At 68.1% G+C, this 115,343-nt stretch carries 99 protein-coding genes and 1 other RNA gene (2 of these 100 cut by a window edge); 74 read left to right on the top strand and 26 right to left on the bottom strand.

The window, feature by feature from the left end; translation table 11 throughout:
• The 9 genes from J7520_RS19790 to rimI form a co-directional block, all read left to right on the top strand.
• On the top strand, window positions 1–474 hold the 3' portion of the coding sequence (locus J7520_RS19790) for a phosphatidylcholine/phosphatidylserine synthase (RefSeq protein ID WP_291192224.1). It extends 345 nt beyond the left edge of the window; 474 of the gene's 819 nt are visible here — the last part of the coding sequence; its start codon lies beyond the left edge, outside the window; the stop codon is at window positions 472–474.
• The gene (locus J7520_RS19785; protein ID WP_291192222.1) at window positions 471–2,228 is read left to right on the top strand and encodes a SpoIIE family protein phosphatase; all 1,758 of its coding nucleotides are present in this window, start codon (window positions 471–473) and stop codon (window positions 2,226–2,228) included. The genes J7520_RS19790 and J7520_RS19785 overlap by 4 nt, the downstream gene beginning before the upstream one ends.
• A complete protein-coding gene (locus J7520_RS19780) occupies window positions 2,225–2,563 on the top strand; it encodes an STAS domain-containing protein (RefSeq protein WP_291192220.1) in 339 nt (112 codons plus the stop codon). Before J7520_RS19785 ends, J7520_RS19780 begins: the two co-directional genes overlap by 4 nt.
• On the top strand, window positions 2,560–3,357 hold the full coding sequence (locus J7520_RS19775; RefSeq protein ID WP_291192218.1) for an ABC transporter permease: 798 nt from the start codon (window positions 2,560–2,562) through the stop codon (window positions 3,355–3,357). The genes J7520_RS19780 and J7520_RS19775 overlap by 4 nt, the downstream gene beginning before the upstream one ends.
• Before the next feature lie 148 nt (window positions 3,358–3,505).
• Entirely contained in the window at window positions 3,506–4,306 is an 801-nt protein-coding gene (locus tag J7520_RS19770; RefSeq protein WP_291192216.1) for an ATP-binding cassette domain-containing protein, read from the top strand.
• Between the two features lie 61 nt (window positions 4,307–4,367).
• Complete coding sequence (locus J7520_RS19765; protein WP_291192214.1) at window positions 4,368–5,294, top strand: MlaD family protein; 927 nt, start codon at window positions 4,368–4,370, stop codon at window positions 5,292–5,294.
• Complete coding sequence (locus tag J7520_RS19760; protein ID WP_291192212.1) at window positions 5,291–5,899, top strand: ABC-type transport auxiliary lipoprotein family protein; 609 nt, start codon at window positions 5,291–5,293, stop codon at window positions 5,897–5,899. The genes J7520_RS19765 and J7520_RS19760 overlap by 4 nt, the downstream gene beginning before the upstream one ends.
• A complete protein-coding gene (locus tag J7520_RS19755; RefSeq protein ID WP_291192210.1) occupies window positions 5,889–6,386 on the top strand; it encodes a hypothetical protein in 498 nt (165 codons plus the stop codon). The genes J7520_RS19760 and J7520_RS19755 overlap by 11 nt, the downstream gene beginning before the upstream one ends.
• Before the next feature lie 258 nt (window positions 6,387–6,644).
• Complete coding sequence (rimI, locus tag J7520_RS19750) at window positions 6,645–7,082, top strand: ribosomal protein S18-alanine N-acetyltransferase (RefSeq protein WP_291192208.1); 438 nt, start codon at window positions 6,645–6,647, stop codon at window positions 7,080–7,082.
• Between the two features lie 52 nt (window positions 7,083–7,134).
• On the opposite strand, the gene J7520_RS19745 is transcribed toward rimI, so the two are convergent.
• A complete protein-coding gene (locus J7520_RS19745) occupies window positions 7,135–7,737 on the bottom strand; it encodes a hypothetical protein (protein WP_291192206.1) in 603 nt (200 codons plus the stop codon).
• A gap of 52 nt (window positions 7,738–7,789) precedes the next feature.
• Window positions 7,790–10,633: a valine--tRNA ligase gene (locus J7520_RS19740; protein ID WP_291192204.1), complete on the bottom strand. Its 2,844-nt coding sequence runs from the start codon at window positions 10,631–10,633 to the stop codon at window positions 7,790–7,792.
• A 179-nt stretch (window positions 10,634–10,812) separates the two neighbouring features.
• Here J7520_RS19740 and J7520_RS19735 point away from each other — a divergent pair, with 179 nt between their 5' ends.
• The 3 genes from J7520_RS19735 to upp all read left to right on the top strand — a co-directional run bounded on the left by J7520_RS19735 (window position 10,813) and on the right by upp (window position 12,175).
• Window positions 10,813–11,217, top strand: coding sequence for a VOC family protein (locus J7520_RS19735; RefSeq protein ID WP_291192202.1), 405 nt, complete (start codon window positions 10,813–10,815; stop codon window positions 11,215–11,217).
• 31 nt (window positions 11,218–11,248) lie between these two features.
• The gene (locus J7520_RS19730) at window positions 11,249–11,422 is read left to right on the top strand and encodes a hypothetical protein (RefSeq protein WP_291192200.1); all 174 of its coding nucleotides are present in this window, start codon (window positions 11,249–11,251) and stop codon (window positions 11,420–11,422) included.
• Window positions 11,423–11,542: 120 nt separating this feature from the next.
• Entirely contained in the window at window positions 11,543–12,175 is a 633-nt protein-coding gene (upp, locus tag J7520_RS19725) for a uracil phosphoribosyltransferase (RefSeq protein ID WP_291192198.1), read from the top strand.
• A gap of 9 nt (window positions 12,176–12,184) precedes the next feature.
• Here upp and J7520_RS19720 read toward each other — a convergent pair whose 3' ends face one another.
• The 4 genes from J7520_RS19720 to J7520_RS19705 all read right to left on the bottom strand — a co-directional run bounded on the left by J7520_RS19720 (window position 12,185) and on the right by J7520_RS19705 (window position 16,236).
• On the bottom strand, window positions 12,185–13,768 hold the full coding sequence (locus J7520_RS19720; protein WP_291192196.1) for a hypothetical protein: 1,584 nt from the start codon (window positions 13,766–13,768) through the stop codon (window positions 12,185–12,187).
• 104 nt (window positions 13,769–13,872) lie between these two features.
• Window positions 13,873–14,295 (bottom strand): DNA polymerase III subunit chi, encoded by a 423-nt coding sequence (locus J7520_RS19715; RefSeq protein WP_291192194.1) that lies wholly within the window; start codon window positions 14,293–14,295, stop codon window positions 13,873–13,875.
• A 10-nt stretch (window positions 14,296–14,305) separates the two neighbouring features.
• Window positions 14,306–14,755 carry a hypothetical protein gene (locus J7520_RS19710; RefSeq protein WP_291192192.1) on the bottom strand — a complete coding sequence of 150 codons (450 nt, stop codon included), beginning with the start codon at window positions 14,753–14,755 and terminating at the stop codon, window positions 14,306–14,308.
• The gene (locus J7520_RS19705; RefSeq protein ID WP_291192190.1) at window positions 14,752–16,236 is read right to left on the bottom strand and encodes a leucyl aminopeptidase; all 1,485 of its coding nucleotides are present in this window, start codon (window positions 16,234–16,236) and stop codon (window positions 14,752–14,754) included. The genes J7520_RS19710 and J7520_RS19705 overlap by 4 nt, the downstream gene beginning before the upstream one ends.
• A gap of 215 nt (window positions 16,237–16,451) precedes the next feature.
• On the opposite strand from J7520_RS19705, the gene lptF reads away from it, so the two are divergent.
• The 4 genes from lptF to J7520_RS19685 all read left to right on the top strand — a co-directional run bounded on the left by lptF (window position 16,452) and on the right by J7520_RS19685 (window position 21,765).
• The gene (lptF, locus tag J7520_RS19700) at window positions 16,452–17,642 is read left to right on the top strand and encodes an LPS export ABC transporter permease LptF (RefSeq protein ID WP_291192188.1); all 1,191 of its coding nucleotides are present in this window, start codon (window positions 16,452–16,454) and stop codon (window positions 17,640–17,642) included.
• Window positions 17,639–18,787: an LPS export ABC transporter permease LptG gene (gene lptG / locus J7520_RS19695; RefSeq protein WP_291192186.1), complete on the top strand. Its 1,149-nt coding sequence runs from the start codon at window positions 17,639–17,641 to the stop codon at window positions 18,785–18,787. Before lptF ends, lptG begins: the two co-directional genes overlap by 4 nt.
• A 122-nt stretch (window positions 18,788–18,909) precedes the next feature.
• The gene (locus J7520_RS19690) at window positions 18,910–20,037 is read left to right on the top strand and encodes a PilT/PilU family type 4a pilus ATPase (RefSeq protein WP_291192184.1); all 1,128 of its coding nucleotides are present in this window, start codon (window positions 18,910–18,912) and stop codon (window positions 20,035–20,037) included.
• 186 nt (window positions 20,038–20,223) lie between these two features.
• The gene (locus J7520_RS19685; protein WP_291192182.1) at window positions 20,224–21,765 is read left to right on the top strand and encodes an FkbM family methyltransferase; all 1,542 of its coding nucleotides are present in this window, start codon (window positions 20,224–20,226) and stop codon (window positions 21,763–21,765) included.
• A gap of 195 nt (window positions 21,766–21,960) precedes the next feature.
• Here the strand turns inward: J7520_RS19685 and J7520_RS19680 are convergent, their stop codons facing one another.
• The 4 genes from J7520_RS19680 to J7520_RS19665 form a co-directional block, all read right to left on the bottom strand.
• Entirely contained in the window at window positions 21,961–23,685 is a 1,725-nt protein-coding gene (locus J7520_RS19680) for a hypothetical protein (protein WP_291192180.1), read from the bottom strand.
• Window positions 23,686–23,806: 121 nt separating this feature from the next.
• On the bottom strand, window positions 23,807–24,745 hold the full coding sequence (locus tag J7520_RS19675; RefSeq protein WP_291192178.1) for an aspartate carbamoyltransferase catalytic subunit: 939 nt from the start codon (window positions 24,743–24,745) through the stop codon (window positions 23,807–23,809).
• Window positions 24,746–24,773: 28 nt separating this feature from the next.
• The gene (gene ruvX / locus J7520_RS19670; protein ID WP_291192177.1) at window positions 24,774–25,262 is read right to left on the bottom strand and encodes a Holliday junction resolvase RuvX; all 489 of its coding nucleotides are present in this window, start codon (window positions 25,260–25,262) and stop codon (window positions 24,774–24,776) included.
• Window positions 25,246–25,809 carry a YqgE/AlgH family protein gene (locus tag J7520_RS19665; RefSeq protein ID WP_291192175.1) on the bottom strand — a complete coding sequence of 188 codons (564 nt, stop codon included), beginning with the start codon at window positions 25,807–25,809 and terminating at the stop codon, window positions 25,246–25,248. Before J7520_RS19665 ends, ruvX begins: the two co-directional genes overlap by 17 nt.
• Window positions 25,810–26,165: 356 nt before the next feature.
• Here J7520_RS19665 and J7520_RS19660 point away from each other — a divergent pair, with 356 nt between their 5' ends.
• Window positions 26,166–28,442 (top strand): hypothetical protein, encoded by a 2,277-nt coding sequence (locus tag J7520_RS19660; RefSeq protein ID WP_291192173.1) that lies wholly within the window; start codon window positions 26,166–26,168, stop codon window positions 28,440–28,442.
• Between the two features lie 41 nt (window positions 28,443–28,483).
• On the opposite strand, the gene J7520_RS19655 is transcribed toward J7520_RS19660, so the two are convergent.
• From J7520_RS19655 to gshB, 3 genes are all read right to left on the bottom strand, one after another.
• Window positions 28,484–30,706, bottom strand: coding sequence for a hypothetical protein (locus tag J7520_RS19655; RefSeq protein WP_291192171.1), 2,223 nt, complete (start codon window positions 30,704–30,706; stop codon window positions 28,484–28,486).
• An 86-nt stretch (window positions 30,707–30,792) separates the two neighbouring features.
• Window positions 30,793–31,668 carry an energy transducer TonB gene (locus J7520_RS19650; RefSeq protein WP_291192170.1) on the bottom strand — a complete coding sequence of 292 codons (876 nt, stop codon included), beginning with the start codon at window positions 31,666–31,668 and terminating at the stop codon, window positions 30,793–30,795.
• The gene (gene gshB / locus J7520_RS19645; RefSeq protein WP_291192168.1) at window positions 31,665–32,609 is read right to left on the bottom strand and encodes a glutathione synthase; all 945 of its coding nucleotides are present in this window, start codon (window positions 32,607–32,609) and stop codon (window positions 31,665–31,667) included. Before gshB ends, J7520_RS19650 begins: the two co-directional genes overlap by 4 nt.
• A 393-nt stretch (window positions 32,610–33,002) precedes the next feature.
• Here gshB and J7520_RS19640 point away from each other — a divergent pair, with 393 nt between their 5' ends.
• From J7520_RS19640 to J7520_RS19615, 6 genes are all read left to right on the top strand, one after another.
• Window positions 33,003–33,359, top strand: coding sequence for a response regulator (locus J7520_RS19640; RefSeq protein ID WP_291192273.1), 357 nt, complete (start codon window positions 33,003–33,005; stop codon window positions 33,357–33,359).
• A gap of 90 nt (window positions 33,360–33,449) precedes the next feature.
• A complete protein-coding gene (locus J7520_RS19635) occupies window positions 33,450–34,001 on the top strand; it encodes a chemotaxis protein CheW (protein WP_291192166.1) in 552 nt (183 codons plus the stop codon).
• Between the two features lie 154 nt (window positions 34,002–34,155).
• Window positions 34,156–36,189 (top strand): methyl-accepting chemotaxis protein, encoded by a 2,034-nt coding sequence (locus J7520_RS19630; protein ID WP_291192164.1) that lies wholly within the window; start codon window positions 34,156–34,158, stop codon window positions 36,187–36,189.
• A gap of 96 nt (window positions 36,190–36,285) precedes the next feature.
• A complete protein-coding gene (locus tag J7520_RS19625; RefSeq protein WP_291192162.1) occupies window positions 36,286–42,483 on the top strand; it encodes an Hpt domain-containing protein in 6,198 nt (2,065 codons plus the stop codon).
• Window positions 42,476–44,131 carry a chemotaxis protein CheB gene (locus J7520_RS19620; RefSeq protein WP_291192160.1) on the top strand — a complete coding sequence of 552 codons (1,656 nt, stop codon included), beginning with the start codon at window positions 42,476–42,478 and terminating at the stop codon, window positions 44,129–44,131. The genes J7520_RS19625 and J7520_RS19620 overlap by 8 nt, the downstream gene beginning before the upstream one ends.
• 2 nt (window positions 44,132–44,133) lie before the next feature.
• A complete protein-coding gene (locus tag J7520_RS19615; RefSeq protein WP_291192158.1) occupies window positions 44,134–44,598 on the top strand; it encodes a chemotaxis protein CheW in 465 nt (154 codons plus the stop codon).
• Between the two features lie 70 nt (window positions 44,599–44,668).
• Here J7520_RS19615 and J7520_RS19610 read toward each other — a convergent pair whose 3' ends face one another.
• Window positions 44,669–45,106: an RDD family protein gene (locus J7520_RS19610; protein WP_291192156.1), complete on the bottom strand. Its 438-nt coding sequence runs from the start codon at window positions 45,104–45,106 to the stop codon at window positions 44,669–44,671.
• Between the two features lie 88 nt (window positions 45,107–45,194).
• On the opposite strand from J7520_RS19610, the gene xerD reads away from it, so the two are divergent.
• The 25 genes from xerD to J7520_RS19485 all read left to right on the top strand — a co-directional run bounded on the left by xerD (window position 45,195) and on the right by J7520_RS19485 (window position 75,392).
• Window positions 45,195–46,166, top strand: coding sequence for a site-specific tyrosine recombinase XerD (xerD, locus tag J7520_RS19605; protein ID WP_291192154.1), 972 nt, complete (start codon window positions 45,195–45,197; stop codon window positions 46,164–46,166).
• A 189-nt stretch (window positions 46,167–46,355) separates the two neighbouring features.
• The gene (locus tag J7520_RS19600) at window positions 46,356–47,096 is read left to right on the top strand and encodes a DsbC family protein (protein WP_291192152.1); all 741 of its coding nucleotides are present in this window, start codon (window positions 46,356–46,358) and stop codon (window positions 47,094–47,096) included.
• 17 nt (window positions 47,097–47,113) lie between these two features.
• Window positions 47,114–47,875: a DsbC family protein gene (locus J7520_RS19595; protein WP_291192150.1), complete on the top strand. Its 762-nt coding sequence runs from the start codon at window positions 47,114–47,116 to the stop codon at window positions 47,873–47,875.
• Between the two features lie 231 nt (window positions 47,876–48,106).
• Entirely contained in the window at window positions 48,107–52,084 is a 3,978-nt protein-coding gene (purL, locus tag J7520_RS19590) for a phosphoribosylformylglycinamidine synthase (RefSeq protein ID WP_291192148.1), read from the top strand.
• Window positions 52,085–52,175: 91 nt separating this feature from the next.
• Complete coding sequence (locus tag J7520_RS19585; RefSeq protein ID WP_291192146.1) at window positions 52,176–52,895, top strand: exosortase H-associated membrane protein; 720 nt, start codon at window positions 52,176–52,178, stop codon at window positions 52,893–52,895.
• 170 nt (window positions 52,896–53,065) lie between these two features.
• Window positions 53,066–54,811, top strand: a complete 1,746-nt coding sequence (gene gspE, locus J7520_RS19580; protein WP_291192144.1) for a type II secretion system ATPase GspE — start codon at window positions 53,066–53,068, stop codon at window positions 54,809–54,811.
• Between the two features lie 118 nt (window positions 54,812–54,929).
• The gene (gene gspF / locus J7520_RS19575) at window positions 54,930–56,147 is read left to right on the top strand and encodes a type II secretion system inner membrane protein GspF (RefSeq protein WP_291192142.1); all 1,218 of its coding nucleotides are present in this window, start codon (window positions 54,930–54,932) and stop codon (window positions 56,145–56,147) included.
• A 53-nt stretch (window positions 56,148–56,200) separates the two neighbouring features.
• A complete protein-coding gene (gene gspG, locus J7520_RS19570; RefSeq protein ID WP_291192140.1) occupies window positions 56,201–56,626 on the top strand; it encodes a type II secretion system major pseudopilin GspG in 426 nt (141 codons plus the stop codon).
• A gap of 102 nt (window positions 56,627–56,728) precedes the next feature.
• Window positions 56,729–57,172, top strand: a complete 444-nt coding sequence (locus tag J7520_RS19565; RefSeq protein ID WP_291192138.1) for a GspH/FimT family pseudopilin — start codon at window positions 56,729–56,731, stop codon at window positions 57,170–57,172.
• A 63-nt stretch (window positions 57,173–57,235) separates the two neighbouring features.
• Window positions 57,236–57,790, top strand: coding sequence for a hypothetical protein (locus J7520_RS19560; RefSeq protein ID WP_291192136.1), 555 nt, complete (start codon window positions 57,236–57,238; stop codon window positions 57,788–57,790).
• On the top strand, window positions 57,787–58,524 hold the full coding sequence (locus J7520_RS19555; protein ID WP_291192134.1) for a prepilin-type N-terminal cleavage/methylation domain-containing protein: 738 nt from the start codon (window positions 57,787–57,789) through the stop codon (window positions 58,522–58,524). Before J7520_RS19560 ends, J7520_RS19555 begins: the two co-directional genes overlap by 4 nt.
• An 8-nt stretch (window positions 58,525–58,532) precedes the next feature.
• Window positions 58,533–59,525 carry a type II secretion system protein GspK gene (locus J7520_RS19550; RefSeq protein WP_291192132.1) on the top strand — a complete coding sequence of 331 codons (993 nt, stop codon included), beginning with the start codon at window positions 58,533–58,535 and terminating at the stop codon, window positions 59,523–59,525.
• Window positions 59,526–60,983 carry a PilN domain-containing protein gene (locus J7520_RS19545; RefSeq protein ID WP_291192130.1) on the top strand — a complete coding sequence of 486 codons (1,458 nt, stop codon included), beginning with the start codon at window positions 59,526–59,528 and terminating at the stop codon, window positions 60,981–60,983.
• Window positions 60,973–61,611, top strand: a complete 639-nt coding sequence (gene gspM, locus J7520_RS19540; protein ID WP_291192128.1) for a type II secretion system protein GspM — start codon at window positions 60,973–60,975, stop codon at window positions 61,609–61,611. The genes J7520_RS19545 and gspM overlap by 11 nt, the downstream gene beginning before the upstream one ends.
• The gene (locus J7520_RS19535; RefSeq protein ID WP_291192126.1) at window positions 61,608–62,372 is read left to right on the top strand and encodes a hypothetical protein; all 765 of its coding nucleotides are present in this window, start codon (window positions 61,608–61,610) and stop codon (window positions 62,370–62,372) included. The genes gspM and J7520_RS19535 overlap by 4 nt, the downstream gene beginning before the upstream one ends.
• Window positions 62,373–62,383: 11 nt before the next feature.
• Window positions 62,384–64,753 carry a type II secretion system secretin GspD gene (gene gspD / locus J7520_RS19530; protein ID WP_291192123.1) on the top strand — a complete coding sequence of 790 codons (2,370 nt, stop codon included), beginning with the start codon at window positions 62,384–62,386 and terminating at the stop codon, window positions 64,751–64,753.
• Window positions 64,743–65,150 carry a hypothetical protein gene (locus J7520_RS19525; protein ID WP_291192121.1) on the top strand — a complete coding sequence of 136 codons (408 nt, stop codon included), beginning with the start codon at window positions 64,743–64,745 and terminating at the stop codon, window positions 65,148–65,150. The genes gspD and J7520_RS19525 overlap by 11 nt, the downstream gene beginning before the upstream one ends.
• 136 nt (window positions 65,151–65,286) lie before the next feature.
• Window positions 65,287–66,828, top strand: a complete 1,542-nt coding sequence (locus J7520_RS19520) for a hypothetical protein (protein ID WP_291192119.1) — start codon at window positions 65,287–65,289, stop codon at window positions 66,826–66,828.
• A gap of 257 nt (window positions 66,829–67,085) precedes the next feature.
• A complete protein-coding gene (locus J7520_RS19515; protein WP_291192117.1) occupies window positions 67,086–68,486 on the top strand; it encodes a hypothetical protein in 1,401 nt (466 codons plus the stop codon).
• A gap of 204 nt (window positions 68,487–68,690) precedes the next feature.
• On the top strand, window positions 68,691–69,629 hold the full coding sequence (locus J7520_RS19510) for a peptidylprolyl isomerase (protein ID WP_291192115.1): 939 nt from the start codon (window positions 68,691–68,693) through the stop codon (window positions 69,627–69,629).
• Between the two features lie 112 nt (window positions 69,630–69,741).
• Entirely contained in the window at window positions 69,742–70,512 is a 771-nt protein-coding gene (locus J7520_RS19505; protein WP_291192113.1) for an ABC transporter permease, read from the top strand.
• Window positions 70,509–71,708: an ABC transporter ATP-binding protein gene (locus tag J7520_RS19500; protein ID WP_291192111.1), complete on the top strand. Its 1,200-nt coding sequence runs from the start codon at window positions 70,509–70,511 to the stop codon at window positions 71,706–71,708. Before J7520_RS19505 ends, J7520_RS19500 begins: the two co-directional genes overlap by 4 nt.
• On the top strand, window positions 71,705–72,610 hold the full coding sequence (locus J7520_RS19495; RefSeq protein ID WP_291192109.1) for a class I SAM-dependent methyltransferase: 906 nt from the start codon (window positions 71,705–71,707) through the stop codon (window positions 72,608–72,610). The genes J7520_RS19500 and J7520_RS19495 overlap by 4 nt, the downstream gene beginning before the upstream one ends.
• Before the next feature lie 4 nt (window positions 72,611–72,614).
• Window positions 72,615–74,483: a hypothetical protein gene (locus tag J7520_RS19490; protein WP_291192107.1), complete on the top strand. Its 1,869-nt coding sequence runs from the start codon at window positions 72,615–72,617 to the stop codon at window positions 74,481–74,483.
• A 15-nt stretch (window positions 74,484–74,498) separates the two neighbouring features.
• Complete coding sequence (locus tag J7520_RS19485; RefSeq protein WP_291192105.1) at window positions 74,499–75,392, top strand: glycosyltransferase family 2 protein; 894 nt, start codon at window positions 74,499–74,501, stop codon at window positions 75,390–75,392.
• Window positions 75,393–75,432: 40 nt separating this feature from the next.
• Here J7520_RS19485 and J7520_RS19480 read toward each other — a convergent pair whose 3' ends face one another.
• Both J7520_RS19480 and J7520_RS19475 read right to left on the bottom strand, forming a co-directional pair.
• A complete protein-coding gene (locus tag J7520_RS19480) occupies window positions 75,433–76,095 on the bottom strand; it encodes a hypothetical protein (RefSeq protein WP_291192102.1) in 663 nt (220 codons plus the stop codon).
• Window positions 76,096–76,438: 343 nt separating this feature from the next.
• Window positions 76,439–78,382: an oligopeptide transporter, OPT family gene (locus J7520_RS19475; RefSeq protein WP_291192100.1), complete on the bottom strand. Its 1,944-nt coding sequence runs from the start codon at window positions 78,380–78,382 to the stop codon at window positions 76,439–76,441.
• Window positions 78,383–78,558: 176 nt separating this feature from the next.
• On the opposite strand from J7520_RS19475, the gene def reads away from it, so the two are divergent.
• Entirely contained in the window at window positions 78,559–79,089 is a 531-nt protein-coding gene (def, locus tag J7520_RS19470; RefSeq protein ID WP_291192098.1) for a peptide deformylase, read from the top strand.
• Window positions 79,090–79,240: 151 nt separating this feature from the next.
• Here def and pyrF read toward each other — a convergent pair whose 3' ends face one another.
• Together pyrF and ettA are read right to left on the bottom strand one after the other, a co-directional pair.
• Window positions 79,241–80,083: an orotidine-5'-phosphate decarboxylase gene (pyrF, locus tag J7520_RS19465; RefSeq protein WP_291192096.1), complete on the bottom strand. Its 843-nt coding sequence runs from the start codon at window positions 80,081–80,083 to the stop codon at window positions 79,241–79,243.
• Window positions 80,084–80,273: 190 nt separating this feature from the next.
• Complete coding sequence (gene ettA / locus J7520_RS19460; RefSeq protein ID WP_291192094.1) at window positions 80,274–81,935, bottom strand: energy-dependent translational throttle protein EttA; 1,662 nt, start codon at window positions 81,933–81,935, stop codon at window positions 80,274–80,276.
• Between the two features lie 181 nt (window positions 81,936–82,116).
• Here ettA and glyA point away from each other — a divergent pair, with 181 nt between their 5' ends.
• The 9 genes from glyA to J7520_RS19415 all read left to right on the top strand — a co-directional run bounded on the left by glyA (window position 82,117) and on the right by J7520_RS19415 (window position 89,395).
• A complete protein-coding gene (glyA, locus tag J7520_RS19455; protein ID WP_291192092.1) occupies window positions 82,117–83,373 on the top strand; it encodes a serine hydroxymethyltransferase in 1,257 nt (418 codons plus the stop codon).
• A 106-nt stretch (window positions 83,374–83,479) separates the two neighbouring features.
• A complete protein-coding gene (nrdR, locus tag J7520_RS19450) occupies window positions 83,480–84,004 on the top strand; it encodes a transcriptional regulator NrdR (RefSeq protein ID WP_291192090.1) in 525 nt (174 codons plus the stop codon).
• A 115-nt stretch (window positions 84,005–84,119) separates the two neighbouring features.
• Entirely contained in the window at window positions 84,120–85,235 is a 1,116-nt protein-coding gene (ribD, locus tag J7520_RS19445) for a bifunctional diaminohydroxyphosphoribosylaminopyrimidine deaminase/5-amino-6-(5-phosphoribosylamino)uracil reductase RibD (protein WP_291192088.1), read from the top strand.
• 2 nt (window positions 85,236–85,237) lie between these two features.
• Window positions 85,238–85,843, top strand: a complete 606-nt coding sequence (locus J7520_RS19440) for a riboflavin synthase (protein ID WP_291192086.1) — start codon at window positions 85,238–85,240, stop codon at window positions 85,841–85,843.
• Entirely contained in the window at window positions 85,840–86,943 is a 1,104-nt protein-coding gene (ribB, locus tag J7520_RS19435) for a 3,4-dihydroxy-2-butanone-4-phosphate synthase (protein WP_291192084.1), read from the top strand. Before J7520_RS19440 ends, ribB begins: the two co-directional genes overlap by 4 nt.
• Window positions 86,944–86,990: 47 nt before the next feature.
• Window positions 86,991–87,452, top strand: a complete 462-nt coding sequence (ribH, locus tag J7520_RS19430; RefSeq protein WP_291192082.1) for a 6,7-dimethyl-8-ribityllumazine synthase — start codon at window positions 86,991–86,993, stop codon at window positions 87,450–87,452.
• Entirely contained in the window at window positions 87,449–87,913 is a 465-nt protein-coding gene (gene nusB, locus J7520_RS19425) for a transcription antitermination factor NusB (RefSeq protein ID WP_291192080.1), read from the top strand. Before ribH ends, nusB begins: the two co-directional genes overlap by 4 nt.
• 16 nt (window positions 87,914–87,929) lie before the next feature.
• Entirely contained in the window at window positions 87,930–88,904 is a 975-nt protein-coding gene (gene thiL / locus J7520_RS19420; protein WP_291192078.1) for a thiamine-phosphate kinase, read from the top strand.
• Window positions 88,901–89,395 carry a phosphatidylglycerophosphatase A gene (locus J7520_RS19415; protein ID WP_291192076.1) on the top strand — a complete coding sequence of 165 codons (495 nt, stop codon included), beginning with the start codon at window positions 88,901–88,903 and terminating at the stop codon, window positions 89,393–89,395. Before thiL ends, J7520_RS19415 begins: the two co-directional genes overlap by 4 nt.
• Here the strand turns inward: J7520_RS19415 and J7520_RS19410 are convergent.
• The 8 genes from J7520_RS19410 to J7520_RS19375 all read right to left on the bottom strand — a co-directional run bounded on the left by J7520_RS19410 (window position 89,392) and on the right by J7520_RS19375 (window position 100,009).
• Window positions 89,392–90,843 carry a hypothetical protein gene (locus J7520_RS19410; RefSeq protein WP_291192074.1) on the bottom strand — a complete coding sequence of 484 codons (1,452 nt, stop codon included), beginning with the start codon at window positions 90,841–90,843 and terminating at the stop codon, window positions 89,392–89,394. The genes J7520_RS19415 and J7520_RS19410 overlap by 4 nt on opposite strands.
• 108 nt (window positions 90,844–90,951) lie before the next feature.
• Window positions 90,952–92,376, bottom strand: coding sequence for a hypothetical protein (locus J7520_RS19405; protein ID WP_291192072.1), 1,425 nt, complete (start codon window positions 92,374–92,376; stop codon window positions 90,952–90,954).
• Between the two features lie 220 nt (window positions 92,377–92,596).
• Window positions 92,597–94,051 (bottom strand): hypothetical protein, encoded by a 1,455-nt coding sequence (locus J7520_RS19400; protein WP_291192070.1) that lies wholly within the window; start codon window positions 94,049–94,051, stop codon window positions 92,597–92,599.
• Window positions 94,052–94,161: 110 nt separating this feature from the next.
• On the bottom strand, window positions 94,162–95,454 hold the full coding sequence (locus J7520_RS19395; protein ID WP_291192068.1) for a hypothetical protein: 1,293 nt from the start codon (window positions 95,452–95,454) through the stop codon (window positions 94,162–94,164).
• Window positions 95,455–95,743: 289 nt separating this feature from the next.
• Window positions 95,744–97,114 carry an FAD-linked oxidase C-terminal domain-containing protein gene (locus J7520_RS19390; protein WP_291192066.1) on the bottom strand — a complete coding sequence of 457 codons (1,371 nt, stop codon included), beginning with the start codon at window positions 97,112–97,114 and terminating at the stop codon, window positions 95,744–95,746.
• A 32-nt stretch (window positions 97,115–97,146) separates the two neighbouring features.
• Window positions 97,147–97,755 carry a BON domain-containing protein gene (locus J7520_RS19385; protein ID WP_291192064.1) on the bottom strand — a complete coding sequence of 203 codons (609 nt, stop codon included), beginning with the start codon at window positions 97,753–97,755 and terminating at the stop codon, window positions 97,147–97,149.
• A 62-nt stretch (window positions 97,756–97,817) separates the two neighbouring features.
• On the bottom strand, window positions 97,818–98,210 hold the full coding sequence (locus J7520_RS19380) for a YraN family protein (RefSeq protein WP_291192062.1): 393 nt from the start codon (window positions 98,208–98,210) through the stop codon (window positions 97,818–97,820).
• The gene (locus J7520_RS19375; RefSeq protein ID WP_291192060.1) at window positions 98,207–100,009 is read right to left on the bottom strand and encodes a penicillin-binding protein activator; all 1,803 of its coding nucleotides are present in this window, start codon (window positions 100,007–100,009) and stop codon (window positions 98,207–98,209) included. Before J7520_RS19375 ends, J7520_RS19380 begins: the two co-directional genes overlap by 4 nt.
• Window positions 100,010–100,092: 83 nt before the next feature.
• Between J7520_RS19375 and rsmI the strand changes: the two genes are divergently transcribed.
• The 16 genes from rsmI to ftsA all read left to right on the top strand — a co-directional run.
• Window positions 100,093–100,914, top strand: coding sequence for a 16S rRNA (cytidine(1402)-2'-O)-methyltransferase (gene rsmI, locus J7520_RS19370; protein WP_291192058.1), 822 nt, complete (start codon window positions 100,093–100,095; stop codon window positions 100,912–100,914).
• Window positions 100,915–101,170: 256 nt separating this feature from the next.
• Complete coding sequence (locus J7520_RS19365; RefSeq protein WP_291192056.1) at window positions 101,171–101,413, top strand: hypothetical protein; 243 nt, start codon at window positions 101,171–101,173, stop codon at window positions 101,411–101,413.
• 27 nt (window positions 101,414–101,440) lie between these two features.
• An RNA gene (gene rnpB / locus J7520_RS19360) (RNase P RNA component class A) lies at window positions 101,441–101,788 on the top strand.
• Between the two features lie 513 nt (window positions 101,789–102,301).
• Complete coding sequence (mraZ, locus tag J7520_RS19355; protein ID WP_291192054.1) at window positions 102,302–102,748, top strand: division/cell wall cluster transcriptional repressor MraZ; 447 nt, start codon at window positions 102,302–102,304, stop codon at window positions 102,746–102,748.
• Entirely contained in the window at window positions 102,745–103,701 is a 957-nt protein-coding gene (gene rsmH / locus J7520_RS19350) for a 16S rRNA (cytosine(1402)-N(4))-methyltransferase RsmH (RefSeq protein ID WP_291192271.1), read from the top strand. The genes mraZ and rsmH overlap by 4 nt, the downstream gene beginning before the upstream one ends.
• Complete coding sequence (gene ftsL, locus J7520_RS19345) at window positions 103,698–103,970, top strand: cell division protein FtsL (RefSeq protein ID WP_291192052.1); 273 nt, start codon at window positions 103,698–103,700, stop codon at window positions 103,968–103,970. Before rsmH ends, ftsL begins: the two co-directional genes overlap by 4 nt.
• On the top strand, window positions 103,967–105,745 hold the full coding sequence (locus J7520_RS19340; RefSeq protein ID WP_291192050.1) for a penicillin-binding protein 2: 1,779 nt from the start codon (window positions 103,967–103,969) through the stop codon (window positions 105,743–105,745). The genes ftsL and J7520_RS19340 overlap by 4 nt, the downstream gene beginning before the upstream one ends.
• Complete coding sequence (locus J7520_RS19335; RefSeq protein ID WP_291192048.1) at window positions 105,742–107,238, top strand: UDP-N-acetylmuramoyl-L-alanyl-D-glutamate--2,6-diaminopimelate ligase; 1,497 nt, start codon at window positions 105,742–105,744, stop codon at window positions 107,236–107,238. The genes J7520_RS19340 and J7520_RS19335 overlap by 4 nt, the downstream gene beginning before the upstream one ends.
• Window positions 107,232–108,608 (top strand): UDP-N-acetylmuramoyl-tripeptide--D-alanyl-D-alanine ligase, encoded by a 1,377-nt coding sequence (murF, locus tag J7520_RS19330; RefSeq protein WP_291192046.1) that lies wholly within the window; start codon window positions 107,232–107,234, stop codon window positions 108,606–108,608. Before J7520_RS19335 ends, murF begins: the two co-directional genes overlap by 7 nt.
• Window positions 108,598–109,680 carry a phospho-N-acetylmuramoyl-pentapeptide-transferase gene (gene mraY / locus J7520_RS19325; protein WP_291192044.1) on the top strand — a complete coding sequence of 361 codons (1,083 nt, stop codon included), beginning with the start codon at window positions 108,598–108,600 and terminating at the stop codon, window positions 109,678–109,680. Before murF ends, mraY begins: the two co-directional genes overlap by 11 nt.
• A gap of 2 nt (window positions 109,681–109,682) precedes the next feature.
• Window positions 109,683–110,909, top strand: a complete 1,227-nt coding sequence (gene ftsW, locus J7520_RS19320) for a putative lipid II flippase FtsW (RefSeq protein ID WP_291192042.1) — start codon at window positions 109,683–109,685, stop codon at window positions 110,907–110,909.
• Window positions 110,906–111,991 (top strand): undecaprenyldiphospho-muramoylpentapeptide beta-N-acetylglucosaminyltransferase, encoded by a 1,086-nt coding sequence (murG, locus tag J7520_RS19315; protein ID WP_291192040.1) that lies wholly within the window; start codon window positions 110,906–110,908, stop codon window positions 111,989–111,991. The genes ftsW and murG overlap by 4 nt, the downstream gene beginning before the upstream one ends.
• Entirely contained in the window at window positions 111,988–113,427 is a 1,440-nt protein-coding gene (murC, locus tag J7520_RS19310; protein WP_291192038.1) for a UDP-N-acetylmuramate--L-alanine ligase, read from the top strand. The genes murG and murC overlap by 4 nt, the downstream gene beginning before the upstream one ends.
• Window positions 113,427–114,410, top strand: coding sequence for a D-alanine--D-alanine ligase (locus J7520_RS19305; RefSeq protein ID WP_291192037.1), 984 nt, complete (start codon window positions 113,427–113,429; stop codon window positions 114,408–114,410). Before murC ends, J7520_RS19305 begins: the two co-directional genes overlap by 1 nt.
• Window positions 114,407–115,312, top strand: coding sequence for a cell division protein FtsQ/DivIB (locus J7520_RS19300; RefSeq protein ID WP_291192035.1), 906 nt, complete (start codon window positions 114,407–114,409; stop codon window positions 115,310–115,312). The genes J7520_RS19305 and J7520_RS19300 overlap by 4 nt, the downstream gene beginning before the upstream one ends.
• On the top strand, window positions 115,309–115,343 hold the start of the coding sequence (ftsA, locus tag J7520_RS19295) for a cell division protein FtsA (protein ID WP_291192033.1). The gene runs 1,198 nt beyond the window's last position; 35 of the gene's 1,233 nt are visible here — the first part of the coding sequence; its start codon is at window positions 115,309–115,311; the stop codon falls past the right edge of the window. The genes J7520_RS19300 and ftsA overlap by 4 nt, the downstream gene beginning before the upstream one ends.

The raw sequence follows: 115,343 nt of genomic DNA, 5'->3' as shown, positions 1-115,343 counted from the left end.
CTCGGCTGGGCCGCGGCCTTCATCTACGCGGCCTGCGCGGCGCTGCGGCTGGCGCGCTTCAACACCCAGGTCGGCGTCGCCGACAAGCGCTACTTCCAGGGCCTGGCCAGCCCGGCCGCGGCCGGGTTGTGCATGTCCTTCGTCTGGGCGATCGAGGACAAGGGCCTGTTCGGCCTCGATTCGAACGACGTCGATTTCGTCACGCCGGTGATCGCGATCGTCGCCGGCCTGCTGATGGTGAGTCGCTTCCGCTATTTCAGCTTCAAGGCCGGACCGAAATCCGACCGCGTGCCGTTCATCTGGATTCCGATCGCGATGCTGATCCTGGTCGCGCTGGCCGTCGACACGCCGCGCGTGATGTTCGCGATCGCCGTGCTGTACGTCCTGTCGGGACCGGTCATGACCCTGTGGGGCCTGCGCCAGAAGCGCAGCAGCCGCCGCGCGCTGCGCGAAGCCGGTCGGACGGACGAATGAACCTGGCGCACGCGCTACCGCCGCCGCCCGCGTCCGTGCGGGCGGATGGCGCGCCGGCGCGTGCCTCCGCCTCCGAAGCGCTGGCGTTTCTGGCCGAGCTGTCGCAGGCACTGGCGGTCTCGCTCGACCTGCGCCGCACCGTCACCGAATCCCTGCATCGCGTGGTCGACTTCATGCAGGTCGAAGCGGCGGCGTTTTTCCTGCTCGACGATCGAGGCGACGCCGATCGACTCGACGCGGACGCCGTCCCGGCGGCGCGCCTGCTCGAGTGCAAGCTGTGCATCGGTCCGATCGACCTGACCGGAACCCGGCTCGCGATCGGCCACGGCGCGGCCGGCCGCGCGGTCGCCGGCGACGCGACGCATCTCATCGCCACCGCGGCAGAGGAAACCTCGATCTGGCACGCGGCCGACGGCTTCGTCGCGCGCAGTCTGATCTGCGCGCCGCTGCGCACCGCCGCCGGCCCGATCGGCGCACTGGAGATCGTCAATCGGCGCGACGGCGTGCCGCTGTCGGCGCTCGACGCCGAGCTGCTCGACGCGATTTCCGTGCCGATCGCGCTGGCGATCAGCAACGCGCGCCAGGCGCAGGCCCTGCTCGAGCAGCAGCGCATGCGGCGCGAGTTCGATCTCGCGCGGCGCCTGCAGAAATCCCTGCTGCCCAGACGCCGCCGCGACGCATTCCCGATCGTCGGCCTGAACCGTCCGGCGCACGAGATCTCCGGCGACTTCTACGACTACTTCGAACTCGCCGACGGACGCATCGGCTTCGTCATCGGCGACATTTCCGGCAAGGGCCTCGACGCCGCCCTGTTGATGGTGCGTGCGGCCAGCCTGCTGCGCTGGGCCGGCAAGGACGGCATCGCGCCGGCGGCCTGGCTCGCGCGGGCGAACGACGAGCTGTGCGAAACGACGCAGGACGGCCGCTTCGTCTGCGCCGTGGTCGGCTACTGCGACCGCGCCGCGCGGCGCGTGCGTTTCGCCGGCGCCGGCTTCCCGCCGGTGCTGCTGCATCGCGCCGGCGTCTTCGCCGACTATCCGTCGGAAGGGCCGCCGCTCGGCATCCTGCGCGGCGTCGCGTTCGGCGAACACGATGTCGAGCTCGACGGAGGCACGCTGTACGCGTTCTCCGACGGCGCCACCGACGTGCGCGACGGAAGCGGCAAGCCGATCGGTTCGGCCGGTGTGCGCGCGCTGATCGCGCGGCACGCGACCGGTTCGGCCGAGGCGCGTCTGCGCAAGCTGTTCTCCGAACTGCGCCATCTGCGCCTGGTCGACGACACCACCGTGCTGACGATCGAGGCGCCGCGCGCGGACGCCCCGGAAGTGCTGCTGGAACGCCGGCTGCGCGCCGCGCCCGAGGAACTGCGCGAGATCCGCGCCGCACTGCGCGGCACGCTCGACGCGCTCGGCCTCGAAGCCGGCTTGCGCGATCGCCTGGTCCTTGCGGTCGACGAGGCCTGCACCAACATCATTCGCCACGCCTACGGCGCGAGCTGCAGCGGCGACATCGGCTTGCGCGTGCTGCGCGACGGCGCGCTGCTGAGTTTCGAGCTGACCGACGCGGCACCCTGCGTCGACCCGTCGCGGATCAAGCCGCAGCCGCTCGGCGACTGCCGCAGCGGCGGCCTCGGTGTCGCCCTGATCGACCAGGTCGTCGACGAATGGCGCATCGAGCCGATGCGCGAAGGGCGCGGCAACCGGCTGATCCTGCGCAAGCGCATCGAGACGATCGACGAGACCAACGAACCATGAACTTTCCGCTCAACACCGTGGCCAAGGAAGACCGCGAAGGGTACGTGCTGGTGCGCCTCAGCGGCGAGGTCGATCTGTCCTGGTCGGCCGAGGTGCGCCGCGCCGTGCTCGACGCGCTGGCGATCGGCCGGCCGGTCGGCGTCGACCTGTCGGCGGTCAGCTACATCGATTCCTCCGGCATCGCGGCCCTGGTCGAGGGTTTCCAGAACGCGCGCACGCACAGCGGCCGCTTCGTGCTGGTGGCGGTCAGCGACGCCGTGCGCGCGGTGCTCGAACTGGCGCGCCTCGACCGCGTGTTCGTGCTGGTGGCGAGCGCCGACGCGGTCGTCGCGTGAATGCGCTGACGCGCCCGCTGGCGGGCCTGGGGCGCGTCACGCTGGAGGCGCTGGGCGGCGTCGGCTACGCCGCGATGCTGCTGCTCGAGGCGCTCTACTACGCGTTGTTCGGCTGGCGCGTCGGCCAGCGTCTGCGCCTCGCGCCGGTGGTGCGGCAGATGCGCGAGATCGGTGTCGACGCCCTGCCGATCGTCGCCCTGCTCGGCCTCACCGTCGGCTTGATGCTCGGCATCCAGTTCATCGCCTCGCTGAGCGAGTTCGGTGCGCAGTCGCAGGTCGTGCTCGCGGTGGCCAAGTCGGTCACGCGCGAATTCGGTGCGCTGATCACCGCGATCCTGGTCGCCGGCCGTTCCGGCTCGGCGCTGGCCGCGCGCATCGGCTCGATGTCGGTGTCGCAGGAAGTCGACGCGCTCTCGGTGATCGGCATCGATCCGGTGCGCTACCTGGTCGCGCCGGCGCTGCTCGCGATGCTGGTCATGCTGCCGGTGCTGACGATCGTCGCCGACGCCGCCGCGATCCTCGGCGCCGCCCTGTACAGCGCACCGGCGCTGGACGTGACGCCGGGCGCCTACCTGCTGCACACGATGTCGCTGCTGGATGCGGGCGACGTCTGGCAGGGTCTTTCCAAGAGTCTGGTGTTCGCGGTGCTGATCACCCTGATCGGCGTCAGCACGGGATTCTCGGTCACCGGCGGCGCCGAAGGCGTCGGCCGCGCGACCACGCGGGCAGTGGTGCTGTCGATTTGCTGGATCATCGTGGTGGACATGGTGTTCAGTTTCTTTCTCAATCGGTGAAAGAGTGAGCGGCCGAGCGGTGAGCGGTGAGCGGAAAAAGAAAAAAAGCCTGTCACGCTCTTCCCGCTCACCGCTCACCGCTCACCGCTCACCGCTCACCGCTCACCGCTCACCGCTCACCATTCGGCACCGATCCAAGAACGTACCCATGAACGCTCCCACCCCCCTGATCGAAGTCGAGCGGCTCGACGCCTGGTACGGCCGCCGCCGCGTGCTGCACGGCGTCGACTTCAGCGTCGGCGCTGGCGAGATCCGCGTGATCATGGGCGGCTCCGGTTCCGGCAAGAGCACGTTGCTGCGGCATCTGCTCGGCCTGCAGCGGCCGGGTGCGGGAACGGTGAAGCTGTTCGGCGTCGATCTCGCGCGCGCCGGCGAGCGCGAGCTGCAGGAGGTGCGCAAGCGCATCGGGGTGTCGTTCCAGGGCGGTGCGCTGCTGACCTCGCTGACGGTCGGCGAGAACGTCGCGCTGCCGCTGCGCGAGCACACGCGGCTGGACGAGTCGACGATCCGCATCATGAGCCGCCTCAAGCTCGAGGTGGTCGATCTCGGCGGCTTCCAGGATCTGATGCCGAGCCAGTTGTCCGGCGGCATGGTCAAGCGCGCGGCGCTCGCCCGGGCCATCGCGATGGATCCGCGGCTGCTCTTCTTCGACGAGCCGTCGGCCGGACTCGATCCGGTCGTTTCGGCCGAACTCGATGAACTGATCCTGCGCCTGCGCGACGCGCTGCGCATGACCATCGTCGTCGTCACGCACGAGCTGGAAAGCGCGTTCAAGATCGCCGACACGATCACCGTGCTCGACGCCGGCGAGGTCCTGATGACCGGTCCGGCCGCGGCGGTGCGCGCCGCGCCGAACGAGCGCATCCAGGACCTGTTGAACCGGCGTCCGCGCGAGGTGCAGGTCGACGCGGACGCGTATCTGCGACGGCTCACCGAAGAGGAAGCCTGATAGAGTTTCGACGCGTCGCGGCGAGATCGTTCGGCACGGCGCATGGGGATGCGGAGCGAATGTGAGACGCGACACGGTCAACTACGTCCTCGTCGGCACCGTCGTGCTGGCCGCGCTGGCCTTGCTGCTGGTCGGACTCGCCCTGATCGGCGGCCACGGTTTCGCCACGCAGCGCTACCTCGTCGTCTATCGTGACGTGACCGGCCTGCGCGACGGCGCGCCGGTGTTCTATCAGGGCTATCGCGTCGGCCAGGTCGGAACCGTGACGCCGCAGCACGGCGCCGACGGGACGCGCTACAAGGTCGAGCTGGAAGTCCGTCGCGACTGGCCGATCCCGAAGGACAGCGTCGCGCGGCTGCAGTCGAGCGGCCTGCTCGCCGACGTCGCGGTCGGCATCCGCGAAGGCAGCAGCCGCGACCTGCTCGCGCCCGGCGCGGAACTGAAGGGCGAGGAAGGCGCCAACGTGTTCGCCGCGATGAACGAACTGGCGACCGAGGTCGGCACGCTGACGCGCACGCAGATTTCCCCGCTGATCCAGACGCTGTCGCAGCGCGTGGATTCGATCACCGGCGCGCTCGACCAGAGCACGCCGCGCATCCTGGAGGAAACGCGCGGCCTGCTCGAACGCGTCAACCGCGCCTCGGACGCGCTGAACGACGTGCTGCGGCCGGAGAACCGCAGCGCCGTCGCGCACGCGCTGACGGAGATCAGCAAGCTGAGCGGCGAATTGCGCAAGACGCGCGAGACGCTCGACGGCGCGCTCGGTGACGTCGCCGGCATCGCCAGGGACAATCGCGCCGACCTGCGCCGCTCGGTCGAAGATCTCACCGGTACGCTGCAGGCCTTGTCCAGCCGCATGGACGTGATCATGCACAACCTCGAATCCGCCAGCCGCTACGTGAACGAATTCAGCCGCGAGATCCGCCAGCATCCGAATCGGCTGATCGTCGCGCCGAAAGCGGACAAGCTCGACGAGGGGTCGCGATGAAACGCCTGTGGATCGCGCTGTTGGGAGCGGCCGTACTGAGCGCCTGCCACGTGCCGCCGGTGCCGGACTTCACCTACTACCGCCTGCCGCGCCCGCAGCCGCTGCCGGTCGACGCGGCGCCGCTGCTGCAAGGCGCCCTGGTGGTCGAGCTGTTCGGCGCGGGCGGCATCTACGGCGACCAGGCACTGATCTACGCGCTCGATCCGGCCGCGCAGGAAGTGCGCCAGTACCACTATCAATTGTGGACCGACTCGCCGCCGCGCGTGCTGCAGCGGCGCCTGATCGAACTGCTGCGCGACGCCGGCGTCGCCGCGCTGGTGACCGACGAGTTGCCGGTCAGTGCGAAGGCGGCGCGGGTTCGCGGGGCCATTCTGCGCTTCGATCGCGTGCCGACGGCGGGCGGCGGCTACCAGGCGGTGGTCGGCCTGCACATGCGCGTGGACGCGGCGGATGGCGCGTCCCTGCTCGACGAGTATTATCGGTCCGAGCAGCCGGCCGCCGGCGACGACCTGAAAACGACGGTCGACGCCTACGGCGCCGCGCTCGACGAGATCTTTGCGAAATTCCATCAGGACCTGCGCCGGAAGAGTCCCCATGCTGGATGAATCGAGCCTCGCCCGGCTCGCCGAAATGGGCATCGACGTCTACGTGCCGCGATCGCGCGGCGAGGCGCTGCGGATGCGCGCCGAGCCGTCGCGCGAACCGGCGGCGCCGGGCGCGCCGGTGGTCGCGCAGCCGGCGGTCGCCACGGCGGCGTCGGCCGGTGTGCTGCTGGTCGGGCAGGCGACGGCGAAGCCGGCGATGCTGCTCGCCGACGTCGCGCGCGCACTGCGCTTCGCGCGCATCGACTGCGCGGCTTGCGAAACGCCCGACGAAACGATGCTGCAGGCGGCGCGTGCGCTGGTGCTGTTCGGCGAAGCGCCGGTGCGCGCGGTCGGCGCCTTGCTGCCGGCGCAACGCCAGCGCGAAATCGGCTGGATCGTCAGCGGCGACGTCGCGGCGCTGGTCGGCGACGCGCGGGCCAAGCGCGCACTGTGGAGCGAGCTGCGGCGCGTGGTGCGGACGCTGAGCGAAGGCGAGCGGCGAGGATGACGCCGCCTCGTGCCGGGGCGACGATCGCTCTCCGGCGGTGGAAGGCGCGTAAGGGGAGGCACGTGCTGCGGTTTGCGATGTTCTTCACGACTGCGCGTCGACGCCGGACTCCATCCGCAGCGCGTTCCCTTTCGTCAGCGGAAAGACCAACGCCGTGCCGGACTCGAGCGCGCGGCGAATCGACGCGAAGGTCCTCGACGGGAAAGTGAGCTAGTGGTGGTAGCGATTCCCCATCAATCCCCGGCCGAATTCCGCCGCATGCGTGCGGAGGATCTCGATCGCGTCGCCGCGCTCGAGGCTGCCGCCTACGCGTTCCCGTGGAGCCGCGCGATCTTCGCCGACTGTCTGCGCGCCGGCTACGAATGCGTCGTGCTGGTGCAGGAGAGCACGATCGCCGGCTACGGCGTGCTGTCGACCGGCGCCAACGAGGCGCACATCCTGAACGTCTGCGTGGCACCGTCGCAGCAGGGCCGCGGCTACGGGCGTCGCATCGTCGGCCGCCTGCTCGATCTCGCGCGCTGGCATCGCAGCGAGCGCGTCTTCCTCGAAGTGCGGCCGTCGAATCCGCGCGCGATCGCCTTGTACGAGTCGATCGGCTTCAACGAGTTCGGTCGCCGCCCGAACTACTACCCGGCCAAGAAAGGGCGCGAGGACGCGCTGGTGATGGCGATGGAGCTTCTCGGCGCGGGCGAGTGAGTGCAGGCGCGTTCGGCGGCGGCTCGGGCGCCTCGAACAGCCTCGAAGGCCGTCATTCCGTAGAAGCGGAACGCTGCGACATCGCTGCCTTCGCAGCCCCGCCGTCGTCGGGATGACGCGGCTTCTCCCGGTTCGCATCCGCGGCGGCATCCTCGCGCCACCTCGCCGTCCATTCCGTATCCGCATCGACCGACACCGGCGTCTCGCGCAGGATGCCGTCGACGAAGGCGGCGAAGTCGGACGGAAAACGCGCGCGCACGTGCTGCCACAGCGCGCGGAAGCCGGGCGAGGGACAGCGCGATCTGAGATGGCCGATGATCGAGGCGTACTGCGCCTCGCTGATCATGCCGTCGCGATGCTGGTAGTAGCTGTCCTCGAAATGCAGGATCAGCGGATACATCGTCCACAGGTAGCGATGGCATTCGAGCATGGTCAGCGTCGGATCGCCGGCGTGGCCGCGCAGCACCAGCGCGGCGACTTCGGGCTGCGAAATGTATTGCAGCCACTCGCCGACCTGCTGCGAGCGGCCGCGGTCCATCTTCGACCGCTGGTTCAGCGCGCCCTGGCGGATCTGCCGGTTCAGGTAGACCAGGGAGATCAGCACCGCGACGCTGCTGATCAGGCTGCCGATGTTGACCAGGGTGGCGAGCGTCACGGCGACCTCCTCGAATGGCGCCGGCTGCCCGGCCGGCGCACCGGAGCGGACTCTACAATGCGCCGAGCTTGGCGGACTGCTCTTGCAGGGCGGCCAGCGTCGCGCCGAATTCGGCGACGCGCTGTTTTTCCTGCTCGACGACGTTGGGCGGCGTCTTCGGGCCGAAGTTGGCAAGCTTGGCGCTGGATTTGGCGATCTCGCCGTCGAGGCGCTTGATTTCCTTCTCCAGGCGCGCCCTTTCCGCGGCGAGGTCGATCAGGCCGGCGAGCGGGATCAGCAGCTTCATCTCGCCGACGACCGCGGCCGCGGCGGCCGGCTCCGCTTCGCCGGCGTCGAGCCAGCGCTGCGATTCGGCTTTGGCGAGGAAAGCGATCTGCGCGGCGAACTCGTCGGTGCGCGCGCGATCGGTCGCGCCGCCGTTCGCGTACAGCAACGGAATCGCCTTGCCCGGCGCGATGTTCATCTCGCTGCGGATGCGGCGGATCTGCGTCAGCACGGCGCGCAGCCATTCGACGTCGGCGCTGGCCGCGGCGTCGTCGGCCGGCAGCTCCTCGGTGCGCGGGTAGCTGCGCTGCGTGATGCTGGTTTCCTTCAAGCCGAGCAGCGGCGCGACCGATTGATAGATTTCCTCGGTGATGAACGGCGTGATCGGGTGCAGCGCGCGCAGCGCGGCTTCGAGCACCGCGAGCAGGGTGTGCCGCGTCGATTCCGCCGCGGCCTTGTCCTCGCCGCCGAGCGCCGGCTTGGCCAGCTCGACGAACCAGTCGCAGTATTCGTTCCAGACGAATTCGTACAGCGCCTGCGCGACGAGGTCGAAGCGGTAGAGCTTCATCTGCGCCTCGACCTCGACGAGCGTGGCGCGCAGGCGCGCGACGATCCACTTCTCCGCCGCGGTCCTCGGCGCGAGAGCGCCCGGTCCCGCCGCGGTCGGGGCGGCCTCGGTGTTCATCAGCACGAAGCGCGCCGCGTTCCACAGCTTGTTGCAGAACGCCTTGTAGCCCTCGGCGCGCTTGAGGTCGAAGTTGATCGTGCGGCCGTAGGTGGCGAGCGCGGCGAACGTGAAGCGCAGCGCGTCGGTGCCGACCGCGGCGATGCCGTCGGGATAGTCCTTGCGCACGCGCTTCTCGACTTTCTCGCGCACCTGCGGGATCAGCAGCGAGGCGGTCGATTTCTTCACCAGCGATTCGAGGTCGATGCCGTCGATCAGGTCGAGCGGGTCGAGCGTGTTGCCCTTCGACTTGGACATCTTCTGGCCTTCGGCGTCGCGCACGATGGCGTTGATGTAGACCTCGCGGAAGGGCACCTTGCCGGTGAAGTACTGCGTCGCCATCACCATGCGCGCGACCCAGAAGAAGATGATGTCGAAGCCGGTGACGAGCACCGCGCTCGGCAGGAACGCCTGGTCCTGCGGCCAGTTCGCGATGACGTTGCCGTTTGCGTCGCGCACCGGCGCATCGGACGGCCAGCCCATCGTCGAGAACGGCCACAGCGCGGAGGAGAACCAGGTGTCGAGCACGTCGTCGTCCTGCTTCAGCGCGCCGACCGGCGTCACGCCGGCGTGGGCGAGCGCGTCGGCCTCGTCCTCGCCGACGAAGATGTTGCCGGCCTCGTCGTACCAGGCGGGAATCTGGTGGCCCCACCAAAGCTGGCGGCTGACGCACCAGTCCTGGATGTTCTCCAGCCACTGGTTGTAGGTCGTCGCCCAGTTCTCCGGCACGAATCGGATCTCGCCGTCACGCACGGCGGCGAGCGCGGGCTCGGTGATCGCCTTGCGTCCGCCCGGACCGGGCTTGCCGTCGACGCGCGCCTCGCTGGTCAGATCGAGGAACCACTGGTCGGTCAGCATCGGCTCGATCACCGCGTCGGTGCGCTGGCTGACCGGCACCTGCAGCTTGTGCTTCCTGGTCTCGACCAGCAGGCCTTCGGCTTCCAGGTCGGCGAGCACGGCCTTGCGCGCGGCGAAGCGGTCGAGGCCGCGATACTTCGCAGGCGCTTCGTCGTTGATCTTCGCGTCGAGGGTCAGGATCGTGATCGGCGTCAGCTGGTGCCGCGCGCCGATCTGCCAGTCGTTGAAGTCGTGCGCCGGCGTGATCTTGACGCAACCGGTGCCGAACTCGCGGTCGACGTAGTCGTCGGCAATCACCGGGATCTCGCGGCCGGTCAGCGGCAAGGTCAGCGTCTTGCCGATCAGCGCCTGGTAGCGCTCGTCTTCCGGGTGCACCGCCACCGCGACGTCGCCGAGCATCGTTTCCGGTCGCGTCGTGGCGACGACGAGGCCTTCGCCGCCGTCGCTCGCCGGATAGCGGATCGACCACAGCGAGCCTTCCTTCTCCTGGTTGTCGACCTCCAGGTCGGACACGGCCGTCATCAGCACCGGGTCCCAGTTGACCAGACGCCGGCCGCGGTAGATCAGGCCGTCGCGATACCACTGCACGAACACGCGCTTGACCGCCGCCGACAGGCCAGCGTCCATCGTGAAGCGCTCGCGCGACCAGTCGACCGACGCGCCGAGGCGGCGCATCTGGTGGGTGATCGTCGAGCCGGATTCCTCCTTCCACTTCCAGACGCGCTCGACGAACGTCGCGCGGCCGAGATCGTGGCGCGACTTGCCTTCCGCCGCGAGCTGGTTCTCGACGATCTTCTGGGTGGCGATGCCGGCGTGGTCGGTGCCGCCTTGCCACAGCGTGCGGAAGCCGCGCATGCGGTGATAGCGCGTCAGCGCGTCCATGACCGTCTGCTGGAACGCGTGGCCCATGTGCAGCGTGCCGGTGACGTTCGGCGGCGGCAGCAGGATGCAGTAAGGCGCGCCGTCGCCGCGCGGCTGGAAATCGCCCTGCGCTTCCCACTGCGCGTACCACTTCGATTCGATCTGGCTGGGTTCGAAACTTTTTTCCATCGGCGTCGGGGCGGCGTCCCGCGCGAGCGGGCCGCGAAGTTGAGGCGGGACGCCGATTGTACGGGCGGGCGCCGCACAGCCCAACCTGGCGGCAGGGGCGGCCTCGGCAGGTCGGCCGAATGTCCCTACAATCGTGCCGGCTCGATCGGCTGCCTCGCGTGACGCGAGGGGAGGCTGCGATGACTCTGCGCGTCGAAGGCATGGTTCCGCTGCTGCAGGTGTTCGACATGCCGGTGTCGCTGGCGTTCTACCGCGACCTGCTCGGCTTCGAGCGCGTGCAGGATTCCGGCGGCGGCGAGCGCTGCGACTGGATCTGGCTGCGCCGCGGCGCGGTCGATCTGATGCTCAACACCGCCTACGAAGCCGATCACCGGCCGCCCGCTCCCGCAGCGGGACGGGTCGCCGCGCATCGCGACACGGGACTGTTCTTCGCCTGCCCCGACGTCGACGCCGCCCATGCCTATTTCCTCGCCAAGGGGCTCGCGCTCGACCCGCCGACGACGACCGGCTACGGCATGAAGCAGCTGTACCTCTCCGATCCGGACGGCTACGTGCTGTGCTTCCAGGGGTCATCGAAGCCCTGAACCGCGCGGCCAGCGTGGCGACATCTTCTACTTGCCTGTGCGAGACGTCGACGCGCTGTTCGCGCGGCTGGCCGGTCGCGTCGAGGTCGTCGAGGCGCTGCACGACACCGCCTACGGCGTGCGCGAGTTCATCATCCGCGACTGCAACCGCTTCTGGCTCACCTTCGGCGAGCCGAAGGCGCGAGCGCGCATCGATGGTCGCTGACCACGCCCGAGCGGTACGCGGGCGATGCGGACGCCCATCTGCGTACCGCGACGCCTCGACCATTGACGATCTTGCGGGCACCCGCGCTATCGTTCCGGCTTCCGCATCCGAGGAGGTCGCATGCCCGCCGCCGTCCAAGTCATCGACCATCCGCTGGTGCAGCACAAGCTGACCCTGCTGCGCCGCAAGACCACCAGCACGGCCGACTTCCGCCGCCTGCTCGGCGAGCTGTCGGCGCTGATGGCCTACGAGGTCACGCGCGACCTGCCGCTGTGCGAGGTCGCGATCGAGACGCCGGTGGCGCCGACCGTCGGGCGGCTGATCGACGGCAAGAAGACTGTCTTCGTGGCGATCCTGCGCGCCGGCATCGGCATCCTCGACGGCATGCTCGACGTGGTGCCGGGCGCGCGCGTCGGTCACGTCGGCCTGTATCGCGATCCGCACACCCTGCGTGCGGTCGAGTACTACTTCAAGATGCCGCGCGGCATGCGCGAACGCGACGCGATCGTGGTCGACCCGATGCTCGCCACCGGCCATTCCGCGGTCGCCGCGCTGGACCGGCTGAAGGAAACCCAGCCGCGCTCGATCCGCTACGTCTGCCTGGTCAGCGCGCCGGAAGGCATCGCGCACCTGCACCAGCATCATCCCGAAGTGCCGATCTACACCGCCGCGATCGACGAGGGCTTGAACGATCACGGCTACATCGTGCCGGGACTCGGCGACGCCGGCGACCGGTTCTTCGGCACGAAGTGAGGCGATTCGCTACGGCGGCAGCGGAGTGATCCGCCCGTCCGCGGCGACCGAGAATCTGGCCAGCTCAGCACTCTCGGTCGGCACCGGCGGCTCGGCGAAGCCGAGAATGCACAGGTTGCCCAGTTGCGCCAGCCCGCGGACGCCGTGCTGCCGGCGCACGGCGAGTCCCGGCCATGCGTCCTCGCTGCACCAGCGCGCGTCGACGATCGACGCGTACGGCGCCACGTCGCCGAACACGGCGCAGTCGAGCACGCGGGAGTCGCGTGGCGCGACCGCCTTGACGATGACGTCGGCGTAGTAGACGAATTCCGGCGGGAAGCCGGAGGTCTGCAGGACGATGCGGCACCCCGGTTCGAACGAGCGGCTGCCGAGGGCCTCGCCCATCGCCAGATACGCCGCCGTCGGCGCGCGCGTCTCGTTCGCCCAGTCGCGCGCGACGCGGTGGGCGACGGCGAATCCCTGCAGCGCCAGCGCCAGCGATGCGGCGAGCAGCAGCCACTGCGAACGCAGTCCGCGCAGACCGGCGATGGCCGCCGCCCAGAGCAGCGCGCAGCCGGCGAAGGCGAGGTAGTAGAAACGGAGATTGATGGTGAGCCCGAGTCCGGCCGCGTCGCTGAGCGCCAGCCGCGTGACCGGCCATTGCAGCAGCGCCGGGACGACGAACATGACCGCGCCGACGCAGGCGAGCCGCACGGCACCCTCCTGACCCTGCCGGATCGCCCGCGCGAGGCCGACCAGCGCGAGCAGCGCCGCGGTGGCGAGCAGCGGCCACCAGCCTGCGCCGACCGGGCGAAAGCCGAACACGGCGGCGGGCAGGCGCAACCACCAGTAGCCGACGCCGCCGAGCAGCGCCGACAGCGATTGCGCGCCGTCGAGGGAAAAACCGAAGGACGGCACCGTCGCCGTGTGCAGGACGAACACGACGGCCATCGGCGCCAGCACCATGGCGAGCAGATCCCAGCGTCGCTCGCGCGTGCGCAGCCATTGCCAGCCGAGCAGCGCGAGCATCGCCGCGGCGACGGCCAGGCCGACTTCCTTCGAGCTCAGGCACAGGGCCAGGCTCGCCGCGGCCAGAAAGCCGAACGCGCGGCGGCCGGCCAGCGCGCGTTCGAATGCGTGCAGGGCGAGCAGGCCGAAGAACAGGCAGACCGGATCGAAGCGATCCGAGGTCCACAAGGCGGTGCCGGAGGTCGCCGGCAGGCAGGCGAACAGCACGCCGGCGAGGATGCCGATGCGGCGATCGCGTGCGAGGCGCGTCGCCACCGATCCGATCAGCAGCGCGTTGACGCCGTGCAGCAGCAGGTCGAGCAGGTTGTGCACCCAGGGATCGGTGCCGCCGAGCCAGGTGCACAATTCCCAGAACATCAGTCCGATCGGCCGGTAGAAGTAGGCCAGGGCGACGTTCTCGTAGAACGGAATCAACGGCGCGTCGAGGTGGCGCACGAGCGCGAGCCAGTAGAAATCCTCGGCCTGGAAGCCCGCATCGAGCAGCGGCGCGCAGGCGAGCATCGCCAGCAGCGGCACGCCGCCGTAGAGCGTGAGTCGCAGGAGGAGTGCGCGGCCGGGGGCTGGCGTGGGCGTGGATCCGGACATGGCCTGGCGTCGAGGGCGAAAACAGCGGATGACCGAGCCTATCCGATCGGCGTGGCGGTCGGTCGCCGGAACGCGCCGTCGCCGTCACGGGCTGCGAGGCGGCGCTACATGTCGAACTTGGCGACTTCGAATCCGGCCTGCCGGTAGGTCTTCCAGCGCTCGCGCGAGCCGGCACGCTGCGCCTCGTCGGCCGGCACGACTTCGAGCACGCGCTCGAACAGGCCGGGCGCGCAGTCGTCGCGCAGGTTGATCACCAGCGGACGGTCGGCGGTGGCGACGCCCGGCGGCGCGATCAGCACGGCGGTGATCGCGTCGTCCTCGTCGCCGGCGAGCTGGTGCGGGATGAACGCGTGCTCGTCGAATTCCCACAATTTCTCGTCGATCGCTTCGGCCTGGTCCTGCGAGCGCGCCAGGATCAGCGTCGGCTGCTCGCTGGCGTAGGCCTTCTTCGCCAGCTCGCAGACCAGCAGCAGCGGATCGTCGCGGAAACGCGGCTTGTCGATCAGGTAGAAGTCGGCGCGCGGCATCGGCCAGCCCTCACAGAGTCGTTCCGGGTTGCGCCGTGCCCGGCTGCAGCGCCAGCGCGAGGAACATGCCGATCATCATCGCGATCACGCTGCCGAACACCACGCCGAGGAAGCTCAGGATCGCCTGGCCGCGATGTCCGGCCGGGCGCGTCTTGTACAGGTAGTACGGCACGAAGATCGAGGTGATCAGCACGATGCCGACGTTCAGCCACCACGGCCGCCGGATGTCGAGCTGGCGCGAGTCGAAGTGCAGCCAGGCGAAGCAGGCGACCAGGGTCGCCAGCTGGTAGAGGACGTTCAGCGAGCTGCCGCGCAGGGCCTCGACCGTCGCCTGCGCGGTGGCGGCGTCGGTCAGGCCGGGATAGAGCACGACCAGCAGCGCGCCGAAGATCAGGTTGATGCCGAAGACCGCGGCGATCGCCTGCACCTTCCAGCGTTGGAGGGCGTCGTCGGTGCTCACGCGCTGCGGTCGATCAGGTATTGCGTCAGCAGCGGCACCGGGCGGCCGGTGGCGAGGCCCTTGCGGCCTTCCTCCCAGGCGGTGCCGGCGATGTCCAGGTGCGCCCAGCGGCGGCCGTTGACGAAGCGCGACAGGAAGCAGCCGGCGGTGATCGCGCCGGCGTACTTGCCGCCGATGTTGGCGACGTCGGCGAAGCCGGAGTCGAGCTGGCTCTGGTAGTCGTCCCACAGCGGCAGGCGCCAGGCGCGATCGTGCGTCACGCTGCCGGCGGCGAGCAGCTGCTCGGCGAGCTCGTCGTCCTTGCTCATCAGGCCGGAGGCGTGCTTGCCGAGCGCGACCACGCAGGCGCCGGTCAGCGTCGCCGCGTCGATGATGACCTGCGGGTCGAAACTTTGCGCGTAGGTCAGCGCGTCGCACAGGATCAGGCGGCCTTCGGCGTCGGTGTTGAGCACCTCGATGGTCAGGCCCGACAGGCTGGTCAGGATGTCGCTCGGGCGATAGGCGTTGCCGTCGGGCATGTTCTCGACCGCCGGCACGATGCACAGGAGGTTGATCGGCAGCTTCAGCTCCACCGCGGCGAGGAAGGTGCCGAGCACGCCGGCGGCGCCGCACATGTCGAACTTCATCTCCTCCATTCCGGCGCCGGGCTTGATCGAGATGCCGCCGGTGTCGAAGGTGATGCCCTTGCCGACCAGCGCGTAGGGCCTGGCGTCGCCGCCGCCCTTCCATTGCAGCACGATCAGCTTCGGCGGATTGGCCGAGCCTTGCGCGACGCCGAGCAGGGAGCCCATGCCGAGCTTGGCCATGTCCTCGCGCTCGAGCACGCTGAGGCTGACGCCGGCGTGCGCGTCGGCGAGCTGCTGCGCCTGCGCCGCGAGGTAGGCCGGATTGCAGATGTTCGGCGGCAGGTTGCCCAGCTCGCGCGCGAAGCGCACGCCGCTGGCGATCGCGGCGGCTTCGTTCAGCGCGCGATCGGCGGTGCCGGCCGCGGCGGCGAATGCGATCGCACCGAGCTGCGGCGCCTTCGAGGCTTCCTTCGGCTTGAACGTCGCGGTGTAGCGATAGGCCTGCGCGTCGGCGGCGAGCGCGGCGGTGCGGAGTTTCCAGGCGAGGTCGCGGCCGGGCACGTCGAGTTCGGTCAGGTACGACGCGGCGGCGTCGACCGGCAGGTTCTTCAGCGCGCGGCCGGCGTCGTTCGCGGCGCGATGGAACGCGGCGGCGTCGAACTTCTTCTGCTCGCCGAGGCCGACCACCAGCACGCGCGGCGCGGCGATGCCGGCGAGACCGAACAGCAGAGTCGTGCTGCCGAGCTTGCCGGTCGCGTCGCCGCTGTCGATCAGGCGCTTGATCGCGCCGCCGGAACGCTCGTCGACGCGCGCGGCGGCGCTCGACAGGGTGCGGTCCTCGTACAGGCCGACGACGAGGCAGGGCGCGGCGGCGGTCTCGGGGGCGTCGGCGGTGGTGCTGAACTTCAGGGTCATGGGGTGTCTATCCGTTCCGAATCGATGGCGAAAGCGGGCGTCCTGCCGCGGTTCGCGAGCGAGCGGCCGTCGAATCAGCCGCGCCGGCCGCGGCGGCACATCCATGCGCCGTTAACGATGCATCTGCATGATGGGCGCGCCGCGCGGGGTACACTTGCCGGCTGGCCGCGACGGAGTGCCCGTCCGGCTCGACCCGCGGAGAGCGAACCCGCTGCATGACCGATACGCACGCGAAGCCGTCCATTCTAAGGCAAAGCCTCGCCGCCCTGCGCGGATCGAGGTGGCTGCGCCTGCGCATCATCGACCGCTACCTGCTGCGCGAGCTCGCCACCAGCGTGCTCGCGGCGACCGTCGTGCTGCTGCTGGTGACGGTCGGCGGCGCGGTCGCCGACCTGCTGGCGAAGATCGCGCGCGGGCGCATCCCGGCGGATCTCCTGTTCACCCTGATCGGCCTGCGCAGCGTCGGCGCGCTGACCATCCTGCTGCCGCTCGCGATCCTGCTCGGCGTGCTGCTCGCCTACGGCCGCCTGTGGCGCGACAGCGAGATGGCCGTGCTGCAGTCGTCCGGACTCGACGTCGGCGGGCTGATGCGGCCTCTCGCGCTGTTCGCGCTGCCGGCGATGGTCGCGCTCGGCACGGTTTCGTTCTGGCTCGCTCCGGCCGCCGACCGCCTGTCCCAGAGCCTGATGCAGGAAGCCAACCGCTCGCTGATCGTCGCCGGCCTCGAACCCGGGCGCTTCGTCGACCTGCCCGGACGCGACGGCGTCATCTACGTCGGCGAGATGTCCGCCGACGGCACCCGGTTCAAGCGCATGTTCATCGAGAACGAGCGGCCGGACAAGGACGGCGGCAAGACGCGCATCGACGTGATCACCGCCACGCACGGCTATCTCTACCACGACGCCGACGGCGTCGGCCGCTACATCGCGCTGCAGGACGGTTTCCGCGTCGAAGGCAAGCTCGGCGAGGACGATTTCCGCCTGATGCGCTTCGCGCGCAACGACATCAAGCTGCCCGACGGCGACAACGACACCAACGAACTCACCGCCAAGCGCTCCGCGCCGACCGGGGCGCTGCTCGGCGGCGACGCCGATCCGGTCATGCTCGCCGAACTGCATTGGCGCCTCGCCGCGCCGCTGTCGGTGCTGGTGCTGGCCCTGCTCGCGCTGCCGTTGTCCAAGTCGAGCCCGCGCGAGCCGCGCTACGCGCGCCTGCTGCTCGCGCTGCTGCTCTGGCTGGTCTACTACAACGGCCTCCTGCTCGGGCGTTCGTGGATCAGCGTCGGCAAGCTGGCGCCCGGTTTCGGGTTGTGGTGGGTGTATCTGCCGACGCTGGCGCTGGCCGGCTGGCTGATCTGGAACGGCCAGCGCCTGCGCGCGCCGCGTACGGCGAGGAGGGCGGCATGATGCAGTGGGCTTCCAGGCCGGCGGCGCGGAAGAGGCCGGCGGCGGCGCTGGCCGATTTCTTCACGGTCAAGCGCGTCGACCGGCTGGTCGCGATGGCCGTGCTGACCGCGGTCGTCATCACCTGGTGCACGATCGTCTCGCTGGACGCGTTCCGTGCCTTCATCGGCGAGCTGGACGATGTCGGCAAGGGGCAGTACACGCTGCTCAACGCCGCCACCTACACGCTGCTGACGGTGCCGCGACGCTTCTACGAGATGTTCGGCTATGCCGCGCTGATCGGCGGCCTGATCGGACTCGGCGGCCTCGCCAACAGCGGCGAGCTGACCGCGTTGCGCGCCGCGGGCCTGTCGAAGCTGCGCATCTGCGCCTCGGTCGCGCTCAGTCTCGCGCTGCTGACCGCCTTCACCGCGGTGCTCGGCGAGACGCTCGGCCCCTGGGGCGACCGCCAGGGCAAGGCATTCTCGATGGCGTCCAAGACCAAGGACGTCGCGCTGGCGAAGGGCGGCACCTTGTGGGCGCGCGACGGCGAGACCGTGGTCAGCGCGCGCCGCGGCCGGACCCAGACCGCGACCGGCGAAGTCGATCTGGACGGCGTGCGCGTGTTCGAGTTCGACGCCGAGGGACGTCTGTTGTCGCTGTCGGTCGCCGACGGCGCCGCGCACGTGGAGAACGACTGGACCCTGCGCGGGGTCCGCCGCACCCAGTTCAGCACCGAGAGCGCGACCAGCACCGTGCAGCCGGAGCTGAGCTGGAAGTCCGGACTCGACCCGGGCCTGCTGTCGCTGAGCATCGTCCAGCCGCAGTACATGCCGCTGCGCGACCTCGACCGCAACATCTACTACCTCGACCGCAACCGCCAGGACGCATCGAGCTTCCGCAGCGCGTACTGGGCACGCGTGTTCTATCCGGTCAACGTGCTCGCGCTGGCGTTCTGCGCGGTGCCGTTCGCGTTCGGCGCGCTGCGCAGCGGCGGCCTGTCCAAGCGCCTGTTCCTCGGCATCGTGCTCGCGCTCGGCTTCTACTTCCTGCAGCGCGCGATCGTCAGCCTCGGCGCGGTCTACAGCCTGCATCCCGCGCTGGCGAACATGGTTCCGCCGCTGATCCTCGCCGCCGCGGCATGGGTGTACTTCCGCAAGCACGCCTGAGGCCGCGCGGACGCAGGGCCGCCGGCGACCGTGCACCGGCCGCCGCCCTGTGCGACAGGTCGCACAGGATCGGGCTGGGCGGGGTGTAAGATGCCGGCCGAAATCTCGGGGGAGCCAGAACCATGAGCAGCGTCGACTTCACCTCGTATCTGAAGCTGATGTCGCACAAGAAGGCGTCGGACCTGTTCATCACGGCCGGCGTGGCGCCGTCGATGAAGGTCAACGGCCGCATCGCGCCGATCACGCAGAACGCGCTGACGCCGCAGCAGTCGCGCGACATGGTGCTGAACGTGATGACGCCCTCGCAGCGCGAGGAGTTCGAGAAGACGCACGAGTGCCAGTTCGCGATCTCGGTGACCGGCGTCGGCCGCTTCCGCGTCTCGTGCTTCTACCAGCGCAACTGCGTCGGCATGGTGTTGCGCCGGATCGAGACGCGCATTCCGACCATCGAAGAGCTCAGCCTGCCGTCGATCATCAAGTCGCTGGCGATGACCAAGCGCGGCATCATCATCTTCGTCGGCGCCACCGGTACCGGTAAGTCGACCTCGCTGGCGGCGATGATCGGCTACCGCAATCAGAACTCCACCGGCCACATCATCACGATCGAGGACCCGATCGAGTACGTGCACGAGCACGCCGGCTGCATCGTCACCCAGCGCGAACTCGGCATCGACACCGATTCCTGGGACAACGCGCTGAAGAACACGCTGCGCCAGGCGCCCGACGTCATCATGATCGGCGAGGTGCGCACGCGCGAGACGATGGAGCACGCGATCAACTTCTCCGAGACCGGTCACCTGTGCCTGTGCACGCTGCATGCGAACAACGCCAACCAGGCGATGGACCGCATCATCCATTTCTTCGCCGAGGACCGCCGCCAGCAGCTGTTCATGGACCTGTCGCTGAACCTCAAGGGCGTCGTCGCGCAGCAGCTGATTCCGACGCCGGACGGCAAGGCGCGCCGCGTCGCGATGGAGGTCATGCTCGGCACGCCGCTGGTCGCCGACTACATCCGCCAGGGCGAGATCCACAAGCTCAAGGACGTGATGAAGGAATCGACCAACCTCGGCATGCGCACCTTCGACCAGAGCCTGTTCGAGCTGTACCAGGCCGGCGAGATCAGCTACGAGGACGCGCTGCGCCACGCCGATTCGGCCAACGAGGTGCGCCTGAAGATCAAGCTGGCGCAGGGCGGCGACGCGCACACGCTGAGCCAGGGACTCGACGGCGTGGAGCTGGTGGAGACCTGAGGAGCTTCCGGAGGAGCGTTTTCTCGCAGAGGCGCAGAGATCGCAGAGAAGAGATTCTTCAGATTTTCTCCGCGATCTCTGCGCCTCTGCGAGAGAAGCTTCTTCAGAAGCAAAGGCGCGATCCAGGGGCGACTCGTGCGATCATCGCGCTCTTTCGTTCCACGCTGCCGCTCTTGATCGCCGTCGATGTCCCGTACTGAACTCGAACGCCTCCGTCGCGTCTGGCAGATACTCGGTCGCGACGATCCGCTCTGGGCGGTCCTGTCGCAGCCGGACAAGCGCGAGGGGCGCTGGCAGCTCGACGAATTCTTCGCCACCGGCAAGCTCGAGGTCGATGCGCAGCTCGCCCTGCTCGCCGCCGAGGGCTGGCCGCGCGAGCGCGGACTCGCGCTCGACTTCGGATGCGGCGTCGGCCGGCTGTCGCGGGCGCTCGGCGCGCACTTCGAGCACGTGATCGGCGTCGACGTGTCGGCCAGCATGATCGCGGCCGCGCGCGAGTTGAACGCCGATGCGGATCGCCTCGAATTCCGCGAGAACGCCTCGCCGCGCCTGGACGGCATCGCCGACGCCAGCGTCGATCTGGTGTTCTCGCACATCACCCTGCAGCACATCCCGACCGCATTGGCGGCCGGCTACGTCGACGAGTTCTTCCGCGTGCTCGCGCCCGGCGGCGTGGCGGTGTTCCATTTCGTCGAGGAGACCGACACCAGCCTGCGCGGACGCGTGTTCGGATGGCTGCCCAATCGCTGGCTGAACCCGCTGCGCCGTGTGCTCTGGCGCCGCCGCGACGTATTCGAGATGCACGAATTGCCGGAACGCGAGCTGCACGCGCGTCTCGCCCGTCATCCTCACCTGCGCCTGTTGAGCGCGCTCGACGACGCCTCGGCCGGGCCCGGCTGGCGCGGGCGGCGCTGGTACGTCGTCAACGACGCCGAGATGCCGCAGACGGTGGAGCAGAACGGCTACCACGTCTACGCCTACGCCAGCGACGCGCACATGGGCGCGCCGGTCCTGGCCGGCCAGGCACACGAGCCGCACGTCGCGAACGCGCTGCGCGAGCGCCTGCACGAAGGCGACGTCGCCCTCGACGTCGGCGCGAACATCGGCCTGATGAGCCTGCTCGCCGCTTCGCTGGTCGGGCCGCGCGGGCGCGTGATCGCGGTCGAGCCGATCGCGCGCAACCGCCGGCTGATCGCGCGCTCGGCGCAGGCGAACGGCTTCCGTCAGCTCGAGCTGATCGCCGCGGCGGCGTCGAACCGGACCGGTGCGATCGAATTGCGCACGCATCCGACCACCTCCAACAGCGCGCGCCCGGCGGCGGCCGGCGAACGTCTGCGCGACGCCAAGGGCAGCGGCGAACGCGTGCCGGTGGTCGTGCTCGACGAGGTGCTGCGCGAGTGCGACCGGCTCGATCTGATCAAGATCGACGTCGAAGGCATGGAGCCGCTGGCGATGCGCGGCCTGGAACGCACGCTGGAGAAGTTCCGTCCCGTGCTGGTGACCGAGTTCCATCCCTGGGCGATCGAACGCGCCACGGCGAGCGCCCCGATCGACTACCTGCGCTGGCTGCGCCGCTTCTATCCGGCCTTCGTGGTGCTGCATCGCGACGGTCGTCGCCAGCGCTGCGTCGAGCCCGACGAGGTGATGGCGATCTGGCGCGCCGAGAACGAGGCCGCGCAGCTCGACGGCCGTCTGCATCTGGATCTGCTGCTGGCGACGGATACCTGAGATCGTCCTCGATCGCTACGGCGTGCCGGTGATCCAGAACGCCCAGGTGCGCCGTCGGAGGCGCCTGCTTGCGACCCCCTCTCTCCGTTCTCCATCTAGTGCCTGCTCTCGCAGAGACGCGGAGGGCGCAGAGAATGCACTGGTTGGTGCACCAGCTTTCTCGGCGTGCTCTGCGTCTCTGCGAGCCAATCCCTGTTACTGCTTGGCGTACTCGACGTCCTGCGTGATGTCGATGCCCTCGGGGCCGAAGCTCATGCCGCCGCCGACGCGCTTGAACCATTGCGCGTACATCGCATAGAGCTTGCGCTGCATGTCGATGCCGGCGCGATCCTTGTCCGGCAGCTTGTCGCCGAACAGCGCGAACGCGTCGCCGAGCAGCTTGTACACGCTGCCGCTGACGTTCGAGTCGATGATCGTGCCGGACGTCGCCGCGGACGCCGTCACGGCCGTCTCGAGCTTGGCGGTCTGGTCCTTGCCGATCGCGAGCCCGAGCGCCTTCGCGCCCATCGCGGCGTGGATCTCGCGGCCTTCCGCGTAGCCGCCGGGCACCACGTCGGACGGAATCGCGACGGCCTTGCCGTCCGGCGTCAGCGTGATCTTCTGCAGTGCCGGCACCGACATCTGCGCCAGGCCGGTGAGGAAGGTCGGATTGTTGCTGCCGATCAGCACGCGGCCGGAGACGTCGAACTTCTCGCTGTCGTTCGCATCCGGCAGCACGAGGCTGTCGAGCGTGAGGCGCACGCCGACCAGATCGGCCAGCGGCGGCGGAATCATCTGCTCGATCTTCGTCTTCATGTCCGCGAACTCCGCGTTCAGCGGCTGCAGCGCCTCGCATTTGAACGGCGCGGCGGCGATCGCATCGGCCTGCGCGACGAGGAAGTCGCGTCCGCGCAGTACCGGCAGCGCGAACGCGATCTCGAACAGCGCATCGCCGGAGTTGCTGCCGGGCAGCGCGCCCGGCAACGCGGCGAGCGCCTTCGCCAGGGTCGGATCGAGGTCGAGGCGCATGTGCATCGTCATGCGCTCGGCGTCGAACTTCGTATAGCCGAGCGCGAGACGCGGCGCCTTCGCGGCAATCGCGTCGAACTCGCCGCGGCAGGTCGCGTCGAGCACCGGTTTCGGCTCGTCGGCGGCCTTGGCGATGGCCTCGACGGCCGGGTCGTCGTTGAGCAGGGCGAGCAGGCGGCGCGTGTCGATCCAGCCGCTGCCGTAAGGCAGGTAGCCGCGCGCCTTGTTGAAGGCGGCCAGCGCGTCGGTGTCGGCCAGGCTTTGCGCCGGGCGGTCGAGGCCGAGCACGCGGCGCTTCGTCGCGTCGTCGGCGCCGGACGGGACGACGGTGACGACCAGATGCTTGCCCTCGATCGCCACCAGGCCGAGCAGCGGAGCGCTGCCGATCGTCCACACGTCCTGTTCGCCGACGCGTGCGGTCGCCAGCTTCTCGCCTGCATTCTGCTCGACGCGCGCGATCATCGCGCGCAGCGCGTCGGCGTCGAGAATCTCCGCGCGCAGCACCGGCAGCAGACCGACGCCGTAGAGCGCCGAGCGCACCTGCGTGCCGAGTCCGACTTCACGCCATTTCTCCGGCGTGTCGCGGCCGCGGATCTCGTCGAGGACCGCCTTCAGCACGCGCCGGACCTTCGCGTGTTCCGCGACCTGTTCCGGGGTCGCATCCTCGTCCTTGAGCTGCCCGGTATCGGCGAGGAGCTGATCGAACATCGGAAAGATCGCCGACCAGACGCTTTGCGCCTGCGCGGTGAGATGCTTGGCCGTCGCTTCCGGTATCGGTTCGAGTGCGGCGATCACGTACGGCGTATCCGCCGGCACGAAGGCGAGCGGGGCGTCGTTGTCCGCCTTCTTGCCGCAGGCGGCGGCCAGTGCGGCGGTGAGGGCGATGAATCCAATCCTGGCGTGTCTGCGCATGCGGCGTCTTCCGGTGGTGGAACCGACATTCTGGCGGCCGTCGGTGTGGCCGTCGATGAAAACGGATCACGGAACGGCGCGCGGATGCGTCATTCCAGGTGGATCGGATCGCGAGCGACGCTCAGCCGCGCAGCAATGTCTCCAATGCCGCCATGCGCGCGAACACGCCGTTGCCGACCTGCTCGAGCACTGCCGACTGCGCGCCGTCGGCGACGTCGGAGGCGATCTCGACGCCGCGGTTCATCGGTCCGGGGTGCATGACGACGGCGTCGGGCCGCGCGCGCGCGAGGCGCTTGGCGTCCAGGCCGTAGCGGGCGAAGTACGTGGTTTCGTCGAACGCGAGGCGTTCCATGCGTTCCTTCTGCAGCCGCAGCATGACGACGACGTCGGCGCCTTCGATGGCCGCGTCGAAATCCTCCAACGAACGGCACTGCGGGAATTCGCCCGCATCCGGCAGCAGCGCGGCCGGCCCGCACAGGCGGATCTCGCCGGCGCCGAGCGCGGCGAGGCCGTGCACGTCCGAACGCGCGACGCGCGAATGGCGGATGTCGCCGCAGATCGTCACCGTCAATCCTTCGATGCGCCCCTTGCGATCGCGCATGGTCAGCAGATCGAGCAGGCCCTGCGTCGGATGCGCGTGGTTGCCGTCGCCGGCGTTCAGCACCGCCGCGCGGCGCGCGTGCGCGGCGAGGCGCGCCGGCGTGCCGTTTTCCTTGTGGCGCACGACGAAGGCGTCGGCGTCCATCGCTTCCAGCGTGGCCAGCGTGTCTTCCAGCGTCTCGCCCTTGCTGGTGGAGGAACTGGCGATGTCGAAATTCACCACCAGCGCGCCGAGCCGGCGCGCGGCGAGTTCGAAGCTCGTGCGCGTGCGCGTCGACGGTTCGAAGAACAGGTTCACCACCGTCCGCCCGGCCAGCAGCGGCGGCAGCGTGCCGGCGCGGAACTGCGCGCGCAGCTCGGCCGCGCGATCGAGCAAGGCGAGGATGCGTTCGCGGCCGAGGTCTTCGAGGGTCAGCAGGTGGCGCAGGCGATCGGACGTGGGCATATGGTTCGAAGTCAAGCGGGTTCGAAGTCAGGCGGGTTCGGAGTCAGGAGGTGGCGGGAGTCGTGATGCTCGATGCGCCGTCGGCCAGCCAGCGTTCCAGGATGATCGCGGCGGCCAAGGAGTCGATGTCGGCGGCGTGCTTGCGCTTGGCGGCGCCGCTGGCACGGCGTTCGGCGAAGCGGTGCGCCGCTTCGCGCGAGCTGTGGCGTTCGTCGACCAGTTCGACCGGCCGCGCGTGACGGCGCTCGAGCGCGCGCGCGAACTCGCGCGCGACGCGCGTCATCGGCTGTTCGCCGCCGTCGAGGGCGAGCGGCAGGCCGACCACGAAGCGATCCGGCCGCCATTCGGCGACCAGCGCGTCGAGGCGCGGCCAGTCGCCGTTCGCGACTGCGGCCAGCGCGCGAGCGCCGGCGGTGAGGCGGTTGCCGAGCGCCACGCCGATCAGACGGGAGCCGACGTCGAAAGCGAGGATGTTGCCGGTCGCGAAACCTGCGTTTGAAGCGGCGTCGGGATTCTCAGGCGTGGCCGGCATAGCTGGCCATCTGGAACAGGTTAACGCCGACCAGGTTCGCCGCCGCTTCCCAGCGCTGGTCCAGCGGCGTCTCGAACAGCAGCCGCTCGGAGGCCGGCGCGGTCAGCCAGTGGTTCTCGACCAGTTCCTGCTCGAGCTGGCCCGGGCTCCAGCCGGAATAGCCGAGCGCGACGACCGCGTGGCGCGGCCCGTTGCCGGCGGCGATCGCGACCAGAATGTCGCGCGAGGTCGTCACGCTCACGCGTTCGGAGATGCGGAACGAGGACTCCCAGTCGCCGTTCGGCGTGTGCAGCACGAAGCCGCGCTCGGGCTGCACTGGTCCGCCGATCAGCACGGGCGCATCGACGACGTCCGGAATCTCCGAGTGCATGTTCATCTGCGCGAGCACGTCGCCGAGGCGGTATTCGGACAGGCGATTGATCATCAGACCCATCGCGCCGTCCTCGCCGTGCTGGCACAGAAAGGTGACGCCGCGCGCGAAGTTCGGATCGCGCAGCGCGGGCATCGCGATCAGCAGCTGGTTCGTGAGCGGGGTGGATTCGGGCATGGCGCGAATTGTACCCAGGAGACGGAGCGGGCGTATGGCAGCCGCGGTGCGGCGAGCGGCGGCTGGTTACGTGTCGCTCAGATTTCATCGGCATGTCCGTGCTTCGTCACGCAATGAGGCGCTCTTCGGGACGGCCTCCTGTGGATGTGCGACGAACAGCACCTCGATGTGGCATTGGAGAACGCTCATACGGAGGTCTGTTCGACCGAAAAATCCCGGAGCGCGACGGGATGTCTCGAGGACTTGGATTGAAATGACCACGATATACTGCCACGCGCTTTCTGGAGGTGAGGCCGCTGGCTTTCTCTCCTCCTGCGGCAGCGATTCCATACCGATGCAGGGACGGGGAATAGGAAATGCACACGATCGTACTGCGCGCGGGAGCTCGGCGTGCTGGCGGAATCGCACGAGTCTTCTCGATCGCGATCCTCGGTTTTCTGGCGATGCTGTCTTCTTCGCGCGATGCCCTGGCGGAATCGCTCAGCTCAGGCTTCGCACATACCTGCGCGATCACTCCCCTCGGTGGAGTGAAATGCTGGGGCGACAACACGTATTTCGGCCTTGGCGACGGCACACGCAACCCCACTTCGTTGCCTGTCGACGTGCTCGGTCTGCAAGACAGAGTGACGGACATAGCCGTCGGCGCGTTCTACAGCTGCGCGCTGACCGCGCGGGGCGCCGTCAAGTGCTGGGGTTATGGCCTCAACGGCCAGGTCGGCATCGGCCTCGAAACGGTTGCGGAAAGACCCGCTCTCGTTTCCGGACTGGGGGCCGGGATGCGTGCGATCACGGCAGGGCCGACGCACGCCTGCGCGCTCACCGACGCGGGTGACGTCCTGTGCTGGGGCAACAATGAATTCGGCCAACTCGGAGATGGCACCGAAGCGAACTCCGTGGTGCCTGTGCCTGTGTCGGGACTCGGGCCCGGAACGTTGGCGATTGCTGCCGGAGCCGATCATTCGTGTGCGCTGACGGCTGCGCGGGGAGTGAAATGCTGGGGGCGGAACGAATCCGGCCAGCTCGGCGACGGCACGTTCGCGAAGCGCTCGACGCCGGTGAATGTCGTCGGTCTGGACTCCGGGGTTGCAGCCGTCTCTCTCGCCGTGGGGCACAGCTGCGCTTTGACCGTCGTGGGACGAGTCAAGTGTTGGGGCGGCAATGGTTCGGGTGAACTCGGGAACGGAACCCCGTCGAGCAGCTCCCCCGTGCCCGTGGATGCAACAGCGCTGGAGGACGCCGCCATCGCCATTGTCACCGCCTATTGGCATACCTGCGCGTTGACCGGCCGCGGCGCCGTGAAATGCTGGGGCTCCAACTTCGACGGGCAGCTCGGTGACGGAACGACGAATGACCGCTCAGGCGCAGTCGAGGTCGAGGGCCTGGGATCCGGTGTCGTCGCGTTGGCGGCCGGCTATTCGCACACGTGCGCAAGATTGAGGACGGGCGAGTTGCGCTGCTGGGGGAGCGGCAGCATGAATCAGCTCGGAAACGGCATTCCCATCACACGCGAAGTCCCGACGGATGTCGTCGGGTTGGGTGCGAGCGAAGTCGAGGTGGCGACGGCGGAACATCATGCCTGCGCACTTTCCGCAGATGGAGCCGCGAGTTGCTGGGGGTGGAATTCCTTCGGTGAGCTCGGCGACGGAACGACGAGTCCTCGTTCGACCGCATCGGCAGTGACCGGGATCGGCTCCCCTCTGACCGCCGTCGCCACGGGCGTGGCGCATTCGTGTGCGATTACGCAGGGAAACGCTGTTTGGTGTTGGGGCTTCGGCGCATTCGGACAGCTCGGTGACGGCTACAGGGAAAACCGCGCCGCGCCGGTCGCGACGATGAGACTGGACGGAAACGCCGCCGAACTCGCTCTGGGTTACGTCCACAGTTGCGCCCTGACCTTGGACGGCGAAGTGCGCTGCTGGGGCAACAACGAGGTCGGACAGCTGGGTGTAGGAAACGATATCGAGGGGCGTTCGTCTCCTCTCCCGGTGATCGAGCTGGGGCCCGGCGTCAAGGCGATTGCCGCGGGGGCTTACCATTCCTGCGCAATCACTGCCGCGGGCGGGGTGAAATGCTGGGGACAGAACGCCAGCGGCGAACTTGGCGACGGCACGACGACCAACAGGAACAAGCCGGTCGACGTGCAAGGACTGGGCACGGACGTCGTCGCAATCAGCGCCCATGCGCAGCAGACCTGCGCACTCACCCGATCCCGTGCTGTGAGATGCTGGGGAAATGGCGCGCCAGCGATCGTGGACGTCGCCGGCCTCGACGGCGAGATCATCATGATCGCCGCGGGAGCCGCGCATGGCTGCGCGTTGATGGGCGGCGGAAGCCTGAAGTGTTGGGGCGCCAACCACTACGGTCAGCTCGGCGACGGAACGCGGGACTATCGGCCCAATGCGGTCGGGGTAAGGGAAGCGTCCAGCGGCGTGAGTCGTGTCGCTGCCGGCGACAGGAATACGTGCGCCATCGTGGCCGGAGTCGTGAGGTGCTGGGGCAGCACGGTTTTCGGGCAGGTCGGCAACGGGGACGTCGGCTATGCTCTGGTTCCGCAGAAAGTCGTGGGCTCTCCGTTCACGTCCGTGCCGCCGCGGCTGAGGTCGGATGCGCTGAGGCTTCGATCGCATCGCTGACTGAAGTGCGTGCCATCTCCATGAGCGCTCGACGGCGGACGCTAGCGCGGCCGCGAATGCAGAAGAATTGTCGGAATGGGCCGCTCGGAATGACGAGGATGCGCTGAGGACTTCAGGGTCGTCTTGCTGACGATGTTTTCGCTCGGTCTGCCGACCAGCAACGTACGGCGTGAAGGGTCGTAGGCGTAGGTTGGCTTTGGCCCATTGAAAGGGACGATTCCACGAATGCTGGTCTCGACCGGCGCGCTGCCGATCGTCGGACGAGCGCCGTCGACCAGCGTGACCGTGGCGATCTGTGTCGGGCTGGCAATGGAGGGCGCCGTCAGAACCAGATAGTTGCCGTCACCGAGTGGAACGAGGCCGTTGTTGCCCAGCGGGCTTTCCGCCATTGGCCCGGTCATCGAGTTCGTGGACGACACGACTCCGGAGAGGCCGCTGCGGCCATTGGCCCACGTCACGGCCCCGATCGGCGAAGGCATGCCCCAGGCAGGGGACGAGACGAGATAGTTGCCGTTCCTCAATGCGATGACCGGCTCGCTGCCGAGCTGTTCCAAAGAATGAACGCCGACCAGAGCCTTGTCGGCCGACAGCTCGCCCGTCGTCGGCGCGCTACCGTCGACCCACATCACCGCGCCGGCGTCGGGTCTGGAGTCGTAATCGTCTGACCAACGTGGACTGACGACGACGTAGTTGCCGTTGGTCAGCGCAACGATTCCGCCGCGGTCGCTTTGTACGGTTTTCACGACGGAGTTTCGGGTGGAGACCGGACCGGTGGTTCCGATTTTTCCGTCGCCCCAGGTGACCGCGCCCCGAGCAGAGGCGTCGTCCTCGCTCCAGTTCGGACTCGAGACGACGTAGTTGCCGTTGCCGAGAGCGACGATCTCCGTGCCGACGAAATCCGCCCCCCTTACGCCGACGAGGGAGTTCTCGGTGGTGACGGGCCCGGTGAGGCCGGTTCTTCCGTCCGCCCATGTCGCAGCGCCTGCGAGCTGAACATTGCCGTTGGTCCACGTGCTGCTGCTCGTGACGTAGTTGCCGTTGGCGAGCGCGACGAGCCTCTCGCCGACACCATCGTGATCCGTGGTTCCTACCAGGGAGTTCCGCGCGGAGATCGGCCCGGATACGCCATGGGTTCCGTCACCCCACGTGACGGCCCCGACGTAGCGGACTGCGCCGTTGCTCCAGCCGGTGCTCGGAACGACGTAGTTGCCGTTGTCGAGCGCCGTAGTCCGCGCGTATTGGGCGTACCCGACGGCGTCGCCCCCGGTCGTTCCGACGAGCGAATTGAGCGGGGAAACCGCACCCGAGAGTCCTCTTCTGCCGTCGACCCAGGTCGCCGCGCCGGCGTCGCCCATCTCGCCGTTGTGCCAGAAGGCGCTGGTGACGACGTAGTTGCCGTTGGTGAGAACCGCAATGCCGTGGGAGCCTATTTTGTCGTTCTCTCTGGTTCCGACCAGGGAATTGCTCGTCGAGACTTCGCCGTGAACGCCGACGTTGCCGTCGCCCCACGTCACGGCCCCGACGGCGTTCGCCGAGCCGTTGCTCCAGCGCGAGCTGACGACGACGTAGTTGCCGTTGGACAACGCGACGACATGATCGGACTGCGGCCAGTCGCCATCGCCGACCGAGTCGTAGGGTGCCGTTCCGATCAACGAATTGCTGCCGGAGACGGCGCCGGAGGCTCCGGACCGACCATCCGCCCACGTCACGGCGCCGGCGGATTCGGCATCGCCGTTTTTCCATCGGGAGCTGATGACGACGTAGTTGCCGTTGGTGAGCGGGGTTGCCCCGTGAGAACCGACGTTGTCGTCGGTCTGCGTTCCGACCAGCGAGTTGTCGGAGGACACCGTGCCGGAAAGTCCGCGAACGCCGTCGACCCACGTCGCCGCTCCGGCTCGGAGGGAGGTTGCGTTGTTCCAGCCGGGACTCAGGACGACGAAGTTGCCGTTCTTCAGTACGACGATTCCGCCGCCGCCGACGAAGTCGTCGGGCTTGTCGCCACGGAGCGTGCTGATCAGCACGCCGGCAGGCGTATAGAGGTGAACTGCGCCCGCGTTCTGCGCGGTCAGGTTCGCTTTATGGTCGGTGACGACGAAATTGCCGTTCGGCAACACGACGACGTTGATGCCGAAGGCGACGCTTCCCGGTGGCCCTGCGATGTCGACCGGTGCCGCGTATCCATTCGGCGCCGCTGCTGCACCGAGGAAGACGAGGCGTTGGAGCGCGATGCGAGCCGCGCGGCGAATAATCCGATCCTGCCCCATCCTTCCCCCTCGCACGGCCGTTGCGCGACGCACCGGTCAATCGTTTCCAAATTCGTGCCCGACTCGCTCTTGCAAGCCCGAGCCCGTCACCGATTCCGCAAGATATCCCCAGGCAAGAACTGCCAAGTCCGCGAAATGTACAACTCGTCGACCTTCTCCTTGCTCTCCGGCAACGGCGGAAACGGCTCGGCCAGGCGCGTGATGCGCACGGCGGCGTCGTCGAGCACCTTGTGGCCGCTGGATTGGATCACGTCGATGCTCTTGATCTTGCCGGCGCGGTCGAGGCCGACGGTCAGCACGAGCTGGCCGTGCAGCTGCTTGCGGCGCGCCTCGTCCGGATAGTTCAGGTTGCCGACGCGCTCGATGCGCGCGACCCAGGCGCGCATGTAGGCGGCGAATTCGTATTCCTGCGTGTTGGCCGAGATGTACTTGCGCTTCGGGCGCTTGGCGTACTGCTCGGCTTCCTTCTGGATCTCCTGCGCGAGCTGGGCCATCTCGAGGCGGCGTTGCTCGCTTTCCTGTTCCGTCGCGGCGGGGCGCTCGGGGGCTTCAGGAGCCTGCCGGTCCGTTTCGACGGTGAAGTCGGATTTGCGCTGCGTGAGCCGTTCGACCGGGCTCGGCGGCGTCGGCCGCGGCGCGCCGTCTTCGAGCGGCACCGGCGCGACGCCGGCCTGCAGCTTCGGCACCGGCCCCGACAGCGGCTGCGCGGGACGGTGCGCCTTGTCGGCTTCGCCGCCGCCGCTGTTGCTGGCCTGCGCGACGAAGTCGGCCTTGTCGGGTTTCTCGCTGTTGGCCGATTGCACGAGGATCACGTCGAGCGAGGGCAGGCGCGGTGCCGGCTTCTCGAACTCGAACGTCAGCCCGAGCGCGAGCACGGCGTGCGCGACGACCGAGAACAGCAGGGTGACGCCGAGGCGGTCCGCGCTGGCGGGCGCGGCATCGGCCGGAACCGGATCGCTCATCGGGTCGCTTCGAGACGGTCGAACAGCGTGCCGGCGATGTTCAGGCCGTACTGCGCGTCGAGTTCGCGCACGCAGGTCGGCGAGGTCACGTTGACTTCGGTCAGCCAGTCGCCGATCACGTCCAGGCCGACGAAACGCAGGCCGCGGCGCACCAGCTCGGGGCCGACCTGGGCGGCGATCCAGCGGTCGCGCTCGGACAGCGGCACGCCTTCGCCGCGTCCGCCGGCGGCGAGGTTGCCGCGGAACTCGTCGCCCTGCGGAATGCGCGCCAGCGCGTACGGCACCGGTTCGCCGTCGACCAGCAGCACGCGCTTGTCGCCGCTCTTGATCTCCGGGATGAACTTCTGCGCGATCGCGAAATGGCGTCCGTTCTCGGTCAGCGTTTCGAGGATCACGTTGAGGTTCGGGTCGCCGTGGTGCGAGCGGAAGATGCTGCGCCCGCCCATGCCGTCGAGCGGCTTCAGCACGACTTCGCCGTGCAGCGCGACGAAATTCTTGAGGTCGGCGGCGCGGCGCGCCACCGCGGTCGGTGCGCAGCATTGCGGGAAGTGCAGCGCGAACAGCTTCTCGTTGCAGTCGCGCAGGCTCTGCGGCCGGTTGACCACGCACACACCGTCACGTTCTGCCAATTCGAGCACGAGAGTGTCGTAGATGAACTGCGCGTCGACCGGCGGGTCCTTGCGCGCCAACACGAAATCGATGCCGGCGAACTCGCGCCAGGTCGCCTCGCCGAGGCTGAACCAGTCGTGCGGGTCGTCGCGCACGACCACCGGAGCCATGCGGCCCCAGGCCTTGCCGTCGAGTACCGCCAGGTCGCCCTGGGTCATGTACAGGAGCGTGTAGCCGCGGCGCTGCGCCTCGAGCAGCATCGCCAAGGTGGTGTCCTTCTTCGGGGAGATCCGCTCGATCGGATCCATCAGCACGGCGAGAGTTCGGGTCATGGGCGGCGTTCCGGAAACGCGCAAGCATAGGCGCGAAAGGCGATCGGGAGCTGCGAACCCTGCCGCGCCGGCGAACGCTCGCGGCGTCCGCGCCGCGACGCAGGTCGCATCGGAGCGGGGCGGCGCATACTACACTCGGGGCGTTCATCGGCGGGGCGGGCGGCAGGCTCGATCTTTCGCCAATTCGCGGGCTTACCGCAACAACTTGACAGCTTCGCTGACGTGTTGGATAAGGCGGGTTCTTAGGTTGCTTCGAGGCCGCATCCGGCTGATGCCGGGTACGAGTCTTGCATGCCTGTTGCGGCAGATCGGCCGGCGGCCGTGGGCCGTCGGTTTGATGCAGGGGGAAGAGTGGACGACAGCAACGAGGGTGGCCTGGCCGGCATCAAGGTGATGGTCATCGACGATTCGAAGACCATCCGCCGCACGGCCGAGACGCTGCTGCGCAAGGAAGGCTGCGACGTCGTCACGGCGACGGACGGTTTCGAGGCGCTGGCGAAGATTTCCGACCAGCAGCCGCAGATCATCTTCGTCGACATCATGATGCCGCGGCTGGACGGCTATCAGACCTGCGCGTTGATCAAGAACAACCAGATGTTCAAGTCGACGCCGGTGATCATGCTGTCGTCGAAGGACGGCCTGTTCGACAAGGCGCGCGGCCGCATCGTCGGTTCCGAGCAGTATCTGACCAAGCCGTTCACCCGCGAGGAGCTGCTCGGTGCGATTCGCCGGCACGTAGACGTCAAGTAGAGCCAGCTTGCCAATCGATCGACAGGGGGTGGATATGGCAGTCAACCATCACGAAGCAGCGCTGGTGTCCGGCGCCCGCAGGAGCGTCGGATGAGCCCCAGCGGCCTTTCCGCGCTGAGCCCGTTCGAAGCGCTCGCCGCCTACGAGCAGCGCAGCCTCGCGCATGCCGCGGGCGCGCCGGAGCAGATCGAGGCGCCCGGCCTGTGGCGCGGCATCGGCTTCCGCCTGCGTGATCGCCATTTCGTCAGCAACATCGCCGACGTCAACGAGATCCTGACCCTGCCGGCGCTGACCGCCGTGCCCGGCGCGCGCGGCTGGCTGCTCGGCATCGCCAATGTGCGCGGCAACCTGGTGCCGGTGGTCGACCTGTACGAATTCGTCGCCGGCCACCGCAGCGCGGTCGGCGAGACCACGCGCGTGCTGATCGTGCGCCAGCCCGGCGGCAGCGTCGGCCTGCTGGTCGACGAACTGTTCGGCCAGCGCAGCTTTTCGCAGGAGCAGATCGCGGCGGCGGTCGGCGAGATCGACGAGCGCTACGCGCGCTACGTCGGCGAGAACGTGCAGTCGGGCGAGATCCTGTGGGGCCTGTTCAGCATGGGCGAACTGGTGCGCACGCCGGAATTCCAGCAGGCGGCGGCGTGATCGGCGCGCAGGGACATCGGCGCAGGTCGAGTAAATGCCGAATGGGTTCGGCGACTTCGCGCCCGCGCGAGCGGGCATCCATCGGAAACGGCGAGTTGGATTTCCGTGCTCGCGGAAATGACGACTTCTTCGAAGTTTGCTTAGGGGGTGGGGCGTGAGTACTACGGCGGGTGCACTCGGTCGCGAACGCAGCGGCGGTGCGAACACGGTGCTGTTCGTGCTGCTCGGATTCCTGTTCGTGTTCGCGATCGTCGACTTCGTGTTTCTGTATCTGGCCGGTTCCGACGACCGCAAGGCGACTTCCTACACGACGCAGATCCAGGTCTCGTCGCAGCAGCTCGCCAAGTACGCCGCCGAAGCGGCCAGCGGCAACGAACTCGCGCTCCAGGAACTGGAAAGCACGCGCGCGAACATCGACACCTACGTCAAGGCGCTCAATTCCGGCGACAAGACCGGCATGCCGGCCTACATCGACAAGCCCGGCGTGAGCACCGAGCTGCAGCTGCTGAACAAGGCCTGGGCCCAGCTGCAGGCGAACGCGAAGAAGATCCTCGACAACAAGGACCTCGTGCTCGGCGCGGTGGCCGGCGCCAAGGACTTCACCGACAAGCTGTCCGGCCTCAACGCGCGCATGAGCGAGGTCGTCAACATCCTGACCGACCGCAACGCGAGCGCCTCGCAGGTCTACATCACCTCGCGCCAGATGCAGCTGGCCGACCGCATGGGCGGCCGCGTCGGCCGCATCCTGGCCGGCGGCGCGGACACGCAGAGTTCCGCTGCGGGCCTCGAGCGCGACGCGCGCCTGTACCAGACCGTCGTCACCGGCCTGCTCGAAGGCGCGTCCGAGCTCAACATCAAGCCGCTCGACAACGCCAACGCCAAGCAGATCGTCGGCGACGTCGCGCAGCAGTGGACCGCGGTCGACACCTCGATCAAGACGATCCTCAACGCGGCGACCAACCTGCAGGAAGTCAAGGACGCCGCCGACGCCAGCTTCAACGACAGCCAGAGCGTGCTGCTGTACGCCGGCAACGTCGCCCAGCGCGTCGACGAGCTGCCGCGCAAGCGCCTGTTCCCGAACCCGATCTGGGGCGTGATCGCCGCCGCCGGCGCGCTGCTCCTGCTGCTCGTGCTCGGCTACAACATGGTCCGCGACCAGCAGCGCCGCTACCAGCAGACGGTCGAGCTGAACCAGCGCAACCAGGACGCGATCCTGCGCCTGCTCGACGAGATGGGATCGCTCGCCGAAGGCGACCTCACGGTCAAGGCCACGGTCACCGAGGACATCACCGGCGCGATCGCGGACTCGGTCAACTTCGCCGTCGAGGCGCTGCGCAGCCTGGTGACGACGATCAACGAGACCGCCGTGCAGGTGTCGGCGGCGGCGCAGGAAACGCAAGGCACCGCGATGCACCTGGCCGACGCGGCCGAGCATCAGGCGCGCCAGATCAGCACCGCCTCGGGCGCGATCAGCGAGATGGCGAACTCGATCGACACCGTGTCGCAGAACTCCGGCGAGAGCGCCGAGGTGGCGCAGCGCTCGGTGCAGATCGCGACCAACGGCGCCGCCGTGGTGCGCCAGACGATCCAGGGCATGGACTCGATCCGCGACCAGATCCAGGAGACCTCCAAGCGCATCAAGCGCCTGGGCGAGTCCTCGCAGGAGATCGGCTCGATCGTCGAACTGATCAACGACATCGCCGAGCAGACCAACATCCTCGCCTTGAACGCGGCGATCCAGGCCGCCTCCGCCGGCGAGGCGGGGCGCGGCTTCGCGGTGGTCGCCGACGAAGTGCAGCGACTGGCCGAACGCGCCTCCGGCGCGACCAAGCGAATCGAGACGCTGGTGCAGACGATTCAGTCCGACACCAACGAGGCGGTCAGCTCGATGGAGCAGACCACCGCGGAAGTGGTCTCCGGCGCGCGCCTGGCCGAGGACGCCGGCCACGCGCTGGGCGAGATCGAAACGGTGTCGAGCGACCTCGCCGAGCTGATTCAGAACATCTCCGGCTCCGCGCGCCAGCAGTCGTCGGCCGCGACCAACATTTCCTCGACCATGAACGTGATCCGCGAGATCACCTCGCAGACCTCGGTCGGCGCCAGTCAGACCGCCGAATCGATCGGCAACCTCGCTCAGCTGGCGGCGGACCTGCGCCGTTCGGTCGCGGACTTCAAGCTGCCTGGTTAGGTCGATGCGCATGCCGCGGTTTTCCGCACATCTTGAATCCATCCGCGGTGCGCGCATCGGACGCGCGCGGCGGTTGTCGCCCGCTGGGGAAGCGACATGAAACTGCACGACGACGGCGACTTCACCGCGTTGAACTGGATCAAGCCGGCGCTCGACGCGACGCTGGCGCAGGCGCGCGACGCGCTCGAACGCTACGTCGAGGCGCCGGCCGATCTGACGCCGATGCGCGAGTGCGTGACGCACCTGCACCAGGTGCAGGGCACGCTGCGCATGGTCGAGCTGTACGGCGCGGCGATGGTGGTCGAGAACATGGAGCGGCTCGCCGAGGCGCTGGTCGCCGATACGGTCCGCCAGCGCGACGAAGCCTATTCCGTGCTGATGCGCGGCATGGTGCAGCTGCCGGACTACCTGGAGCGCCTGCAGAGCGGCCACAAGGACATTCCGATCGTCCTGCTGCCGCTGCTGAACGACCTGCGCGCCTGCCGCGGCGAGAACCTGCTGAGCGAATCGGCGCTGTTCTCGCCCGATCTTTCCTCCGCGCTGCCGTTCTCCGCCGGCGGCGCCGCGCAGCCGCTGGCGGCGGCCGAGCGCCGCACGCAGGCGCTGCGTCTGCGCCTGGGTTTCCAGGCCGCGCTGCTGAAGTGGTTCCGCGACGAAGGTTCCGCCGAGCATCTGAACCGCCTGATCGACGTGCTCGACCGCCTGCGCGCGATCTCCAGCGCCGAGCCGGCGCGACGCCTGTGGTGGATCGCCGCCGGTGCCGTCGAGGCGGTGCGCGACGGCGGCCTCGACGCCAGTGTCGCGGTGAAACTGCTGTTCGGTCGCGTCGACCGCGAGATCCACCGTTACGCCACCGACGGCGACGGCGGCTTCGAGGCCGCGCCGCCGCGTGAGCTGACCAAGAATCTCCTGTACTACGTCGCGCATTCCGGCGCCGACGGCGCGTCGCCGCGCGGTCCGCGCGGCGCCGAGATCAGCCGCACCTACCGGCTCGACACGCTGTTGCCGACCGAGGTCGAGCTGCAGCACGCGCAAGGGTCGATGACCGGGCGCAACAAGAATCTGCTCGGCACGGTCTCCGCCGCGATCAAGGAAGATCTGCTGCGCGTGAAGGAAGCGCTCGACATCTTCCTGCGCACCCGCGGCGCCGATCCGGGCGAACTGCAGGGCCAGGTCGAGGTGCTGCATCGCGTCGGCGACACGCTCGGCATGCTCGGTCTCGGCGTGCCGCGCCGCGTCGTCGACGAGCAGCGCGGCATCGTCGAGGAAATGGCGGCCCGCCAGCGCGCGGTCGACGAGGGCGCGCTGCTCGACGTCGCCGGCGCGCTGCTGTACGTCGAAGCCTCGCTCGACGACCACATCGAGCGCCTCGGCGACGCCGTCGACGGCAGCACGGTCGAGGTCGAGGGACTGGAGCTGCCGAAGGCCGAGGTGCGCCGCATCCTCGACGCGCTGATGCGCGAGGCGGCGGTCAACATCGTGCAGGCCAAGCACGACATCATCGCCTTCATCGAATCGCCGTGGGATCACGCGCGCGTCGGCCAGATCCCGCGCCTGCTGGAGGAAATCTCCGGCGCGCTGCGCATGCTCGGACTGCCCGACGCGGCCGAGCTGATGGCCGCGGTGGTGCGTTTCGTCGAGGTGGAGCTGATCGCGCACCGGCGCGTGCCCACCGCCGAACAGATGGACAAACTCGCCGATGCGCTGGCGTCGATCGAGTACTACCTCGAAGCGACGCGCGAGCAGCGTCGCAACCGCGAGAAGATTCTCGACGTCGCGCGCGAAAGTCTCGAAGCGCTGGGCTACTGGCCGTTGGAGAACGCGCCGGCGCGCCCGCCGATGGACGCGCAGGACACGCTCGCCATTCCGCCCGAGCCGGCGGTCCCGGCCGAACTGCGCGCCGCGGCGACGCTGGCCTACGGCGATGCCGTCGTGCCGGCGGAAAGCCTCGCGGCGGGCGACTCGCCGCTGCCGAGCGTCGAACTCGCGCCCGGTCGCGACCTGCACGATCTGGTGATCGGCGAGAGCACGGCGCTGGAACCGGCCGAGCACGATCTGAGCGGCCTGCGCTTCGCCGAAGGCGATGCCGCGGTCGAGGCCGGCTGGACCGAGATCGAAGAAGAGATCGAAGAGGAAGTGCCGGTCGAGGACGACCCGCTGCCCGGCTTCCAGGCCGCGGCGGGCGAGGACATCGACGAGAGCATCCGCGAGATCTTCGTCGAGGAGGTCGACGAGGAAATCGCCAACCTGCGTCAGCAGCTGCCGCTGTGGAAGCGCGACGTCGACAACCTCGACGAGCTGAAGTCGGTGCGCCGCTCGTTCCACACCTTGAAAGGTTCCGGTCGCCTGGTCGGCGCGCGCGCGCTTGGCGAGTTCAGCTGGAAGATCGAGAACCTGCTCAATCGCGTGCTCGACGGCACGGTCAAGCCGAGCCATCACGTCGTCGCGCTGGTGGACGAGGCGATCGCCGCGGTGCCGTCCCTGCTCGGCGCGCTGCGCGGCGAGCGCTTCGGTTCGGCGCGCGTGAACGCGCTCGCCGAGGTCGCCGAACGGCTTTCCGCCGGCGAGGACGTCGCGCTGCCGGAAGCGAGCGCGACCACGCGCAAGGTGCGCCGCGTCGTGCGTCGGCGCGTGCCGCTGGCGACGTCCGAGCTGCCGAGTTTCTCGGTGGACGTGCACGGCGACGAACACCTCTCCGCCGCGTTCGGCGCACCGGTCGAAGAACTGGTCGCGGGCCCGCTGCCGAACGTCGATCCGGTGCTGTTCGACATTCTGCAAAGCGAGGTCGCCGCGCACCTGGGCACGATCGAGGACTACCTCGCGCGCTGCGTGCCCGAGCCCGTGCGCGCGAGCGAGCCGCTGCTGCGCGCGGTGCATACGCTGAACGGCGCGATCGCGATGGTCGACATTCCGCCGATCGGTGCCGTGCTGGCCCCGCTGGAAAGCTACGTCAAGCGCTTGCGCGGGGCCGCTGCGGCGCCGGACGCGGACGGAATCGCCGCGTTGCAGGAGACCATCGCGCTGACGCGCGAGGTCATGCAGCGCCTCGAGGCGGGCCGTTCCGATCTGCCCGATTCGCACGCGCTGGCCGTGCGCGTCGCCGCCTTGCGCGACGCGTTGCCGGAACCGGAGACCGTGCTCGCGTTGTACGGCGTCGGCGAAGCGTCCGACGGCGAGGAGCGGACCGCGCCTGCGGAGATCGAGCCGATCGACCGCGGCGACGTCGTCGAGCCGACGTCCGCCTTCCCGTACGAACCGCCGGCGCCGATCGCGCCGGACGACGAATCCGTCGCCGACCTGGAGCGCGCGCTGCGCGCGACCGAGGCGGAGCCCCTGCTGCACGCGGTGCCGATTCCGCGCGAGCTGATCGATTCGCTGGCGGATTTCGATCCGGGCAAGATGCACGCGGAGTCGACGCCGGCCGTCGCGGACGAGCTTTCGCTCGAGGCCGCGCTGGCCGAGCTGCCGCCGCTGACCGACCTCGACGTGTCCGGGGCGCTGGACGAGATCGACGCGCGCCGCGCGGACGAGCCGGGCGAGTCGATCCGCTTCGACGAGGTTGCGGCCGACGAGGACTTCGACATCGAACGCGACGATGCCGACGCGACCGCGTCGGACGAGGCGGTCGTCGCCACGGAAGCGGCGCCGCCGATCGAGCACGAGAGCGGCGAGAGCGAGGACATCGTTCTCGCCAGCACGCCGGAGGACGAATACGTCGAAGCGCACGCGATCGAGGACGATCTCGCGGCGTCGGCGGAGCCGCTCACCGAAGAACTCGTGCCACCCGCCGCGCCGTCGTTCGCCGACGAAGCGCCTGCCGAAGCGGCGGCTCCGGCACCCGCGGCGCCGGTGCGCGTCGAACTGAGCGGCGCGCCGGCAGCGGCGATCGCCGAGGACGCGCAGCCGGACGGTGCGCTGGAAATTTCCGACATCGACTCCGACCTGCTCGACATCTTCGCGCAGGAAGCCGCCGACATCCTCGACGAGGCCGACGCGATGGTCGCGCAGCTGCGCGAATCGCCGCGCGAGCGCGCGCCGATCGCCGGACTGCAGCGCGAGCTGCACACGCTCAAGGGCGGCGCGCGCATGGCCGGGCTCGCGCCGATCGGCGATCTCAGCCACGCGATGGAGTCGCTGGTCGACGCGCTCAGCGAAGGGCGCCGCGAGGTCGACCGCGCCGCGGTCGAGTCGCTCGAACGCGGCTTCGACCGCATGCACGGTCTCGTGCAGCGCGTCGCGCATCGGCGCGCGATCGCGATGCCGACGCACGCGATCGCGCATTTCGAAACCCTCGTCGCCGGCGAAGGCGTCGTCGCCGAACGCCTGTCCGCGCTTGACCGCGCCGCTGCGGCCGGGCCGGCGGAAGAGATTCCGGCCGTCCAGCGTCCGGCGCCGCGGCACCTGAGCGCGACGGTCGACGACGATGCCGCGCACGCGCCGCAGGAAATGATCCGCGTGCGCTCGGACCTGCTCGATTCGCTGGTCAACTACGCCGGCGAAGTCTCGATCTACCGTTCGCGACTGGAACAGCAGATCTCGACGTTCCGCTTCAACCTGGTCGAGTTCGACCAGACCGTCACGCGTCTGCGCGACCAGCTGCGGAAGCTGGAGATCGAAACCGAAGCGCAGATCATCGCGCGCTACCAGCGCGAACACGACCAGGGCGTCGGCGCCTTCGATCCGCTCGAACTCGACCGCTTCTCGCAGCTGCAGCAGCTGTCGCGCGCGCTGAGCGAGTCGGTGTCGGACTTGACCTCGATCCAGGGGCTGCTCGACGAGCAGACGCGCCAGTCCGAAACGCTGCTGCTGCAGCAGTCGCGGGTGAACTCGGATCTGCAGGAAGGCCTCATGCGCACGCGCATGGTGCCGTTCGATTCGCTGGTGCCGAACCTGCGGCGCACGCTGCGCCAGGCGGCGCAGGAAACCAACCGCCGCGTGCAGCTGAAAGTCGACGGCGCGCACGGCGAAATGGATCGCAACCTGCTCGAGCGCATGAAGGCGCCGTTCGAGCACATGCTGCGCAACGCGCTCGCGCACGGCATCGAGGCGCCGGAAGAGCGCGTCGCGCGCGGCAAGCCGGCCGAGGGCACGGTCAACATCGCGCTCAGCCGCGAGTCGACCGAAGTCGTGCTGCGCGTCGCCGACGACGGCCGCGGCATGGATCGCGAGGCGATCCGCCGCAAGGCGGTCGAGCGCGGCCTGCTGAACTCCGGCGCGTCGCTGTCGGACCGCGACCTCTACGCATTCGTGCTCGAAAGCGGCTTCTCGACCGCGTCGCAGGTGACCCAGCTCGCCGGCCGCGGCGTCGGCATGGACGTGGTGCACAACGAGATCAAGCAGCTCGGCGGCTCGCTGGCGATCGACTCGACGCCCGGGCAGGGCACCGCGTTCACGATCCGCCTGCCGTTCACGCTGGCGGTCACGCAGGCGATCCTGGTCAAGCTCGGCGAAGCCAGCTACGCGATCCCGATGTCGTCGGTGCAGGGTGTCGCGCGCATCGCGCGCGAGGATCTCGAGCGCCGTATTGCCGCCGGCGATCCGAAGCACGTCTACGCCGGCGAGGAATACGTCATCCACGATCTCGCCCAGCTGCTCGGCCTGCCGCGCCAGCGCGCCGGCGACGACACGCAGGTGCCGCTGCTGATGACGCGCAGCGGCGACCAGCGCGCCGCGGTGCGCATCGACGGCGTGGTCGGCTCGCGCGAAATCGTGGTCAAGTCGGTCGGCCCGCAGCTGAGTTCGGTGCCGGGCATCTTCGGCGCGACCATCATGGGCGACGGCGCGGTCGTGATCATTCTCGACCTGGCGCCGCTGGTGCGCCGCCTGAGCTCGCTGCGTGCGCGCCTGGAAGCCGGCGCGCTGGAAGAGGCGCCTGCCTGGCTCGACGCCGAGATCGGACAGGCGCCGGAAACGCGACAGAAACCGCTGGTCATGGTGGTCGACGATTCGATCACGATGCGCAAGGTCACCACGCGCGTGCTGGAGCGCGCCGACCTCGACGTGGTGACCGCGAAGGACGGCCTGGACGCGCTCGAGAAGCTGCAGGACAACGTCCCCGACCTGATGCTGCTCGACATCGAAATGCCGCGCATGGACGGTTACGAGCTGGCCACCTACATGCGCAACGACCCGCGCACGCAGCGCGTGCCGATCATCATGATCACCTCGCGCACCGGCGAGAAGCATCGCCAGCGCGCGCTCGAAATCGGCGTCGAGCGCTACCTCGGCAAGCCGTACCAGGAAGACGAGCTGTTGCGTCACGTGCAGGAAATCCTGAGGCGCGATCATGTCTAGCACCCACGACGTCGCCGTCGCTCTGCTGAGCGACACGCCCGAACACGGCGCACATCTGCGCGAGGCCTTGCTCGCGCTCGGCGCGCCGGTCGTCTACGAGACCTCCATGCAGGCGCTCGACCGCGCCGCGCTGGAGCGCTCGCACGCGAACGTGGTGGTGATCAATCTCGACGCGCAGGGCGGTCCGCAGCTCGACGATCTCGACGGCCTGCTCGCCGATGCGCGCTATCGCGTGGTGTTCAACGAGGCCGAGGTGTCGAGCGGCCTGTCCGGCTGGGACCAGGCGCGCTGGGCGCGCCATCTGGCGGCCAAGGTGCTCGGCGAGGCCGACACCGATCCGCCGCGCCCGGCCGATGCCGAGGCGGTGCCCTCGCGCGAGGCCATGCTGTTCGCCGAAGCGCCGCGTGCGGCGCAGGCAATCGAGCTGCCGCCGCTGGAGGACATTGCGCCGGTCGAAGAAGAGATGGATTTCGTCGACCAGCTTTCCGCGGGATTGGCGCCGAACACCGCCGATGCACTGGTCGAGCAAGTCGCCCCAGTCGCCGACGACGAAGTGGAGAAGCTGCTGCTGGAGCCGTTCGACCTCGTCGATTTCGATCGCGCCGCCGCCGAAGAGGCGAACCATTCGCCGGTGATCGTGCCGGCCCTGGAAAGCACATCCGGCGGCCTCGGCGAGGTCGACGCCGCGGCGATCGGCGAGTTCGACGTGCAGGAGTTCGCGATCGATCCGGCCCTGCTCGCCGCGTTCGACGAAGAAGCCGCCGCTGCCAAAGAAGAGACGGCGTCTGCCGCTTCGCCGGCCTGGTCGCTCGAAGACATGCTCGAGGAAGCCGAGCCCGCGCCGCGTCCCGCTGCGGCGTTCGGCATCGAGAAGCTGAGCGCCGAAGAATTCCTGGCACCGGCGGTGGAGGAAGCGTCGACGGCCGCGCCGCGTGACGCGGCGCCGGAATCCGCGTTCGCGCTGGAGTTGATTCCGCTCGAGGAAGCGGTCGCGCCCGCGTCGGTCGAATTGGAGCCGCGCGAATCCTGGCTGGACCCGGACGCGGTCACCGCACCGGCGAAGGTGCGCCGCGTCTGGGTGCTCGGCGCTTCCATCGGCGGCCCCGAGTCGGTGCGCGAGTTCCTCGGCGAACTGCCGCGCGACTATCCGGCGCTGTTCCTGCTGGCGCAGCATCTGGGCGGCGAGTTCGTCGACCTGATGGCGCGCCAGTTGGCCAAGGCGACGCCGATGACGGTGCGCCTGCCGACGCACGGCGAGCGCATCGGCCACGGCGAGGTCGCCGTGGTCCCCGCGACGCACCGGTTGCTGGTCGACGCGGAAGGCGTGATCGTGCTCGAGCGCGACGCCGAGCGCGGCGAATACAGCCCGTCGATCGACCGCGTACTGCGCGACGTGGCCGACCGCTTCGGCGACGCCGCCGGCGCGATCATCTTCTCCGGCATGTCCGACGACGCGATCGAGGGCTGCCAGTACCTGGCCGCGAAGGGCGGCCGCGTCTACGTGCAGGACCCGGACACCTGCGTGACCAGCGCGATGGTCGACGGCGTGCGCGAGAGCGGCGTGGTCGGCTTCGTCGGCTCGCCGCGCGAGCTGGCCGAGCAACTGCTGGCCGAAGCGAAACAGTCTCAACTGCGGCAGGGAGTCTGACGATGGCCGATCTACCGCGCGAAATCCGCGGCGTCATGGTGCCGGTCACCGGCAGTCGCGTGCTGCTGCCGAATGCGACCGTGGCCGAAGTCATCAGCTACACGCTGCCCGAGCGCATCGCGAACGCGCCGGCGTGGCTGCTCGGGCGGCTGGCCTGGCGCGGCTGGCGCCTGCCGCTGTTCTCGTTCCCGATGCTGACCGGCGCGTTGGCGGAGGAAAGCCGCAGCAACGCGCGCGTCGCCGTGCTGAAGGCGCTCGGCGGCAACGCCGGCATGCCGTTCATCGCCCTGCTCGCGCAAGGCTTCCCGCGCCTGACCACGATCACGCCGGAGCTGCTGCTGCCGACCGCCGACGAGACGCCGCACGCGTTCGGCGTACATTCGGAAGTGCTGGTGCGCGACGACCGCGCGGTGATTCCGGATCTGGACGCGATCGAAGGCCTGATCGCGCAGGCATTGGCGGCGTAACGCCGGCGCCGCACCGCCGGATCGCGGCGATTCGCCGCGTCGAGTCCGCTGGCCGATCGCGATCCGCCGCTCAAGTCGAGGGCATGCGTACCAGCCGGCTGCCGGCGGCGAGGTCGTGCCAGCCGCGCCGGTCGCGATCGACCAGGCACCAGAGAAAACCGAGCGCGAACGCGCACAGCGACACCAGCGCGACGGCGAAGCGCAGCAGCGCGCGCGACCACGGCAACGCGTCGCCGTCGGCGCCGACCACGCGCAGGCGCCACGCGCGCATGCCGATGGTCTGTCCGCCGCGGGACCAGGAAACCACGAAGTAGGCCGCCGTGACCGCGAGCAGGGCCAGCTGCAACAGCAGATGGTAGGCCGGCGGTGGATGCGCGACGTCGACCTCGCCGTGCACGGCGAACAGGAACAGCGCCGCGGTCAGCATCCACAAGGCGATCAGCGGGAACAGGTCGTAGACGGCGGCGGCGAAGCGCAGCCAGAGCGGGGCGGACGGGGGCGCGGTCATCGAGGGCGTTCGGCAGTGACGAAGGCTAGGTTCACGGTTTAGGCTCGCCGGCGCAAGCGCGCCCGGCGCGCGACGAACGCCTCGAACCATGACGTCTACCTCCGCCTCCGCGCGCAAGCGGGCGACCGCCCGCGCCGGCGCCGACATCGCGCCCGCCGACGCCGCCCTGATCGGCGAATTCCGTGAGCGCGCCTGGTCCGAACTCGGCCTCGCCGACAACACGCTGGCGAGCTACCAGCGCGACCTCGAAGGGTATGCGCGCTGGCTCGCGCGGCAGGGCCTGTCGCTGGCCGGCGGAGCGCGCGAGGACGTGCAGCGCTATCTCGGCGAGCGCACCCACCAGGGCGGCACCGGCGGGCACGGCTACAAGGCGCGCTCGAACGCGCGGCTGCTGTCGAGCCTGCGGCATTTCTATCGGTTGCTGGTGCGCCTGGGCCGTGTCGGCGCCGATCCGACCCTGCTGGTGGAAGCGCCGAAGCTGCCGCGCAACCTGCCCAAGGCGCTGTCCGAGAACGAAGTGGAAGGCTTGCTGCGTGCGCCGCCGGAGACGCCGCTCGGCCTGCGCGACCGCGCCATGCTCGAGCTGATGTACGCGACCGGGCTGCGCGTCAGCGAACTGGTCGACCTGGCCGCGGCGCAGGTGAATCTCCGCCAGGGCGTGTTGCGCGTGCTCGGCAAGGGCGGCAAGGAGCGCCTGGTGCCGCTCGGCGACGAGGCCGCGCACTGGCTGACGCGCTACGTCGGCGAAGCGCGCCCGGTCCTGCTGAAGGGCGGGCGCAGCGAGGCCCTGTTCGTCAGCAACCGCCGCGCGGCGATGACGCGACAGATGTTCTGGACCCTGGTCAAGAAGCACGCGCTGGTCGCCGGCGTCGCGTCGCAGCGCATCTCGCCGCACGTGCTCAGGCACTCGTTCGCGACGCATCTGCTGAACCACGGCGCCGACCTGCGCGCGCTGCAGCTGATGCTCGGCCACAGCTCGCTGTCGACCACGCAGATCTACACGCTGGTGGCCAAGGAGGGCTTGAAGCGCCTGCACGAGCAGCATCATCCGCGCGGCTGATTCGCGCGGGAACGTCAAGAGGGTTCACTTTCCCCGCTCCCCCGCGCGTGCGAGAATCGTCGGCCCTTGCGGAACCAAGCCCCCCTGTCGGCGGTCGTACCGCGTTCGCGAGGCCTGCCGGCGCCGATGCAAGCGGAATCGCTCGAAGCCGGTCTGGAACCCGCTCCCCATCCGAAATACGAGGTCGTCATGCGCCTTCCCCTGTTCATTCTCGGCCTGCTCACGGCCTTCACGGCCGTCGCCGCCACGCCCGAGGAGACCGCCAAGCAGGCGATCGCGGCGCTGGCGCCGAACGTCAAGGTCGACGCGGTGCAGGAGTCGACCATTCCCGGCTTCTACGAGGCGATGGCCGGCGGGCAGTTCCTCTACGTCAGCAAGGACGGCCGCTACATCGTCGACGGCAGCGCCTACGACGTCGCCGCCAAGCGCGACCTGACGGCGAAGTCGCGTGCCAAGGCGCGCAAGATCGCGCTCGACAAGGTCGGTCCGGAGAAGCGCATCGTGTTCGCGCCGCTCGCGCCGATCAAGGCCAAGCACACGATCACCGTGTTCACCGACATCGACTGCCCGTTCTGCCGCCGTTTCCACCAGCAGATCGCGGCCTACAACGCGAAGGGCATCGCGGTCGACTACCTGTTCTATCCGCTGTCGATCCATCCGGGTGCGGACAAGAAGGCCGAGGCAGTATGGTGTTCGAAGGATCGTCCGGGCGCATTCACCGCCGCGATGAGCGGCCAGGACCCGGGCAAGGCGACCTGCCCGAATCCGGTGGCGGAACTCAGCCAGCTCGCCCTGGCGCTCGGCATCGGCGGCACGCCGACCATTCTCGCTCCCGACGGCTCGCAGATCCCGGCGCAGATCGCGCAGTCGCCGGACCAGCTCGCCGCCGAACTCGATCGCCTGGCGCAGGTCGCCGTGGCGCAGAACTGACTTTGGAATCCAACACCATGAACCTCCGCCGATTCGCTCTCCGTACCTCTCTTCTGGCCGCCGCGTGCGCGCTGGCGCCGCTGGCGCAGGCCGCCGAGTCGCCGGCCGACGCCGCTGCGCGCAAGGCGCTGCAGGACCTCGTGCCGCAGGCGAAGATCGACAAGGTCGAGCAGGCACCGATCCCGGGCTATCGGCAGGTCATCGTCGGCAGCCAGATGGTCTACGTCAGCGACGACGGCCAGTACCTGATGCAGGGCACGCTGTACGACACGCAGAACAAGCGCGACCTGACCGCCGCACGCATCGCCGAGCAGAGCAAGGTCAAGATCGACGCGGTGCCGGCCGACCAGCGCATCGTGTTCCCGGCCGCCGGCGGAAAGCCGAAGTACAAGGTGACCGTGTTCACCGACATCGACTGCGGCTACTGCCGCAAGATGCACACGCAGATCGCCGAGTACAACAAGCGCGGCATCGAGGTCGACTACCTGTTCTTCCCGCGCAGCGGCCTGAACACGCCCTCGTACGACAAGGCCGTCTCGGTCTGGTGCGCGAAGGACCGCAACGCCGCGTTCACCGCGGCCAAGACCGGCAAGGATCCGGCGCCGCTGAAGTGCGACAACCCGATCGCGGACCAGTTCAAGCTCGGCACCCAGGTCGGCGTCGAAGGCACGCCGACGATCCTCGCCGCCGACGGCACCAAGATCGGCGGCTATCTGCCGCCGGACCAGATGCTGTCCAAGCTGCAGTCGCTCGGCACGGTGCACCTGGCCGGCAACTGAGCGATCGCTCACTCGCTTCGGACGACGCCCGGCCCGTGCCGGGCGTCGTCGTTTCGGGAGAGGCCGGCCGGGGAGGGCGAACGTGCCCGAAGCCGTTGTCGTGCAAGACGCGGAACGGCTTCGGATCGCGACGGTCGAGCGCGATCGCACGCGCGTCCGGAGCAGGGTTTCCTCCGCGCTGCCGGTACGCATCCGGTATCATAGAGAGCTGTTCCTGATCGCCCGAGCGCCATGATCGCCCTCGACGGCCTGTCCGCGCTGTCCCCGTTCCGCATCGACCGCCTCAACATCGAACTCGCCCACGCGTCGCCCGGCTGCACGCTGCGTGCGGCCCGCTACGTCTACTTCGTCGACACGGCCGCCGAGGCGACGCTCGACCTGCCTCGCCTGTGCGAGGTGGTCGAAGCGTCATCCGGCCCGGCCGGCCCGGCGACGCTGTGGATCGTGCCGCGTCTCGGCACGCGGTCGCCGTGGTCGAGCAAGGCCACCGACATCCTGCAAGGCTGCGGTTTCCCGGTGCGTCGCATCGAGCGCGGACTCGCCTTCGACCTGGACGGATTGCCCGAGGCCGGCAGCGACGCCCGCCAGGCGGTGCTGCGCGCGCTGCACGACCCGATGACGCAGTCGGTGGTCGCCTCGCTGGACGACGCGGCGCATCTGTTCGACGCCGGCGCGCCGTCGCCGCTGGAGCGCATCGAGCTCACCGCCGACGCGACGGCCGCGTTGAAGGCGGCGAACCGCCGGCTCGGCCTGGCGCTCGCCGACGACGAGATCGCCTATCTCGCCGAGCGCTACGCGGAACTCGGCCGCCCGCCCAGCGACGCGGAACTGATGATGTTCGCGCAGGCCAATTCCGAGCATTGCCGGCACAAGGTATTCAACGCGGACTTCACGCTCGACGGCGCGGCGCAGGCGAAGTCGCTGTTCGCGATGATCAAGAACACGCACCAGCTGTCGCCCGCGCACACGCTGTCGGCGTATCACGACAACGCGGCGGTCGTCGAAGGCTATCCGGCGCGGCGCTTCTTCGCCGATCCTGCGGATGCGACCTTCCGTCGCCACGACGAGAACGTGCCGTTCGCGATCAAGGTCGAGACGCACAACCATCCGACCGCGATCTCGCCGTATCCGGGCGCGTCGACCGGCTCCGGCGGCGAGATCCGCGACGAAGGCGCGACCGGCCGCGGCGGCAAGCCGAAGGCCGGCCTGGTCGGGTTCACGGTCTCGCACCTGCGCATTCCGGATTTGCCGCGGCCGTGGGAGCGGGAACGCCCGCTGCCGCCGCGCTTCGCCACGGCGTTCGAGATCATGCGCGACGGCCCGCTCGGCGGCGCCGCCTTCAACAACGAATTCGGCCGTCCGTGCCTGGGCGGTTATTTCCGCACGTTCGAGCAGGCGAACGCGACGCCCGGCGTGCGCAGCGGCTACGACAAGCCGATCATGATCGCCGGCGGCCTCGCCAACCTGCGCCCCCAGCACGTCGAGAAACGAACGCTGCAGGACGGTGATGCGGTGATCGTGCTCGGCGGCCCGGCGATGCTGATCGGTCTCGGCGGCGGCGCCGCCTCGTCGATGGCCGGCGGAGCGAGCAGCGAACAGCTCGACTTCGCCTCGGTGCAGCGCGACAACCCCGAAATGCAGCGGCGCTGCCAGGAAGTCATCGACGCCTGCTGGGCGCGCGGCGACAGCAATCCGATCGTCTCGGTCCACGACGTCGGCGCCGGCGGCTTGTCGAACGCGATCCCGGAAATCCTCAACGACTCGGGCGTCGGCGGCCGCATCGAACTGCGCAAGATCCCCAGCGACGACGCGCAGCTGTCGCCGATGCAGATCTGGTGCAACGAATCGCAGGAGCGCTACGTGCTCGGCGTGCGTCCGGCCGACCTCGCCGAGTTCGAGGCGATCTGCGCGCGCGAACGCTGCCCGTTCGCGGTGGTCGGCTTCGCCACCGTCGAGCGACGCCTCGTCGTCACCGATTCCCTGCTCGGCTCTTCCCAGCCCTCGATCCCCGATCCCCAATCCCCGCTCTACGTCATCGACCTCCCGCTCGACGTGCTGTTCGGCAAGCCGCCGCGCATGCAGCGCGACGCGCGCCGGCGCGTGGCGCGCATCGACGTGGTGCCGGACATCGAAGGGATCGACCTCGACGAGGCGACGATGCGCGTGCTGCGCCTGCCGGCGGTCGGCAGCAAGTCGTTCCTGGTCACGATCGGCGATCGCACCGTCGGCGGGCTGTGCTCGCGCGACCCGATGGTCGGGCCGTGGCAGGTGCCGGTGGCCGATTGCGCCGTCATGCTGAGCGATTTCGACGGCTACGCCGGCGAGGCGATGGCGATGGGCGAGCGCACGCCGCTGGCGCTGCTCGACGCGGCGGCCAGCGCGCGCATGGCGGTCGGCGAGGCCCTGACCAATCTCGCCGCAGCGCCGATCACGCTCGACGAAGTGCGCCTGTCGGCGAACTGGATGGCCGCGGTCGGCGTCGACGGCGAGGACGCCGCGCTGTACGACGCGGTGCGCGCGGTCGGCATGGAGCTGTGCCCGGCGCTGGGCGTGTCGATTCCGGTCGGCAAGGATTCCTTGTCGATGCAGGTGAAGTGGTCGAGCGCGGTTACGGCCGCGCGAGGGGGAGGCATGGAAGCCGACCGGGAGGCGCAGCAGGGACGGTTGCTCGAGAGCAGCTCCCAAACGGAAGCAACGAATCAGCAGACCATTTCCCCAGTCTCGCTGATCGTGTCCGCATTCGCGCGCACGCTGGACGTGCGCCAGGCGCTGACGCCGCAGCTGGCGCTCGATCAGGGCGACAGCGAGCTGTGGCTGCTGGATCTCGGCGCCGGCGCGGATCGCCTCGGCGGTTCGGCTCTGTTGCAGGTCTTCGCGCGCGAGGGCGGCGTGCCGCCGGATCTGGACGATCCGCGGCGCTTCGCGAACTTCTTCGCCGCGATCCAGGCCGCCAACGCGCAGGGCCTGCTGCTCGCCTATCACGACCGCAGCGACGGCGGTGCGCTGGTCGCTCTGCTGGAAATGGCGTTCGCCGGCCATTGCGGCCTGGACCTCGAACTCGACGGCTGGGCCGATCGCGCGCTGGCGGCACTGTTCAACGAGGAACTCGGCGCGATCGTGCAGGTCCGCGCCGTCGATCGCGAAGCGTTCCTCGCCGTCCTCGATGCGCACGGCGTGCGCGATCTCGCCCGTCGCGTCGGTGCGCCGAATGCGCGCATGCGCGTCAAGCTGACACTCGAAGGCGCGCAGGTGGCGAAGTGGAAGTGGGTCGACCTGATGCGTGCCTGGTCGGAGACCAGCCACGCGATGCAGCAGCGGCGCGACAATCCGCTCACCGCGGACGAAGAGCGTGCGTGGCGCAGCGACGACTGCGATCCGGGCATCGTGCCGAAGCTCAGCTTCGATCCCGCCGAGGACGTCGCCGCGCCGTTCGTGGCGAAGGGCGCTCGTCCGCGCATCGCGATCCTGCGCGACCAGGGCGTCAACGGCCAGATCGAGATGGCGGCGGCGTTCACGCGCGCCGGCTTCGACGCGGTCGACGTGCACATGACCGACCTGCAGAGCGGTCGGCGCCGCCTGGGCGAGTTCCGCGGCCTGGCCGCCTGCGGCGGCTTCAGCTACGGCGACGTGCTCGGCGCCGGCCGCGGCTGGGCGGCGTCGATTCTCTACAACGAACGCCTGCGCGACGAATTCGCCGCGTTCTTCGCCGACTCTTCGAAGTTCGCGCTCGGCGTCTGCAACGGCTGCCAGATGCTGGCCAACCTGAAGTCGATCGTTCCCGGTGCCGACCACTGGCCGCGTTTCGTACGCAACGCCAGCGAGCAGTACGAGGCGCGCCTGGTGACGCTGGAAGTGCTGGACTCGCCGTCGATCTTCTTCGCAGGCATGGCCGGTTCGCGCATTCCGGTCGCCGTCGCGCACGGCGAAGGGCGCACCGAATTCGCCGATCCGGCGGACGCCGCGCGGGCGATCGCCAGCGTGCGCTTCGTCGACAACGCCGGCGCGGCGACCACGCGCTTCCCGCTGAACTCGAACGGTTCGGCCGGCGGCCGCGCGGGCTTCACCGCGGCGGACGGCCGCGTGACGATCCTGATGCCGCATCCGGAGCGCGTGTTCCGCAGCGTGCAGCTGAGCTGGAGGCCGCGCGGCTGGGGCGAGGATTCGCCGTGGATGCGCATGTTCCGCAACGCGCGCGTGTGGGTCGGTTGAGGGCAGGGATTCGGGACTGGAGATTCGAGATTCGGCGAAGAAGGCCGTCTGCTTTCCGGCGCCTTTCGCCAATCCCCCATCGAGGCGGGTCATGACAGATCTTTCCCCAATCCCCGATTCCGAATCGCCGATCCCGGTGCTCTCGCCGATCCGCGAGTTCGCCCTGAAGGCGCTGCTGTGGTTGCCGCTGTGCTTCGTGATCTGGTTCTGGCTGGCGCCGTTGTGGGTGCAGCCGGCCGTGGCGATGGCGCGCGTGGTCCTGCTCGGGGTGTGGAACGATCTCTTCACGGCGGTGACGCAGGGTGCGGAAATCCTCGACGCCGGCGGCAAGGTCGTCGCACGCGCCGGCTATCTGGTGCAGCTGACGACCGCGGTCACCGTCACCGTGCCGCCCGGTCCGGGCGGCCCCGGCGGCGTCGGCGTGCTCGAACCGACGATCAATCCGATGATCTACGGCTACTCGCTGCCGCTGTTCAGCGGCCTTGCGCTGGCGACGCCGCTGGCGACCCGGCGCCGGCTGCTGCAGATGCTGATCGCCTTTCTCGCCATCTGGCTGGCTCAGGCCTGCGGGATCGTCGCCGAAAGCTTGAAGGTAGTGGCGTTCGATTCCGGTGCCGAGGGCGTCGCCGCGGCCGCGCAGGCCGGGCTGGCGCCGAATGCGATCGCGTTCGCCTACCAGTTCGGCTACCTGATTCTGCCGGCGGTGGTGCCGATCGCGCTGTGGATCGGGCTGAACCGTGCGTTCATCGAGGATCTGGTCCGCCCGGTCGGGGAACCCGGAAGCGGGAACCGGGGTCAGAGCAGCGCTTGATCCCGCCTTGCGGCAATGTGAAACAATCCGTTTTTCTCCAAAAAGTGCGGCCCTGGGCCGCCTTTTGGCCTTCGCGATCGGACCGGTCGCACGATCTATTCGACAGGCGGCCATGGATGACCGCTCCCGATTCTTGCGATCATGGATGGTCGCCCAGGTGAATGAGCCCCATGGTAGCCGTCGCTCCGCTTGAACAGGCCGCTCCGCGGCCGGCCGCCGAGGCCAGTCTCGACGACCGCATCTGCCAGTTCCTGGTCGCGCGCGGCCGCCTGAAGGAAACCGACCTGGTGCGCGGCCGCCGCCTGCACGAGGAGGATCCGGCCTCGGGCAGTCTGGTGTCGCTGCTGACCCGGCTCGGCCTGGTTTCCGAGCGCGAGATGGCCGAGGCGGTCTCCGAGCTGCTGAAGCTGCCGCTGCTGTCGGCCAAGGAGTTCCCGGAAACGCCGCCGCAGAACGTGCAGACCTCGGTGCGCTTCCTCAAGCATCACCACATCTGCCCGATCGGCGAGAGCGAGCAGGACGTGACCGTGCTGGTGGCCGATCCGGCCGACGCATTCCCGCTGCAGGCGCTCAAGCTCGCCACCGGTCGCGAGATCAAGCTCAACATCGGCCTGCGCAGCGAGATCGACGACCTCATCGAGCGCTACTACGGCTCCGGCCGTTCGGCGATGGGAGCGATCGTCGAGAACCTGACCGACGAGAACAACCGCAGCGAGGACGACATCGAGCACCTGCGCGATCTCGCCTCCGAAGCGCCGGTCATCCGCCTGGTCAACCTGATCATCCAGCGCGCGGTCGAACAGCGCGCGTCGGACATCCACGTCGAGCCGTTCGAGAACCGCCTCAAGGTGCGCTACCGCATCGACGGCGTGCTGCACGAGGTCGAATCGCCGCCGGCAGCGTCGACCGCGGCGGTGATCTCGCGCATCAAGATCATGGCCAAGCTCAACATCGCCGAGCGCCGCCTGCCGCAGGACGGCCGCATCATGATCCGCGTGCAGGGCAAGGAGCTCGACCTGCGCGTGTCGACCGTGCCGACCGCGCACGGCGAATCGGTGGTCATGCGTATCCTCGATCGCGAAGCGGTCGTGTTCGACTTCAAGACGCTCGGCTTCACCGACCAGTTCCTGCAGAAGTTCCTCAACGTACTGGAGCTGCCGCACGGCATCATGCTGGTGACCGGCCCGACCGGTTCGGGCAAGACGACCACGCTGTACACGGCGCTGTCCAAGCTCAACACCGCCGACGTCAAGATCATCACGGTCGAGGACCCGGTCGAATACCAGATCGAAGGCATCAACCAGATCCAGGCCAAGGCTTCGATCGGCCTCGACTTCTCGCACGCCCTGCGCTCGATCGTGCGTCAGGACCCGGACATCATCATGATCGGCGAAATGCGCGACCTGGAAACCGCGAAGATCGCGATCCAGTCCGCGCTGACCGGTCACCTGGTACTGTCGACCCTGCACACCAACAACGCCGCCGGCGGCATCACGCGCATGCTCGACATGGGCGTGGAGGACTACCTGCTCACCTCGACCGTCAACGGCATCCTCGCGCAGCGACTGGTGCGCCGGCTCGATCTGCCCAACGCGCAGCCGTTCGAGGCGATGCCCGAGGTCATCAAGGAATACGAGCTGGAGAGGTTCACCGACGAGCGCCCGATCAAGCTGTACAAGCCCGGCTCCAGCGCGATCAATCCGACCGGCTACTACGGTCGTACGACGATCATGGAATTCCTCGTCATGTCCGACGCGATCCGCCGTCAGATCATGCAGCACGCCGGCATGGGCGACATCGAGCAGCAGGCGCGCACCGAAGGCATGCGCACGATGTTCGAGGATGGCCTGGTCAAGTCGCTGCAGGGCCAGACGACGATCGAGGAAGTGCTGCGCGTGACGTCGTCGGAATCGTGATGGTCAGCGGTCAGCGGAAAATGACGAGTACGACTTCAATGAATCTGCTGCCCGGGTCTCGTGGCGCGGCGCTGTGCTTGCTCCGCTCACCGCTCACCGCTCACCGCTGACCGCTCCCATGACCCTCTACTACTACAAAGCCGTCACCCCCAACGGCGAGACGCTCGAAGGCCAGCTCGACGTCGGCACGCACGAGGAAGCGATCGGCAAGCTGCAGGACGCCGGCAACATTCCGCTGGAGGTGCGCGAGGCCGACGGCGGCGACTCCGGCAGCCTGTTCGCGTCGCTGTTCAAGAAGAAGACGCTGCGCGAAGCGCAGATCGTGCAGTTCACGCAGCAGCTGGCGACCCTGCTCGGCGCCGGCCAGCCGCTCGATCGCGCCTTGCAGATCCTGCTCGATCTGCCCGAGAGCGACAAAGCCAAGCGCCTGCTCGAGCGCATCCGCGATCAGGTGCGCGGCGGCACGCCGTTGTCCGACGCGCTGGAGGCCGAGCACGGCACCTTTTCGCGTCTGTACGTGAACATGGTGCGCGCCGGCGAGGCCGGCGGTTCGCTCGACGACACGCTCGCGCGCCTGGCCGACTACCTGGAGCGCAGCGCGCAGCTCAAGTCGAGCGTGATCAACGCGATGATCTATCCGGCCTTCCTGGTCGGCATGGTGCTGCTGTCGCTGATGGTGCTCTTGATCTACGTGGTGCCGCAGTTCGCGCCGATGTTCCAGGACATGAACATCGAGATGCCGCTGATCACCAAGATCGTGCTGGCAGTCGGCTCGACGCTGCAGAATTTCTGGTGGGCGATCTTCGGACTGGTGATCTTCGGAGTCGGCTGGCTGCGGCGCCAGATGGCCGATCCGGTTTCGCGGCTGAAGATCGACGAGCGCATCCTGAAGATGCGCGTCGCCGGCGACGTGATCCGCAAGATCGAGACCGCTCGTCTCGCGCGTACGCTCGGCACCTTGCTGAAGAACGGCGTGCCGCTGCTGAACGGCCTGACGGTCGCGCGCAACGTGCTCGGCAATACGGTGCTCGCCGAGGCGGTCGGCAATGCCGCCGAAGAGGTCAAGACCGGCGGCGGTCTCGGTTACGCGCTGACGCAGTCCAAGCGCTTTCCGAAACTGGCGCTGCAGATGATCAGCGTCGGCGAGGAATCCGGCGAGCTCGACACGATGCTGCTGAAGGTGGCCGATACCTTCGACGTCGAGGTGAAGAACACGCTCGACCGTCTGCTCGCCGCGCTGGTGCCGGCGACGACGATCGTGATGACGGTGATCGTCGCGATGATCATGATGGCGATCGTGCTGCCGATCATGAACATCGCGGGTGCGGTGCAGTGACGGCGCCGGAATTTGGAATGGGTGATTCGGGATTCGTGAGAGAGGAAGCAACCATGAGTGCAAAGCGTATCCATCGCCTGCCGCGCGCGGCGGGTTTCAGCTTGATCGAAATGCTGGCCGTGATCGTGCTGATCGGCATCGTCGCCGGCATCGTCGTGCAGCAGGTCGGCAAGAACGTCGACAAGGGCAAGTACGGTTCGGGCAAGGCGCAGGTGCAGGCCTTGGCCGGCAAGGTCGAGGCGTATTCGCTCGACAACGGTTCGCCGCCGGCGCGCCTGGAGGACCTGGTCAGCAAGCCGGGCAATGCGTCGAACTGGCAGGGTCCGTACGCGAAGGAATCGGATCTGAAGGATCCGTTCGGCCGCCCGTTCCAGTACAAGTCGCCCGGCGAGCACGGCGATTTCGACATCATCTTCCTCGGCAAGGACGGCCAGGCCGGCGGCGACGGGGTGAACCAGGATTACGGTAACTGGCAGTGATGCAATGGTGAGCGGTCAGCGGTGAGCAGTCAGCGGACAAAGCAGCGAAGTCCGAACGTGGGCGTTCTCCGCTCACCGCTCACCGCTGGCCGCTCACTTCGTGTGCGCGGCTTCACCCTGATCGAACTGATGGCCGTGATCGTGCTGCTGGCGATCGCGTTGACCGCGGTGACGTTCTCGTTCTCCAAGAGCCTGCAGAGCGCGAAGATCCGCGGCGCCAGCCGCGACCTGGTCGCGGCATTGCGCTACACGCGCGGGCAGGCGATCGTGAAGGGTAAGCCGGCGGTGCTGCTGCTCGATCTCGACGAGAATTCCTACAGCGCACCGGGCAAGGGTTCGGTCAAGCTGCCCAAGGGCATGAACCTGCGCCTGACCACCGCCGAGACCGAAGTCGTCGGCGGCAATACGGGCGGCATCCGCTTCTTTCCGGACGGCAGCTCGACCGGCGGTCACATCTCCGTTTTCCAGGGACAGCGCGAGTGGCGCGTCAATGTCGCCTGGTTGACCGGCGAGATCGCGCTCGACGAAGCGCCGGAAGCGAACTAGCCGCGATCCGCGCGGTCCACTCCTGCGATGAATCGCCAGCGCTCCCCCATCAATGCGCGCCGCATGCGCGGCTTCAGCCTGATCGAGATGGTCGCGGCGTTCCTCGTCTTCGCGATCGGCATCGGCGTGCTGATGCAGGTGCTGGCGGGGTCGATGCGCAACACGCGGCAGTCGTCCAACTACACGATGGCCGCGTTGTGGGCGCAATCCAAGCTCGACGTCGTCGGCGTCGGCGAGCCGATGGAAGCGGGGCGCAGCAGCGGCCGCTTCGACGACACCTACAGTTGGGAGCTGGACATCCAGCAGGTCGATCCGACCGCGATCGAGCCGCCGCCGCAGCAGACGCTGAACGCCGGAAACCAGAGCGCGGCCGCGGCGCAGCAGAATCCGCGCACGTCGGTGGCGAACGCCGGTCTCGGCGGCGGTATGCAGGCGTCGCCGTTCGATCTCTACCAGGTCGACCTGACCGTGTACTGGGGCGGGGGCTTCGGCAAGCGTCCGCGCACGGCGACGTTCAGCACCTTGCGCGCGCAGAATCCCGATCCGAACAACGGCATGCCCGGTGCCGCCGGCTTCAACCAGGGCGGTCTGCCGAACCGCCCCGGCGGCACGCGATGAGCGGCGCAGGCGCCAGTTCGCGCGCTCAGGGCTTCACCTTGCTCGAGGTGATGCTGGCGATTCTGCTGCTCGCCTTGTTGCTGGCGGGTACCTATGGCGCGATCCGCACCGCGGTCAACGCGATGCACTCGGGCGAGGCGGCGATCGACCGCACCAATCGCGTGCGCGTCGCGCAGGAATTCCTGCGCCGGCAGATCAGCCGCATCATGCCGCTGTCGTTCGGCACCGACGAGAGCACGAATACCAACATCGTGTTCGAGGGCGACGGCAAGTTCATGCGGTTCGTCGCGCCGATGCCGGGTTATCTGTCCAAGGGCGGCCCCTACGTGCAGACGCTGGAATTCGCCGGCAACCGCAGCGGCGGCCGCCAGCTGATGTTCGGCAACGAGATGCTGAACGGCTTCGACCCGGAGGAGAAATCCGGCAACGAGCCGGTGCTCCTGCTCGATCAGATCGCCGACGGCCATTTCGAATACCGCACGCTCGACGAGAACGGCGAGCTGACCGACTGGCTCGACGACTGGGAAGACCCGAGCGTGACGCCGGTGATGGTGCGCGTCGTCGTGCGCATGCGCGCGGACGCGCACATCGAGTTTCCCGAGATGGACATTCCCCTGATGCTCGACGTCGGTGCGATGCGCATCGCGCGGCCGGGCCAGACCTTGCGCGGCGTCGGTCTGCAGAATGGCGCGGGCGGCATGCGTTCGCGTTCGCGGCTCGGAGGCAGGCAGTGAGCGGACAGATGCTTGCGCCGAAACGCCGCTCGCGCAGCCGTCGTCGTCTGCCCGCGGCGGCGCGCGCGCGCGGCGTAGCCTTCGTGCTGGTGCTGTGGGTCATCGCGATGCTGGCGATCCTGCTCGGCAGCTTCTCGCTGATCGCGCGTACCGAGAACCTGCAGGCGCGTCACCTGTTCGACACCACGCAGGCGCGCTACGCCGCCGAGGCGGGCCTCAATCTGGCCGTGTACGAGCTGCGCAAGGCCGACCCGCTCGAACGCTGGGTCGGCGACGGGCGGCCGTACCGGTTCAACTATGGCGGCGCCGAGATCGAGGTCCAGATTACCGACGAGTCCGGCAAGATCGATCTCAACTCGAACTGCAACTCCGCCATGGGCGCGGGAGCGGGCATGCCGTCCGGCTCGGGTTCGAACAGCATTCTGGTGAACCTGTTCATGTCCAGAGGCGGGCTGCCGCTGGAACAGGCCGAAGCGCTCGGCGCGGCCGTGGCCGACTGGTGCGACCCCGACGATCTCGCCCAGCCGAACGGCGCCGAGATCGCCGACTACAAGGCGGCGGGGCTTTCCTACGGTCCGAAGAACGCGCCGTTCGACACCGTGTCCGAGCTGCAGCAGGTGCTCGGCATGAACTACGAGCTGTTCTCGAAAGTCGAGCCCGCGCTGACGATCTATTCCGGCCGCGCCGCGCCGAACGCCGGTTCGGCGCCGCTCGAGGCCTTGCAGGCGATGTATCCGGACGTCTCGACGGAAGAGTTGCAGCAGTTGATCCAGATGCGCCAGTCGATGAACCCGAACGACCTGGCCGGGGCGGGTCTGACGCTGCCGGACGGGACTCCGCTGATGGCGGGCGGCGGGGGGCTCACGTATAGTGTGAAGTCCCGTGCGAAGCTGCCGAATGGCGCCAGCACGACTCTGGATGCCACTGTCCGCATGGGCGGAGTCGGTGCGGGCGGACGGCCGTACTCGATTCTGCGCTGGCGCGATGGGGAAGCCTCTTAAGTGAATCCTGCCCTCGACAGACAACTCGCGCGTCTGCGGACGCGCCTTGCCAAGACGCCACTGCCGGGCTTTTTCGCCTGGTGGGGGCGCGAGCTGCTGGCCTGCTTGCCGGAGCGCTGGCGCAAGGTGCTGTCCGAGCGTTCGGAATCGCTGCTGCTGGATTTGCGCGGCGAGGAAATCGTGGTCTGGCGCGAACACGCGGCCGGCATCCGCGAGTACGCGCGCATTCGTCGCGACATCCCGGCCGAGGAACAGGCGGCCGAGTTCAAGCGCCTGCGCGCCGCGATCGACGATCCGATGGTGCGCACGGTGTTCTGCATTCCCGCCGAGCGGGTGTTGACGCGTGTCTTGAGCCTGCCCGCCGCAGCCGAAGACAACCTGCGTCAGGTGCTGTCGTTCGAGATGGACCGGCAGACGCCGTTCAAGGCCGATCAGGTCTATTTCGACAGCCGCGTCGTCGGCCGCGACGCGAGCGGGCGCAACGCGCAGGTCGAACTCGTACTGATTCCGCGCGCGCAGCTCGACCAGGAATTGTCGGCGTTGCCGGCCGGCGCGGCCGAACTCGACGGCGTCGACAGCTGGAGCGGCGCGCCCGCGAGCGGACGTCGCCACGCGAACCTGCTGCCGCCGGAACGGCGTGCACGCCGGCGCGACATGCGTCTGCCGCTGAACCTCGGGCTCGCCGCGCTCGCGCTGATTCTGCTGGTCGTCAACATGGACGAGTCGCTCGCCAACCGCGCGGCGGCGGTCGAGTCGATGCGCGCGGAAGTCGACAAGGCCAGCGTCGAGGCCAAGCAGGTCGCCGCGCTGCGCAAGACGCTGGCGGATTCGATCGCCGGCGCGAACTTCCTGACCGAACGCAAGCGCAAAGGGCCGTTGACGGTCGCGTTGCTCAACGACCTGACCGAGCGCGTGCCGGAAGACACCTATCTCGAGCGCCTGCAGATCGAGAACAAGCAAGTGCAGTTGCAAGGGCAGGGCCAGGAAGCCGCCAAGCTGATCGCGCTGCTGGCCGCTTCGTCGTGTCTGGGCGATCCCGGCTTCCAGGGCCAGGTGCAGCCGGATGCGCGCACCGGCAAGGAGCGCTTCCAGATCAACGCGGCGCTGAAGGAATGCGAGCCGACGTCGGTGGCGAAATCCGCTCCGGCGAAAGGGGCCGCGGTGCCGAAGAAGGCTGCAGAAGCAGGCAAGCCGGACGCGGCGAAGCCGGCGGCCGATACCAAATCGGAGAACGCGGCCAAGCACACGGACAAGGCCGCTGCGAAAGCCGCGGAGAAGCCGAAAACCGTACTCGACGTGCCGGCGAGAGGCGAGCAAGGCCGCCATGTTCCGCCCGCGCAGGCGAAGGAGCGTCCGGCCGCGCCGGCCGTCTCGAATCATCCGGGGCCGGGCGCGACGGCGCAGGGCAAGAAGGCGGAGCCGACGAACAAGGACGTGGGAGCCAAGCGTGAAGACTAGCCGCTTCCAGCCCAAGGACGGACGCTTCCTCGCCGTGGTGCTGCTGGCGATCGTGCTGCTGCTGGTCTATCTGGTCGGCGTGCACTGGTGGTTCGTCGCCCCGCATCTGCAGTTCCGCGCGGACATGCGCGATCTGCGCGAGCAGCAGTTGCGCTTCCGCCAGACGACCGCGGAAAAGCCCGAGATCGAGAAGCGCCTGGCCGAGGTCAAGGAATACGAGCAGGGCAATCAGGCTTTCCTGTCCGAGGCGGACGCGAACGCCGCGTCGGCCGCGCTGATCCAACGCCTGAACCAGGCGCTGAAAGATCACGCCAAGGACGAGAAGCGCTGTCAGAGCGTGGGCACGCAGAACTTCAGCGGTGTCGACGACGAGGTCTACAAGCGCGTGACCGTGCAGGCGCGGCTGAAGTGCGACCTCGAACCGCTGTCGGCGATCCTTTACGATCTGGAGAATGGGAAACCTTACCTGTTCGTCGACCAGGTGATGATCTACAAGCAGCAGACCTACACGCCGCCTGGTGCGAAGGCGGTGGCCAGTCCGCTCGACGTGCGATTCAATCTGTCCGGTTACCTGCGTCAGGCCGGCGGCAAGGCGCCCAAAGGCGAGACGGCCAGGGGCGGCAAATGAACGTACGTACCGCGCGTCTCCTGACCAACGCCTTGGCCGGCACCTGCGGCGTGCTGGCGCTGTTCGCGATCGTCCAGTACGCCGGATTCGGCCGCGGCTACGGCTGGGCGTCCGATCCGGAAGGCGAGACCGGCCGGCCGCAGATCGGCACGATCGACAACAAACCGGTGCAGCTGCCGCCTGCTTCGGCCTTCGCCAGCATCGAAGAGCATCCGCTGTTCAACGAGGATCGTCAGCCGACGCCGGTCAGCGCCAGTGAAGGTGGCGCCGAGGACACTCCGCCGCCGAGTCCGCTGAACATCGCGTTGACCGGGGTCATCCTCGACGCCGCCAACAACGTGCGCATCGCGATGGTGCAGGACAAGACGCGGAACCAAGCGATCGCGCTGCGGGTCGGTATGCCGCTGGAGGGCGAACAGGCGAGTTGGACGCTGGTCGACGTCAAGCCGCGCGGCGTCGTGTTCAAGAGCGCCGCCAACGAAACGACCGAAGTCGAGCTGGAAACGTCGGTGGTGCAACCTCCGGCGCCGAAGTCCCCGCCGCGCGCGCCGGCCAGGTCGGCGACGCCGCCGGGCAAGACGCCTCCGGGCACACCCGGCAAGGGAGCGGTCACCGGCGCCAAGGGCGACGCCGCCAACAACAATGCCGCGGGCAACAGCGCCGATCTCGCCCGCCGCATCGAAGAGCGGCGCCGGCAGATGCGCGAAGACGCCGAACGCTTGCGCAACGGCGGGAACAAACCCGCGTCCGAGAAGAAGTGATGGAGAGTTACGTGCGATCGAGAGCCACCACATTCCTGACCGTCCTCAGCCTCGCGCTGCTGGCCGGCTGCGCGACGCCGGGCAACAAGGAAGAACGGCGCAACGGCGACATCCTGACCGCGGACACGATCCTCAAGCCGGCGCCGCCGCTGAAGACGGACGACACCGTCAGCGGCATCTCGGTCAGTCCGGACGTGAAGGCGAACCGCCCGCCGCCGACGCCGGAGATCAACATCGGCACGGCCAAGTTCGTCAATCCGCAGCCGGCGCCGAAAGCCTCGAGCGGCGAAGGGCAGGTCACGTTCAACTTCGAGAATCAGCCGATCCAGGCGGTGGTCAAGGCGATCCTCGGCGACATGCTGCAGGAGAACTACACGGTCGCGCCGAACGTCGGCGGCAACGTGACCTATTCGACCTCGCGGCCGATCCGTCGCGAGGATGCGTTGCCGGTGCTGGAGATGCTGTTGTCGTGGACCGGCAACGCGCTCGTGCGCGAAGGAGGGCGCTACACGGTGCTGCAATCGAAGGACGCGATTCCGGGCAAGCTCACCCCGCGTCTCGGCGTTTCGCAGCAGCCCGGTTACGGCCTGCGCATCTTCCCGCTCAAGTACATCTCGGCGAGCGAGACGGCCAAGCTGCTGAAGCCGTACGCGAAGGCCGATGCGTTCGTGCAGATCGATCCGAACCGCAGCCTGCTCGTGCTCGCCGGTACGCCGAGCGAACTGGACAACTACCAGCGCACGATCGACACCTTCGACGTCGACTGGATGAAAGGCATGTCGATCGGCGTGTTCACGCTGCAACACGTCGAAGTCGGCAAGATGATTCCCGATCTGCAGAAGCTGTTCGGCACCGAGGGCGAATCGCCGCTGGCGGGCATGTTCCGCTTCATGCCCATCGAGTCGACCAACTCGATCGTCGCGATCACGCCGCAGCCGGAATATCTGAAGCAGGCGGAAGAGTGGCTGTACCGGCTCGATCGAGGCGGTGCCGAGAACGCGCAGCAGCTCTACATCTACAACGTCAAGAATCTCAAGGCGCCGGACCTCGCGGACTATCTCAGCGAGATCTTCCTCGGCACCTCCGGCGGTTCGCGACGCAGTTCGACGTCCGGTCGCGTGGGCCAGGGCCTGCGCTCGACGTCGCTGGGAAGTCGCGGTGGCGTCGGCGGCTCGAACAACAACCTCAGCTACGGCAATTCGCTGCGCCCGCAGTCGAGCCAGGAAAAGAATGCTCCCGCCGCGGCGACCCCTGCCGCCGGCGGCACCACGCCGGCGGCCAGCGGGTCGGGAAAGAAGGAAACCGACATCCGCATCTCGGCGATCGAAGAGAACAACCAGCTGATGATCATGGCCCAGCCGTTCGAGTGGGAGCAGATCCAGTCGGCGATCCGGCGCCTCGACGTCGTGCCGTTGCAGGTGCAGATAGAAGCGCGAATCCTCGAAGTGACCCTCAACGGAAACCTCAGCTACGGCGTGCAGTGGTATCTCAACGGCCTGATGGGCACCGCGACGGGTTCGGCGCAGGAGAACGGTCGCTATCCGATCGACTTTTCCGGCAATCGCTGGGATCGGCATCGCCTGTCGCTCGGCGCCACCGGCAACGTGGCGCCGACGAACAACGGCGGCTTCTTCTATTCGTTCCTGAGCAAGAACTTCGAGGTCGCGATTTCCGCATTGGAGTCCAGCGGCGTCGCGAAGTCGCTCGCCGCGCCGTCGCTGCTGGTCATGAACAACCAGGAAGCGCAGATCAACGTCGGTCAGCAGATTCCCGTGCAGCAGACGTACTTCACCGGCCTGACCGGAACGAATTCCAACGGCAACACGATCGGCAGCGGTTACGGCACCGTGCAGTACCTCAACACGGGTGTGACGCTCAGCGTGAAGCCGCGCGTCAATCCGGGCGGACTGATCTACCTCGACATCGAGCAGGAGGTCAGCAATCCGGGAACGCCGCCGGCCAACGGCAACGGCAATCCGCCGATCAACCAGCGCTTGCTGCAGACCCAGGTCGCGGTACAGAGCGGCGAAACGCTGCTGCTCGGCGGCCTGATCCAGGACAATCGCCGCGAAGGAGAGACCGGGCTGCCGCTGGTGAGCAAGGTTCCCGTTTTGCGCAACCTGTTCGGGTCGACGACGAAGAACAAGGATCGCACCGAGCTGATCGTGCTGATCACGCCGCGCGTGCTTTCGTCCGTGGACGAGGCGCGGCAGGCGACGCTGGACTACACCAATCAATTCGAGTCGCTCGCTCCCCTGCGCATGAAGGGTGAGGCGGTGCCTCAGTCGGCGCAACCGCAGGCGCCTGCGCCCGAACCGGCGCGTACCTATCCGATCCCCGAACACGCCCAGCCGCAAGAGGACACGCCGCGTGACCGCTAAATCGTTCAAGTTCTGCGCATCGCTTGCGCTTGCCGCCATGCTGTCCGCCGTCGTCGGATGCGCCGACAAGGCCAATCCGGACAACGTCGATCGCAGGTCGGTCGAGCGGTGGAACTACCTGATCGCTCATCAGGCCGAGAAGGCTTACGATTACCTGTCTCCGGGCTATCGCGAAACCAAGACGCGCGAAAGCTATGCCGATGCGATGAACAATCGCCCGGTCAAGTGGATGGAGGCCAAGTTCAAGAGCAAGACGTGCGATGCGGACAGTTGCCGGGTGATCGTGGAAGTGAAGTACTCCGTAGCCGTCGGCGGAGCGCCGACGATGGAGTCAAATTCGGACCAGAGCGAGACCTGGATCCGTGTTGACGGTGAATGGTACTTCCTTCCTAAGTAATTGATCTTGGAGGGGGAATTCTTGTTCGGGGGAGGGGATTGCACGTCTGTTTCCTTTGCCTTAACATGGTCGCGCTGTTGCCTGATCTCGCCCTGCCCCCAAGAGCGTTGATTGCACGATTGGAGCGAGGTTGGCCGTGAAGCAAAAAGCCCTGTGGTCAAAATTTAGGAGTGTTGCGATGAAAAGAAATAGCTTAACGACTGCCGTCGTCGCCGGTATCGCTGGCGTCGCTGGTTTCGCGGGCTTGGCGAATGCCGTCAACCTCAATCCCGACGGTCTCGGCCAGGTACTGATCTATCCGTATTACACGGTCAACAAAGGCCAGCAGACCATTCTGTCGGTCGTCAACACGACCGATATCGGCAAGGCCGTCAAGGTGCGCTTCCTGGAAGGCTACAACAGCCGCGAAGTGCTCGACTTCAACGTGTTCCTGTCGCCGCACGACGTGTGGGTTGCTGCGGTCACGGCCGCTGACGCTGCCGACGACGCGAGCGGCGGCAAGCTGCTCACCAATGACAGCAGCTGTATCGTCCAGCCGGGCACGGTGAAGAACTTCGTGACCTATGGTTTCGACGGCACCACGCCGGGCCAGGGCGCCGACGCCGGTCCGCAGACGATCGATCGTACGCGTGAGGGCTACTTCGAAGTCATCACGATGGGCGACATCACGCCGGGTTCGCAGCTCGCCAATGCCATCACCCACGTGGGTGGTAGCGGCGTTGCTCCGGGCACCGCCGTGCCGGCGGATTGCAGCTACGTTGCCGGTGCTTCCGTTGCCACGATCGAAGCTGACCTGGAGCTCACCCCGACGGGTGGTCTGTTCGGTGCGGCCGCGGTCGTCAATACCGATGAAGGTACGTACTTCGGCTACAACGCAGACGCCATCGATGGCTTCACCGAAAGCGTTGTCTACACGGACTCGGGCTCGCTCCAGCCGTCGCTGCAGCAGGCTTCCACGCCGTCCATCGCCACCAACGGTGTCGCTCGTTCGTACGTGTTCACGGGTGAAGGCCGTCTGCTGACGGTCGACTACGCGGACGGTGCGGACGCGGTCAGCGCGGTCTTCATGGCTGATGCGATCTACAACGAGTACAACCGTCAGTGGGATCTGATGGGTGCGTCGTCGGACTGGATCATCACCTTCCCGACCAAGCGTTTCTACGTCGACAAGGTGCTCTATCCGACCAACCCGACGTCGCCGTTCGTTCAGGCGTTCAACGGCAAGTCGAACATCACGGCGGCCTTCACCGGTTACGATCGTGAAGAACAGACCAGCACCCTCGGCGGCTGCGACTCGCCGGTCGGTCCGGACTGCTTCGCGAAGAACCCGGTTCTGCCGTACGAAGTCAACGCTCTGTCGTTCACGGCTGAGAAGCCGACGAACGGTTCGACCGTGCTCGGTTCGCATCTGAACTCGTACATCATTCCGTACGGTTTGGACGGCTGGGCGCAGATCGACCTGGCGTCGGGCGACGGCGGTCACGCTCTGCCGCGCGGTGTCGCTACGGACGGTTCGGACGTTTCGCTCCGTGGTCTGCCGGTGACGGGTTTCTACGCCACCAACATCATCAACAACCAGCTGCAGGGCCCGGATGGCAACATCCTCGCCAACTACAGCGGCGTGTACCGTCACCGCGCACATCGTTCGTGCGTGGGTACGGAAGCGGCTTGCTCGTAATTTCAAGCAGTCGTTATGCGATACGAGAGGGGGCTTCGGCCCCCTCTTTTTTTTGTTGAAATCACTCCTTTCCAAACAAAAAATGAACGACTCATTCCATCGTCCAATGGGGCGCGGGTAGTCATTCGAGGGCATCCGAAAAAGGGGCTGCGCCGTTCGAATCCGTGCGAGCCCGCACTTTCCGAGCCAAAGCCACTGGCAATATATTCGGGACGGCCATTACAATGGGGAGCCCGCTCCCCTGTGGATAATCAACGATGTATCGCAGCAATCCTCATATCGCCTCCGCCGTCGCGCTTGCGTTGACCGTGGCCTGCTCTACGGTCAATGCACAGGTCAAGATTCAAATGACCACCGCACCGACGCCCACGATTCCGGCGACCAACTGCACGGTGACGACGGACGCCAGTGGATTGCAGCTCGTTCCGGGCACTACGGACCTCAAGGCAAACGGGGTGACGTTGAATCCGGCCGGTTGCGGGGGGGGTACTGCAGGCACGCCGGATAACTTCGCGGCGGCAATTACCGTTCCGGCGAGTACATCGCTCAACACTCCGTTCACCGTGACTTGGTCTGCTTCCGCAGATGCGAGCATGTGTGTCTTCGGCGGGGCTCCGACGGCCAATGTTTCGGGATGGTCGTTCGGTACCGCGGCGTGCAATTCTTCGACGCAATGTGCAGGCAGCCATCCAGTGCAAGTTACCGTCAGCGCTGCTGGCTCCTATAACTTCAACGTCACTTGTACCAATGCCAGCGGTTATGCTCAGGGCAGCATTGCCGCCGCGAACAACACCCCGCCGACGCCGGCTGATTTCCCATTGACCGCGACTCCGTCGCCCGCGACGGTCAATCAGCCGTTCAAGGTCACTTGGAATGTCCAGAATGCGACTCGTTGCGACGGCACCGTGGTCAGCGGTCCGGGAACGCTTCCTGGTTGGACTACGCCGACTGATGCATCGGGGACTCGCGCCAACATCGTCGCTGCCACGGCCGGTGCTTATGTCTTGAAGTTGGAATGCTCCAATACCTACGGTTCCGTCACCAGCCAGCAAACGACGGTCAATGTCGGCACTACTCCGACTTCGTGCCCGGGGCCTGCAGGTATGACGCGCTTGACCACGAGCAATATTTCCTACGGTCAGCCCATTGGAGCGGGAGATCCTACCCGTAGCAACGTCAATGTCACCGAGTGGAGCAACATCTGGGGCTTCACGAGTCCCAGTGGAACGACTCCGGTTTCCTGGCCGGGTGTACGTGGAGCATCGGCGGTCATCAGAGGGTTCGGCCGTGACAAGTTCGTCGCCGCGCACTTCAATACGGGCTCCTCGCCGACCACTTTGAACGGCTACTTCGTATACGGGGCGTTGGCGCAGCCGAACCTCGACATGCGAATCAGCACGGTCTGTGGCGACTTCAGCCCCAATACCGAAAACGCGGCGTGCCTGGCGGATGGTCCGAATCACACCGGTATCGCCGGTGACGGCAATGCCAGCATGCATTGGGATCGACTCACGACAAATTCGACTTACTGCCACCTTACTCCGAACACGGATTACTACCTGAACATCAAGGTGCACGATCCGGTGAACACGAACAATTGCGGCGGTACGACGTGCCCGATCTGGTTGACCAGCTACCCGAATCGCTCCGGCCAGTAACGAGCAAAGCGATTCTCGAAATCACGCGATACTGATTGCTGAATGCGGCGGCACGCGGAGCGCAAAGCTCCGCGTGCCGCCGCATTTTTGATCCGCACTCGACTCCCGAGCTTCGTTTCGAACGCTCCGTGAAGGCTCAAGCCCACGGTCGTCGGCTGCATGTCGTGTAAGCTTGTGTTTTCAATTCCAATGAGGGATTCCAGTATGTCCAAGCCGCGGCTCGCCGGGGTTCTGCTGTTTGCATTGGCAGGCGTCTGTACCGCCCAGGAGGGGCCAAGTACGGTGCTCGTGCGGCAGGCGGACGCCATCGTCACGCTCGACGACGTGGACACCTTCGCGGCCGGTATTCCGGAAGCGCAGCGTCCGGCGTTCTTCAGCAGTCCGGTGCGCGTCCAAGGCATGCTGGCAAATTTGCTGACGCAAAAGCAGTTGGCTGCGAAAGCACGGCAAGAGGCGCTCGACAAGGATCCGATGGTTCAGCGGCAGGTGGCTCTCGTTGTCGAGAAGGCGCTGGCGGAAGCGCAAGTGCAGAATTTCCGGAAGAACATCAAGACTCCGGACTTCAGCAAGCTCGCGCAGGAAGAATTCCTCGCTCACAAGAGCAAGTACGCCATAAAAGGGCAGCTCGAGGTCAAGCATGTCCTGATTTCGACCAAGAGCCGCAGTGAGGCGGATGCGCGTGCTCTCGCCGACGACGTCCTGAAGCAGGCCAAGGCACATCCCGATCAGTTCGACGCTTTGATCGAAAAGTATTCGGAAGATCCGGACAAGGCGAGCAATCACGGCTTGGTGTCCGGCTCCGCCACCGAAAGCAGATACACGGCGCCGTTCGCCAATGCAGCGAAGGCATTGAAGCAGCCGGGTGATCTGGCACCCGTGACGAAGACCCCGTACGGATTCCACGTGATTCAGTTGGTTCTGAGCACGCCCGATCAGCCGCAGACTTTCGCGCAGGTCGGCCCGGAAATCATCGCTCGCTTGAAGAGCGAATACGTCGAAAAATCGGTAAAGGACTACACCGACGGGCTGCGCAATCAGAAACTGGACACCAATCGGGATCTGGTGGATTCGCTCCGTACCCGCTACGGCGCGGTGACGATGCCGCCGACGAAGGACGCGGAAGCGGGAGCGACGAAGCAGTAATCGGAGAGCCCATCCGGTCGAGCGGGATATCGCATCGGAGTCCTGGCTTTCGCAGTACGGCCAGGGCTCCCGCCGAATCCTCGGCGCATAGAAACCGGGGGCACGTGCGCAAATGTCCGTTTCCGTTCTCACGCTTCGATTCCTGAGCCGCGATCTCAGGAGTCGATTCGCTGGCAGCTTCTCCGGCGGCTTGTGGGCGCTGTTGCAGCCGCTGCTGCAGCTGGCGATCACCAGCTTCATCTTCCTGTACGTGTTCAAGGCACGCGTACCCGGTTCCGGTGCGCCGAACTACATAGCGTTCCTGGCAGTCGCGTTCTGGCCCTGGACTGCATTCTCCGAGAGCCTGCTGCGTTCGACTACGGCGATTCAGGACAATGCCGCCCTGATCGGCAAGGTCGCACTGCCGCGCGAGGTGCTCGTCGTGGCCGTGGTGGCGTCGAGCTTCGCGATCCACATCACCGGCTTCGTCGCCGTGATGATCGTGCTCACGGCGTTCGGTTACGGGATTTCGCTCCTGCATCTGCCCCTTGCACTGCTGCTCTACGTGCCCCTGTTCGCGCTTTCGCTCGGCTGCGCGCTGCTCTGCGCGGCGGTGCAGGTGTTCGTGCGCGATCTGGTGCAGGCGCTCGGCCAAGTTCTGCCGCTGCTGATGTTCACGGCACCGATCTACTACGCACGCGATCTGCTGCCCGAACGGTTCCGCGATCTGATCGACCTTCATCCGTTCACGTTCTACGCGGAATCGTACCGCGCGCTACTGCTCGATTACGGCTCCTTCGACTATTGGCGTCTCGGCGCCGCGCTGGCGCTCTGCATCGTCGTTCTGCTCGCCGGACATTGGGTGTTCCGCCGGCTCGACCCGCACTTCGAGGACTTCCTGTGACGCAGGTGCTGGTCGAAGCGCGCGGCCTCGGCAAGGCCTATCCGAAAGTCCATCGCAGCGGCGATCGAATGCGCGCACTGGGCCGGCTGCTGTTGACCGGCAACGATCGCGATCGCATCGATGTCTTGCGCGGAGTGAACCTCGAAGTCCGCCGCGGCGAATCGCTCGGCCTGATCGGCGAGAACGGCGCCGGCAAATCGACGCTGCTGAAGCTGATCACCGGCGTGCTGACGCCGACGACCGGCAGCGTGCGCGTGACGGGTGAGATCGGTGCGCTGCTCGAACTCGGAGCCGGCTTCCATCCGGAATACAGCGGCAGGGACAACGTCGCGATGGCGGCGGCGCTGCACGGGTTCAGCAGCGCGGAATTGCGCGAGCGTCTGCCGGAAATCATCGCCTTCGCCGACATCGGCGACTACATCGACGAGCCGGTCAAGCACTACTCGTCCGGCATGGTGGTACGACTCGGCTTCGCGATCGTCGCGGCATTGAAGCCCGACTTGCTCATCACCGACGAGGTGCTCGCCGTCGGTGACGAGTCGTTCCAGAAGAAATGCGTGCAGTGGATCGAGAACTACCTGGACGGCGGCGGCACCCTGATCCTCGTTTCGCACAGCATGTACCATGTGCAGAAGCTGTGCCGGCACGCTTGCTGGCTGCGCGGCGGGGAGGTCGCGATGTCCGGCGACGTGTTCGACGTGACCCAGGCCTATCTCGCCTATCACGAGCGCAAGTCCGCGCCGACGCGGTCGCGATCCGAGGCGGCGCAGGCCGGGCACGAGTTCAGCGTGCTCGGAATCGCACTGAACGAAAGCGAATCCGAGCGGCCGCTGATGCTCGAATTCGGCGACGTCTTGCGCGTACGCGTGCGTGTCCGTTCGCGCGACGGCCGCGTGCCTTGCGTGATGATCGGTGTCGTCAGGGCGGACGGCACGCCCGTCTACGGCGTCAGCACCGAGATCGACTCGGCTTCGCCGCATCGAGTCGCCGAAGACGAATATCTCTGCGAAATCGAATTCGGCAGCCTCGAACTGCTGCCGGGCAACTACAGCGTGCGCGTGCATCCGATGGACACCGAAGGCGTGCGCGTGTTCGACACGCTCGAGCGCAGCCTGACCATTCGCGGCGCTTCGCGCGAGTTCGGCCTGGTGAGATTGGCCCATCACTGGGTCCACGGCAGCCGGGACGAACGATGAGTGACGAGCATTCCCCTTTGCCGTTCACCGGTGAGCGCTTCACGCCGGAGTGCGTGCGCGAGATCTGGTACGAGCACTGGCATCGCTACGCGTTCGCCCGTGGCATCGCCACCGGAAAGCGCGTGCTCGACGCGGCCTGCGGCGAAGGCTACGGTTCGGCCTTGCTCGCGCAGGTGGCAGCGGAAGTCGTCGGCGTCGACATCGACGCGGCCTCGGTGGAGCACGCGCGCGCGCGGTACGCGTCGAATCCGAAGCTGAGCTTCGAACGCGCCGACGCGGCGAAGCTGCCCTTCGCGGACTGTTCGTTCGACGTGATCGTCTCGTTCGAAACGCTCGAGCACCTCGCCGAGCAGGAACAGATGATCGCCGGCTTCGCGCGCGTGCTGCGCGACGACGGCGTGTTGCTCGTTTCTTCGCCGGACAAGCACACCTACAGCGAAGTATCCGGTTTCCGCAACGAGTTCCACGTGCGCGAGCTCTATCGCGACGAACTGCTCGATCTGCTGCGGCCCCATTTCCAGGACGTCCGCCTCTACGGGCAGAAACTGCTGTTCCAGTCCGTGCTGTGGAACCTGGAGGCGCCGCCTCGAAACAATGAACTGTGGACGGCGGAGCGATCAGGCGGATCCTTGAATGCGGGACTCGACTACGCGCCGCTGTATTTCATCGCGGCATGCTCGAAATCGTCGCCGACGACGGCATTGCCCGACCTGTCGCTGTTCGGCGATCGCGGCGAGTCGGTCTACGAGCATTACAATCACGAAATCCGCAAGAACATGAGCGCCGGCGCCCGCATCGCCGAGCTCGAGGCCGAGATAGCCGAGCTTCGGGCGGCGGCCCAGACGCAAGCGCCGTCGGCGCAGCAGAGCGGTGGCTGGCGCTGGTGGCGCCGCAGGCGATAGACGAATGAGCACGAATCTCAATTATCAGATCAACTACGGCAGCATCGAGTCGGCGCCGGCGCAGATGCGCCAGGATCCGAATGCGCCCCTGTATGCGTCGGAGGACGGCTCGGTCGCGTCGCTCTCCAACAACGAATGCATCTTCCAGGTCAGGCGCAGCGGCGACACGCACGTCATGACGTTCCAGGTGCTGCAGGCGCTCGATCAGAGCCGCGAATTCCGCACGCTGGACGAACATGTCGCGCGCATCCTGACCGCCGTTCCCGGCCTGCAAGCACAGCGCGAGAGCGTCGTGCGGGTGCTGAACGGGCTGACCTCCCGCGGCCTGTTCGTGTCGGACGAGGATTTCCTGCAGCGCATTGCCAACGCTGCTCCGCGCACGCCCGCGCCGCTGCGTGCGGTGTTCATTCGGGCCTGCGATCGTCCGCAGCAGTTGACGCATCTGTTCGCATCGCTCGCCGATTACGAGCGCCGTTTCCGTGCGAATCGACATTACGTGCTGCTCGACGATTCCGGAACGCGCGAGGCGGCCAACAAGCATCGCGACCTGCTGCGCGAGTTCGCACGTTCGTCGGGCTGTAAATTGACGTACATCGGAACGTCCGAGCGCGAACGGCTCGTTTCCCGCCTCGCGCGCGCCGTTCCGGGCGCCGCGACGATCTTGCCGCACCTGCTCGGCAGCACTCGCGCCGAGGATCGTTTCGGCGGCGGCCGCGCCTGGAACCTCGCTCTGCTGCTCTCGGCAGGGGCAAGGTTCGTCCTGTTCGACGACGATCATCGCCTGCCGCTGCGTCGCGCCGAGCAGGCTCGCCCCGGCCTGGATCCGAATCCGTCGGCGAGCGCCTATACCCATTTCTACCGCAACATCGAGAATGCGCTCGGCGCGGGCGAAGAAGTCGGCACCGACCCCTTCGAGCTGCACCTCGGCGCAGTCGGCCACTCCCTCGGCACCCTGGTCGGCGGCTCCTCCACCTATGCCATCGATCGCGCGTCGCTGCGGGGACTCGCATTGAGCCGGCTCGACCACCTCGACGGTGAGGCGCCCATTCTCGCCACTCATCATGGCAGCTACGGCAGCTCGCGCACGGAATCGGGTTTGTGGCTGTATCAGCTTCCGGCCGCCGAGCGCGCCGAGTTCACGGCCGATCGCGAAAGCTACGTGCGCAACGTCGAGGCCGGCAGCATCTGGTACGGCTACCAGCAGGCGCGTGCAGTCAGTGCGGCGAACTTCACGCCGTTCGCGCTGGACAATACCTTCCTCCTGCCGTGCACGAATCCGGTCGGCCGCGGCGAGGATGCGCTGTTCTCGAGAGTCATGCGGTTGTGCCACCCGAATGCGTTGACGCTGGAGCTGCCGGTCGCCGTGGGACACGTGCAGGAAACGCAGCGCAGGCGTTCGACCCGGACGCTCACCGCACACACGCCCCGCTTCAACTACTTCGTCAGCGATTTCCTGCAGCGTCAGCTGTCGGATTTCTACGCCGAGGATCCCGCTCAGCGGCTGGAGCTTCTCGCCGCGCACCTGCGCGACGTCGGCGCGGCGAGCGAGCGCGGCCGGCTGCATCAGCTGCGCGAATACCTGGCCTATGCGCGCGCCGACCTCATCGAACGCTTGCAGCAGCAGTACGACGGCGCGCAGAACGCTCCGATCTATTGGCAGGCCGACATCCGGACGATCATCGAGGCCAACGGGCGCGCGCTCACCTCCAAGGCGCCGCCGCGGCTCGGCGACTGGAACGAGAATGTCGACGAAGCGGCCTGCGCGGCGCTGCTGCGCGAGGAGACCCAGCAGCTCGCGGCAGCGTACGAAGCGTGGCCGTCTCTCTGGAAATACGCTCGCGACCAAGGCGAACGCCTGCTCGACGCGATCTGAGCCGCCGCCGCGCTCATGAGCGAGCCCATCTTTCCCGGCCTGAGCAGCGTCGTCATCGTGGCCGCCGACAGTGGGCCGCTGTTGCGTGCTGCGATCGACTCGGCGTTGGCTTCCTCCGCGCCTGTCGAAGTCATCCTCGTCGACAATGCGTCGCAGGACGGCGAAGTCGAGCGCGCGCTCTCCGAGCATTCCGGCGACGCACGGCTGCGCCTCGTGCGCAACGCGTCGAATCTCGGCTTCGGCCCTGCGTGCAATCGAGGCGCGGCGGTGGCGCACGGCGACGTGTTCGTTTTCCTGAATCCAGACTGCGAGCTTCAGCCGGACACGCTCGAAGGCTTGCGTGGAGCGCTGGATGAGGGCGGACGCATCGGCCTGCTCGGCGTCGTGGTGTACGACGCGGCGGGACTGCCCGGACGCGGCAACCGGCGTCGGGATCCTACGCTGCGCCGAGCGCTGATGAGCGTCAGTGGTCTCGCACGCTTCGAGGCGCGATGGCCGGCTCTGGCGGGCATCGAGATGCCGGCTCCGAGTGTCGCTTCGGGAATCGAGTACGTGGACGCGGTTTCAGGTGCTTGCATGACCGTCAGGCGCCGCGCCTTCGAAGAAATCGGCGGTTTCGACGAGGCCTATTTCCTGCACGCGGAAGATCTCGATCTTTGCCGGCGCTTACGCGCCGCGGGTTGGCGCGTCGCCCTCACGCACGATCTGTGCGTTCGTCATCTGCAGGGAAGCTCGAGCCGGCGTCGTCCGCTGTTCGTCGCCCGCCACAAGCATCGCGGCATGTGGCGCTACTTCCGCACGTTCGATCCGGCCGCGCGCAATCCGTTGCTGCGAGCGGCGGTATGGTCCGGCATCTGGGCGCACTTTCTCGTGATCGCGTTGCGATACAAGTTGCGCGGTCCCGGCTGAATCAGGAACGAGGAGGCCGCGCAGCACGCGCGAATCGATTCTAGCCTCCCGAGGAATGGGCCTCGAGATAGACCGGACAGATGGTTTCGCTCGCCCGGCATTCGACCGTGCTCGACGGATTGGTGAACCGGATATTGAGGTAATAGTCGGTATTCGGCTGCAGGTTGCAGTACGTGTTGACGTTGCCCTGCTTCACCCACCATCGCATCGTGGGCGAACCGTCGGACGCCTTGTCGGGCACCGAACAGGCGGGATTGGCCGGGCTGTCGCTGAAGTCGCCGCAGGTCTGGCTGATGCGCAGATCGATATTCGGGCCGCCGACATTGGTCGGATAGATGAAGTAGCCATACTTGTTGGCCGAGTTCGGTCCCGTATTGAAATGCGCGCCGACGTAGTTGTAGCGCCCGAACTCGCGAATCACGGGGCCTGCGCCATTGACTCCCGGCCAAGGCGCACGGTGCGTATCGGCCGCGCTGGAATAACCCCAGATATTGTCCCATTCGACCAGCCAGACCCACGGCCGGTTGGTGATCGTCTGAACTCCGTAGGTGACGTAACTGTGCATCAGCAGGGAGCGTGCCGCGTAGGGGCTGCTGATCGTGGCCGAGCAGGCCGTGAAAGGAATTTCGAAGCCGTCGGCGAGAACAGCGTCATCCGTCACTGCAACAGACGCAGCGAGCAGCAAGGGCACGAAAGGCAGCATGTCTCTCCTCCATAAAGGGACGAATAAGCCGTCGTTGCGACGTCGCAGTCAGATCGGCAAACGATGCATCCCAACGGAGGCCGTGGGATGACACTGCATGCGATTGCCCCATCGCTCGAACGCCGAGCGGAAAAAGTTTCCCTGTGCGAACGTTCAAACGATGTTGCCAATTCGCTTCCATTTCGGAAGGAAGTCGTGAATACGTTCCGCCATGACAGCACAATCCGCCGGCGCGATCCGTGGAGACGGTCTCGCGTCGGCGGTGCCCGCTACGGCGGGCGCGCATGCCGAATCAGGAGAAGGGCGCGCGCCGGGAGCGGCGCGCCCTCTGCGGAAAGGCGTCCTAGCTGCGCGTGTTCGTCGCCGTGCGATACAGCAGCCAGCCGATCAGCGCCAGCACCGCAAGGCCGACCCACTGGTTGAAGTGCAGCGACGCCGGCAGCGCGAGCACGTCGGCGCGTTCGCTGACCACGATCGGGATTGCGATCGCGATGCCCATCAGCGCCTCGCCGGTGATCAGGCCGGCCGAGAACAGCGTGCCCGGGCGATGGATGCGGTCGCGTTCGTCCTCGTCGTGCGGGCTGACGCCGTGCTTGCGCTCGACGAAATGCGCCAGCAGGCCGCCGAGGAAGATCGGCACCATCAGCTCCAGCGGCAGGTAGATGCCGATCGCCGCAGCCAGCACCGGCACGCGGAAGCTGGACTTGCGCGACTTCAGCCATTCGTCGAACGCGATCACCACCGCGCCGATCAGCGCGCCGATGCCGATCATCGTCCACGGCAGCTTGCCGCCGAACATGCCCTTGGCGACCGAGGCCATCAGGGTCGCCTGCGGCGCGGACAGCGGGTTCGGGTGCTCGGCGGTCGGTGCGCCGATGCCGTAGGCGGTGGCGAGCAGGTTCAGCACCGGCGCCATGATCAGCGCGCAGGAGAACGCGCCGATCGCGAGCATGACCTGCTGCTTCCACGGCGTCGCGCCGACGAGATAGCCGGCCTTGAGGTCCTGCAGGTTGTCGCCGCCGACCGCCGCCGCGCAGCAGACCACCGCGCCGATCATGATCGCGGCGACCGCGCCGATCTGCGAATCGCGACCGAGCAGCAGCATCAGCACGACCGAGGCGAACAGGATCGTCGCGATGGTGATGCCGGAGACCGGATTGTTGGACGAGCCGACCAGTCCGGCCAGGTAGCCGGAGACCGAGACGAACAGGAAGCCGGCCACGATCATGATGATCGTCATCGGAATGCTGACGCCCCAGTTGGCGACGATCGCCTGATAGAGCATGGCCAGCGGCACGACGAAGGCGACCAGGGCCACCAGCATCCACTTCATCGGCAGGTCGCGTTCGGTTTCGGCGACGACGCCGGAACCTCCCTTGCGCGCCGCGGCGAGGCCGCTCTTGATGCCCGAGGCGAGCGACTTGCGCAGGCTGAACAGCGTCCACACGCCGCCGATCAGCATCGTGCCGACGCCGAGATAGCGCACCTGGGTGCTCCAGATCGCGAACGCGGTGGTGACCGCGTCCTTGCCGGCGACCTGCGCGGCGAGCGCGGTGTTGCCGTCGAGGAAGAACGCGTTGTACAGCGGAATGGCGATGTGCCAGGACAGGATGCTACCCGACAGGACGACGATGCCGACGTTGAGCCCGACGATGTAGCCGACGCCGAGTAGCGCCGGCGAGAGATTGGTGCCGAGGTAGGCGATGAACTTGCCGACGAAGGCACCGCCCGCGGCGGCATCGGGAATCATGCGCAGGCCGCTCTCGGCGGCCAGCTTGACGACCGCACCGATCGCGCCGGAAACGCCGAGGATCTTCAGTCCCGGGCCCGGGTTCTCGCCGGCCTTGAGCACTTCCGCGGCGGCCTTGCCCTCCGGGAACGGCAGCGGGTCCTCGACGATCATCGAGCGGCGCAGCGGTACCGAGAACAGCACGCCGAGCAGGCCGCCGAGGCCGGCGATGGCGAGCACCCAGGAATAGCGGAAGTCCTGCCAGTAGCCGAGGATGATCAGCGCCGGGATCGTGAAGATCACGCCGGCCGCGATCGACGAACCGGCCGAGGCGCCGGTCTGCACGATGTTGTTCTCGAGGATCGTGCCGCCGCCGAGCAGGCGCAGCACGCCCATCGAGACGACCGCAGCGGGAATCGCCGTCGCGATGGTCAGGCCGGCGAACAGGCCGAGGTAGGCGTTCGCGGCGGCGAGGATCATCGCCAATATCATCGAAAGAATCACGGCGCGCACCGTGAGCTGCGCGCCGGACTTGGCCGCGACGGGTTGGGAATTCATGCAGTGCCCCTTGCTGGAGGTGATCGCGCGAACAGCACGGCGCGGTCCGCGACGGTATCAAAACACAAGCTCCGCCGGGCGTCACCCGGCGCGCGCCGTACGCCGGCGCAGGTCCGGCGCGATGCGCGATAATTTCCCGCTACGGGCAGCACGCTGCCGGCCGAGCGAGGGCTGCGATGATCCACGAAATCCTGAAGATGGGCGATCCGCGTCTGCTGCGCGTCGCCAAGCCGGTCGAGCGCTTCGGCACGCCCGAGCTGCGCGTCCTGATCGCCGACATGTTCGAGACCATGCACGCCGCCAACGGCGTCGGGCTCGCCGCGCCGCAGATCGGCGTGGACCTGCAGCTGGTGATCTTCGGCTTCGACCGCAACGAACGCTACCCGGACGCGCCGGCGGTGCCGCGCACGATCCTGCTCAATCCGACGCTCACGCCTCTGTCCGACGCCCGCGAGGAGGGCTGGGAGGGCTGCCTGTCGGTGCCGGGCCTGCGCGGTGTGGTCGAGCGCTGGTCGTCGATCCGCTACACGGGCTTCGATCCGGACGGCGTGCCGATCGATCGGATCGCCGAGGGCTTCCACGCGCGCGTCGTGCAGCACGAGTGTGATCACCTCATCGGCAAGCTCTATCCGATGCGGATCACGGACTTTTCGCGCTTCGGCTTCGCCGAGGTGCTGTTCCCGGGTCTGGAACTCGCCGACGACTGACGGTCGGGCCGGATCGGAGAGCGTCTCTCGCAGAGCCGCAGAAAACGCGGAGAAGAGAACAATCGCTTTGCCTTTCTCTGCGTCCTCTGCGGCTCTGCGAGAAAAGCTTCCTCCTTGCAGCCGCCGGGCGACTACCGCCCGGAGAGCCCTTTCAGCCCTCGGCCTTCGAGCGAACCCGGTTGATCTCGTCGCGCAGCTGCAGCGCCGCCTTGCGAGCGGCGTCGGCGAAATCCTCGCCGTTGCCCGCGTAGAGAATCGCGCGCGAGGAGCTGATGATCAGGCCGCCGCCGGAGGCCGTCGCGCCGTTCTTGACGACGGCCGCGACATCGCCGCCCTGCGCCCCGACGCCGGGCACCAGCAAGGGCAGGTCGCCGACGCGGCGGCGCACGTCGGCGAGTTCTTCCGGGTAGGTTGCGCCGACGACCAGCGCACAGTTGCCGTTCGCGTTCCAATCGCGCGCGACGGTTTCGGCGACGTGCTGGTACAGCGTGCGCTCGATGCCGTCGGCATTGCGCACGGTCAGGTCCTGCAGGTCGCGCGCGCCCGGATTGGAGGTGCGGCAGAGCAGGATCACGCCCTTGTCGGCGCGATCGAGGAAGGGTTGCACCGAATCGCGGCCGAGGTAGGGATTGGCCGTGACCGCGTCCGCGCCGTAGCGGTCGAATGCTTCGGCCGCGTACTGCTGGGCGGTCGAGCCGATGTCGCCGCGCTTGGCGTCGAGGATCACCGGCACACCGGGATGCGCGGCGTGAACGTGCGCGATCAGGCGCTCGAGCGCGCCTTCAGCGGCGTGCGCGGCGAAATGCGCGATCTGCGGCTTGAAGCAGCAGACCAGATCGGCAGTCGCATCGACGATCGCGCGGCAGAATTCGAAGATCGCGTCCGGACGGTCGCGCAGAGCCGCTGGGAACTTCGCCGGCTCCGGATCCAGGCCGACGCAGACGAGGGAGTCGTGGCGTCGCCAAGCGTGATTGAGTGCGTCGAGGAAGGTCATACGCCGAGTATGCCGAGAATCGCTTTCTTCTGCGGGTGGGAGAAGGATCGAAGGTGGATGAGGAGAGCGCCAATCCACCCGTTGCGCTTGGCGCGCTCTCCCGCCGGCGTCCTGCCTCGGCCTCAGCCGCTCGCAGCGGCCGAGGCCCTCGTCCCTGGTGCCGCTCTCCCGCAAGCAGGAGAGCCGAGATTCAAGCCAGCTTCTTGTAGCGAAGCCGATGCGGCTGCGCCGCTTCGTCGCCGAGACGACGCTTCTTGTCTTCCTCGTACTCGCGATAGTTGCCTGGGAAGAACTCGACGTGCGAATCGCCCTCGAAGGCGAGGATGTGCGTGGCGATGCGATCGAGGAACCAGCGGTCGTGCGAGATCACGAACGCGTTGCCCGGGAATTCGAGCAGGGCGTCCTCGAGCGCGCGCAAGGTTTCGATGTCCAGATCGTTCGACGGTTCGTCGAGCAGCAGCACGTTGCCGCCCTGCAGCAGCGTCTTGGCGAGGTGCAGGCGGCCGCGTTCGCCGCCGGACAACGTGCCGACCAGCTTCTGCTGGTCCTGGCCCTTGAAGTTGAAGCGGCCGATGTAGGCGCGCGACTGGATCTCGATGCCGTTGATGGTCAGGATGTCGGCGCCGCCGGAGACTTCCTGGAACACGTTGTGGTTGCCTTCGAGCTTCTCGCGGCTCTGGTCGACGTAGGCGATGTTGACGGTCTGACCCTTGGCGATCTCGCCCTTGTCCGGCGTTTCCTGGCCGGTGATCATCTTGAACAGGGTCGACTTGCCGGCGCCGTTCGGGCCGATGATGCCGACGATCGCGCCGGCCGGCACGGTGAAGCTGAGGTCGTCGATCAGCAGGCGATCGCCGAACGACTTCGACACGTTCTTGAACTCGATCACCGAGTTGCCGAGCCGCTCGCCCGGCGGGATGAAGATTTCGTTGGTCTCCTGGCGCTTCTGGTAGTCGACCGATTGCAGCTCCTCGATGCGGGCCAGGCGCGCCTTGCCCTTGGAGCGGCCGCCCTTGGCGTTCTGGCGCGCCCATTCCAGTTCGCGCTGGATCGCCTTCTGGCGCGCCTTCTCCTGGCTCTCTTCCTGCTTCAGGCGTTCGTCCTTCTGCTCCAGCCAGGACGAATAGTTGCCCTTCCACGGAATGCCGCGGCCGCGGTCGAGTTCGAGGATCCATTCGGCGGCGTTGTCGAGGAAGTAGCGATCGTGCGTGACCGCGACGACGGTGCCCGGGAAGTCGTGCAGGAAGTTCTCCAGCCACTCGACCGACTCGGCGTCGAGGTGGTTGGTCGGTTCGTCGAGCAGCAGCATGTCCGGCTTGGACAGCAGCAGGCGGCACAGCGCGACACGGCGCTTCTCGCCGCCGGAGAGCTTGGCGACGTTCGCCTCCCACGGCGGCAGGCGCAGCGCGTCGGCGGCGACTTCCAGCTGGCGTTCGAGCGCGTGCGCGTCGTTCGCGGCGAGCAGGTTCTCCAGGCGCTGCTGCTCGGCGGCGAGCTTGTCGAAATCGGCGCCTTCCTCGGCGTAGGCCGCGTAGACCTCTTCCAGGCGCTTCTGTGCGCCGATGATCTCCGACACGCCTTCCTCGACGACCTCGCGCACGGTCTTTTCCGGATCGAGCTTGGGCTCCTGTTCCAGATAGCCGATCTTGGTGCCCGGATTCGGGCGCGCCTCGCCGACGAAGTCCTTGTCGACGCCGGCCATGATGCGCAGCACGGTGGATTTGCCGGCGCCGTTCAGGCCGAGCAGGCCGATCTTGGCGCCGGGGAAGAACGACAGCGAGATGTCCTTGATGATCTGGCGCTTCGGCGGGACGACCTTGCTGACGCCGATCATCGTGTAGATGTATTGCATGCTGACTCCGGGCGAAGAACGCGGCAGCGCTGGCGACAGCGCCGGGTCCGAGTGGAACGAGAAGAGCGGCATTATCGCCGATCGGCGGGCGGTGCGTCATGTCTCGCCCGCGAACGGGGCCATATGGCGCGCCACAAAGCGGTAACATGCGCTCCCCCGTCCGTCTGCACAGGTCCGCGCGATGTTCTCCAAGGATGCCCGTATCGAAGGTTTCGACCCCGAGCTCGCCCAGGCGATCGCCGCCGAGGGCCGGCGCCAGGAGGACCACGTCGAGCTGATCGCTTCGGAGAACTACGCCAGCCCGCGCGTGCTCGAGGCGCAGGGTTCGGTGCTGACGAACAAGTACGCCGAGGGCTACCCGGGCAAGCGCTACTACGGCGGCTGCGAATACGTCGACGTCGCCGAGAGCCTGGCGATCGCGCGCGTCAAGGAGCTGTTCGACTGCGACTACGCCAACGTGCAGCCGCACTCGGGCTCGCAGGCGAACCAGGCGGTCTACTTCGCCCTGCTCAGCCCCGGCGACACGATCCTCGGCATGAGCCTCGCCCACGGCGGCCACCTGACCCACGGCGCCAAGGTGAACTTGTCCGGCAAGATCTTCAACGCGGTGCAGTACGGCATCGACCCGGCCACCGGAAAGGTCGACTACGCCGAGATCGAGAAGCTCGCGCTCGAACACAAGCCGAAGATGATCGTGGCCGGCTTCTCGGCGTATTCGCAGGTGCTGGACTGGGCGCGCTTCCGCGCGATCGCCGACCAGATCGGCGCCTATCTCTTCGTCGACATGGCGCACATCGCCGGTCTGGTCGCCGCGGGCGTCTATCCGAGCCCGGTGCCGCACGCGCACGTCGTCACCTCGACCACCCACAAGACCCTGCGCGGTCCGCGCGGCGGCATCATCCTCGCCAAGGGGCTCGGCGCGGAGCTGGAAAAGAAGCTGCAGTCGATCGTCTTCCCCGGCATCCAGGGCGGCCCGCTGATGCACGTGATCGCGGCCAAGGCGGTCGCGTTCAAGGAAGCGCTGGAGCCGGCGTTCAAGACCTACCAGCAGCAGGTGGTGAAGAACGCGCAGGCGATGGCGAAGACCTTCGTCGCGCGCGGCTACAAGATCGTCTCTGGCGGCACCGAGAACCATCTGATGCTGCTCGACCTGATCGGCCGCGAGGTCACCGGCAAGGACGCCGAAGCCGCGCTCGGCGAGGCGCACATCACCGTCAACAAGAACGCGGTGCCGAACGACCCGCGCTCGCCGTTCATCACCTCGGGCCTGCGCATCGGCACGCCGGCGGTGACCACGCGCGGCTACCTCGAACAGGACTGCGTCGACCTCGCCCACTGGATCTGCGACCTGCTCGACGCGCCCGGCGACGCCGGCGTGGTCGCACAGGCGCGCGAGAAGGTCGAGGCGCAGTGCCGCAAGTATCCGGTGTATCAGTGAGCGGCCGAGCGGTGAGCGGTGAGCGGAAAAAACCGATTCGCGCCGAGCGCGCTGCGACCGTGCCTGCTCTTCACCGCTCACCGCTCACTGCTCACCGCTGACCCGAATGCACTGCCCCTTCTGCCAGCACGAAGACACCCGCGTGATCGACTCGCGCGTGTCCGACGACGGCGCCACGATCCGGCGCCGGCGCGAGTGCGAGCGCTGCGGGGAGCGCTTCAACACGTTCGAGACGGCCGAGATCAAGCTGCCGAGCGTGATCAAGAACGACGGTCGCCGCGAGGCGTTCGACGAGCGCAAGCTGCGCACGAGCTTCGATCTCGCCCTGCACAAGCGCCCGGTCTCGCGCGACGCGGTCGACGCCGCCATGCGTGCGGTCATCGACGACCTGCGCAAGAGTGGCGAGCGCGAGGTTCCTTCGCGACAGATCGGCGAGCTGGTCATGCGCGCGCTGAAGAAGCTCGATCAGGTCGCCTTCGTGCGCTTCGCCTCGGTCTACCGCAGCTTCGAGGACGTGCAGGCGTTCCGCGAGGAGATCGAACGCCTCGAACGCGACCTGCCGGCGATCGAGGGCCTGCAACTGCCGCTGCTCGGTGAAGCCGCCGCCGCGGGAACCGCCAAGAAGCGGTGAGTCCCGACATGCAGGGCGAAGGCTCTCCCTCCGTCATTTCCGCGAACGCGGGACGTATCCGACGAGATCCCGTCGGATTTCCGCTTTTGTGGGAAGGCCGACTGCCGGCCGCGCCATGAATTTTTCTGCCGTTGATCATGCGCTGATGGCGCGCGCACTGCGCCTCGCCGAACGTGGCCTGTTCACGACGCAACCCAATCCGCGCGTCGGCTGCGTGCTCGCGCACGGCGAGGAAGTCGTCGGCGAAGGCTGGCACCAGCGCGCCGGTGGCCCGCATGCGGAAGTGTTCGCGTTGCGCGCAGCCGGCGCGCGCGCGCGCGGCGCGACCGCGTACGTGACGCTGGAGCCCTGTGGTCTGCACGGCCGCACTCCGCCGTGCGCCGATGCGCTGATCGCGGCCGGCGTCGCGCGCGTGGTGATCGCCAGCGAGGATGCCTTCCAGAACGAGGGCGGTGCGCTCGCGCGCCTGCGCGCGGCTGGAATCGAGATCGGCACCGGCCTGCTGCGCGACGCCGCCCGCGAACTCAATCGCGGCTTCTTCTCGCGCGTCGAGCGCGGCCGGCCGTGGGTGCGCCTGAAACTGGCGATGAGCCTGGACGGCCGCACCGCGCTGGCGAACGGAGCCTCGAAATGGATCACCGGCGAGGCCGCGCGCGAGGACGTGCAGCGCTGGCGCGCGCGCAGCTCGGCGATCCTGACCGGCAGCGGCACCGTGGCGGCAGACGATCCACGCCTGACGGTGCGCCTCGCCGCCTCGGCCGAAGCGGACGGGGAAGCCGTCGCGCCGCTGCGCGTCGTGCTGGATCGCGCCCTGCGCATGCCGGCGCAGTCGAACGTGCTCGACGGCAACGCGCCGACCCTGGTTTTTCACGCGCCCGGCCTACAGGCGCCACATGCGGGCTTCGATCGCGTCGAGCGCGTGGCGGTTGAAAGCAGCGCGGGTGGCCTCGATCTGGCCCGAGTGCTGGCCGAACTCGGCCGGCGCGGAGTCAATGAACTGCAAGTCGAAGCGGGGCCGGTGCTGAGCGGCGCCTTGTTCGCCGCCGGCCTGGTCGACGAGCTGCTGCTGTATATCGCGCCGGTACTGCTCGGCAATACCGCGCGACCTCTGCTAACCCTGCCGTCGCTTGCCGACATGGCTGAGCGCTGGCGGCTGCGCACCATCGAACGGCGACAGGTCGGCGATGACCTGCGCTGGTTGTTGCGCACCTCGAATCAGCCAACGGAGTAGTCATGTTCACGGGAATCATCCAGGCCGTCGGCCGCATCGCCGAGCGCGAGCAGCGCGGCGGCGACGCGCGCATCGTGATCGAGGTCGGCACGCTCGACCTCGCCGACGTCGCGCTCGGCGACAGCATCGCGGTGGCCGGCGTCTGCCTGACCGCGGTCGAACTCGCCGGCGGGCGCTTCGCCGCCGACGTTTCCGCCGAGACGCTGCGCCTGACCACGCTCGGCGCGCTCGCCGTCGGCGACGCGGTCAACCTGGAGAAATCGCTGCGCCTGGCCGATCGTCTCGGCGGGCACCTGGTCTCCGGCCACGTCGACGGCGTCGGCGCGGTCGTGGCGGTGCGCGACGACGGCGGCTCGCAGCGCTGGACGTTCCGCGCGCCGGCGCCTTTGGCGCGCTACATCGCCGTCAAGGGCTCGATCTGCGTCGACGGCACCAGCCTGACCGTCAACGAAGCCGGCGCCGACACCTTCGGCGTCACCTTGATCCCGCACACGCTGGCCGCGACCACGTTCGGTTCGCGCAAGGCGGGCGATGCGGTGAACCTCGAAGTCGACCTGATCGCCCGATACGTCGAAAGGCTGTACGGCGAACGCGGAGCCCACCCATGAGTTACGCCACCATTCCCGAACTGGCCGCCGAGATCCGCGACGGCCGCATGGTCGTCATCGCCGACGACGAGGATCGCGAGAACGAAGGCGATCTGATCATGGCCGCGCAGGCGGTGACCGAGGAGGCGATCGCCTTCATCGTGCGCCACTCCAGCGGCATCATCTGCCAGCCGATGCTGCGCGCGCGGCTGGAGGAATTGCAGCTGCCGCAGATGGTGGCCGAGAACAGCGAAAGCCATCGCACCGCGTTCACGATCTCGGTCGACTATCGCCACGGCACCACCACCGGCATTTCCGCCGCCGATCGCGCGCGCACCATCCGTGCCTTGGCCGACCCGACCTCGCAACCCGGCGATTTCGCGCGGCCGGGCCACATCTTTCCGCTGCGCTACAGCGAAGGCGGCGTGCTGACCCGCGCCGGCCACACCGAGGCAACCATCGACCTCGTGCGCCTGGCCGGCCTGCCGATGCTGTCGGGCATCCTGGTCGAGATCGTCAACGACGACGGCACCATGAAGCGCGGCGCGCAGCTGTTCGAGTTCGCGCGCGAACACGGCCTCAAGGTCGGCACGATCGCCGACCTGATCCGCCATCGCCTGCAGACCGAGAAGACCGTCGTGCGCGCATTCGAGCGCGAGGTGCAGACCGAATTCGGCCCGTTCCGCCTGATCGCCTACCGCGACGCGCTGTCCGCGCCGCCGCATTTCGCACTCGTGCGCGGGCGCGTGGACGACGGCGCGCCGGTGCTCGCGCGCGTGCACGTGCGCGACACGCTGACCGACGTGCTGCACCTGACCGACACGCCGTGCGGACTGACCGTCAGCGCCGCCTTGCGCCGTGTCGCCGAGGAGGGGCGCGGCGTCGTCGTCGTGCTGTCCGACGCCGGCGAGGCGCTGCGCGCGCTCGACCGGCTCGCGCGCGAAGGCGAGGTCAGGAACGCGGCGGCGTTCGACGGCCGCCAGCACGGTCTCGGCGCGCAGATCCTGGCCGATCTCGGCGTGCATCGCCTGCGCGTGCTCGGCACGCCGCGGCGCTTCCACGGGCTCGACGGTTTCGGCCTGGAAGTGGTCGGCTACGAAGAGGCCGCCGCTACGCCCTGACGCGTGTCGGTTAAACTGCGCATCGCACATCCGCTTTCGGTCTCAGCATGCCCACGTTTTCAGGAGAACTACGCGCGCCGGCGGACGCCCGCTACGCGATCGTCGCGAGCCGCTGGAACCCGCGCATCGTCGATGCGCTGGTCGACGGCGCGCTGCACGCGCTGCGCGAACACGGCGTCGCCGACGAGGCGATCGACCTCGTGCGCGTGCCCGGTGCCTGGGAGATCCCGCCGGCTGCGGCCCGGCTCGCCGGCGGCGGACATGCGGCGATCCTCGCGCTCGGCTGCGTCGTGCGCGGCGACACGCGCCACTACGAGCACGTCGCCGACGGCTGCGCCGAAGGCCTGATGCGCGTCGCGCTGGATTTCCGCATCCCGGTGCTGAACGGCGTGCTCGCAGTCGAACGCCATGCCGACGCGGAAGCGCGCGCCGGTGGCGCGCACGGCAACAAGGGCGAGGAGGTCGCGTTGGCGGCCTTGGAAATGGTCGACCTGTGGAGGCAACTGTGACCTCTTCGACGCAGCACCCTTCCGGCGTCGATCCCGCCGCGCGCTCGCGTGCACGCCGTCGCGCGCTGCAGGCGGTCTACGCCTGGCAGCTCAGCGGCTCGCGCATCGACGGCGTGATCGCGCAGTTCCGCCACGAGCAGGACATGCAGATCGCCGACCTGGAATATTTCGAGGATCTCGTGCGCGGCGTCGAGCGCGAGCACGGCGAACTCGACGCGGCGCTGGCGCCGTTCCTCGACCGCGAGGTCGAGCGCGTCGACCCGATCGAGCGCGCCGCGCTGCGCATCGCCGCCTACGAGATGCGCCATCGCATCGACGTGCCGTACCGCGTCGTCATCAACGAAGCGGTCGAGACGACCAAGCGCTTCGGTTCCGACCACGGCCACACCTACGTCAACGGCGTGCTCGACAAGCTCGCCGGCGTGCTGCGCGGCGCCGAGTACGCCGCCTCGCGCGCCTGACCGCGCGAGGCGCGGCATGGCCGAGTTCGACCTGATCGACCTGATCCGCGCGCGCTGCGCGATCGAGCGCGCCGATGTGCGCTTAGGTATTGGCGACGACGCAGCGATCCTGGCGCCGCCCGCAGGTCACGATCTCGTCGTCAGCACCGACACCCTGGTCGAAGGCGTGCATTTCCCGGCCTCGACCGGCGCGCGCGATCTCGGCTGGAAGGCGCTCGCGGTGAATCTTTCCGACCTCGCCGCGATGGGTGCGACGCCGGCCTGGGCGCTGCTCGCGCTGACCCTGCCGGTCGCCGATCGCGCTTTCGTGGCCGACTTCGCCGACGGGTTCGCCGAGCTGGCCGCGCAGCACCGCGTCGCCCTGGTCGGCGGCGACACCACCAGCGGGCCGCTCAGCGTGACCGTCGTCGTGCACGGTTTCGTGCCGCCGGAGCGCGCTTTGCGCCGCGACGGCGCGCGCATCGGCGACCAGGTGTTCGTGACCGGCGCGATCGGCGACGCCGCCGGCGGCCTGGCCTGCCTGGAGCGGCGCCATCCGCATCTGTTCGAAGTGCCCGCCGAGGCGCGCGAAGCCTTGATCGCACGGCTCGAGCGCCCGACGCCGCGCGTCGCCGCCGGCTCCGCACTGCGCGACAGCGCGACCGCCTGCATCGACGTCTCCGACGGCCTGCTCGCCGATCTGGGACACATCGCCGCGCGCAGCGGCGTCGGCATCGAACTCGACGCGTGGAAGCTGCCGACTTCGTCCGCGCTGCTGAGCGCGTTCGAGGAGAACGAACGCCTGGTGCTGCAGGCCGGTGGCGGCGACGACTACGAACTCGCGTTCACCGCGCCATTGGAGCGCGCGACGACGATCGAGCGCGACCTCGCGCGCCTGGGCTGCGGCGCGACGCGCATCGGCACCGTCGTCGGCGGCAGCGGCGTGCGCCTGCTCGACGCCAAGGGCGGCGAGATCCGCCTGTCCCGACGCGGCTGGAACCATTTCGCGTGAAGCTCGACGCCGCGCAGCGCCGCGCGATCCTGGCCGATCCGGCCGGCTGGATCGCCAGCGGCTTCGGCAGCGGCCTGAGCCCGTACGCGCCCGGCACGGCCGGCTCGCTCGCCGCGTTGATTCCCTGGTTCGCTCTGCGCGAACTGCCATTGCCGGCCTATGCGCTGGCGATCGTGGCGGCATTCGCGCTCGGCGTGTGGGCGTCCAATCGCGTCGTCGCGAGATTGCACATCGAGGATCCCGGCGTGATCGTCTGGGACGAATTCGTCGGCCAGTGGATCGCGCTGGCGCCGCTGCTGGTGTGGCCTTCGAACTGGCCGTGGGTCGTCGTGGCGTTCGCGCTGTTCCGCCTGTTCGACGTCACCAAGCCGTGGCCGGTGTCGTGGGCCGATCGCGCCGTGAAGGGTGGGGTCGGCGTCATGCTCGACGATGCGCTCGCCGGCGTTTACGCCGCGCTCGTCTTGAGCGCGGCGCTGTACGCGATCGCCTAGCGAGCTGTCTGCTTTTGGGCGGGAGCCGCCGTTTCCGAGAATTCGATCGTCGAGCGATGCTCGAAGGTGCCGCTGTAGTTCGACAGCTTGCCGGGCTGGGCCTGCGTGTTGATGACGTTGTAGGCCATGAAGCCGACGACGGGAAGGCCGCGCAGGGAAATGGGTTTGCCGTCGGATTGTCGACCGCCGGCCAACGAGTGCGTCTCTATTGAGCCGGTGCGGGAAGTCCCCAGCCTGAGTTCCATCCAGCCTTCGCTTGAAAACGGCATATCTTTGGTCGTCAGGTGCGAGCCCAGCACGCCGGAGGGGGTTTCTGGGATTTGTCTCTCGAGAAAGCTGACGACATTGACTTGATAGTCGAGAACTTGGCGGCATTCAGGGTAATCGCACGCCCCTAGCGCAAAGCGTTGGCCTTCGCGGTCGTGCTGAGTCATGGGAGTCCCGATGCCGGACGTGCTGTTGGAAAACGCACGATCAAAGGGGGCTATCGTGGAGTCGGGATAGAGTTGCCTGTCGACGTAGAACGCCTTGGTCGGAAAAGTGACGACCCAGTCGGTGTTCGCGCCCATGCTCGAGGCGGTCAGGAATTCGTTGTAGAGGACGTCTGCCATGAATACCGCGCTGACCGCGTCGATGCCTCGATCGTAATCGAGCGTCAGCGGCGAACCGTCGTTGGTGGCGAGGGTCGCGAGCGCGCCGTGGCGCGCGGACGCAGCCGAGTTCGCCTGCGCCAGGGTGTCCTCGGGAGGCAGCAGCACTCGATCGGTGAACCCGGCCAACGCGCTCGCGTTGTAGGAGTAGAAGATGCCGTCGCCGGCGTTCACGATCATCGCCGAGCCCATCAGGCCGTTGCTCGGCGGAAGCAAATCCGCCAGCGCAGTATCGACGCTCAGGCGGCTGCAATCCGGTGGTAGGACTTGGCCGTTCTGGTGGGGAGGCGTGATGATTTCGTCCGTATCGCTGGCGGGAATGACATCGCCGAGCGCGACGATCTCGAAATAGCCTTCGCGTACGCGCGCGATGTCTTGTGGGCCGTCGTCGGCAGGATAGTTCGGGCTTTGGCCGTCGAAGCCGTAGGTGACGAAGGACTTTTCCTTGTTCGCCCCGTCGATGCAGCTGTTGTCGTTGGTGACCAGCTTGGCACCGCTCGCCGGATCGGCCGGATCGACCGCCGAGACGGCGGCCACCCAGGTGTCGTGCGAGGCGAGGAACACCAGGAAATCGAGCGCCGGGCGGCCGTTGTAGCCTTCCAGGAAACGCACCTTCATGGCCTTGCCGATGTCGCTGGTGTTGACCACCGACAACAATGTGTCTTGATGGTTGTTGACGGTGTAGTACGGGTAGATCAGCGCTTGGCCGAGGCCCTTCGGATTCAGGCTGACGGCTGCCGCGGAACCTGCGAACAGCAAGGCGCCGAGCGCCGCCGGGATTGCACCGTTGGGGATCATGATGTCGTTTCCTCGAATTCCGGAATCGAAGCCGATGGCGTCCTGGGATGGCCAATCTGCTGCGTCGTCGGATACGGATGAGTCATATGCGTCGTCACGATCAGGCGGTCAAAGGCAAGGGCCGATATTGCCGATGCAGGTCGTGCTCGAACGATGCGCGAAAGTGCCGCTGTAGTTCGAGAGCTTGCCGGGTTGAGCCTGGGTATTGATGACGTCGTAGGCCATGAAGCCGGTGACGGGCAGGCCAAGCAGGCCAATCGAATTGCCGTCGGAAAGTTGGCCGGTAAACAAGACATGTCCGCCGCCGCCGGAGGCAAGATCGACCTGCATCCAACCCTCTGTCCGAAACGGCTCCGCATTGAGCACCAGGCGCGATCCCAGCACTCCGGAGGGAGTTCCTGCGGGCGGAGCGGTGAGAAAGCTGATGACGTTGACCTGATAGTTCAGTCGCGAGTACGGATCGGGAGAGCAGCCCGGCGAGGCAAGCTCGCATCCGCCGAGGGACGGGGATTGGATTTCGCGATCGTACTGGTTTAGGAGCGCCTTCACCGGAGCTGCGCCGTTCGTGAACGTCAGGAAGAACGGCGATATAGGCGAGGCGGGATAGAGCCGCTTGTCGACGTAGAACGCCTTGGTCGGGAAGGTGACGACCCAGTCGGTATTCGCGCCCATGCTCGAAGCGGTCAGGAACTCGTTGTAGACGGTGTCGGCCATGAACACCGCGCTGACCGCGTCGATGCCGTCGGCGTAGTCGATCGCCAGCGGCGTACCGTCGTTGGTGTAGACGGTCGCGACGGCGCCGTCGAGCGTGGATGCATTCGAGTTCGCTTGCGCGAGCGTGTCTTCCGGAGGCGTCAACGCCCGATCGGTGAACCCGGCCAGCGCACTCGCGTTGTAGGAATAGAAGATGCCGTCGCCGGCGTTCACGATCATGGCCGAGCCCATGAGGGCATTGTTCGGTGGGAGCAGATCCGCCAACGCCGCATGGGTGTTCAGGCGCTTGCAATCGGGTGGCGCGTAGTCGTCGGACCCGACGTAGCCTGACGGACTGATGATGCGTTCGGTCACACTGCCGCGAACGACGTCGCCGAGTGCGATGATCTCGAACGAGCCTTCGCGAACCCGCGCGATGTCTTGCGGACCGTCGTCGGCCGGAAAGCTCGGGCTTTGGCCGTCGAAGCCGTAAGTGACGAAGGGCTTCTCCTTGTTCGCTCCGTCGATGCAACTGGTGTCGTTGGTGACCAGTTTGGCGCCGCTGGCCGGATCGGCCGGATCGACCGCCGAGACGGCGGCCACCCAGGTGTCGTACGGAGCGAGGAACACCAGGAAATCCAGCGCCGGACGGCCGTTGTAGCCCTCCAGGAAGCGCACCTTCAGCGCCTTGCCGGTGTCGCCGGTGTTGATCACCGACAGCAGCGTGTCCTGGTGGTTGTTGACCGTGTAGTATGGATAGATCAGCGCCTGGCCGAGACCTCGCGGGCTCAGGCTAACGGCGAATGCGCAGCCGGCGGACAGCGCGCCGGCGATTCCCATGACAAGTCTGTACATGGATTCCGTCCCCAGTCGTCGTGATGTATTGCGAACTCTAGTGGATTCGGTCTTGCGAATCCGCGCACTTCCGTATCGCGCTTGATCGTACCTATCGGCACGAGCGCTTGCGTTTTGTAAGGACGCGCGCGACGCCGCCGGGCGTCGCGCGCGCCATTGAGCTAACTGCCTAGGCGGACCGCTGTGGCGATCATTCCACCGATATCTAGCGAGCCGTCTGCTTTTGTGCGGGAGCCGCCGTTTCCGAGAAGTCGATCGTCGAACGATGCTCGAAGGTGCCGCTGTAGTTCGACAGCTTGCCGGGCTGGGCCTGCGTATTGATGACGTTGTAGGCCATGAAGCCGACGACGGGGAGGCCGTTCAATTGGACATTCGCGCCGTCCAGTGTCCGTCCGCCGCTCAACGCGTGCCCGCCGTCGTGCGTCGCAAGATCGACCCTCATCCAACCTTCCTCCCAGAACGGCTCCACATGAGCGGTCAGGTGAGAGCCGAGTACGCCGGAAGGCGCTCTTGCGTCCGGATTCGGAAGAAATCCGACGACGTTGACTTGATGTTCGAAGAACGGTCGGAAAGCGAGGCAGCTCGGGCCGGGAACGGCTTCGCAAGCTTCGGGAGACGACTGGCTTTTGCGGTCGTACTGGGTTGCGCTGGTGGTCGCTCTGGAGCGGCCGTCGGTGAATGGTTCGAAAAAAGGTGCGGTGGTGGAAGAAGGATAGGTCTGCTTGTCGACGTAGAACGCCTTGGTCGGAAAAGTGACGACCCAGTCGGTGTTCGCGCCCATGCTCGAGGCGGTCAGGAATTCGTTGTAGAGGGTGTCGGCCATGAGCGCCGCGCTGACCGCGTCGATGCCTCGGTCGTAGTCGAGCGTCAGCGGCGAACCGTCATTGGTGGAAATGGTCGCGACGGCGCCGTGGCGCCTGGACGCCGCCGAATTCGCTTGTGCGAGTGTGTCTTCGGGAGGCATCAGCACTCGATCGGTGAACCCGGTCAGCGCACTCGCGTTGTAGGAGTAGAAGATGCCGTCGCCGGCGTTCACGATCATCGCGGAGCCCATCAGGCCGTCGTTCGGCGGGATCAGATCCGCCAGCGCCGCGTCGACGTTCAGGCGGCTGCAGTCGGGCGGCAGGATCTGGCCGCTTTGGTACGAGGGCGAGATGATTTCACTCGTATCGCTGGCGGGATCGACATCGCCGAGCGTGACGATCTCGAAATAGCCTTCGCGTACGCGCGCGATGTCTTGCGGGCCGCCGTCGGCCGGAAAACCCGGGCTTTGGCCGTCGAAGCCGTAGGTCACGAAGGTTTTTTCCTTGTTCGACCCGTCGATGCAGCTGTTGTCGTTGGTGACCAGCTTGGCGCCGCTCGTCGGATCGGCCGGATCGACCGCCGAGACGGCGGCCACCCAGGTGTCGAGCGGGGCGAGGAACACCAGGAAATCCAGCGCCGGGCGGCCGTTGTAGCCTTCCAGGAAGCGCACCTTCAGCGCCTTGCCGGTGTTGCCGGTGTTGATCACCGACAGCAGTGTGTCCTGATGGTTGTTGACCGTGTAGTACGGGTAGATCAACGCCTGGCCGAGGCCCTTCGGATTCAGGCTGACGGCCGCAGCGGGTCCTATGGACAACAAGGCGCCGAGCGCCGCGGGGATTGCACAATTGCGGATCATGATGTCGTTTCCTCGAATTCCGGAATCGAAGCTGATGGCGCCTTAGAGTGATCGGTCTGCTGCGTTTCCGGACGTGGATGGGTCATGTGCGGTGCCGCGATCCGGCCCGGTCAAAGGCAAGGGCCAACATTGCCGATACAGGCCATCTGGGAACGATGCGCGAAGGTGCCGCTGTAGTTCGAGAGCTTGCCGGGCTGCGCCTGGGTATTGATGACGTTGTAGGCCATGAAGCCGGTGGCGGGCAGGCCGAGCAAGTAAACTGAGCTGCCGTCGGGAAGCTGGCCGCGATTCAGGCTATGCCCACCATCGCCGTAGGCAAGATCGATTTGCATCCAGCCCTCCGCTCGGAACGGCTTCGCATTGGCCGTCAAGCGCGAACCCAGCACTCCGGAGGGGGTTCCTGTCGGCGGGTCGGCGAGAAAGCTGACGACGTTGACTTGATACCGGAGCAAATCATCAACGATTCCGCAGTTCGGATCGCCTCCAGAGCAGCCGGAAATGGTTTGCTGGTCGCTTTCACGGCCGGTCTGAAAGAAATTAGTTGTTACCGGAGACACGCCGTCCTTGAACGGCACGACGAAAGGCGACGTCCGCGAGGCGGGATAGAGGAGCTTGTCGACGTGGAACGCCTTGGTCGGGAAGGTGACGACCCAGTCGGTGCTCGCGCCCATGCTCGAGGCGGTCAGGAACTCGTTGTAGACGGTGTCGGCCATGAACACCGCGCTGACCGCGTCGATGCCGTCGGCGTAGTCGATCGGCAGCGGCGTACCGTCGTTGGTGTAGACGGTCGCGACGGCACCGTCGAGCGTGGATGCATTCGAGTTCGCTTGCGCGAGCGTGTCTTCCGGAGGCGTCAACGCCCGATCGGTGAACCCGGCCAGCGCGCTGGCGTTGTAGGAATAGAAGATGCCGTCGCCGGCATTCACGATCATCGTCGAACCCATCAGCGCATTGGTCGGCGCGACCAGGCCCGCCAGTGCCGCGTCGACGTCAAGATGTTCGCAATCGGGCGGCACGTAGTCGCCGGACGCGGAGCGCGACGGGCTGATGCGGCGCTCCGTCGTGCTGCTGCGGACGACGTCGCCGAGTGCGATGATCTCGAACGAGCCTTCGCGTACGCGCGCGATCTCTTGCGGACCGTCGTCGGCCGGAAAACCCGGGCTTTGGCCGTCGAAGCCGTAGGTCACGAAGGGCTTTTCCTTGTTCGCCCCGTCGATGCAGCTGTCGTCGTTGGTGACCAGCTTGGCGCCGCTCGCTGGATCGGCCGGATCGACCGCCGAGACGGCGGCCACCCAGGTGTCGTGCGGCGCGAGGAACACCAGGAAATCCAGCGCCGTGCGGCCGTTGTAGCCTTCCAGGAAGCGCACCTTCAGCGCCTTGCCGGTGTCGCCGGTGTTGATCACCGACAGCAGCGTGTCCTGGTGGTTGTTGACCGTGTAGTACGGATAGATCAGCGCCTGGCCGAGGCCTCTCGGATTGAGGCTGACGGCGGTGGCGGAACCTGCGAACAGCGCAGCAGCAATCGCAGCGACGAGTTTGGTCGGCATGGCATCCCTCCCGAAATGGTGATCAACCGCGGAACTCTACCCCGTTCGGCCGTGCGATGGGATGCAGGTATCGTCAATCGGTGTCGTGAGATCGTCGAGCGCGCCGGTTTCGGTATTCGTACTCCTCCGCGGCCGGCCGTGCCGCTCAGGGCAGCAGCTTGCCCGGATTCAAGATCCCGTCCGGATCGAATTCGCGCTTGATCGCGCGCATCAGCCCGAGCGCGTGCGCGTCGAGGGCGCGTGGCATGAAGGCGCGCTTGGCGAGACCGATGCCGTGCTCGCCGGAGAGCGTGCCGTCGAGGCCGATCACCGCATCGAACACTTCACCGAGCGCGGCGTCGGCGCGGGCGAGTTCGGCCGCGTCGCGCGGCAGCAGGTTCACGTGCAGGTTGCCGTTGCCGGCATGGCCGAAGCAGACGATCGGCAGCGCATGCTTCGTCGCGATCGCGCGCGTGGCGGCGACCAGTTCCGGCACGCGGCTGACCGGCACGACCACGTCCTCGTTGATCTTGTTCGGCGACAGCGTGCGCAGCGCCGGCGACAGCGCCTTGCGCGCGGCCCACAGTGCGGCGACTTCACCGTCGTTCGCGGCGATCGCGAGTTCGGCGAGACCCTCGCCGCGCGCCGCGCGCGCGACCGCGTCGACCGCCGGTGCCAGCGTGTCGGGCTCGCCGTCGACCTCGATCACCAGCATCGCGCCGGCGAGCGGGATCGCCTCGCCGCCGTGCGCGCGCGCCAGCGCCAGGCACTGGTCGTCGAGGAATTCGAGCGCGCACGGCGCGACCGGCTGCGCCATGATGCGCGCGACCGCGCGTGCCGCGGCGGCGACGTCGACGTAGGTCGCGCGCAAGGTGCGCTTCGCCGACGGCAGCGGAACCAGTTTCAGCGTGGCCTCGGTCACGATCGCCAGCGTGCCTTCCGAGCCGATCAGTAGGCGCGTCAGGTCGTAGCCGGTGGCGCCCTTCGTCGTCGGCGTGCCGCAGCGGAAGTCGGCGCCGGTACCGGCGACGGCGCGCAGGGCGAGCACGTTGTCGCGCGTCGCGCCGTACTTCACGGCGCGCGGGCCGCCGGCGTTGCAGGCGATGTTGCCGGCGACCGTGCAGTAGGGCGCGGAGGTCGGGTCCGGCGGCCAGAACAGACGGTGCGGCGCGAGCGCGGCCTGCAGGTCGCCGTTGAGCACGCCGGGCTCGACCACCGCGAGGCGATCGTCCGGGTCGATGCGCAACACGCGGTTCATGCGCTCGAAGCTGGCCACCACGCCGCCTTCGACCGGCACGCTGGCGCCGGTGGTATTGGTGCCGCGGCCGCGCGCGACCAGCGGGATGCGATGCGCGCGGCATGCCTGCACCAGCGCGGCGACTTCCGCGTGCGTCGCCGGAAACACGACCGCGTCGGGCATCGCCTGCCGGCGCGAGTTGTCGTAGCCGTAGACGAGGCGCTCGCTTGCCTCGGTGCGCAGCGCGTCGTCGGCGAAGACGCGTTGCAGGTCGGCGAGGGCGGCGGACGAAAGCGGCATGCGAGCGATCCGGGGAGGGAGCGAGGCGCCGGTCAGCCCTCGTCCTTGCCCCTCGCCTCGACGTACTCGAACACCTTCACCACGCGCTCGACGCCGCTGACGTCGCGCGCGATGCCGACGACCGCATCGGATTCCTCGTTGGTGACCTTGCCCATCAGGTAGACCGTGCGATGAGCGGTGGTGACGTTGACGCGCGTCGGATCGAAGCCGCGCAAGCTGGTCAGATCGAGCAGGGCGGTCTTCACGTGCGCGGTGATCGTGTTGTCGCGCCGGCGCGACCAGAACCCTTCCGGCTCGCGCACGTCCAGTTCGTTGACGATGCGGCGCGTGCCCTCGAAGCCGCCGACGAGACGCTCGGCGCGCGCCTTCAGTTCCGGCGTGCGCACTTCGCCCACCAGCAGCATCGTGCCGTTGTAGACGACGATGATCACGCTGTTCTTCAGCGCGAGCTCCTTGTCCTTGTTCAATGAGTCGTAGGCGCTCAGGTAAATGCGCTTGTCGTCCGCCCAGGTGCCGACGCCGCGGCGGTCGTGCGCCGCGCTGACGCCGGCGGCGGCACCGCCGGCCACGGCCAGGAAGCAGCCGCCGAGCAGCGGAGCGAGCGAGAGCAGGAACAGCCAGCGGAGCAGTCGTGTGTGCATGTGTCTTCCTTCTGCGTCGTCCCTGACTGCGAGAGTCGAAGGCGACTTCCCGGTCGCGCTTCTCAAAAGGCCTCGAACGCGTTGCGGCGCCAGTCGATCTCCGGCGCGTCGTCGCCGCCGGCGATCGCGAGCACGTCGAAACGGCAGGCGCGATCGGCGAGGCGCGGCCGTTGCGCCAGGTAGACCTCGGCGGCGCGGACGAGTTTCGCGCGCTTGGTCGCGCCGACCGAATCGATCCCGCTGCCGTAGCCGCCGCGCGCGCCGGCACCGCGACGGTAGCGCACTTCGACGAAGACGACGACCTCGCCCTCGCGCATGACCAGGTCGATCTCGCCCCAGCGGCAGGAGAAATTGCGTTCGATCAGCGCGAGGCCGGCGCGCTGCAGGTGCGCCAGGGCGAGGTCTTCGTAGTGCGCGCCGGCGGTCTGCGTCGCGCTGCCGGCGCGCAGTTTCATTGGAACTGCATCGGCGCGGTGTTGAGCGCGCCTTCGGCCGGCTGCGGCATGCCGTTGACGAAACGCGCCCAGCTGACCAGGCGATGCACGCGGCCGAAGTTGTCGGCGGTGAGCTCGCCGGTGGCGCCGCCGAGGTAGGCGTCCGGATGCGCGATCAGCCAGTCGACGTAGGGCAGCAGCGCGTAGGCATCCATGCCGAACGCGAACAGGCGCGCGCCGACGCCGTTCGCGCTGGCGATCTGGCCGGAGATCACGCTGCGCTCGGGCCGGCCCGGCAGCGGGCCGAACAACCACGGCGCGTCGCAGAATTCGACGCCGTCGAGATCGCGATCGAGCGTGGCGTTGCTGTCGCCGGCGTAGATGTGCGAGGTGGCGAACACCGGCGCCGTCACGTTGGCGATCTTCATCTGCGGCACCAGCAGCCGCGCCTGTTGCGGACGCATGCTGATGAACACGGCGCCGTCGGCGCCGAGGCTCGCGGTCGCCTGCGTGATCGAGGTGGCGTAGTTGATTTCCTTCTCGCGCAGGCGCGACTCGCCGGTGATCGCGCCGCCGCCGGCCTCGAACTGCGCGCGGAACGCGCGCGCGGCGCGCTCGGCCCAGTCGGCCTCGGCGATGAGGATCGCCGCGTTGCGGATGCCGCGCTCGCGCAGGCGCTCGGCGACCTGCGCGCCTTCGGCTTCCGGTAGCAGGCCGTACTCGGCGCTGCCGGGCGGCGGCACTTCGCCGGTGTCCGGATGGTTCAGCGCCAGCACGTGCGCGGTCAGCGGCTGGTGGAAGAGTGCGCCGACCGACTCGCGCTGGAGCGGGCCGACCACGCGATCGGCACCGTCGCCGACCGCCTTCGTGTAGGCGGCGACGGCTTCTTCGGGCGTCTTGCCGGCATCGTAGATGCGCAGTTCGGGGCGACGCTCGGGCGCATCGGTGAAGTAGGCGGCGAGGAAGCCGTCGCGGATCGCGTTCGCCACGCCGGCGAGCTGCGCGTTCAGCGGCAGCAGCAGCGCGACGCGTTTGGCCGGCTGGTAGCCTTCGGCCTCGAGCGCGCCGTCCTGGCCCGGACGCATCGTGCCGACCGGCTGGCTCGGCCGCGGCAGTTCGCGCGCCAGCGCGTGGCCTTGCTTGCGCAACGCCTGCTCGATCCACGGCCGCAGGGGATCGTTCGGCGCCAGCTGGTCGAAGCGCGATTTCAGCGCATTCGCGTCCAGCGTCGCCAGCGTGTCCTGCAGCTGCTTGCGGTTCTGTTCGCGATCGGCGCCGCCGAGCAGGCGGTCGAGCTGGGCGCGCGTCTGCGCCGAGGCGAAGGCGTCGCCGCCGGCGACGTCGGCGCGGGCGCGCAGTTCGAGCGCGCGCAGGCGCAGGTTCGGCGGCGCGTCCTGGTCGATGGTCAAGAGGGCCAGCGCGCGCGGCGCGTCGCCGCGCTTGAGGGCGATTTCGGCGTCGAGCAGGTCGAGCCGCAGCGGTTCGTCGCCGTGCAGGCGGCGGCGCTTGACGTCGTCCAGCGCGCGAGCGGCGCCGTCGAGGTCGCCGAGTTCGCGCAGCGCCTCGGCGGCGCGCAGCTGATAGTGCGCGGCGGAATCGCCGCGATGCGTGCGCGCCAGATCGAGGAACGCGCCCGCGGCGCGCTCAAAATCGCCTTGTTCGTAGAACTGTTCGGCGCGGTCGGCGTCCGGCGAGGAAACTTCCGGCGAGGCGCTGGGTCCGAAGTCGGACATCGTCGCGCAGGCCGACAGCAGCAGGACCAGCAGGCCGGTGGCCGCGCCGCGCGCGAAAGTCGAAGTTCCGGGCAGGCGAAGCGTCATGGGCAGTCCGAGCGCAAAAGGGGCAACGCTGCGATGATAGCCGATCGCAGCCGCGCTCCCGGCGGCACCCAAGGAGAACGAATGTGTCGAACGGACGCCTGTGGGTCGTCGCGACGCCGATCGGCAACCTAGAGGACCTGTCGCCGCGCGCGCGGGAGACCTTGCGCGCGGTCGGCCTGATCGCCGCCGAGGACACGCGCCACAGCGCGCCGCTGCTGGCGCAGGCCGGCGCGCAGGCGCGCGCGCTCGCCCTACACGAGCACAACGAGCACGAGCAGGCCGCGCGCATCGTCGAGCATCTGCGCGGCGGCGGCGACGTCGCCCTGATCTCCGACGCCGGCACGCCGCTGGTCAGCGATCCGGGCTATCGCCTGGTGCGTGCCGCGCGCGCCGCCGGTTGCGAGGTCTCGCCGGTGCCGGGACCGTGCGCGGCGATCGCGGCGCTGTCGGTCGCGGGGCTGGCCAGCGACCGGTTCGTGTTCGAGGGCTTCCTGCCGGCGAAGTCCTCGGCGCGGCGCGAGCGTCTGCAATCGCTCGTCGCGGAGACGCGGACCTTGATCTTCTACGAGTCCAGCCATCGCATCCTGGAGTCGCTGGCGGATTTGCGCACGGTGTTCGGCGATGCGCGCGAGGCGGTGCTGGCGCGCGAACTGACCAAGCTGTTCGAGACGATTCTCGCCGCGCCGCTCGGCGAACTCGCCGCACGCGTCGAGGCCGACGCGAACCAGCAGCGCGGCGAGTTCGTCGTACTGGTCGCCGGCGCGAGCGGCGAGGATGCCGAGGCGGAACTCGCCGAAGGCCGCCGCGTATTCGCCCTGTTGCGCGAGGAATTGCCGCCGGCGCGCGCGGCCAAACTCGCCGCCGCGATCACCGGTGCGCCGCGCAAGCGGCTGTACGAGGGGTAGCGGCATACGTTGGCGCCGCGCCGCTCGTGTGAAGCCGGCCCGTTTGAGAAGCATTTCTCTCGCAGAGACGCAGAGACGCAGAGACGCAGAGAACGCGGAGAAAGACGTTCTATAGGCGCTCTTCTCTGCGTTCTCTGCGTCTCCGCGAGAAACCTGCTTGGCCTTTGTGTTCCTCGTTCGTGAAACGGCGATAGCCCGTATCGTCGCGAGCGGGGTGGCCCTTTGAATCGTGCGGGCAACCACGCAAAATCCGCGCATGACACGTTCCTCTTCCCCGAAAAGCACCGCTTCGCGCAGCGCCGCGCTCGCCTTCGTCGGCAGTGCGATCACCTTGGTGGTCGTGTTCGCCATCGTCCATTTGCTCGCCGAGAAAGTCGTTTCCGGGCGCTATCCGGCGCCGGAGCAGGCCGCGGTCTGGTCGATGATCGGCTGGTTCGTCGCCGGCACCGTCGCGGTCGCCGCCGCGGCGCAGGCGTGGTGGCTGATCCGGCGCAAGTAGCGGTTGCGCCTGCTAGACTCCGCGTCGGGAGCCGGCCAAGCAGCCGCGGCGCGCAAGCGTCGAGGAAAGTCCGGGCTCCACAGGGCAGGGTGCCAGGTAACGCCTGGGCGGCGCGAGCCGACGGACAGTGCAACAGAGAGCAAACCGCCGATGGCCCCGCAAGGGGATCAGGCAAGGGTGAAACGGTGCGGTAAGAGCGCACCGCGAGTCTGGCAACAGACCGGCACGGCAAACCCCACCTGGAGCAAGACCGAATAGGGGGACCATGACGCGGCCCGCGTCGTCCCCGGGTTGGTCGCTCGAGCCGCGCGGCGACGCGTGGCCTAGAGGAATGGCTGCTCACGACAGAACCCGGCTTATCGGCCGGCTCCTTTGCTTTTGCGATCGTCCTTGATCGCTGCGATCTGGAATGGTGCGGTTGGGCCCCGAAGCTGCGGCTTCGGTCGGTCCAACCGCGGCCATCCATGGCCGCACTTTTCAAATGAAGCCCGTTTTCTATAGGCGGTCGTGTGGCCGGGTGTTCGGGGCGGTGATGTCGGATCGGGGGTAATCGTTCCGGATTCCGCGGGGCGGTTGATCCGCTCGCGGCTTCCATCGTGCTCTTCGCGAAGGCTCGCTTCCTCATGCGCCTCGTCGGCGCTCGGCCGTGAGGCGGCTCGACGCCGGAATTTGTGTAGAAATCCCCTACTGGATCGAGGGTGTTTTCACTTCTATCAATACCTTGTGGATCACTCCTCAGAAGGTTCTCAGGAGTGAGCGTTTTCGCACGGTGTTAACACGTCACAAATGCTTGCCCACAGTCAGAAATTTGCCCCGAATTTTCCTTGACAGACCATAGCTTGAGTCCTAATGTGGGCTTTAGTGGTTTTCTGTGGTGATTCGTGGAATATGTTCCAGGGCGAGACCGCCATCACGCTGGATGACAAGGGTCGGATCGCGATTCCGGCCGCTTATCGCGAGCTCGTCGCGAAGGCCAGCGCGAACCGCCTCGTCGTCACCTACAACCCGTTCGAACACGGCTGTCTCTGGATCACGCCCGAGAACGCGTGGGAGGAGTTGCGCGACCAGGTCAACGCTCTGTCGAAGACCAAGTCGGCGCATCGCATCCTGCAGATGAAGCTGGTCGGCGCTGCGGCGCATGTCGAGCCCGACGGCAACGGCCGCATTCTGCTGCCGGCGAGCCAGCGCGCCGCGACTGGCATCGAGAAGCGCGCCGTGCTGCTCGGCATGGGCGACCGCTTCGAGCTGTGGGGCGAGCAGGCACATCTGGCCAAGATCCGCGAAACGATCGGAGAAGACCAGATCACGGAGGACATGGCCGAGCTGAAGTTGTGACGGACGCTCGCACGAGCGCCACGCCGCTTCGGCACGTGCCGGTGATGTTGGCGCAGGTTCTGGAGGGCCTGCGCGTGAAGGCGGAGGGAACCTATCTCGACGGCACCTTCGGACGCGGCGGGCATGCGCGCGAAGTGCTGGCGAGGCTCGGGGAGCACGGCCGCCTGCTGTTGATGGACCGCGATCCGGAAGCGATCGCGAACGCGGGGCGCGATTTCGGCGCGGACGCGCGAGTGCGGATCCGCCACGCGAACTTTTCCGAGCTCGCGGCGTGGGAGGAAACCGCGGCGGGGCTGGACGGCGTCTTGCTCGACCTCGGCGTGTCTTCGCCGCAGCTCGACGATCCGGCCCGCGGTTTCAGTTTCCAGGGCGAGGGTCCGCTGGACATGCGCATGGACCCGACGCGGGGTCCGAGCGCGGCGGAATGGTTGGCAGCGGCGGACGAGAAGGAGATCGCCGATGTCTTGTGGCGCTACGGCGAGGAGAGGATGAGCCGACGCATCGCGCGGGCAATCGTGGAAACCAGGCGCAGTCGCCCGCTGACGACGACGCGCGAACTCGCCGACCTCGTCGCCAGGACCATCGGCCACCGCGAACGCCACAAGCACCCCGCCACGCGCACGTTCCAGGCGCTGCGCATCGAGGTCAACGACGAACTCGGCGCGCTGGAGCGCGGCCTCGCGGCTGCGCGCGACGCGCTCAAGGTCGGCGGCAGGCTGGCGGTGATCAGTTTCCATTCGCTGGAGGACCGCGCGGTCAAGCAGTTCATCCGCGGCGAAGTCGCGCGCCCGGTGCGGCGCGGTCTGCCGCTGCCGGAAGCCGCTCCGCCGGCGCTGGTCGCGGTCGGCAAGGCGCAGTTCGCCGACGAGGCGGAACTGGCCGCCAATCCGCGCGCGCGCAGCGCGGTGCTGCGCATCGCCGAGCGGACCGCCGCCGGGGAGGTGCGCGCATGAAGATCGCCGGTGCCGTGGTGCTGCTGATCCTGCTGCTGGCGACCCTGGCGAGCGCGCTCGCCGTGGTGCACACGCGCCAGCAGAGCCGCTCGCTTTTCGTCGAGCTGAGCCGGCTCGGCAACGAGCGCGACGACCTGAACTTCGAATTCGGCCGCCTGCAGCTGGAGCAGGCGACCTGGGCCGAGAACAACCGCATCGAGCAGATCGCGCGCGGCAAGCTCGGCATGGTCTCGCCAGGGCCGGCGGACACGGTGGTGATCAAGCGATGAATCCGCGCACGAAACCCGTCGCCACGCGTTCGCGCCTGTACGTGGTGCTCGGCATGCTCGGGCTCGCCTCGAGCGCGCTGGTCGTGCGCGCCGTCGACCTGCAGGTCGTGCGCAAGGACTTCTACCAGGAGCAGGGCGACGCGCGTTACCTGCGCGACCTCGCCATCCCGGTCTCGCGCGGCACCATCTTCGACCGCAACGGCGAGCCGCTGGCGGTGTCGACGCCGGTCGACTCGATCTGGGCCAATCCGCCGGAAGTGCTCGAGCACGCCGACCGCATCCCGGAGCTGGCCAAGGCGGCCGGTCTCGACGAGGAGGCGCTGAAGCAGAAGCTGGTCGAGCGCTCGGACAAGGAATTCATCTACCTCAAGCGTCATCTCAATCCCGACGACGCGCAGGCGATCCTCAGGCTCGACATCCCCGGCGTCGCCAGCCAGCGCGAGTTCAAGCGCTACTACCCGAGCGGCGAGGTGTTCGGCCACGCGCTCGGCTACACCAACATCGACGACCGCGGCCAGGAAGGCCTGGAACTCGCCTTCGACGACTGGCTCGCCGGCAAGCCCGGCGTCAAGCGCGTGATCCGCGACCGCAAGGGCCACGAGGTCGAGAACGTCGAGCTGGTGCGCGAAGCGCAGGCTGGCCGCGACCTGACGCTGTCGATCGACCGCCGCATCCAGTACCTCGCCTATCGCGAGCTGAAGGCCGCGCTGGCCGAGCATCACGCCACCTCCGGTTCGATGGTGATCCTCGACGTGCCGACCGGCGAGATCCTCGCGATGGTCAACCAGCCGTCGTTCAATCCGAACGCGCGCACCAACGTCGATCCGTCCTACCGGCGCAACCGCGCTGTCACCGACGTGGTCGAGCCCGGCTCGACGATGAAGGCGTTCACGATCTCGGCCGCGCTGGAAACCGGCAAGTGGAAGATCCACACGCCGGTCGACACGCGCCCGGGCACCTACACGCTGTACGGCCACACGATCAGCGACGTGCACAACAAGGGGCTGATCGACGTCACCGGCGTGATCACCTATTCGAGCAACGTCGGCGCGGCCAAGATCGCCGGCTCGATGTCGCGCGACCACATGTACGACGTGTTCCACCGCTTCGGTTTCGGCGAGGTCACCGGCAGCGGCTTTCCGGGCGAGTCGCCGGGGTATCTGCCGATCCCCAAGGCCTGGGGTCCGGTCGAGCAGGCGACCCTGGCCTACGGCTACGGTCTCAACGCGACGCCACTGCAGGTGGCGCAGGCCTATGCCGCGCTCGCCAACGACGGACGCCTGCGCTCGCCGACCTTCGTCAAGGGTGCGCAGAATCCCGAGCGCACGGTGGTCGATCCGCAGATCGCGGCGAACCTGCGCGCGATGCTGGAGACGGTCATCGTCGCGCCCGGCGGCGGCGGCGCGGTCAAGGCGCGCGTGACCAACTACCGCGTCGCCGGGAAGACCGGCACCGCGCGCACCGCGGTCGGCGGCGGCTACCAGAAAAAATACTCCTCGCTGTTCGCCGGCATGATCCCGGCCAGCAATCCGCGTCTGGTCGGCATGGTCGTGATCCGCGAACCGCAGGGCGCGTTCTACGGCGCCCTGGTCGCGGCGCCGGTGTTCGGCCGGGTCATGGACGGCGCCGTGCGCCTGCTCGACGTGCCGCCCGACAACGTTCAGAACTGGTACGCCGCCGCGCCAGAAGCCGCCCGCAAGATCGAAGCACCGCGCAAGGCGCCGGACGGTACGGAAGAAATGTCGACCATCGACGACGGGGTGCCGCAGGAATGAGCCGCCCGCCGATCTCCCTGCGCGAACTGCTGCAAGGCCGTGCCGAACCCGGTGCGGCCGGCGACATTCTCGTGCATGGTCTCGCGCTCGACTCGCGCCGCGTGCAGCCGGGCGACGCCTTCGTCGCGCTGCGGGGCACGGCCGCGCACGGCATCGCGTTCGCGCCGGCGGCGGTCGAGCGGGGCGCCGTGGCGGTGCTGGCCGAGGATGCGGGAATCGCGGATCGGGAATCGGAAATCGGTGAAGCGGGTGGGGCCCCGGTCGTGTGGGTCGAGCATCTGCGCGGAGAACTCGGCGCGATCGCCTCGCACTGGTTCGGCGAACCCTCGCATGCGCTGCAGGTGATCGGCGTGACCGGCACCAACGGCAAGACCTCGACGGTGCAGCTGCTGGCGCAGGCGCTGCACGGCGCCGGTCGCAGCGTCGCCACCATCGGTACGCTCGGCGCCGGTCCGTACGGCGCGATCCGCGAAGGCGAGCGCACCACGCCGGACGTGATCGCCGTGCACGGCCTGCTCGCCGGTTTCCGCGACGAAGGCGCCACGCACGTCGCGATGGAAGTCTCCTCGCACGCGCTGGACCAGGGCCGCGTCAACGCGGTCGCGTTCGATCTGGCCGTGTTCACCAATCTGACGCGCGATCATCTCGACTACCACGGCACGATGGACGCCTACGGCGCGGCCAAGCAGCGCCTGTTCGCCTGGCCTGGCCTCGGAGCGGCGATCGTCAACGTCGACGACGCGTTCGGCCGCGCCCTGGTGTCGACCGTCGGCGAAGGCACCCGTCTCTTGCGTTACGGCATCGAGCGCGACGAGGCGGAAGTGATCGGGCGCGGGATCGAGACCGGCGCCGACGGCCTCATGTTCCATCTGACCACGCCGTGGGGCGAGGGCGAGGTCGCCACGCGCCTGCTCGGCCGCTTCAACGTTTCCAACCTGCTCGCGGTGGCGGCCTGCCTCGGTCAGCTCGGTTTCTCGTTCGCGCAGATCCGCGCGGCGCTGGCCGCGCTCGAACCGGTCGCCGGCCGCATGAACCGCCTCGGCGGCGACGCGCAGCCGCTGGTCGTGATCGATTACGCGCACACGCCGGACGCGCTCGAACAGGCGCTGACCTCGCTGCGCGCGCATTGCTCCGGGCACCTGATCTGCGTGTTCGGTTGCGGCGGCGAGCGCGACGCCGGTAAGCGCCCGCAGATGGGCGCGATCGCCGAGGCGCTGGCCGACCGCATCGTCGTCACCGACGACAACCCGCGTGGCGAGGACGGCGACGCGATCGTCGCGCAGATCGTCGCCGGCCTGGCGCGTCCGCAGGAAGCGACCATCGAACGCGACCGCGCCGGCGCGATCTCGCTGGCGATCGCCGCCGCCCGGCCGGGCGACGTCGTGCTGATCGCCGGCAAGGGCCACGAGCCGTACCAGGAGATCGCCGGCCGCAAGCAGCCGTTCGACGACCTCGCCGTCGCGCGCCGCGTGCTGGAGATGCGCGCATGGTGAACCTGCGCCTTTCCGACGTGGCGAAGTGGAGCGGCGGCCGCCTGCGCGGCGCCGACGTCGTCGTGTCGAACGTCTCGACCGACACGCGCACGCTCGGGCCGGGCGCGCTGTTCGTCGCGCTGAAGGGCGAGCGCTACGACGCGCACGACTTCGCCGCGACCGCGCGCGAGCAAGGCGCCGCGGCGCTGCTCGTGATGCGCGAGCTGGACGTCGACCTGCCGCAGGTCGTCGTCGCCGACAGTCTGATCGCGCTCGGCGACGTCGCGCGCGCGCTGCGCCTGCAGCGGCAGGCGCGCGTCGTCGGCATCACCGGGTCGAACGGCAAGACCACGGTGAAGACCCTGCTCGCCTCGATCCTCGGCAAGCACGGCCGCACCCACGTCAACGCCGGCAACTTCAACAACGAGATCGGCCTGCCGCTGACCCTGCTGGCGATGCCGGCCGACAGCGAATACGCCGTGCTCGAGATGGGCGCCGGCAAGCCGGGCGACATCGCCTACCTGGCACGCATCGCGCAGCCGGACGTCGCGCTGGTCAACAATGTGGCCGCGGCGCATCTCGAGCGCATGGGGTCGCTGCAGGGCGTCGCCGAAACCAAAGGGGCGATCTACCGCGCGCTGCCGGCCGACGGCGTCGCCGTCGTCAATGCCGACGACGCCTTCGCCGAATACTTCGCCCTGCTCGCCGCGCCGCGCCGCGTGATCCGCTACGGTCTGCTGCGGCGCGCGGACGTCAGCGCGGCGCTGGAGCCGGATGCGCCGGTCGACGGCCACTTCCGCCTGCTGACGCCGGGCGGCAACGTCGACGTCGCGCTGCCGCTGCCGGGGCGCCACAACGTCATGAACGCGCTCGGCGCGACCGCGGCGGCGCTCGCACTCGGCGTACCGGTGGCGACGATCAAGGCGGGCCTCGAAGCCGCTCCGAACGTGGCCGGCCGGCTGCTGCGCCGCGCGCACGCATCCGGTGCGGTGGTCGTCGACGACAGCTACAACGCCAATCCCGGCTCGTTCGCCGCAGCCATCGCGACGCTGGCCGCCGAGCCGGGCCAGCGCGTGCTGGTGATGGGCGACATGGCCGAACTCGGCGCGGACGCCGAGCGCCTGCACGCCGAAACCGGCGCGCTGGCCAAGCGCGCCGGCATCCAGCGCCTGCTCGGCGTAGGCCGTCTCAGCCGCGCTGCGGTCGAGGCGTTCGGCGACGGTGCCACTCATTACGAAGATCAATCGGCGCTGATCGAGGCGCTGCGCGGCGAACTGCGCGCCGGCGTCACCGCCCTGGTGAAGGGCTCGCGCTCGTCGGCGATGGACCGCGTGGTGCACGCGCTGGTCGACGACGCGAACGGCAACGGAGGCGCACGCCATGCTGCTTGAACTTGCCGACCTGCTGAAGGGCTACGTCAGCGGCTTCCACCTCTTTCAGTACCTGACCTTCCGCACGATCATGTCGACGCTGACCGCGCTGGCGTTCTCGCTGCTGGTCGGTCCGGCGGTGATCCGCAAGCTGGCCGCGCTGAAGGCCGGCCAGGTGGTGCGCAACGACGGTCCGCAGTCGCATCTGGCCAAGGCCGGCACGCCGACGATGGGCGGCGCCTTGATCCTGATCGCGGTCGGCATCGCGACCTTGCTGTGGATGGATCTGTCCAGCCGCTATGTCTGGTTGGTGCTCGGCGTGACGTTCGCGTTCGGCGCGATCGGTTTCTACGACGACTACAAGAAGATCGTGCTGAAGGACAGCCGCGGCCTGGCGGCGCGCTGGAAGTATTTCTGGCAGTCGCTGTTCGCGCTGGTCGTGGCGATCGCGCTGTACAAGACCGCGCAGACGCCGGCGGAAACCGCCTTGTTCCTGCCGTTGTTCAAGCAGGTGGCGATTCCGCTCGGCCTGCTGTTCGTGCCGCTGGCGTACTTCATGATCACCGGCTTCTCCAACGCGGTGAACCTGACCGACGGCCTCGACGGCCTGGCCATCATGCCGAGCGTGCTGGTGGTGACCGCACTCGGCGCGTTCGCCTATCTCGCCGGCAACGCGAAGTTCTCCGAATACCTCGGCATTCCGTCGATTCCCGGCGCGGGCGAGCTGGCGATCTACTGCGGCGCGCTGGCCGGGGCCGGCCTCGGCTTCCTCTGGTTCAACGCCTATCCGGCGCAGGTGTTCATGGGCGACGTCGGCGCGCTGGCGATCGGCGCCGCGCTCGGCACGCTGGCGGTGATCGTGCGGCAGGAAATCGTGCTGCTGATCATGGGCGGCGTGTTCGTGATGGAGACGGTGTCGGTGATGCTGCAGGTGGCCAGCTTCAAGCTGACCGGGAAACGCATCTTCCGCATGGCGCCGATCCACCACCACTTCGAGTTGAAGGGCTGGCCGGAATCGCGGGTGATCGTGCGCTTCTGGATCATCAGCGTCGTGCTGGTGCTGATCGGCCTCGCCACGTTGAAGGTGCGCTGACGATGCTGCTCTTCAACTACAACGCCGAATCCCAGGCCACGCGCCGCAGCGAGGCGAAAGGGCAGTACGACCTCAGCCTGATCCTGGCCGCGCTGGCGCTGGCCAGCGTCGGCGTGGTGATGGTCGCTTCGAGCTCGATCGCGATCGCCGACGGCCAGCACATCGGCGAGTTCTACTTCGTCACCCGGCACCTGATCTTCCTCGCGCTCGGGCTGGCCGCCTGCATCGTCGCGGCGCGCACCGAACTCGGCTGGCTCGAACGTCACGCCGGCGTCCTGCTCCTGCTCGGCATCGTGCTGCTGCTGCTCGTCTTCGTGCCGATCATCGGCGTGCGCGTGAACGGCGCGCGGCGCTGGATCCGGCTCGGCTTTCTCGGCTTCCAGTCGGTCGAGGCAGTGAAGATCCTGCTGGTCGTGTACATGGCGAGCTATCTGGTGCGCCATCGCGAGAACCTGCAGTCGAGCCTGTTCGGCGTGGTCAAGCCGGTCGGCATCGCCGGCCTGCTGGTGCTGCTGCTGCTGGCGCAGCCGGACTTCGGCTCGTCCGCGCTGATGATCGCGGTCACCGTCGGCATGATCTGGCTCGGCGGCGCGCGCATGCGCAATCTGGTCTACCTGTCGATCCCGCTGCTGCCGGTGATCGCCTGGGCGGCGATGACCTCGGACTACCGCGTCAAGCGCCTGACCTCGTTCCTCGATCCCTGGGCCGATCCGTTCAAGGACGGCTTCCAGCTGACCCAGGCGCTGATCGCGATCGGCCGCGGCGAGTGGTTCGGCGTCGGCCTCGGCGCCTCGGTGCAGAAGCTGTTCTACCTGCCGGAAGCGCACACCGACTTCATCCTCGCCGTGATCGCCGAGGAACTCGGCCTCGTCGGCATCGTGCTCGTGCTCGGCCTGTTCGGCTGGCTGGTCGGCCGCGGTTTCGTGCTCGGCCTGCGTGCGGTCGAGCGCAACATGCGTTTCGCCGGCTACGTCGCGTTCGGTCTCTCGCTGATGATCGCGCTGCAGGCGCTGGTGTCGATCGGCGTGAACCTCGGCGTGCTGCCGACCAAGGGCCTGACGCTGCCGCTGATCAGTTCCGGCGGATCGAGCGTGATGATGACCTGCGCGATGATCGGCCTCCTGATCCGCGTCAGCTACGAGGTCAGCCGCGCCGAGAACGCGATGATGCAGGCGATCGCCGAGCGCCAGCTCGTCGACGTGCGCACGCTGACCGGGGAGCGTCGATGACGGCGCCTCCGGCCAACGTGGATCGTCCGGTGCTGATCATGGCCGGCGGCACCGGCGGACACATCTTTCCGGGCCTCGCGGTCGCGGCCGAGCTCGCCGCGCGCCAGGTGCCGGTGATCTGGCTCGGCGCGCACGGCGGACTGGAAACGCGGCTGGTGCCGCAGCACGGCGTCGCGCTGGAAACGCTGTCGATCGGCGGCCTGCGCGGCAAGGGGCTGGCGACCGCGCTGCGCACGCCGCTGCGCCTGTTCGCCGCGGTGCGCGCCGCGCGCGCGGTGCTGAAGCGCCACGCGCCGCGCAGCGTGCTGTCGATGGGCGGTTACGTCGCCGCGCCGGGCGGCATCGCGGCGCGGCTCGCGCGCATTCCGCTGGTCGTGCATGAACAGAACCGCATTCCCGGTCTCACCAACCGCCTGCTCGCGCGTTTCGCGCAGCGCGTGCTGACCGGTTTCGCCGACGTGTTCGCGAACGCCGAGTGGGTCGGCAACCCGGTGCGCGCGCCGATCGCCGCGCTGCCGGCGCCGGCCGAGCGCTACGCCGTGCGCGAAGGCGCGCTGCGCGTGCTCGTGCTCGGCGGCAGCCAGGGCGCGGCGAGCCTGAACGCGCAGATGCCCGAGATGCTGCGCCGTCGCGGAACGCGCGTCGCGTTGCAGGTCACGCATCAGTGCGGTGAGAAGCACGTCGAGAAGACGCGCGCCGCCTACGCGGCCGCCGGCGTCGAGGCCGAGGTGCTGTCCTTTGTCGACGACATGGCGGCGGCGTACGCCGAGGCGGATCTGGCGATCTGCCGCGCCGGCGCGCTGACCATCGCCGAACTCGCCGCCGCCGGTGTGCCGGCGCTGCTGGTGCCGTATCCGCACGCGGTCGACGATCACCAGACCAGGAACGCCGAGGCACTGGTCGCGGCCGGCGCCGCCGAACTGGTCGCCGAGGGCGAGGATTTCGTCAAGCGCCTGGGCACCGCGTTCGACCGGATCGCCGATCGCTCCACGCTGCTCGCGATGGCGACCGCCGCGCGCACGCTGGCCAAGCCGGAGGCGACGCGGCGCATCGCCGACGTCTGCCTGGAGGTGGCGGCATGACTCCGGCACGCGTGGCCCGCCACGGCGACATCATGCAGGACTTCCGCCGCGTGCATTTCGTCGGCATCGGCGGCGTCGGCATGAGCGGCATCGCCGAGGTGCTGTGCAATCTCGGCTACTCGGTCTCCGGGTCGGACAAGGCCGACAACGCGACTACGCGCCGCCTGGCCGACCTCGGCGCGCGCATCGACCGCGGCCACGCGGCCGCGAACGTGGCCGACGCCGACGTGCTGGTCGTGTCCAGCGCGATCAAGCCGGACAACGCCGAGTTGCTCGCGGCGCGCGAGCGGCGCATCCCGATCGTGCCGCGCGCCGAGATGCTCGGCGAGCTGATGCGCTTCCGCCGCGGCATCGCGGTGGCCGGCACGCACGGCAAGACCACCACCACCAGCCTGACCGCCAGCGTGCTGGCCGAGGCCGGTCTCGATCCGACCTTCGTCATCGGCGGACAGCTGATCGCCGCCGGCGCCAATGCCCGCCTGGGCACCGGCGAGTACCTGGTCGCCGAGGCCGACGAGTCGGACGGCTCGTTCCTGCTGCTGTCGCCGGTGGTGGCGATCGTCACCAACATCGACGCCGATCACCTGGAGAACTACGACGGCGACTTCGAGCGGGTCAAGAAGGCCTTCGCCGACTTCCTGCACCGGCTGCCGTTCTACGGCGTGGCCGTGCTCTGCGCCGACGACGCCGAAGTCGCCGCGCTGGCGCGGGAGACGCCGCGCCGCGTGCTGACCTACGGCATCGACACGGCCGCCGACCTGCGCGCCAGCGACCTGCGCCAGAGCGGCCGCGCGACCGAGTTCACCCTGCATCTGCCCGACGGCGGCCCGGTCGTGCCGGTGCGGCTGAACCTGCCGGGACGCCACAACGTGTTGAACGCGCTCGCCGCCTGCGCGGTGGGCTGGCAGCTCGGCGTCACGCCGGAGGCGATGCAGGCGGCGCTGGCGAAGTTCGAGGGCGTCGGCCGCCGCTTCCAGATGCGCGGCGAACTCGCGCTCGATCGCGGCAAGGCGCTGCTCGTCGACGACTACGGCCATCACCCGCGCGAACTCGCCGCGGTGTTCGCCGCCGCGCGCGCGGGCTGGCCGGAGCGGCGCCTGGTGGTCGCGTTCCAGCCGCATCGCTACTCGCGCACGCGCGATCTGCTCGACGACTTCGCCAACGTGCTGGCCGAAGTCGACGTGCTGGTGCTGACCGAGGTCTATCCCGCCGGCGAGGCGCCGATCGCCAACGCCGACGGCCGCGCGCTGGCGCGCGCGGTGCGCGCGCGCGGCAAGGTCGATCCGGTGCTGGTCGAGCACCCGCGCGACCTCGCCGCGGCGCTGCCGCCGCTGCTCGCCGACGGCGACCTGCTGCTGCTGCTCGGCGCCGGCGACATCGGCGCGGCCGCGACCGAACTCGCCGCGGCCGGCCAACTGAAATCCAAGGCCATCTGATGTCCGCTTCCGCAAATCGCGAATCAGCGATCACCAATCCCGGCCAGTTCGGCCGCGTCGCCGTCGTCATGGGCGGCCAGTCGGCCGAGCGCGAGGTGTCGCTGAACTCCGGCCGCAACGTGCTCGACGCGCTGCGCGCGAAGGGCGTCGACGCGCACGCGGTGGACGGCATCCCGGCCCTGCTCGACGCGCTCCGTGCCGGCCACTACGCGCGCGTGTTCAACATCCTGCACGGCGGCGCCGGCGAGAACGGCGAGCTGCAGGGCGCGCTGCAGGCGCTGCGCGTGCCGTACACCGGTTCCGGCGTGCTCGGTTCGGCGCTGGCGATGGACAAGGTGCGCGCCAAGCAGGTGTGGCTCTCGCTCGGCCTGCCGACGCCGCGCTTCAAGGCGCTGGCGCACGGCGCCGATGCCGGCTCGAGCGCGGAGGCCGTCCACGCCGCGGCGCGCGAGATCGGTTTCCCGCTGATCGTGAAGCCGGCCTGGGAAGGCTCCAGCGTCGGCGTCACGCGCGTGTTCGAGGAAAAGGACCTCGACGCCGCCGTCGCGCTGGCGCGCCGTTATCCCGGCGACCTCCTGATGGAGACGCTGATCGAAGGCGGCGAGTACACCGTCGGCATTCTCGACGGCCGGGCCCTGCCGACGATCCGCATCGTGCCGAAGGGCGAGTACTACGACTACAACGCGAAGTATATCGCCGAGGACACCGAATACGTCTGCCCCGGCCTCGACGGCGCGGCGGAAGAGGAAATGCGCGCGCTGGCGCTGGCCGCGTTCGACGCGCTGGGCTGCTCGGGCTGGGGCCGCGTCGACGTCATGCGCGACCGCGCCGGGCGCAACTACCTGCTCGAAGTCAATACCGCGCCGGGCATGACCAGCCACTCGCTGGTGCCGAAGGCGGCGCGCGCGCTCGGCATCGATTTCGAAACCTTGTGCTGGAAGGTGCTCGAGACCAGTTTCGAGCGCGAGCGGGGCGTGCCGTGAACGTCGCCAAGCTGCTCGCCTGGGGCATCGCGCTGACGCTGGTCGCGCTGCCGATCGTCGGCGTGCTGAACGGCTGGTTCGCGAGCGAGCGCTGGCCGGTCGACCGGCTCGCGGTGCGCGCCGAGTTCAACCACGTCAGCGCCGAGCAGATCCGCGCCGCGGCGCAGCCGCTGCTCGGGAAGGGCTTCTTCGCGATCGACCTCGACCAGATCCGCGCCGCGGTGGCCAAGCTGCCGTGGGTCGAGCGCGTCGAGGCGCGCAAGCGCTGGCCGGACGCGGTCGACCTGATCGTCTACGAGCAGCAGCCGTACGCGCGCTGGGGCGAGGAACGCCTGCTCAACCGCCGCGGCGAGATCTTCAGCGTCACCGGCGCCGGCGGCGTGCAGGGCCTGCCGCGGCTGGCCGGGCCGGACGAGCGCGTCGGCGACGTGCTGCAGTTCTACGCCGAAAGCCTGAAGGAGTTTTCCGGCAGCGGTCTGGCGATCGCCGCGGTCGCGCTGTCGCCGCGTGGCGGCTGGAAGCTCGAGCTGGCGACCGGTGCGGTGATCGAGATCGGCCGCGACGACGCCAAGCGGCGCCTGGCGCGCTTCCTCGACGTCTGGCCGAACCTGGCCGGTTCCAAGCCGACACCGCCGGTGTACGTCGATCTGCGCTACGAGAACGGCTTCGTCGTGCGCTGGTCGGACCCGGCACCGCCGACGCCGCCGGCCGGGAGTCGGGAGCCGGGAGCCGGACATGCGGAAGGGCAGCCGACCGCCAATCCGCAAGCGCTCCTGCACGGCGCGGATCGCCCATCGGTGCGCACACGTTCGCACGCTGCCGCCGACTTCCAAGACTCGATTCCCGATCTCCGGCCGTTCCGAATCCCGAATCCCGAATCCCGAATCCCGGCTTTGTCATGAACCGCAAGAGCGAAAAGAACCTCATCGTCGG

Origin of the sequence: Dokdonella sp. (genome assembly GCF_017744955.1) — a bacterium.
Lineage (GTDB): Bacteria > Pseudomonadota > Gammaproteobacteria > Xanthomonadales > Rhodanobacteraceae > Dokdonella_A.
Note: the sequence above shows the minus strand (reverse complement) of the source record. Positions and strands in the feature narration are given on the sequence as shown.

What these genes read in the sequence shown, in the direction of transcription:
- J7520_RS19785 (WP_291192222.1), top strand. Translation starts at nt 471, where the DNA reads ATGAACCTGGCGCACGCGCTACCGCCGCCGCCCGCGTCCGTGCGGGCG.
- J7520_RS19780 (WP_291192220.1), top strand. Translation starts at nt 2,225, where the DNA reads ATGAACTTTCCGCTCAACACCGTGGCCAAGGAAGACCGCGAAGGGTAC.
- J7520_RS19770 (WP_291192216.1), top strand. Translation starts at nt 3,506, where the DNA reads ATGAACGCTCCCACCCCCCTGATCGAAGTCGAGCGGCTCGACGCCTGG.
- J7520_RS19760 (WP_291192212.1), top strand. Translation starts at nt 5,291, where the DNA reads ATGAAACGCCTGTGGATCGCGCTGTTGGGAGCGGCCGTACTGAGCGCC.
- J7520_RS19755 (WP_291192210.1), top strand. Translation starts at nt 5,889, where the DNA reads ATGCTGGATGAATCGAGCCTCGCCCGGCTCGCCGAAATGGGCATCGAC.
- rimI (WP_291192208.1), top strand. Translation starts at nt 6,645, where the DNA reads ATGCGTGCGGAGGATCTCGATCGCGTCGCCGCGCTCGAGGCTGCCGCC.
- J7520_RS19740 (WP_291192204.1), bottom strand. Translation starts at nt 10,633, where the DNA reads ATGGAAAAAAGTTTCGAACCCAGCCAGATCGAATCGAAGTGGTACGCG.
- J7520_RS19735 (WP_291192202.1), top strand. Translation starts at nt 10,813, where the DNA reads ATGACTCTGCGCGTCGAAGGCATGGTTCCGCTGCTGCAGGTGTTCGAC.
- upp (WP_291192198.1), top strand. Translation starts at nt 11,543, where the DNA reads ATGCCCGCCGCCGTCCAAGTCATCGACCATCCGCTGGTGCAGCACAAG.
- J7520_RS19720 (WP_291192196.1), bottom strand. Translation starts at nt 13,768, where the DNA reads ATGTCCGGATCCACGCCCACGCCAGCCCCCGGCCGCGCACTCCTCCTG.
- J7520_RS19715 (WP_291192194.1), bottom strand. Translation starts at nt 14,295, where the DNA reads ATGCCGCGCGCCGACTTCTACCTGATCGACAAGCCGCGTTTCCGCGAC.
- J7520_RS19705 (WP_291192190.1), bottom strand. Translation starts at nt 16,236, where the DNA reads ATGACCCTGAAGTTCAGCACCACCGCCGACGCCCCCGAGACCGCCGCC.
- lptF (WP_291192188.1), top strand. Translation starts at nt 16,452, where the DNA reads ATGACCGATACGCACGCGAAGCCGTCCATTCTAAGGCAAAGCCTCGCC.
- lptG (WP_291192186.1), top strand. Translation starts at nt 17,639, where the DNA reads ATGATGCAGTGGGCTTCCAGGCCGGCGGCGCGGAAGAGGCCGGCGGCG.
- J7520_RS19690 (WP_291192184.1), top strand. Translation starts at nt 18,910, where the DNA reads ATGAGCAGCGTCGACTTCACCTCGTATCTGAAGCTGATGTCGCACAAG.
- J7520_RS19685 (WP_291192182.1), top strand. Translation starts at nt 20,224, where the DNA reads ATGTCCCGTACTGAACTCGAACGCCTCCGTCGCGTCTGGCAGATACTC.
- J7520_RS19680 (WP_291192180.1), bottom strand. Translation starts at nt 23,685, where the DNA reads ATGCGCAGACACGCCAGGATTGGATTCATCGCCCTCACCGCCGCACTG.
- ruvX (WP_291192177.1), bottom strand. Translation starts at nt 25,262, where the DNA reads ATGCCGGCCACGCCTGAGAATCCCGACGCCGCTTCAAACGCAGGTTTC.
- J7520_RS19665 (WP_291192175.1), bottom strand. Translation starts at nt 25,809, where the DNA reads ATGCCCGAATCCACCCCGCTCACGAACCAGCTGCTGATCGCGATGCCC.
- J7520_RS19660 (WP_291192173.1), top strand. Translation starts at nt 26,166, where the DNA reads ATGCACACGATCGTACTGCGCGCGGGAGCTCGGCGTGCTGGCGGAATC.
- J7520_RS19655 (WP_291192171.1), bottom strand. Translation starts at nt 30,706, where the DNA reads ATGGGGCAGGATCGGATTATTCGCCGCGCGGCTCGCATCGCGCTCCAA.
- J7520_RS19650 (WP_291192170.1), bottom strand. Translation starts at nt 31,668, where the DNA reads ATGAGCGATCCGGTTCCGGCCGATGCCGCGCCCGCCAGCGCGGACCGC.
- gshB (WP_291192168.1), bottom strand. Translation starts at nt 32,609, where the DNA reads ATGACCCGAACTCTCGCCGTGCTGATGGATCCGATCGAGCGGATCTCC.
- J7520_RS19640 (WP_291192273.1), top strand. Translation starts at nt 33,003, where the DNA reads ATGGTCATCGACGATTCGAAGACCATCCGCCGCACGGCCGAGACGCTG.
- J7520_RS19635 (WP_291192166.1), top strand. Translation starts at nt 33,450, where the DNA reads ATGAGCCCCAGCGGCCTTTCCGCGCTGAGCCCGTTCGAAGCGCTCGCC.
- J7520_RS19625 (WP_291192162.1), top strand. Translation starts at nt 36,286, where the DNA reads ATGAAACTGCACGACGACGGCGACTTCACCGCGTTGAACTGGATCAAG.
- J7520_RS19620 (WP_291192160.1), top strand. Translation starts at nt 42,476, where the DNA reads ATGTCTAGCACCCACGACGTCGCCGTCGCTCTGCTGAGCGACACGCCC.
- J7520_RS19615 (WP_291192158.1), top strand. Translation starts at nt 44,134, where the DNA reads ATGGCCGATCTACCGCGCGAAATCCGCGGCGTCATGGTGCCGGTCACC.
- J7520_RS19610 (WP_291192156.1), bottom strand. Translation starts at nt 45,106, where the DNA reads ATGACCGCGCCCCCGTCCGCCCCGCTCTGGCTGCGCTTCGCCGCCGCC.
- xerD (WP_291192154.1), top strand. Translation starts at nt 45,195, where the DNA reads ATGACGTCTACCTCCGCCTCCGCGCGCAAGCGGGCGACCGCCCGCGCC.
- J7520_RS19600 (WP_291192152.1), top strand. Translation starts at nt 46,356, where the DNA reads ATGCGCCTTCCCCTGTTCATTCTCGGCCTGCTCACGGCCTTCACGGCC.
- J7520_RS19595 (WP_291192150.1), top strand. Translation starts at nt 47,114, where the DNA reads ATGAACCTCCGCCGATTCGCTCTCCGTACCTCTCTTCTGGCCGCCGCG.
- purL (WP_291192148.1), top strand. Translation starts at nt 48,107, where the DNA reads ATGATCGCCCTCGACGGCCTGTCCGCGCTGTCCCCGTTCCGCATCGAC.
- J7520_RS19585 (WP_291192146.1), top strand. Translation starts at nt 52,176, where the DNA reads ATGACAGATCTTTCCCCAATCCCCGATTCCGAATCGCCGATCCCGGTG.
- gspE (WP_291192144.1), top strand. Translation starts at nt 53,066, where the DNA reads ATGGTAGCCGTCGCTCCGCTTGAACAGGCCGCTCCGCGGCCGGCCGCC.
- gspF (WP_291192142.1), top strand. Translation starts at nt 54,930, where the DNA reads ATGACCCTCTACTACTACAAAGCCGTCACCCCCAACGGCGAGACGCTC.
- gspG (WP_291192140.1), top strand. Translation starts at nt 56,201, where the DNA reads ATGAGTGCAAAGCGTATCCATCGCCTGCCGCGCGCGGCGGGTTTCAGC.
- J7520_RS19560 (WP_291192136.1), top strand. Translation starts at nt 57,236, where the DNA reads ATGCGCGGCTTCAGCCTGATCGAGATGGTCGCGGCGTTCCTCGTCTTC.
- J7520_RS19555 (WP_291192134.1), top strand. Translation starts at nt 57,787, where the DNA reads ATGAGCGGCGCAGGCGCCAGTTCGCGCGCTCAGGGCTTCACCTTGCTC.
- J7520_RS19550 (WP_291192132.1), top strand. Translation starts at nt 58,533, where the DNA reads ATGCTTGCGCCGAAACGCCGCTCGCGCAGCCGTCGTCGTCTGCCCGCG.
- J7520_RS19535 (WP_291192126.1), top strand. Translation starts at nt 61,608, where the DNA reads ATGAACGTACGTACCGCGCGTCTCCTGACCAACGCCTTGGCCGGCACC.
- J7520_RS19515 (WP_291192117.1), top strand. Translation starts at nt 67,086, where the DNA reads ATGTATCGCAGCAATCCTCATATCGCCTCCGCCGTCGCGCTTGCGTTG.
- J7520_RS19510 (WP_291192115.1), top strand. Translation starts at nt 68,691, where the DNA reads ATGTCCAAGCCGCGGCTCGCCGGGGTTCTGCTGTTTGCATTGGCAGGC.
- J7520_RS19505 (WP_291192113.1), top strand. Translation starts at nt 69,742, where the DNA reads ATGTCCGTTTCCGTTCTCACGCTTCGATTCCTGAGCCGCGATCTCAGG.
- J7520_RS19495 (WP_291192109.1), top strand. Translation starts at nt 71,705, where the DNA reads ATGAGTGACGAGCATTCCCCTTTGCCGTTCACCGGTGAGCGCTTCACG.
- J7520_RS19490 (WP_291192107.1), top strand. Translation starts at nt 72,615, where the DNA reads ATGAGCACGAATCTCAATTATCAGATCAACTACGGCAGCATCGAGTCG.
- J7520_RS19485 (WP_291192105.1), top strand. Translation starts at nt 74,499, where the DNA reads ATGAGCGAGCCCATCTTTCCCGGCCTGAGCAGCGTCGTCATCGTGGCC.
- J7520_RS19480 (WP_291192102.1), bottom strand. Translation starts at nt 76,095, where the DNA reads ATGCTGCCTTTCGTGCCCTTGCTGCTCGCTGCGTCTGTTGCAGTGACG.
- J7520_RS19475 (WP_291192100.1), bottom strand. Translation starts at nt 78,382, where the DNA reads ATGAATTCCCAACCCGTCGCGGCCAAGTCCGGCGCGCAGCTCACGGTG.
- def (WP_291192098.1), top strand. Translation starts at nt 78,559, where the DNA reads ATGATCCACGAAATCCTGAAGATGGGCGATCCGCGTCTGCTGCGCGTC.
- pyrF (WP_291192096.1), bottom strand. Translation starts at nt 80,083, where the DNA reads ATGACCTTCCTCGACGCACTCAATCACGCTTGGCGACGCCACGACTCC.
- ettA (WP_291192094.1), bottom strand. Translation starts at nt 81,935, where the DNA reads ATGCAATACATCTACACGATGATCGGCGTCAGCAAGGTCGTCCCGCCG.
- glyA (WP_291192092.1), top strand. Translation starts at nt 82,117, where the DNA reads ATGTTCTCCAAGGATGCCCGTATCGAAGGTTTCGACCCCGAGCTCGCC.
- nrdR (WP_291192090.1), top strand. Translation starts at nt 83,480, where the DNA reads ATGCACTGCCCCTTCTGCCAGCACGAAGACACCCGCGTGATCGACTCG.
- ribD (WP_291192088.1), top strand. Translation starts at nt 84,120, where the DNA reads ATGAATTTTTCTGCCGTTGATCATGCGCTGATGGCGCGCGCACTGCGC.
- J7520_RS19440 (WP_291192086.1), top strand. Translation starts at nt 85,238, where the DNA reads ATGTTCACGGGAATCATCCAGGCCGTCGGCCGCATCGCCGAGCGCGAG.
- ribB (WP_291192084.1), top strand. Translation starts at nt 85,840, where the DNA reads ATGAGTTACGCCACCATTCCCGAACTGGCCGCCGAGATCCGCGACGGC.
- ribH (WP_291192082.1), top strand. Translation starts at nt 86,991, where the DNA reads ATGCCCACGTTTTCAGGAGAACTACGCGCGCCGGCGGACGCCCGCTAC.
- thiL (WP_291192078.1), top strand. Translation starts at nt 87,930, where the DNA reads ATGGCCGAGTTCGACCTGATCGACCTGATCCGCGCGCGCTGCGCGATC.
- J7520_RS19410 (WP_291192074.1), bottom strand. Translation starts at nt 90,843, where the DNA reads ATGATCCCCAACGGTGCAATCCCGGCGGCGCTCGGCGCCTTGCTGTTC.
- J7520_RS19405 (WP_291192072.1), bottom strand. Translation starts at nt 92,376, where the DNA reads ATGGGAATCGCCGGCGCGCTGTCCGCCGGCTGCGCATTCGCCGTTAGC.
- J7520_RS19400 (WP_291192070.1), bottom strand. Translation starts at nt 94,051, where the DNA reads ATGATCCGCAATTGTGCAATCCCCGCGGCGCTCGGCGCCTTGTTGTCC.
- J7520_RS19390 (WP_291192066.1), bottom strand. Translation starts at nt 97,114, where the DNA reads ATGCCGCTTTCGTCCGCCGCCCTCGCCGACCTGCAACGCGTCTTCGCC.
- J7520_RS19385 (WP_291192064.1), bottom strand. Translation starts at nt 97,755, where the DNA reads ATGCACACACGACTGCTCCGCTGGCTGTTCCTGCTCTCGCTCGCTCCG.
- J7520_RS19380 (WP_291192062.1), bottom strand. Translation starts at nt 98,210, where the DNA reads ATGAAACTGCGCGCCGGCAGCGCGACGCAGACCGCCGGCGCGCACTAC.
- J7520_RS19375 (WP_291192060.1), bottom strand. Translation starts at nt 100,009, where the DNA reads ATGACGCTTCGCCTGCCCGGAACTTCGACTTTCGCGCGCGGCGCGGCC.
- J7520_RS19365 (WP_291192056.1), top strand. Translation starts at nt 101,171, where the DNA reads ATGACACGTTCCTCTTCCCCGAAAAGCACCGCTTCGCGCAGCGCCGCG.
- mraZ (WP_291192054.1), top strand. Translation starts at nt 102,302, where the DNA reads ATGTTCCAGGGCGAGACCGCCATCACGCTGGATGACAAGGGTCGGATC.
- ftsL (WP_291192052.1), top strand. Translation starts at nt 103,698, where the DNA reads ATGAAGATCGCCGGTGCCGTGGTGCTGCTGATCCTGCTGCTGGCGACC.
- J7520_RS19340 (WP_291192050.1), top strand. Translation starts at nt 103,967, where the DNA reads ATGAATCCGCGCACGAAACCCGTCGCCACGCGTTCGCGCCTGTACGTG.
- J7520_RS19335 (WP_291192048.1), top strand. Translation starts at nt 105,742, where the DNA reads ATGAGCCGCCCGCCGATCTCCCTGCGCGAACTGCTGCAAGGCCGTGCC.
- murF (WP_291192046.1), top strand. Translation starts at nt 107,232, where the DNA reads ATGGTGAACCTGCGCCTTTCCGACGTGGCGAAGTGGAGCGGCGGCCGC.
- mraY (WP_291192044.1), top strand. Translation starts at nt 108,598, where the DNA reads ATGCTGCTTGAACTTGCCGACCTGCTGAAGGGCTACGTCAGCGGCTTC.
- ftsW (WP_291192042.1), top strand. Translation starts at nt 109,683, where the DNA reads ATGCTGCTCTTCAACTACAACGCCGAATCCCAGGCCACGCGCCGCAGC.
- murG (WP_291192040.1), top strand. Translation starts at nt 110,906, where the DNA reads ATGACGGCGCCTCCGGCCAACGTGGATCGTCCGGTGCTGATCATGGCC.
- murC (WP_291192038.1), top strand. Translation starts at nt 111,988, where the DNA reads ATGACTCCGGCACGCGTGGCCCGCCACGGCGACATCATGCAGGACTTC.
- J7520_RS19305 (WP_291192037.1), top strand. Translation starts at nt 113,427, where the DNA reads ATGTCCGCTTCCGCAAATCGCGAATCAGCGATCACCAATCCCGGCCAG.